Annotated in this window: 93 protein-coding genes (2 of these 93 running past the window's edge); 39 read left to right on the top strand and 54 right to left on the bottom strand. The window is 68.1% G+C overall.

Translation table 11 applies throughout. From position 1 onward, the window contains the following. From V9K97_RS08730 to phnD, 19 genes are all read right to left on the bottom strand, one after another. Nucleotides 1-2,141 carry the 5' portion of a DUF2169 family type VI secretion system accessory protein gene (locus V9K97_RS08730; RefSeq protein ID WP_337317566.1) on the bottom strand. Its footprint begins 508 nt before the window's first position, so the window shows 2,141 of its 2,649 coding nt (coding positions 1-2,141); the start codon lies at nucleotides 2,139-2,141; its stop codon lies off the left edge, out of view. Nucleotides 2,142-2,183: 42 nt separating this feature from the next. Then, nucleotides 2,184-5,045, bottom strand: coding sequence for a type VI secretion system Vgr family protein (locus V9K97_RS08725; protein ID WP_337317565.1), 2,862 nt, complete (start codon nucleotides 5,043-5,045; stop codon nucleotides 2,184-2,186). Nucleotides 5,046-5,088: 43 nt separating this feature from the next. Then, entirely contained in the window at nucleotides 5,089-7,818 is a 2,730-nt protein-coding gene (tssH, locus tag V9K97_RS08720; protein ID WP_337298583.1) for a type VI secretion system ATPase TssH, read from the bottom strand. Nucleotides 7,819-7,857: 39 nt separating this feature from the next. Then, nucleotides 7,858-8,937 carry a type VI secretion system baseplate subunit TssG gene (gene tssG / locus V9K97_RS08715; RefSeq protein ID WP_337317564.1) on the bottom strand — a complete coding sequence of 360 codons (1,080 nt, stop codon included), beginning with the start codon at nucleotides 8,935-8,937 and terminating at the stop codon, nucleotides 7,858-7,860. Continuing rightward, entirely contained in the window at nucleotides 8,934-10,826 is a 1,893-nt protein-coding gene (gene tssF / locus V9K97_RS08710) for a type VI secretion system baseplate subunit TssF (protein WP_337317563.1), read from the bottom strand. The genes tssG and tssF overlap by 4 nt, the downstream gene beginning before the upstream one ends. 7 nt (nucleotides 10,827-10,833) lie before the next feature. Continuing rightward, a complete protein-coding gene (gene tssE, locus V9K97_RS08705; RefSeq protein WP_157611784.1) occupies nucleotides 10,834-11,349 on the bottom strand; it encodes a type VI secretion system baseplate subunit TssE in 516 nt (171 codons plus the stop codon). Further along, nucleotides 11,342-12,187: a type VI secretion system accessory protein TagJ gene (locus tag V9K97_RS08700; protein WP_337317562.1), complete on the bottom strand. Its 846-nt coding sequence runs from the start codon at nucleotides 12,185-12,187 to the stop codon at nucleotides 11,342-11,344. Before V9K97_RS08700 ends, tssE begins: the two co-directional genes overlap by 8 nt. Before the next feature lie 25 nt (nucleotides 12,188-12,212). Next, on the bottom strand, nucleotides 12,213-12,779 hold the full coding sequence (locus tag V9K97_RS08695) for a type VI secretion system tube protein Hcp (RefSeq protein ID WP_258503786.1): 567 nt from the start codon (nucleotides 12,777-12,779) through the stop codon (nucleotides 12,213-12,215). Nucleotides 12,780-12,834: 55 nt separating this feature from the next. Then, nucleotides 12,835-14,850, bottom strand: coding sequence for a caspase family protein (locus tag V9K97_RS08690; RefSeq protein ID WP_337317561.1), 2,016 nt, complete (start codon nucleotides 14,848-14,850; stop codon nucleotides 12,835-12,837). Nucleotides 14,851-14,975: 125 nt separating this feature from the next. Continuing rightward, nucleotides 14,976-16,166 carry a hypothetical protein gene (locus tag V9K97_RS08685; RefSeq protein ID WP_337317560.1) on the bottom strand — a complete coding sequence of 397 codons (1,191 nt, stop codon included), beginning with the start codon at nucleotides 16,164-16,166 and terminating at the stop codon, nucleotides 14,976-14,978. 28 nt (nucleotides 16,167-16,194) lie between these two features. Beyond that, the gene (locus V9K97_RS08680; RefSeq protein ID WP_337317559.1) at nucleotides 16,195-16,863 is read right to left on the bottom strand and encodes a hypothetical protein; all 669 of its coding nucleotides are present in this window, start codon (nucleotides 16,861-16,863) and stop codon (nucleotides 16,195-16,197) included. A gap of 111 nt (nucleotides 16,864-16,974) precedes the next feature. Further along, the gene (gene mltA / locus V9K97_RS08675) at nucleotides 16,975-18,585 is read right to left on the bottom strand and encodes a murein transglycosylase A (protein ID WP_337317557.1); all 1,611 of its coding nucleotides are present in this window, start codon (nucleotides 18,583-18,585) and stop codon (nucleotides 16,975-16,977) included. Between the two features lie 54 nt (nucleotides 18,586-18,639). Further along, nucleotides 18,640-20,490, bottom strand: a complete 1,851-nt coding sequence (locus V9K97_RS08670) for a serine/threonine-protein kinase (RefSeq protein WP_337317555.1) — start codon at nucleotides 20,488-20,490, stop codon at nucleotides 18,640-18,642. 484 nt (nucleotides 20,491-20,974) lie between these two features. After that, complete coding sequence (gene tagF, locus V9K97_RS08665; protein WP_337317553.1) at nucleotides 20,975-21,610, bottom strand: type VI secretion system-associated protein TagF; 636 nt, start codon at nucleotides 21,608-21,610, stop codon at nucleotides 20,975-20,977. After that, nucleotides 21,607-25,206, bottom strand: coding sequence for a type VI secretion system membrane subunit TssM (gene tssM / locus V9K97_RS08660; protein WP_337317551.1), 3,600 nt, complete (start codon nucleotides 25,204-25,206; stop codon nucleotides 21,607-21,609). Before tssM ends, tagF begins: the two co-directional genes overlap by 4 nt. Continuing rightward, on the bottom strand, nucleotides 25,203-26,534 hold the full coding sequence (locus tag V9K97_RS08655) for a DotU family type VI secretion system protein (RefSeq protein ID WP_337296429.1): 1,332 nt from the start codon (nucleotides 26,532-26,534) through the stop codon (nucleotides 25,203-25,205). The genes tssM and V9K97_RS08655 overlap by 4 nt, the downstream gene beginning before the upstream one ends. Nucleotides 26,535-26,566: 32 nt before the next feature. Beyond that, nucleotides 26,567-27,898 (bottom strand): type VI secretion system baseplate subunit TssK, encoded by a 1,332-nt coding sequence (tssK, locus tag V9K97_RS08650; protein WP_337296430.1) that lies wholly within the window; start codon nucleotides 27,896-27,898, stop codon nucleotides 26,567-26,569. A 142-nt stretch (nucleotides 27,899-28,040) separates the two neighbouring features. Then, complete coding sequence (locus V9K97_RS08645; RefSeq protein ID WP_337317550.1) at nucleotides 28,041-29,042, bottom strand: phosphate/phosphite/phosphonate ABC transporter substrate-binding protein; 1,002 nt, start codon at nucleotides 29,040-29,042, stop codon at nucleotides 28,041-28,043. Nucleotides 29,043-29,103: 61 nt separating this feature from the next. Beyond that, nucleotides 29,104-30,111, bottom strand: coding sequence for a phosphate/phosphite/phosphonate ABC transporter substrate-binding protein (phnD, locus tag V9K97_RS08640; protein ID WP_337317548.1), 1,008 nt, complete (start codon nucleotides 30,109-30,111; stop codon nucleotides 29,104-29,106). A gap of 257 nt (nucleotides 30,112-30,368) precedes the next feature. On the opposite strand from phnD, the gene V9K97_RS08635 reads away from it, so the two are divergent. The 4 genes from V9K97_RS08635 (at nucleotide 30,369) to V9K97_RS08620 (ending at nucleotide 36,309) form a co-directional block, all read left to right on the top strand. Then, entirely contained in the window at nucleotides 30,369-32,258 is a 1,890-nt protein-coding gene (locus tag V9K97_RS08635; protein ID WP_258503772.1) for an ATP-binding response regulator, read from the top strand. 169 nt (nucleotides 32,259-32,427) lie between these two features. Next, nucleotides 32,428-33,471, top strand: a complete 1,044-nt coding sequence (locus V9K97_RS08630; RefSeq protein ID WP_337317547.1) for an ABC transporter substrate-binding protein — start codon at nucleotides 32,428-32,430, stop codon at nucleotides 33,469-33,471. Next, nucleotides 33,468-35,468: an ATP-binding response regulator gene (locus V9K97_RS08625; RefSeq protein WP_337317545.1), complete on the top strand. Its 2,001-nt coding sequence runs from the start codon at nucleotides 33,468-33,470 to the stop codon at nucleotides 35,466-35,468. The genes V9K97_RS08630 and V9K97_RS08625 overlap by 4 nt, the downstream gene beginning before the upstream one ends. A gap of 52 nt (nucleotides 35,469-35,520) precedes the next feature. Continuing rightward, nucleotides 35,521-36,309, top strand: coding sequence for a hypothetical protein (locus tag V9K97_RS08620; RefSeq protein ID WP_337317544.1), 789 nt, complete (start codon nucleotides 35,521-35,523; stop codon nucleotides 36,307-36,309). Here the strand turns inward: V9K97_RS08620 and V9K97_RS08615 are convergent. The 5 genes from V9K97_RS08615 to V9K97_RS08595 all read right to left on the bottom strand — a co-directional run bounded on the left by V9K97_RS08615 (nucleotide 36,306) and on the right by V9K97_RS08595 (nucleotide 46,663). Then, complete coding sequence (locus V9K97_RS08615) at nucleotides 36,306-40,133, bottom strand: beta strand repeat-containing protein (protein ID WP_337317542.1); 3,828 nt, start codon at nucleotides 40,131-40,133, stop codon at nucleotides 36,306-36,308. The two genes, V9K97_RS08620 and V9K97_RS08615, sit on opposite strands and share 4 nt — an antisense overlap. A 1-nt stretch (nucleotide 40,134) precedes the next feature. Next, on the bottom strand, nucleotides 40,135-41,784 hold the full coding sequence (locus V9K97_RS08610) for a ShlB/FhaC/HecB family hemolysin secretion/activation protein (protein WP_337317540.1): 1,650 nt from the start codon (nucleotides 41,782-41,784) through the stop codon (nucleotides 40,135-40,137). 227 nt (nucleotides 41,785-42,011) lie between these two features. After that, nucleotides 42,012-44,054: a CHAT domain-containing protein gene (locus V9K97_RS08605; RefSeq protein WP_337317539.1), complete on the bottom strand. Its 2,043-nt coding sequence runs from the start codon at nucleotides 44,052-44,054 to the stop codon at nucleotides 42,012-42,014. Nucleotides 44,055-44,312: 258 nt separating this feature from the next. After that, nucleotides 44,313-46,499, bottom strand: coding sequence for a catalase HPII (gene katE / locus V9K97_RS08600; RefSeq protein ID WP_337317537.1), 2,187 nt, complete (start codon nucleotides 46,497-46,499; stop codon nucleotides 44,313-44,315). Continuing rightward, complete coding sequence (locus V9K97_RS08595; protein ID WP_258503759.1) at nucleotides 46,496-46,663, bottom strand: hypothetical protein; 168 nt, start codon at nucleotides 46,661-46,663, stop codon at nucleotides 46,496-46,498. The genes katE and V9K97_RS08595 overlap by 4 nt, the downstream gene beginning before the upstream one ends. Nucleotides 46,664-46,994: 331 nt before the next feature. On the opposite strand from V9K97_RS08595, the gene V9K97_RS08590 reads away from it, so the two are divergent. After that, nucleotides 46,995-47,813, top strand: coding sequence for a transglutaminase-like domain-containing protein (locus tag V9K97_RS08590; protein WP_337317536.1), 819 nt, complete (start codon nucleotides 46,995-46,997; stop codon nucleotides 47,811-47,813). Nucleotides 47,814-47,841: 28 nt separating this feature from the next. On the opposite strand, the gene ligD is transcribed toward V9K97_RS08590, so the two are convergent. The 3 genes from ligD to V9K97_RS08575 form a co-directional block, all read right to left on the bottom strand. Beyond that, nucleotides 47,842-48,741 (bottom strand): non-homologous end-joining DNA ligase, encoded by a 900-nt coding sequence (gene ligD, locus V9K97_RS08585; protein ID WP_443302921.1) that lies wholly within the window; start codon nucleotides 48,739-48,741, stop codon nucleotides 47,842-47,844. Between the two features lie 20 nt (nucleotides 48,742-48,761). Continuing rightward, nucleotides 48,762-49,805 carry a non-homologous end joining protein Ku gene (gene ku, locus V9K97_RS08580; RefSeq protein ID WP_337317534.1) on the bottom strand — a complete coding sequence of 348 codons (1,044 nt, stop codon included), beginning with the start codon at nucleotides 49,803-49,805 and terminating at the stop codon, nucleotides 48,762-48,764. 202 nt (nucleotides 49,806-50,007) lie between these two features. Next, nucleotides 50,008-51,003, bottom strand: a complete 996-nt coding sequence (locus tag V9K97_RS08575; RefSeq protein ID WP_337317533.1) for a succinylglutamate desuccinylase/aspartoacylase family protein — start codon at nucleotides 51,001-51,003, stop codon at nucleotides 50,008-50,010. A gap of 159 nt (nucleotides 51,004-51,162) precedes the next feature. Between V9K97_RS08575 and V9K97_RS08570 the strand changes: the two genes are divergently transcribed. After that, nucleotides 51,163-51,435, top strand: coding sequence for a hypothetical protein (locus V9K97_RS08570; protein WP_258503755.1), 273 nt, complete (start codon nucleotides 51,163-51,165; stop codon nucleotides 51,433-51,435). Nucleotides 51,436-51,442: 7 nt separating this feature from the next. Here V9K97_RS08570 and rpe read toward each other — a convergent pair whose 3' ends face one another. Then, a complete protein-coding gene (rpe, locus tag V9K97_RS08565; RefSeq protein WP_157611760.1) occupies nucleotides 51,443-52,141 on the bottom strand; it encodes a ribulose-phosphate 3-epimerase in 699 nt (232 codons plus the stop codon). A 71-nt stretch (nucleotides 52,142-52,212) separates the two neighbouring features. Between rpe and apaG the strand changes: the two genes are divergently transcribed. The 4 genes from apaG (at nucleotide 52,213) to V9K97_RS08545 (ending at nucleotide 57,235) form a co-directional block, all read left to right on the top strand. Further along, a complete protein-coding gene (gene apaG, locus V9K97_RS08560) occupies nucleotides 52,213-52,608 on the top strand; it encodes a Co2+/Mg2+ efflux protein ApaG (protein ID WP_258503754.1) in 396 nt (131 codons plus the stop codon). A 126-nt stretch (nucleotides 52,609-52,734) separates the two neighbouring features. Beyond that, a complete protein-coding gene (locus V9K97_RS08555) occupies nucleotides 52,735-54,735 on the top strand; it encodes a site-specific recombinase (RefSeq protein WP_337317530.1) in 2,001 nt (666 codons plus the stop codon). Further along, entirely contained in the window at nucleotides 54,732-56,003 is a 1,272-nt protein-coding gene (locus V9K97_RS08550; protein ID WP_258503750.1) for a cation:proton antiporter, read from the top strand. Before V9K97_RS08555 ends, V9K97_RS08550 begins: the two co-directional genes overlap by 4 nt. Next, nucleotides 56,000-57,235 carry a YbdK family carboxylate-amine ligase gene (locus V9K97_RS08545; RefSeq protein ID WP_258503748.1) on the top strand — a complete coding sequence of 412 codons (1,236 nt, stop codon included), beginning with the start codon at nucleotides 56,000-56,002 and terminating at the stop codon, nucleotides 57,233-57,235. The genes V9K97_RS08550 and V9K97_RS08545 overlap by 4 nt, the downstream gene beginning before the upstream one ends. Nucleotides 57,236-57,256: 21 nt before the next feature. Here the strand turns inward: V9K97_RS08545 and V9K97_RS08540 are convergent, their stop codons facing one another. Then, entirely contained in the window at nucleotides 57,257-58,234 is a 978-nt protein-coding gene (locus V9K97_RS08540; protein WP_337296442.1) for a GlxA family transcriptional regulator, read from the bottom strand. Between the two features lie 104 nt (nucleotides 58,235-58,338). Between V9K97_RS08540 and V9K97_RS08535 the strand changes: the two genes are divergently transcribed. Both V9K97_RS08535 and thiL read left to right on the top strand, forming a co-directional pair. After that, the gene (locus tag V9K97_RS08535) at nucleotides 58,339-58,965 is read left to right on the top strand and encodes an isochorismatase family protein (protein WP_337317529.1); all 627 of its coding nucleotides are present in this window, start codon (nucleotides 58,339-58,341) and stop codon (nucleotides 58,963-58,965) included. A 45-nt stretch (nucleotides 58,966-59,010) separates the two neighbouring features. Continuing rightward, complete coding sequence (gene thiL, locus V9K97_RS08530) at nucleotides 59,011-59,970, top strand: thiamine-phosphate kinase (RefSeq protein WP_337317527.1); 960 nt, start codon at nucleotides 59,011-59,013, stop codon at nucleotides 59,968-59,970. On the opposite strand, the gene V9K97_RS08525 is transcribed toward thiL, so the two are convergent. Both V9K97_RS08525 and V9K97_RS08520 read right to left on the bottom strand, forming a co-directional pair. Continuing rightward, nucleotides 59,971-60,681, bottom strand: coding sequence for a DUF3053 domain-containing protein (locus tag V9K97_RS08525; protein ID WP_337317525.1), 711 nt, complete (start codon nucleotides 60,679-60,681; stop codon nucleotides 59,971-59,973). Nucleotides 60,682-60,755: 74 nt separating this feature from the next. Then, nucleotides 60,756-61,652, bottom strand: a complete 897-nt coding sequence (locus V9K97_RS08520; RefSeq protein ID WP_337317523.1) for a LysR family transcriptional regulator — start codon at nucleotides 61,650-61,652, stop codon at nucleotides 60,756-60,758. A 100-nt stretch (nucleotides 61,653-61,752) separates the two neighbouring features. On the opposite strand from V9K97_RS08520, the gene V9K97_RS08515 reads away from it, so the two are divergent. Next, complete coding sequence (locus tag V9K97_RS08515) at nucleotides 61,753-62,772, top strand: Bug family tripartite tricarboxylate transporter substrate binding protein (protein WP_337317521.1); 1,020 nt, start codon at nucleotides 61,753-61,755, stop codon at nucleotides 62,770-62,772. Nucleotides 62,773-62,788: 16 nt separating this feature from the next. Next, nucleotides 62,789-64,492, top strand: coding sequence for an FAD-dependent oxidoreductase (locus V9K97_RS08510; RefSeq protein WP_337317519.1), 1,704 nt, complete (start codon nucleotides 62,789-62,791; stop codon nucleotides 64,490-64,492). A 16-nt stretch (nucleotides 64,493-64,508) separates the two neighbouring features. On the opposite strand, the gene V9K97_RS08505 is transcribed toward V9K97_RS08510, so the two are convergent. Further along, on the bottom strand, nucleotides 64,509-65,987 hold the full coding sequence (locus V9K97_RS08505) for an MFS transporter (RefSeq protein WP_337317518.1): 1,479 nt from the start codon (nucleotides 65,985-65,987) through the stop codon (nucleotides 64,509-64,511). A 135-nt stretch (nucleotides 65,988-66,122) separates the two neighbouring features. Between V9K97_RS08505 and V9K97_RS08500 the strand changes: the two genes are divergently transcribed. The 4 genes from V9K97_RS08500 (at nucleotide 66,123) to V9K97_RS08485 (ending at nucleotide 68,131) form a co-directional block, all read left to right on the top strand. Then, on the top strand, nucleotides 66,123-66,707 hold the full coding sequence (locus V9K97_RS08500; protein WP_337317516.1) for a phosphatidylglycerophosphatase A family protein: 585 nt from the start codon (nucleotides 66,123-66,125) through the stop codon (nucleotides 66,705-66,707). Further along, nucleotides 66,701-67,228 carry a CinA family protein gene (locus V9K97_RS08495; RefSeq protein WP_337317514.1) on the top strand — a complete coding sequence of 176 codons (528 nt, stop codon included), beginning with the start codon at nucleotides 66,701-66,703 and terminating at the stop codon, nucleotides 67,226-67,228. Before V9K97_RS08500 ends, V9K97_RS08495 begins: the two co-directional genes overlap by 7 nt. Nucleotides 67,229-67,328: 100 nt before the next feature. Further along, nucleotides 67,329-67,823, top strand: a complete 495-nt coding sequence (locus tag V9K97_RS08490; protein WP_337317512.1) for a nuclear transport factor 2 family protein — start codon at nucleotides 67,329-67,331, stop codon at nucleotides 67,821-67,823. After that, nucleotides 67,820-68,131, top strand: coding sequence for a GNAT family N-acetyltransferase (locus V9K97_RS08485; protein ID WP_337296452.1), 312 nt, complete (start codon nucleotides 67,820-67,822; stop codon nucleotides 68,129-68,131). Before V9K97_RS08490 ends, V9K97_RS08485 begins: the two co-directional genes overlap by 4 nt. Before the next feature lie 24 nt (nucleotides 68,132-68,155). Here V9K97_RS08485 and V9K97_RS08480 read toward each other — a convergent pair whose 3' ends face one another. Continuing rightward, nucleotides 68,156-68,938 (bottom strand): UPF0149 family protein, encoded by a 783-nt coding sequence (locus V9K97_RS08480; protein WP_337296453.1) that lies wholly within the window; start codon nucleotides 68,936-68,938, stop codon nucleotides 68,156-68,158. Nucleotides 68,939-68,994: 56 nt separating this feature from the next. Here V9K97_RS08480 and V9K97_RS08475 point away from each other — a divergent pair, with 56 nt between their 5' ends. Both V9K97_RS08475 and V9K97_RS08470 read left to right on the top strand, forming a co-directional pair. Beyond that, nucleotides 68,995-70,692 carry an FMN-binding glutamate synthase family protein gene (locus V9K97_RS08475; RefSeq protein WP_337317511.1) on the top strand — a complete coding sequence of 566 codons (1,698 nt, stop codon included), beginning with the start codon at nucleotides 68,995-68,997 and terminating at the stop codon, nucleotides 70,690-70,692. Continuing rightward, on the top strand, nucleotides 70,689-71,606 hold the full coding sequence (locus V9K97_RS08470) for a hypothetical protein (RefSeq protein ID WP_258503729.1): 918 nt from the start codon (nucleotides 70,689-70,691) through the stop codon (nucleotides 71,604-71,606). Before V9K97_RS08475 ends, V9K97_RS08470 begins: the two co-directional genes overlap by 4 nt. A 10-nt stretch (nucleotides 71,607-71,616) precedes the next feature. Here the strand turns inward: V9K97_RS08470 and V9K97_RS08465 are convergent, their stop codons facing one another. Then, nucleotides 71,617-72,021 (bottom strand): putative toxin-antitoxin system toxin component, PIN family, encoded by a 405-nt coding sequence (locus V9K97_RS08465; RefSeq protein WP_258503728.1) that lies wholly within the window; start codon nucleotides 72,019-72,021, stop codon nucleotides 71,617-71,619. On the opposite strand from V9K97_RS08465, the gene V9K97_RS08460 reads away from it, so the two are divergent. After that, entirely contained in the window at nucleotides 72,014-72,604 is a 591-nt protein-coding gene (locus V9K97_RS08460; RefSeq protein WP_258503726.1) for a surface-adhesin E family protein, read from the top strand. The genes V9K97_RS08465 and V9K97_RS08460 overlap by 8 nt on opposite strands. Nucleotides 72,605-72,627: 23 nt before the next feature. Here V9K97_RS08460 and V9K97_RS08455 read toward each other — a convergent pair whose 3' ends face one another. Continuing rightward, nucleotides 72,628-73,878 carry a THUMP domain-containing class I SAM-dependent RNA methyltransferase gene (locus V9K97_RS08455; protein ID WP_337317509.1) on the bottom strand — a complete coding sequence of 417 codons (1,251 nt, stop codon included), beginning with the start codon at nucleotides 73,876-73,878 and terminating at the stop codon, nucleotides 72,628-72,630. A gap of 103 nt (nucleotides 73,879-73,981) precedes the next feature. On the opposite strand from V9K97_RS08455, the gene V9K97_RS08450 reads away from it, so the two are divergent. Further along, entirely contained in the window at nucleotides 73,982-74,623 is a 642-nt protein-coding gene (locus tag V9K97_RS08450; RefSeq protein WP_337317507.1) for a LysE family translocator, read from the top strand. Nucleotides 74,624-74,650: 27 nt separating this feature from the next. Here the strand turns inward: V9K97_RS08450 and rpoN are convergent, their stop codons facing one another. The 6 genes from rpoN to argS all read right to left on the bottom strand — a co-directional run bounded on the left by rpoN (nucleotide 74,651) and on the right by argS (nucleotide 81,183). Further along, nucleotides 74,651-76,246 carry an RNA polymerase factor sigma-54 gene (gene rpoN, locus V9K97_RS08445; protein WP_337317506.1) on the bottom strand — a complete coding sequence of 532 codons (1,596 nt, stop codon included), beginning with the start codon at nucleotides 76,244-76,246 and terminating at the stop codon, nucleotides 74,651-74,653. Nucleotides 76,247-76,263: 17 nt separating this feature from the next. After that, a complete protein-coding gene (lptB, locus tag V9K97_RS08440; protein WP_337317504.1) occupies nucleotides 76,264-77,058 on the bottom strand; it encodes an LPS export ABC transporter ATP-binding protein in 795 nt (264 codons plus the stop codon). Beyond that, a complete protein-coding gene (gene lptA / locus V9K97_RS08435; protein WP_337310414.1) occupies nucleotides 77,055-77,774 on the bottom strand; it encodes a lipopolysaccharide transport periplasmic protein LptA in 720 nt (239 codons plus the stop codon). Before lptA ends, lptB begins: the two co-directional genes overlap by 4 nt. Before the next feature lie 151 nt (nucleotides 77,775-77,925). Beyond that, nucleotides 77,926-78,573 carry a thiol:disulfide interchange protein DsbA/DsbL gene (locus V9K97_RS08430; RefSeq protein ID WP_337317503.1) on the bottom strand — a complete coding sequence of 216 codons (648 nt, stop codon included), beginning with the start codon at nucleotides 78,571-78,573 and terminating at the stop codon, nucleotides 77,926-77,928. 167 nt (nucleotides 78,574-78,740) lie between these two features. Then, entirely contained in the window at nucleotides 78,741-79,490 is a 750-nt protein-coding gene (locus V9K97_RS08425; protein ID WP_337317501.1) for an SPOR domain-containing protein, read from the bottom strand. A gap of 7 nt (nucleotides 79,491-79,497) precedes the next feature. Further along, entirely contained in the window at nucleotides 79,498-81,183 is a 1,686-nt protein-coding gene (argS, locus tag V9K97_RS08420; RefSeq protein WP_337296459.1) for an arginine--tRNA ligase, read from the bottom strand. 132 nt (nucleotides 81,184-81,315) lie between these two features. Here argS and V9K97_RS08415 point away from each other — a divergent pair, with 132 nt between their 5' ends. Continuing rightward, entirely contained in the window at nucleotides 81,316-81,696 is a 381-nt protein-coding gene (locus V9K97_RS08415; protein ID WP_126748769.1) for a PsiF family protein, read from the top strand. 77 nt (nucleotides 81,697-81,773) lie between these two features. On the opposite strand, the gene V9K97_RS08410 is transcribed toward V9K97_RS08415, so the two are convergent. From V9K97_RS08410 to V9K97_RS08390, 5 genes are all read right to left on the bottom strand, one after another. Then, nucleotides 81,774-83,807: a fused MFS/spermidine synthase gene (locus tag V9K97_RS08410; protein WP_337317499.1), complete on the bottom strand. Its 2,034-nt coding sequence runs from the start codon at nucleotides 83,805-83,807 to the stop codon at nucleotides 81,774-81,776. A 7-nt stretch (nucleotides 83,808-83,814) separates the two neighbouring features. Then, entirely contained in the window at nucleotides 83,815-84,267 is a 453-nt protein-coding gene (locus V9K97_RS08405; protein ID WP_337317497.1) for a DUF2214 family protein, read from the bottom strand. Between the two features lie 64 nt (nucleotides 84,268-84,331). After that, complete coding sequence (locus tag V9K97_RS08400) at nucleotides 84,332-85,264, bottom strand: LysR family transcriptional regulator (protein WP_258503707.1); 933 nt, start codon at nucleotides 85,262-85,264, stop codon at nucleotides 84,332-84,334. A gap of 51 nt (nucleotides 85,265-85,315) precedes the next feature. Next, nucleotides 85,316-86,506 carry a CaiB/BaiF CoA transferase family protein gene (locus V9K97_RS08395; protein ID WP_337317496.1) on the bottom strand — a complete coding sequence of 397 codons (1,191 nt, stop codon included), beginning with the start codon at nucleotides 86,504-86,506 and terminating at the stop codon, nucleotides 85,316-85,318. Then, nucleotides 86,499-87,446: a hydroxymethylglutaryl-CoA lyase gene (locus V9K97_RS08390; protein WP_337317494.1), complete on the bottom strand. Its 948-nt coding sequence runs from the start codon at nucleotides 87,444-87,446 to the stop codon at nucleotides 86,499-86,501. Before V9K97_RS08390 ends, V9K97_RS08395 begins: the two co-directional genes overlap by 8 nt. 133 nt (nucleotides 87,447-87,579) lie before the next feature. Here V9K97_RS08390 and V9K97_RS08385 point away from each other — a divergent pair, with 133 nt between their 5' ends. The 4 genes from V9K97_RS08385 (at nucleotide 87,580) to V9K97_RS08370 (ending at nucleotide 91,766) form a co-directional block, all read left to right on the top strand. Then, nucleotides 87,580-88,320 carry an IclR family transcriptional regulator gene (locus V9K97_RS08385; RefSeq protein ID WP_337296465.1) on the top strand — a complete coding sequence of 247 codons (741 nt, stop codon included), beginning with the start codon at nucleotides 87,580-87,582 and terminating at the stop codon, nucleotides 88,318-88,320. Nucleotides 88,321-88,509: 189 nt separating this feature from the next. After that, entirely contained in the window at nucleotides 88,510-90,684 is a 2,175-nt protein-coding gene (locus V9K97_RS08380; protein WP_337317493.1) for a malate synthase G, read from the top strand. A gap of 124 nt (nucleotides 90,685-90,808) precedes the next feature. Further along, entirely contained in the window at nucleotides 90,809-91,108 is a 300-nt protein-coding gene (locus tag V9K97_RS08375) for a proteophosphoglycan ppg4 (protein ID WP_258503699.1), read from the top strand. A gap of 7 nt (nucleotides 91,109-91,115) precedes the next feature. Beyond that, entirely contained in the window at nucleotides 91,116-91,766 is a 651-nt protein-coding gene (locus V9K97_RS08370; protein WP_337317491.1) for a L,D-transpeptidase, read from the top strand. On the opposite strand, the gene V9K97_RS08365 is transcribed toward V9K97_RS08370, so the two are convergent. After that, the gene (locus V9K97_RS08365) at nucleotides 91,767-92,549 is read right to left on the bottom strand and encodes a hypothetical protein (protein ID WP_337317490.1); all 783 of its coding nucleotides are present in this window, start codon (nucleotides 92,547-92,549) and stop codon (nucleotides 91,767-91,769) included. It abuts the gene before it with no gap. Next, nucleotides 92,542-92,769 carry a hypothetical protein gene (locus V9K97_RS08360; RefSeq protein ID WP_337296468.1) on the bottom strand — a complete coding sequence of 76 codons (228 nt, stop codon included), beginning with the start codon at nucleotides 92,767-92,769 and terminating at the stop codon, nucleotides 92,542-92,544. Before V9K97_RS08360 ends, V9K97_RS08365 begins: the two co-directional genes overlap by 8 nt. Before the next feature lie 383 nt (nucleotides 92,770-93,152). Here V9K97_RS08360 and V9K97_RS08355 point away from each other — a divergent pair, with 383 nt between their 5' ends. Beyond that, nucleotides 93,153-93,725: a fasciclin domain-containing protein gene (locus V9K97_RS08355; protein ID WP_443302902.1), complete on the top strand. Its 573-nt coding sequence runs from the start codon at nucleotides 93,153-93,155 to the stop codon at nucleotides 93,723-93,725. Between the two features lie 26 nt (nucleotides 93,726-93,751). On the opposite strand, the gene V9K97_RS08350 is transcribed toward V9K97_RS08355, so the two are convergent. Further along, nucleotides 93,752-94,687, bottom strand: a complete 936-nt coding sequence (locus V9K97_RS08350; protein WP_337317488.1) for a LysR substrate-binding domain-containing protein — start codon at nucleotides 94,685-94,687, stop codon at nucleotides 93,752-93,754. Between the two features lie 82 nt (nucleotides 94,688-94,769). Between V9K97_RS08350 and V9K97_RS08345 the strand changes: the two genes are divergently transcribed. From V9K97_RS08345 to V9K97_RS08320, 6 genes are all read left to right on the top strand, one after another. Continuing rightward, entirely contained in the window at nucleotides 94,770-95,090 is a 321-nt protein-coding gene (locus V9K97_RS08345; RefSeq protein ID WP_258503694.1) for a DUF2917 domain-containing protein, read from the top strand. Between the two features lie 130 nt (nucleotides 95,091-95,220). After that, nucleotides 95,221-96,399: an acetyl-CoA C-acetyltransferase gene (locus V9K97_RS08340; RefSeq protein ID WP_337317486.1), complete on the top strand. Its 1,179-nt coding sequence runs from the start codon at nucleotides 95,221-95,223 to the stop codon at nucleotides 96,397-96,399. Further along, nucleotides 96,399-97,205 carry an enoyl-CoA hydratase-related protein gene (locus V9K97_RS08335; RefSeq protein ID WP_337317484.1) on the top strand — a complete coding sequence of 269 codons (807 nt, stop codon included), beginning with the start codon at nucleotides 96,399-96,401 and terminating at the stop codon, nucleotides 97,203-97,205. Before V9K97_RS08340 ends, V9K97_RS08335 begins: the two co-directional genes overlap by 1 nt. Before the next feature lie 2 nt (nucleotides 97,206-97,207). Beyond that, nucleotides 97,208-98,371: an acyl-CoA dehydrogenase family protein gene (locus tag V9K97_RS08330; RefSeq protein WP_337317483.1), complete on the top strand. Its 1,164-nt coding sequence runs from the start codon at nucleotides 97,208-97,210 to the stop codon at nucleotides 98,369-98,371. A 46-nt stretch (nucleotides 98,372-98,417) separates the two neighbouring features. After that, nucleotides 98,418-99,674 carry a 6-phosphofructokinase gene (locus V9K97_RS08325; protein WP_337317481.1) on the top strand — a complete coding sequence of 419 codons (1,257 nt, stop codon included), beginning with the start codon at nucleotides 98,418-98,420 and terminating at the stop codon, nucleotides 99,672-99,674. A 5-nt stretch (nucleotides 99,675-99,679) separates the two neighbouring features. After that, on the top strand, nucleotides 99,680-99,904 hold the full coding sequence (locus tag V9K97_RS08320) for a cysteine-rich CWC family protein (RefSeq protein ID WP_337317480.1): 225 nt from the start codon (nucleotides 99,680-99,682) through the stop codon (nucleotides 99,902-99,904). A gap of 22 nt (nucleotides 99,905-99,926) precedes the next feature. Here the strand turns inward: V9K97_RS08320 and V9K97_RS08315 are convergent, their stop codons facing one another. Then, complete coding sequence (locus V9K97_RS08315; protein WP_258503685.1) at nucleotides 99,927-101,366, bottom strand: zinc-binding metallopeptidase family protein; 1,440 nt, start codon at nucleotides 101,364-101,366, stop codon at nucleotides 99,927-99,929. A 137-nt stretch (nucleotides 101,367-101,503) separates the two neighbouring features. On the opposite strand from V9K97_RS08315, the gene V9K97_RS08310 reads away from it, so the two are divergent. The 5 genes from V9K97_RS08310 (at nucleotide 101,504) to V9K97_RS08290 (ending at nucleotide 108,619) form a co-directional block, all read left to right on the top strand. Then, a complete protein-coding gene (locus V9K97_RS08310; RefSeq protein WP_337317478.1) occupies nucleotides 101,504-102,985 on the top strand; it encodes a DHA2 family efflux MFS transporter permease subunit in 1,482 nt (493 codons plus the stop codon). 71 nt (nucleotides 102,986-103,056) lie between these two features. Further along, on the top strand, nucleotides 103,057-104,196 hold the full coding sequence (locus V9K97_RS08305; protein ID WP_258503681.1) for an ABC transporter substrate-binding protein: 1,140 nt from the start codon (nucleotides 103,057-103,059) through the stop codon (nucleotides 104,194-104,196). Between the two features lie 50 nt (nucleotides 104,197-104,246). Further along, a complete protein-coding gene (locus tag V9K97_RS08300) occupies nucleotides 104,247-105,014 on the top strand; it encodes a class II glutamine amidotransferase (protein WP_157611715.1) in 768 nt (255 codons plus the stop codon). Nucleotides 105,015-105,120: 106 nt separating this feature from the next. Continuing rightward, on the top strand, nucleotides 105,121-107,331 hold the full coding sequence (locus V9K97_RS08295) for a TonB-dependent receptor (RefSeq protein ID WP_337317476.1): 2,211 nt from the start codon (nucleotides 105,121-105,123) through the stop codon (nucleotides 107,329-107,331). Between the two features lies 1 nt (nucleotide 107,332). Continuing rightward, on the top strand, nucleotides 107,333-108,619 hold the full coding sequence (locus tag V9K97_RS08290) for a PepSY-associated TM helix domain-containing protein (protein WP_337317475.1): 1,287 nt from the start codon (nucleotides 107,333-107,335) through the stop codon (nucleotides 108,617-108,619). Between the two features lie 9 nt (nucleotides 108,620-108,628). On the opposite strand, the gene gshB is transcribed toward V9K97_RS08290, so the two are convergent. The 4 genes in view from gshB to V9K97_RS08270 are tightly spaced (at most 53 nt apart) and all read right to left on the bottom strand, a layout consistent with a single transcriptional unit that may run on beyond the window. Next, the gene (gene gshB / locus V9K97_RS08285) at nucleotides 108,629-109,588 is read right to left on the bottom strand and encodes a glutathione synthase (RefSeq protein WP_337317473.1); all 960 of its coding nucleotides are present in this window, start codon (nucleotides 109,586-109,588) and stop codon (nucleotides 108,629-108,631) included. Further along, entirely contained in the window at nucleotides 109,588-110,856 is a 1,269-nt protein-coding gene (locus V9K97_RS08280; RefSeq protein WP_337317471.1) for a benzoate/H(+) symporter BenE family transporter, read from the bottom strand. The genes gshB and V9K97_RS08280 overlap by 1 nt, the downstream gene beginning before the upstream one ends. Nucleotides 110,857-110,909: 53 nt before the next feature. After that, nucleotides 110,910-113,423 (bottom strand): branched-chain amino acid ABC transporter ATP-binding protein/permease, encoded by a 2,514-nt coding sequence (locus V9K97_RS08275; RefSeq protein WP_443302893.1) that lies wholly within the window; start codon nucleotides 113,421-113,423, stop codon nucleotides 110,910-110,912. Next, nucleotides 113,420-114,170: the 3' portion of a branched-chain amino acid ABC transporter permease gene (locus V9K97_RS08270; RefSeq protein ID WP_337296482.1), read on the bottom strand. It continues 128 nt past the right edge of the window; 751 of the gene's 879 nt are visible here — the last part of the coding sequence; its start codon lies off the right edge, out of view; the stop codon is at nucleotides 113,420-113,422. Before V9K97_RS08270 ends, V9K97_RS08275 begins: the two co-directional genes overlap by 4 nt.

Raw genomic sequence — 114,170 nt, 5'->3', positions numbered from 1 at the left:
AAGGTGGTCGACTGCAGCAGCGCGCCGGAAAGGTCCACGCCGCGCAGATCGCACTCGATGAAATTGGCACCGCTGAGGTCGGCCTCGCGCAGGTCGAGCCCCTGCAACGCGAGCTTGTAGAAGACGTTTCCTGCAAGCTGGGCGCCGCTCCAGTCGGCAACGCCCCACTCTGTTTCGAGCAGGTTGGCGCCGGCCAGGTTGGTGCGCCGCATCTGCGTGCCGGCAAGCGGCGTGCGCATCAGCATGGCGCCGCCCAGGTTGGAGCGGTCGAACACAGCGCCTGCGAGCTGCGCGCGGCCCAGGTTGGCGCCGGTGAAGTCGGCCTCGATGGCCATGCAGCCCTGCATGTCGGCATGCGCGAGTACCGCGCCGGCAAACTTGCAGCCCGATATGTTGGCCTTGCGAAGGTTTGCGCTCTCCAGCCACGCGCCCGAAAAATCGAAGCCGTGCAGGTCGAGGCCCGACAGGTCGACGCCGGTGAGATCGATCCACGGCAGCGTGCGGTGGCCTTGCTCTGCCAACCATTGCACCTCTTGCCGGCGCCGGGCCCCCTCCTCTCCCTGGAGCGCGAAGGCCGGCGGCTGCATGTGGGCCGATTGCAAATAGCCCAGCCGCTCGGCGCCTTGGCGATCGCGCAGCTTTTCCCGCAACTGGGGTTCGGGCATCGGCAGCTTGCCGAACTGGGCCTTGAGCTCGGCCAAGTGCTTCTCGGCGGTGTAGAGCGGCGGGCCGCGGTGCGCCAGTTCGGCCATGCGTTTTCTTTCTTCACCGCCCAACGCGAGCAGCTTCTCCAGCTGCGCCAGCATGTCTTCGGCGGCGGCGATCTGCTGCACCTCGGCTTCCTTCTGGCTGGCCTTGATGTAGGCGGGCAGCTCGGCCAGGGTCGGCGGCTTCTCGCGCACCGGCGGCTTCAGGCCCAGCGCATCCGGGTCTTTGCCGAAGGCGACGGCCTTCTCGCGCGCAAGGGCCACGTCGATCTCCGCGCGCCGGAACTGCGCATCGGCCTGGAGGCCGTCCATCTTGTAGATCTCGGCGGTCTTCTCGAACCCGGCGTCGATGGTGTCGATGTCCTCCGGCACCAGGTCGGCATCGTTCAGGCTTTCGATGCCGCCTTGCACCGGGTCTGTGCGGCGGGCCAGCACGTCGGCATAGTGGGCGTCGCCGCGCGGCTGGCCCAGACGCTCGACGGCAGTCATCAAATGATCGATGTCGCTGCCGTCGTACTCCGCCACTTCGGCCAGACCATGCCAGATCAGCAGCATGCGCTCCACTTCAGGAAAGAACCACACGGTGGTGAGCCGCATCGGCACTTCCTTGAACTTGTGCGACTCCCCGCCTGGCGCCACCTGCTCGGGCGGCAGCCGGTAGTTGGCGAACACGCGCGCCCGCAGGCCCGGCAGGTGGCCCTGCAGCAGCGGCTTGGTCGGGTGCAGGTTCTCGAGCGTAAACGCCTCGTCGCCTCGCAGCGGGGCGTCCAGCCACTGGTCCCGTGGCGCCATGTTGAAGTGCCGCCAGTCCACGTCAGGAGGGAAACCCGGCGCATGCTGCTTGAGGTAGTTCTCGTCGTAGGTGCCGCGCAATGCGGCGCGCTGCGGATGCATCATGTCGAGCGCACCGAATCCCGCGGGCTGCACCACGTCGCCCGGTGCGGTGATGCGCGAACCGGCCAGCTCCAGCGGCGGCAGCCAATGCACGCCGCCGACCGCTGCGGCGCCCATGCCCAGCGGGTTGTCGGCCACCGCAGGGCCGCCGTACGCATTGGCCCAGTCCAGCGCCACCGGCTGGTAGACCTCCGACTGCACCACGCGCGCGCCGTCCCAGTAACGCGGCGAGAAGGCCATCACGGCCTTTCCTGCACTACCTAGCCGCACACGCGCCACGGCGCCGCGCGAACCGGCCTCGCCCGCATGCACGCGGCCGACCACCAGGTATTCGGGCGTGAGCTTGGCAATGCCTTCGTCGACCAGGGGCAGCGCCATCAGCTTGGTGATGCAGTCCCACATCGACTGCTCGCGCAGCAGGCCGCCGTCGGCCGGCGACATCGGTGCGAACAGCATCGTGCTGACGCACAGGCCGGCCTTGGACCGGTACTCGATCGGCCGGAAGCTCAGTGCGGCGACATGGGGCTTGAGTATCTGCATGAAGAACGGGTGGTGTCCTGGGCGCGGTGTGCGAAGCGGCGCTCAGTCGGCCGAGGCCGGCGGCGTGGGCAGCCCCTTCGAGGCGGCCGGCTGGGGCGCCGCGGTGGGCATCTTCGACGAGCCCGCGGCTATCTTCGAGCCGCTGTCCGCAACTGCATCGGGCGGCGCGCCCAGCTGCTTGTCGTTCGTGTACTGCGCCGCCTTGTCGGCCGGCGCCGAATGCAGGCGAATGTTGTCGGGGTTGGCCCAGCCGTTGTCCCTGCGCGCTTCGGCGATTCCCTTGGCAGCGTTGAGGCGCGATGCCATGCCGTGCAGCCCGAGGTTCTTCGCCTGCGTTGCGGCTTCTTCGAGCGCGGCCGCTGCGTCCGTGTACTGCTGGTTGGTGGCCTTGATGTCGGTGTAGGCGGCCGCGATCGAATAGGCGACCGCGCCGATTGCCGCGCCGATGGACGCGCCCATGGCAAACGCCCCGCCGGCTCCCGCGCCCGCACCGCCGCCGGGCATGATGACCTTGGCCGCGCGCTGCTCCACATCGACAGGCGAGATGCTCAGGTCCACGCCTGCAAAGCCGAGCTTGAGCGCCGCCGCCGTCTCCATTTGCAGCGCCAGGCACGAAGCCATGCTCAGGCCCATCATCGTGTCGATCGACAGTCCCATGAAGGTCGAGCGCGCCATGCCCATGTTGGCTTCGCTGTTGACGCCGATATAGCCGCTGGAGTTGGGCCCCAGCACGGTGGTGTTGGAGCCGTTCGACGTGGCGTTGATGTTGCCCACGGCGAACATCTCGAGGTTCGAATTCGACACCGCCTTGATCGAGTTGGCGAAGATGCTGTGCGCGCCGACGCTCGCGTCCACGCGGTCCGCGTTGGTCGCCAGCTTCAGCTCGCCCACTGAACTTATTGCGATGTTCGCGCCCGAGGTCAGCGCAACCGCGCCCACCGAATTGACCGTCATCGATGCCGAGGTCTGCGAGAACGCGCCTACGGTGGTCAGCGTGTAGGTGCTGTTGGTGTGCGAAGTGACGGCGCCGTTCACCACCGTGTCCTGCTTTCCCTTGGTGCCGACGGTCTGGTTGCCCAGCGTGGTGGTGAAGGTGTCGGCGTCGAACTTGTTGGTCTGCGCCTGAACCACGTGGTTCATCTGCGTCTTCATGACCGTGTGCTCTTCCTTGCCCTTCACCATGATCGTGCGGTGGCGATCGACGGTCAGACTCTGGTCGCGCATCACGTGGCCGGAATCGTCGTTCTCCACCGTGGTCGCCATGTTCTTTTCGGCGTGGATGTTGAGGAGCTCGTGCCCCTTCTTGTCCTCGAACATGATCTCGTTGTAGTTCGCGGGGCCACCGCCCGGCGTGGAGCGCGTCTTGAAGCCGCTCTGCGTGGGCGACTTGTACGGAATGGGCTGGTCGTCGTTGTAGACGCGGCCGGTAATGACGGGCCGGTCCGGGTCGCCATTCATGAACTCGACGATCACCTCCTGCCCGATGCGCGGCGTGAAGTAGCCGCCCCAGCCTTTGCCGGCCCAGGGTTGCGAGCAGCGTATCCAGCAGGTGGCCTTGCCGTCTCCGTCGTTGTAGCGGTCCCAATGGAAGTGGACCATCACGCGGCCCTCGTCCACATGGAGCTCCTCGCCTTCGGGGCCGCAGACGATGGCGCTCTGCGGGCCCGGCATCGTCACGCGCGGCGTCAGCCGGGGCGGGCGGAACGTGCGCTCGACCGGCAACGCGGTAATCAGGAAGGCGCTGGCGCCTCGCGTCCCCGTGCGCAGCGACGGTTGCCGCTCCAGGAGCTCCGTGAAGGCGGCCATCACGTCGGCATTGAGGGCGTCGTCGAGGATCGCCTCCGACAGCAGCGCCGCGGCCGATTGCGACTCTGCGTCGTCACTGGCGCCTTCGTAGCCCCGATGGCTGGCCACGAACACGCAGCCGCCGATGACGTACTCGCCGTCACGCAGGCCGCCCCGGTCGCCCTCGAAGTCGAAGCTTCGCCCTGCCGCAACGTCGGGCCAGGAGGTAAGGCCCCAGTGCCGCTCGCGGCACCCGTCGAACTCCTCCAGGTGCACCTTGACCGCGGCGTCCACCTCTTCTCCGGTGAAATAGTTGCCCGGGTATTCGAATACTTCGAGGTCCGAGAGTTCGTGCTTTTCCTGCACGTCCACGTCCACGCTCAGCGGCTTCTTGATCGCCTTGTAGTCGACGTCGCGCGAGGCGTACTTGCCGCTGTCGAAGCGGCGCACATCGATCCATTCGCTGATTTCGTTGAAGCGCGCCTCGCTCACGTCCGGGGATGCAAAGCGCAGCTTGGCCTCTGCTGCAAGCTTCTCGTGGGCAATGCCGCTCGCGTCGGACAGGTGCATGGTGCCGGGCGCATCGTGGGCATCGAACCAGTAGTAGATGCCTTCGGCCTCCAGGAGGCGCGAGAGATAGTTGTAGTCGCTCTCCTGGAACTGCACGCAATAGCGGCGGGCCGGATGCGTGCCCACCACGTTGTCGGTGCGCGTCTTCTTGAAGCGCTTGATCGGGCTGTCCTCGAACACTGCATCCAGGATTCCGAGCACCGGCTTGTCCTGAAGGATGCGCGAGTTGGTGCGCTTGGTCAGCAGCCAGAACCACGAACGCAGCCGTATCTGGTAGCGAAAGTAGCGCCCCAACTGCTGCCCACGGGTAAAGCGCACCGCATGTCCCTGGCAATGGCGCTCGTGCGTGGCCCCGTCGGCATCGGAGAAATCGATCACCACGTCGAAGGCATGGCCGAGGATGTCCTTGGCGTCGATGAAGGCATTCTCCGAAAGCACCGTGAGCTCGTAGGTCGAGGCCCTTGCCAGCGCCTCGTGGCCGGCGATGGACCAGAACATGAGGTCGTCCTTGGCGGGCGACTCGCTCTCGATGCGGAAATCATGCGACATGTGTTGTGTTCTCTTCAGGCGTGGCGTCGGGCGCTGTTGCGCGCTAGTCGAAGGCGTAGGTAAAGTCGGCGTCCTTCACATCCAGCGCCACGCGGCGAATTTCACCGCCCGACGCCAGGCGCTGCAGGTACTCGACCGAAATCGTCGGCAGCACGGTGTTGGTCAGGATCGCGTCGATCACGCGCCCGCCGGACTCCGGGTCCTGGCAACGCGCAACCACCTGGTCGACCACCGCGTCGCTGTATTCGAAGGGCACGCCGTGGTTGGTTTCCACCCGCTTCTTGATGCGGCCCAGTTGCAGCCGCACGATCTTCTTCATCATCTCGGGCGACAGCGGGTAGTAGGGAATGGTGACGATGCGGCCCAAGAGCGCGGGCGGAAACACCTTCATGAGCGGCGCCTTGAGCGCATCGGCCAGCGCGTTCGAGTCGGGCAGCAGCTCGGGGTCGCGGCACATGCTCATCACCAGCTCGCTGCCGGCGTTGGTGGTGAGCAGGATGATCGTGTTCTTGAAATCGATCATGCGGCCCTCGCCGTCTTCCATCCAGCCCTTGTCGAACACCTGGAAGAAGATCTCGTGTACGTCGGGGTGGGCCTTCTCGACCTCGTCGAGCAGCACCACGCTGTAGGGCCTGCGGCGCACGGCCTCGGTCAGGATGCCGCCCTCGCCATACCCCACGTAGCCGGGCGGCGCGCCCTTGAGCGTGGAGACGGTGTGCGCCTCCTGGAACTCGCTCATGTTGATGGTGATGATGTTCTGCTCGCCGCCGTAGAGTGCCTCGGCCAGCGCCAGCGCGGTCTCGGTCTTGCCCACGCCCGAGGTGCCGCACAGCATGAACACGCCGATGGGCTTTTGCGGGTTGTCGAGCCGCGCGCGAGACGTTTGAATGCGGCGCGCGATCATTTCCAGGCCGTGCTTCTGGCCGATGACGCGCTGGTTGAGTGTGTCCGCAAGCTTCAGCACCGCCTCGACTTCGTTCTTGACCATGCGGCCGACGGGAATGCCTGTCCAGTCCGCCACCACCGAAGCCACGGCCTGCTCGTCGACCGAAGGCAGGATGAGTGGCGACTCGCCCTGCACCGCATGGATCTTCGCCTGCAGCGCATGCAACTCTTCGAGCAGCGCTGCCCGGTCTTGGCTCCCTCCCCCGCTGGGGGAGGGTTGGGGTGGGGGCACGTCGGCCTTCGCATCGCCCTCGGCCGTCGCCGCATCCACCGGCTTGTTCCCCGCCCGCAGCTTGGCACGCAACTCAAGCAGCCGGTCGACCAGTCCTTTTTCTTCCTGCCAGCGCGCATTCAAGCCTTCGAGTTGCAGCTTCGATTCGACCAGCAGCGCTTCCACCTGCGCCGAGCGCTTGGTCACGTCGATGCCGATGGTCGCCTCGCGGCCGATGATTTCCTGCTCGACCGTAAGCCCCTCGATGCGGCGCATGCAGTCTTCCACCTCCGGCGGCGTGGCATGCTGCGACACGGCCACGCGGGCACATGCCGTGTCGAGCAGGCTCACGGCCTTGTCGGGCAGCTGGCGGGCGGGAATGTAGCGGTGGCTCAGCTTCACGGCCGCTTCGATGGCTTCGTCAAGCAGCTGCACGCGGTGGTGCTTCTCAAGCACGCTGGCCACGCCGCGCAGCATCAGGATGGCCTTCACCTCGTCGGGCTCGGGCACCTGCACCACCTGAAAGCGCCGCGTGAGCGCCGGGTCCTTCTCGATGTATTTCTTGTACTCCGCCCACGTGGTGGCACCGATGGTGCGCAGGTTGCCGCGCGCCAGCGCCGGCTTCAGCAGGTTGGCCGCGTCGCCGGTGCCGGCCGCGCCGCCCGCGCCCACCAGCGTGTGGATCTCGTCGATGAAAAGAATGATGGGCGTGGGCGAGCTCTGCACTTCGTCGATCACCTGCCGCAGCCGCTGCTCGAACTCGCCCTTCATGCTCGCGCCGGCCTGCAGCAGGCCGATGTCGAGCGTGAGCAGCTTCACGTCCTTCAGCTGCGGCGGCACGTCGCCGCGCGCAAGGCGCTGCGCAAAGCCTTCGACCACCGCGGTCTTGCCGACGCCGGCCTCGCCCGTGAGCAGCGGGTTGTTCTGGCGGCGCCGCATCAGGATGTCGACGATCTGGCGGATCTCTTCGTCGCGCCCGGTCACCGGGTCCATCTCGCCCTTCTTGGCCTTCTCGGTCAGGTCGACCGCGAACTTCTTCAGCGCATCGCCCTTGCCCATGGCGGCCGGCGCCATCGCGCCCGAGTCTTCGCCCGGCGCGCCGCTGCCCATGCCGGTGCCGTCCTGCGCGCGCATCTGCGACTCGGGCGAAGGGTCGCAGATCTTCACGAAGTTGTCGGCCAGGTCTTCGACCTTGATCTTCTCGAACTGCTTGGACAGGCCGAAGAGCGGATTGCGCAGGCTCTGCGTCTTGAGCATGCCCACCAGGATGTAGCCGGTGCGCACCTGCGCCTCGCCGAACTGCAGCGTGGCATAGGTCCAGGCGCGTTCGATGGCGTTCTCGATGTGCGGAGAAAAGTCGCTGATGGCGGTGGCGCCGCGCGGCAGGCGGTCGAGCGCGGCGGTCAGGTCCTTGGCAATCACCGACACGTCGAGTCCGTAGTGCTGGATCACGCGGTGCAGGTCGGAGTCCTGCGCCTGCAGCAGCTGGGCGAACCAGTGCTCCAGTTCCACATACGGATTGCCCCGCATCTTGCAGAACACCGTGGCGCCTTCGATGGCTTTGTAGGCCAGCGAGTTGAGCTTGCCGAAAAGGGCGGTGCGGCTGATTTCACTCATGGAGGACTCCGTATCTCTTCAAGACGAATGAAGATGGGTTTATTGAAGTGGAAGCGCGTGCGGCCGCAGGTTCGCGCCGGCCGGATGGCTTGCAATGCGCACGTCGGCCGCATCGCGCGAGCGCGGCCGTTGCCCGAGCCATGCAATCCAGCCGAGGCGCGGCGCATTGCCCTTCGCCTGGCCCAGCCGCGTGGGCGGCACCTGCGCGCCTTGCAGTGCAAGCTGCGCGTCCCACTCGAGCTCGTCGCCGAGCAGCTGCTGCATCCAGCGCTGCAGCACGGGCTGCGCATCGCCGATGGGAAGAAACATGCGGTACTGGTCGAGCGTGAGCGAGCCCACGTGCAGCCGCACGCGGTGCTGCCGGTCCCACGCGCGCGTGCCGAGCATGGCGCCCATGCCCATGGAGCGCGAGGTCTCGCCCTGGCCAAGCCGCGTGAGTTCGCCGGCCGGCAGGCTCATCCAGTGGCCGACCCAGCGCTCCAGCTTGACCGGCACGCCGAAGTAGCGGCACAGCACCGACTCCACGCCTTCCACGTTGTGCACGCGCCGCGCCAGCCAGCCTGAAAAATGCAGGCGCGCGTCGTCGTGCACCTCGTCGCGCCCGATGCGCCCCGGCGCACCGATGCCGACCAGCGCACCGACCTGCAGCCTGAACCTGTCTTCGTTCGGCCGATCGAGCGCCACGGCCGGCCGCGACTGCGCCCAGGCCCGGTAGAAGTGCAGCGAGAAACGATGCGAGAAGCTGTCCAGGAAAGCCAGCCACGTCGGGTCGCCCTGGTTGATGCTGCGCTCGCGAATGAAGTCGCTCAGGTGCACCGGCAGCGGACCGTTGGGGCCGATGTAGCTGAAGAAATGCTGGCGCAGGCGCGGCGGCGAATAGGCCGTAGCGGGCTCGAAGCGGCTGAAGCTCGCCGGCGCAAACGAGAGCGAAGGCTCCTGCCCCACGCGCACCGGCTCCGCATTCGGCAACAGCGCGCGGCCCCAGCGCGGCGTGGTCGCGGCAATCGATTCCAGCCGGCGCAGCACCGCGAAGTAATCGAAGGCCCACGGCTCGGCCGACCACTCGCGCAGCGCGTTGTCCACGCGCGCGCCGACTGACCCGCCCTGGGCGGCGCTCACAGAATCTGGCGTGTCCCGCACAGCGGCCTCCAGCGCATGATCTCGCCCTTGCCCGCAATGCGCAGCACGGCCTCGACAAAGTGGTTGACCTCCACATGGCGCGCCAGGAAGCGCGCCATCACGGCCCCAAACAGGAAAACGCTGTGGCCGTGGAACGCATCCTTGTCGACTTCGAGCGTTACCTCGAGCCCGCGGCCGAAGGCGATCGGACCCGGCAGCGGCAACCTGCGGGCCACGGGCTTGCTCTTCACCGACAGCAGGCCGCGCACCTGGCCCTGGCGCATTTCATCCGCGTGCGCGGCGTAGAGCATCAAGGTTTCTCGCAATGCGGCGGCGCCCTGCTCGGGCGTGCTGTCCGACAGCGACAGGTAGTTGAGCGCCAGGTGGTCGATCACCCGCCAACCCAGCCCCTGGCTGACCACCGGCGACACCGGCCGCGAAGGCCCGCGCACCATGCGCACGCGCTGCGCCGGAAAAGAGTCGATGCAATCGAAGTCGTTATCGCGGCCCAGCGGCATCAAGAGCGGCAAGTCGCGGTTGGTGCACAGCGCGGTCACGGCCAGCTGGCGCAGCGCGGTCGAATACGGCGCCTGCTGCGGATCGACGATCTGCATGTACACCTCGGAGCCGATATGGCTGCTGCGGTGCCCTTCGGTGCGCTGGCGTACCGAGAGCATGCGCGGCTCGCGCGTGGTCGTGTAGTAGGCCGGGTGCGCATGGCGGCTGCCATGAAAGGCCGAATAGAACGGACGGAACGACTGCTCGGCGGCCATGTCCGCCGCGCCGGGTGCGCCGTGCCCGGTGACCTCGGTCACCGTGTGCACTTCAAAATCTTGCGGGCGCGTGCGGTCGGGCACCAGGTGGAACTGGCTCACGCCTTCCGACACGGGCACGCGGTCGAGCCGCTTGCTGAAGAGGTTGGCCACCGGCACGCAATGCAGCTGCACGTTGTCGGCGCTCACCAGCTTTTCGAGCGCCGCATCGCCGCGCGAGAACAGCAGCACGACCTCGACTTCCGTCACGGCCATGTCCGCCAGCAGCGGCTGCAGGCCGCCGATGCGGGCGAACTGGAATCGCTGCGGAAACGCGAAGTACTCCTGCAGCAACCTGAAGCCCGAGAAGCCGGTGGCCGTGACCGGCAGCAGCGCCTCGTCTTCCTCGAAGCCCACCGGCTGGATGGCGCTGCCGGGCAGCGTCTTCATCGCGCCCTGCATTGCGCCGCCGGGCGCCATCGGCCGCACCAGCACGCCCACGGGCTGGCCGAGCGCGCATTCGTGCAGTTGCCACGCCACGTCTTCGGCGCCGCCGAAGTGCAGCAGCAGTTCGTCCATGGCGATCTGGCTGAAGTTCAGCCCCGCCGTGGCGCGTAGCGCAATGCGCAGCCCGCCGCGAATCGCACGCGACTGCGGGTGCGCATTCAGAGGCAGGTCCGGTGCATAGGTGAAGTACTGGGCCCGCAGGATCTCGATGGGCCAGACGCGCAGCGCGCTGGCCGTGCGGAATTCGCAATGCGTGTTCTGCCCCACCGCCTGCCGCGCGCGCAGCCCGCTGCCGCGCGGCAGCGTCGGGCCGGTGGCAAGCTTGGCGTCGTCGGCGTCCGGCACCACCGACACAATGGCCATGGCCGGCGTGGGCGCCAGGAAATGCGGATAGACGATGTCGAGCAGATGCCCCGTGAAGCGCGGGTATTCGGCATCGAGCTTCAGCCCCACGCGGGCCGAGAGGAATGCGGTGGCCTCGATCAGCCGCTCGACGTACGGGTCGGCGACCTCCTGGCCTTCGATGCCCAGGCGGTGCGCAATCTTCGGAAAGGCGCGCGCAAACTCCGAAGAGCTTTCGCGGAAGTAGCGCAGTTCCTGTTCATACAGGTTCAGCAACCTGGGGTCCATGGCGGACTTACCTCTGGGATTGCGCCATGTCCACGATCTCTATGCGGCCTTCTTCCAGGTCGACGCGGCTGCGCATCAGGAACTCGAGCGGCACGGGCTGCGCCCACAGCATGCCGCGGATCTGCAGGCCGATGCTGTTGTGGGAGTCCAATGCCGAGCCTTCCATGACGAGTTCAACTTCGAGAGTGCGGGACAGGATGCGTGGCTCGAACTGCAGGATTGCGTTCTTCAAAGCCTGCTCCATGCTGACACGCTGCACCGACGAGGTGTACTGGCCAGACAGCATAGGCAATCCGTAATTGATGACGGAGCGCGCCGCATTGGGAAAGCGCTTGTCGTCCATGGCTAGGCCGTAGCTGGTGGCATTGAAAAGCCATCCGAGGTCGCGCAGCACCGCCTGGCGCAGCGCCTGCTTGGTGAGCGTGCGCTTGTCGTCGCTCTCGCGCTTCTCGTCGGGCGCATGGTCGACGAGGCGGTCGAGCAGCGAGGGTTGCAGCCGCTCCTGCGCGGTGAGTTCAGCCATCGGCGCCGTCCTCGGCAGGCGTGCCGGCTTCCGCGGCGGCGGCGCTGGCGCCCGGCGTGAACAGGATCTCGCGCACGTCCATCAGCGCGTACTCGCCGGCGTCGCTGCCCAGCACGCGCTGGCCGCTGCCGATCCACACCTCGGGACGCAGTTCGCGCCACTCGGTCTTGCGTGCGAGCTGCAGCTCGCCGTCTTCGCTTTTCTCGCTGCCCTCGTAGCGCGTGGGAATCAGCGCAAGCGTCTCGCCGCCGTTTTCGAACTGCAGGTGCGCGGGCATCCAGACGCAATCGCGCAGGTCTTCGGGCGGCTCGATCTTGATGTGCGCGAGCCGCACATAGGGAATCCAGTAGTACTTGCCGTTGACGAAAGCCTCGAGCACCGGTCCCAGGCGCATGTCGGCATCGGCCAGCCATTCGAAGGGTGCGCCGTCGATGGTGCCGCCGATGGCCGGTGCGGCGTCGAAGGCGCGCTGGCGCAGGTCTTCGGCCATGCCGTCTTCACCGCGGCCCTGTCGCAGCAGCGATTCGATCAGCAGCGCCAGCCATTCGTCCGGCTGGCCGAACACCATGGGCGTGCGCTTGCCCGCGAACACTTCGGCGCGCAGGCCCTCGCAGCGCACGGCCTCGCCATACACCTGCTTCATCGGCACGGCCAGCGCATCGAGCTCGGCCGCCACGGTGAGCTGGTTGAGCGCGCGCTCCCATTGGCCCAGCACGCAGAGCAACTGCGCCATGAAGACGCGGTGCTTGCTGTCGGACGGCTTGGCGCGCACTTCGTCGCTCAGTGCCTTGAGCGCGGCCACCGGATCGGCGGCCTTCAGCAGTTCGGATGCGGTCATGGTGTGGTGCCCCGGTTGGCTTCGATCACTCGGCGGACTCGAACACGCACTCGCGCACCGCGCCGCGCGCGCCCGCCTCTTTTTGCGGTGCCGAGCGGATGCTGAAGCGCCTGAATGCGAAGCTGATGATTTCGGTCGGCACGCCCAACACGCTGTTGGTGAGCAACATGTGGCTGGTCACCCGCACCTTTTCCATGGTGAACTCCAGCATGGCCTGGGCCTCGGTCGACTTGACGTCCCCGCCCGACTTGTAGACGCTCACAACCACCTTGCCGGCTTCCGCATTGACTCGCAGCAGGCTCGCGATGGAGGCCGTGGCCGCATCGGTGCGGCGCACGACGATGAAGTTCGACAACGCGCGCGCCGCGGCGGCGCGGCCCGACTGCGAGTGCTGATGCCCGCCCCAGAAATAGCCGGCAATTTCCAGTCGCGGCTTGCCGTCCTCGAACTGGCGCGGCAGTTCGCCCTCGATAGGGGTGCCCGAGTGCTCGATCAGCATGACGAGGTCGCAGCCGCTCGCCCCCCCCAACGCAAGATCGAGCATGCGCAGTGCGTCGTCGGGATCGGGGACTCCGTTGGAAGTCATGGACATGGGCTTCTCCTTCTCGGTGATGTGTGATTCGGTGGATGTGTGCGGATGGATCAGGTCAGGGCGCGGCCGGGTTCGTCCAGCGCAGCAGGGCGCCGTACACCTGGCGCTCGCGCTCGGGCGTGAGCTGGCCGCGCACCCGCAGCTCCGCGGTGTGGGTCAATGCTTCCGCGGTGCCGGCGCCGAACAGGCGCGGTGCGCTGCGTGCCTGGGCCGGCGCTGCCAGCACCAGCAGCCTGGCCGGGCGCCCGGGCTTGAGCCACGGCAGCGCAAAGCGCTTGGAGGCCGGCGACTCGCGCGTGCCGCGTTCGAAGCGATTGGCTTCGCCCTGGTCTTCGGGATAGACGGACCGCAGGACGCCCTGCGCATCGACACCGACCACCACCAGATCGATCGACTGGCCGCTACCGTTGCGAACCATGAGCTCGGCGCGCTCTCCCGGCCTCAGCTGCAACGCGCCGCCGGCGGTGTCGCGCACATTCGCGCTGCGCAGCACGCGGCTGTCGTCGCGTACTTCGAGCACGGCATCGAAACCGTCGAGCCGCCCATCCTTTGCCAGCTCGGCAAGGCGCGACATCCACTTGAGCTGCGCCAGTGCCTGGAGCCGCACGCGGGCTTCGGCCATGTCTCGCACCACGATGCCGGACGACGCAGAGCCTGCCTCCGCAGCCACAACAAATGCGGGAGACAGCAACTCCAGCCGGCCGCCGGCCGCGCCAAGGTCGACCCAGCGCACATCGGCCTGCGCCTCGCCCGCCGTGCGGATGGAGGCGGGGTAGTCGAGGCTGAGCCCGCCGGGCAGTGCGGAATCGCTGCGCACCCGCAATGCCGCCGAGGCCGGCTCGCCCATCGGCGTCACGCTCCATGACGTGGCCTGCGCGAGTTCAGCCAAGGCCGGGGGAACAGCCAGCCGCGCGCTGCCGAGATCGGCTTGCGCCAGCCTGCCCTGCGCCGTGCGCTGGAGTCCGTCGGCCAGGGTGGCGACGATGCGAAGCTCCTGGCCCGGCTCCAGTCCGTCGAGCAGGCCGGCCTTGAGCGTGAGACTGCCGCCCGCGCGTTCGGCACGCCACACGGGGCGCGTCGAAAGAGGTGCGGAGGCATTGGCAAAGACCGGCAGGTCGAGGTTTCCCTCCGCCACCGGCGACGGCAACTCGCGCGCGGGAAAGCGCGATTCGAGCTCTTCGATCACCGGCGGATACAGGTCCAGCACGCCGTTGAACAGGTCGCGCCAGGTCGCGGGCTTCTGCTGCAACGCCTCGGCCACGGCCCATGTCAGCAGGCCCTGGGGTCGCGCGTTGCGCGCCTTGCGCGGCAAGCGCAGTTCGGGCGTGACCTGGTGGCTCTCCGACGCGAAGAAGGCCACATAGCGCGCGCGGGGCACGCCGGCCGCAGCCTCGGGCAGCGCCTGCATCGGCGGCGGTGCCGCAGCGGGCCCGCTCGCGGCAAGCTGGCCGGCACGCACGCCGCGAAAGCGCACTTCATCGTCCGCGGGGCCGGCGTCTTCCGGCGGCTGTGCGGCGCCGCTGCGCGTCATCGAGGCCGCGGAGCAGGTGTCGAACACCGACCACACGAACACGTTCTTGCCCAGAAAGGCGCGGATCCAGCGGTCGAAGTCGACATCGCGCAGGCCGCCCGGCAAGCTGCCGCCGGACGCATCCGTGCCGCGGGCGTCGCGCGCCAGAAAGTTTTCCGCTAGGCCATCGGGTTCCTGGTAGCGCTTGGTGCTGTCGCGCACCCGCGTGCCGTGGCCTGAAAAATAGAGCATCACGAAGTCGCCCGGACGGGACTGCTCGAGCAGCCGGGCCAAGGCCTCGTTGATGCGCTCGGCCTCGGGCAGCGAGGCGCCCGCAACACCGTCGGCCAGCACCGTGACATCGGTGGGCGCAAAGCCCTGTTTCACCAGGGTCTGCCGCATGAGCATCACGTCGTTGCGCGGCGCTTGGAGCCATAGCGCCTGCGGCTGGTTGACGAGTTCGGAGACACCGACGAGCAGCGCGCGTTGGGTGGCGAAGGCGGCGGTGCCGGAGACCAGCAGCGCCAGCAACAACAGCAGCTGCAAACAACGCGATCGCATGGCTCCTTCCCCTCTCGGGGGAAGGCTGGGATGGGGGCAGGCAGAGCGCCCGATCGATATGCCGCGTGCCCCCACCCCAGCCCTCCCCCGGCGGGGGAGCGAGAAGAACGGACGCAGCCTGAACATCATGGCCGCTCCGGAGTGGGCCCGGCCGACTCGACCAGCGGCGATGCCGCGAGCACCGCGAGGCCCCCGACCGGATCGGCCGCGCGGAGCCGCCAGACGCCGTTCCCACCCGGCCCGCCGACCACCTCGGCCTGCGCCGACTGCAGCAGCCTGTCGACTTCGCCGATACGCACGCCGTCCTTCCAGCGCACGACCAGGTTCGCTGCTGGCGCGGCCTCCGGCACGGTGGGCACGCTGCGGAAGCGCACTTCATCGTCCTCGGCGTTGCGCCCGCCGGGCACGCCGACGTTCTGCACCACCACAACCAGCGCGAGCACCGCGAAGGCTGGGCGCACCCAGCCTTCGGCACCGAACCAGCGGCGGATGCTGCCCCACCAGCCGCCATCGGGCCTTGGCTGTGGCCTGGCGCGCGGCGTGCCCGGTGCCGTGCCTGGTGCGGCTGCTGATGCGCTGCCGCTGTGCGAAGCCGGCTGCAAGGCGGTGCTCAGTTGCGATGCGGTATCGCGATAGAGCGCCTGGTAGTCGGCGCGTGGATCTTGCGCACCCAGCGGCGTGCCCGAGAGCACCGAGAACACACCGCCCACGGTGCGCAATGCGATGTGCCCCGGTTCGGGCGCAATGGCCAGCGGCGCTTGCGCAGCCCACTCGTCGTGCACCGCGCGAATCGCTGCCAGCCGCGTGGCCGAGACTTCGCCGAGCACGCGCGCGCAAAGCTGTGGGCTGGGTTCGAGCGTGAGAACGTTCCACGCCTGGATCAATCCGAAGGCGGGCTCGAAGGGCTCGTCGTCGGGCTCGAGCAGCACGTCGTATGCGCCGGCCCAGTCCGCCTCGCCCGCGGCCATCCAGCCTTGCCACAGGTTGCCGTGGATGCAGCGGTCGAGCAGCACGCCGAGCAGGCGCCCTTCGTGCACCACGCTCAGAAGGCGGCCCGGCGCCCAGCGCGCCGTGAAGGCACGCTGGGCAACAGCCTCGCGGCGCCGGGCCAATTCGGTCAGCGGAAGCAGAAGGTCGAGCACGGCACGCGGCGGCGCAGCCGCGGTGCCTTGCGCGGCGCGGGGTGCCGTTCCCGGCATGGCCACGGTGGCCGTGCCGGCTTCGTGCCCCGGGGCGTCGGGCATCGCGGGCGCGGCGCCCCCGGCCTGGAACGCACTTCGGATCACGCTGAGAGGGGGCCAGAGTTCGGTGTTCATGGCGGTCTGTTCCTGAATGGCTATGTCTTCAGGCATAAGACGCTTCAGCACCGAGGATTTTGAAAACCTGCAGGATCGCGGCCATGTTGTCGGGCTCGATGGCAATGCCCAGCGTCTGCTGGATCCAGCCGCCGAGGCGGGTCTTGGCATAGTCCGCGGTGAGCCCTTCGCGTTTGTGCACCAGGCCCAGCCGGCCCGCGCGGTAGTGATAGGAAGCAATGGCGTGGCGCGAGGCAATGCCCGACAAGCCGCCCTCGGCCTCCTTGCCGAAACCTTCGCACAGCAGGATGCGCTCGGGCTCGGGCAGCTCGGCAATGAACGCGCGCGCGGCCTGCTGCACCGCGCCGGCGCTCAGGCCGTGCTCTGCCAGGCAGTCGCCCCGGTCATCGCCCGAGCCGATAGCGTCTTCGAGCTGCGCCTCTGTGACCTGGTCGCCGATCGAGAGCTTGCGGCGGAACGAGCTCGCGCGCGTGCAGTCGATGAGGTAGCGCCTGAAATAGGCGCACAGCGCAAAGGCGCTGGAAGGCGCGCTGTGGCTCGCGCGCTCATCGGCCTCGTCGGGGTCGGCATCGAGCCGCAGCACCTTCACGTAGATGAACTGCGCCACCAGCTCCTGCCGGCCTTCGCCCAGCACCTGGAGCTCCGGCGGATTGCAGGCCACCAGCGCATCGCCCACGATGCGGTACATGGTGCCCATGTCGCTCGAGGACAGGGTCTGCCGACGCCGCCAGAGGCGGACGAGTTCAACACTTTCCGCGGACGACAGCGTTTCCTGCATGAGACGACAAGGATTCGAAAGACAGTCGGGCTAGTCGTCCACGCACACGCCTTCGGTCGGCACCAGGCATTGCGGCAAGCCTGCGCCTGCCGGACCGCCGCGCGTGCGGATCGCCGAAGACACCGCCGCCGACGCCACGGCCAGGCCGCGCGGCAGCAAGATCCAGAGCTGACCGCGCTCCTTCATGCGACGCGCGTTGGTGGCGGCTTGCTGGCCGTTGCCGAAGAAATAGTCGGCCCGCACCGCGCCGCGAATCGCACCGCCGGTGTCCTGCGCAATGGTCAGCCGCTGCATCGGTGCGCCGGTGCCGGGCGCGCGCGTAGAAACGAACACCGGATAGCCGAGCGGTGTGCTGCGCGGATCCACCGCAATCGAACGGCCCGCCGACAGCGGCACGCCGAACGCACCTACCGGCCCACCCGCGGGCGATGTCGATTCCTTGAAGAACACGTAGCTCGGGTCCTTGATGCCCGAACCGATGACCGGCCCGGCCGTGCGCCGCCCCGGCACCACGACGGCGCCGCTGGCGGTGGGCCGTGCGAGCGTGAAGCCGCGCGTGCGGATGGTGTTGGTCGATGTACCACCGGCATCTTCGTCGTCATCGCCGTCGTCCAGGTCCAGCTCGATGGAAGAGCCGCGCACCTTCACCGGGCTGCGGGGCTTGCCGTTGGGCGCCTGCGCCAGCGTGGGACGGAAGGGCTGGCCGTTCTGCTCGGCGTAGGCCACGCGAATGATGTCGCCGTTGGCCAGCTTGATGCGGCCCGAGCCCTGGATCTGCATTTCGTAGAGCGCGGTGGCGCTGCTCACGAAGGCCAGCACCTTGGCGTTGGGCGCACCCTTGGTTTCGATTTCTTCGCGCGTGTAGTACGGCAGCAGCTGCTTGCCCTCGATGCGCAGGCGCACCTTGCGATCGAGCGTGTCGCGCGTGATGGCCGAGAGGTCGAGCGCGTAGAGACCCGGCGCGCCCATATCGCGCGTGCTCAGGCCAGTCTGCACCACCACGTTGCGGCCTTCGACCCGCGCCGCCACCGTGCCGTTGCCGGCCGGCAGCTTGCGCGCATCTGCAAACAGCATGTCTTCGGGCTGGCCGTACACCGGGTAGATGAAGGGCGCCGCATATTGGCGGCTGCCCGCGATCTCGGGCTCGAAGTAGCCGGTGACCACGCCGTCGGGCTTGCGGTCGTCATCGCGGATCTGGTAGGCCGAGAACTCCTGCTCGAAGAAGGCGCGGATGGCCGTGCTGTTCTTGCTGTCGACCCTGAGGGCGCGCGCGCACACGTCCTTCCACTCGGCGCCACGGCCAGTGAGCACCTTGCAGCTGCCGAGAAACGCCGGCCAGCTGTCCGAGAAATCGTCGCGCGCCCAGCCGGGCACGGCATCGAAGCTCACCGACGTGTAGGTGGCCAGTTGGGTGGAGAAGGTGCGCGCCTGTCCGGCCACGCTCGAGCCGACGGGGGCCGGACGCGATGCGGCCGCGGGCGCTCCGCTTGCCGTGGCGCCGGAGCTAGCTGGCCCGGTGTTGGCACTGGCGTCAGCGGAGCTTGCCGGCGGCGTGTTGACGCAGCCTGCTGCGAACACAGCCGCGGCGGCGGCAGCCCAGCGAAGGGCGGAAGAAATGAAAATCGGCGACTGCGTGTACATGAAAGCCTCCTTGTCCGGAAAGACGGCCCCTTCGGGCCAATGCTCTACAGACGATTACTTCTCGACGATTTTGAAATTCGCGACGCCATAGACGTCGTTGCATGGGGTGTTGGGCGCGCACACCGGCTTGCCCAGCAAAGGCGACGGCCCCGTGCCGCGCGTGGCTTCGAGCGCCGCCAGCACGGGAAGGGGAAACTGCGGAAACACGCCGTCGTTCTGGACGCCAGAGGCGCCGAAGTCGCGCTCATGCTCGCTCACGAGTACCGCGAACTGGTTGGTACCGGCGGGGCCGCCGGCATCCATCGGCCACGAAGCGCGCGGCAGCGAGAGCGGGCTGCCGGCGGTGATCTTGTTGTGCTTGTCGAGCAGGTTCGGAAACAGCAAGAACATCTCGCCGCCGCTGGACAGCAGGAACACGTAGACGAAGCCGTCGCGCTTGCTGCGCACTTCGAAGGCGAGCCTGTCCTTGCCGATTGCGACCTCCGGCTTCTTCGGCGCGGCCGCCACGTCGAAGCCCGGCGCCGCGCCCGCGGCGAGCGACTGCAGCGAGTCGAGCGGCGTGCGGGGTGCCGGCGGAGGAGGCGGCGGTGGCGGGGGCGCTTCGGTCACGCGGATCTCGGGCGGCGGTGGTGGCGCGACGATCGCCTGCTTGCCGCCGCCGCTGTCGCCTTCCGCGGCCGTGCGGCCCTGGTACCACCACCAACCACCGCCAGCCACCACGGCGGCCACCGCCAGCGATGCGATGACGGGAACGGCCTTGCTTTTGCCGGAGCCGCCGCCATCGTGCGAACCCGGCACTGACGTCTTTCCGCCGCCGATGATGGTCGGCGCGTCGGCATTGCCGGCGGTCTTTCGCGAGCCAGGGGTCACAGGCGGCGAGGTCCGCGGCACCGGCGCGATGCTGTGGCCCACCTCCAGGTCGAGTGCCGCGCGGAACTCGGCCATCGACTGGGGCCGCGACTCGGGCCGCACGCCCAGGCCCGCATCGATGGCCTGCAGCAGTCGCAGGCTGTAGCGCTGGCGAAGGATTTCGTTGCCCGCCAGCGGCACATAGCTGTCGGACAGGAGCCGGGCCACCGAGGGCGGCGGCGCGCGTCCGCAAACGGCCACATGCATTACCGCCGCAAGTGCATAGACATCGGTCCACGCGCCCTGCGACATGTCGGGCATTTCTGCGTACTGCTCGATGGGTGCGTAGCCCGGCTTGAGGATGACCGTGATCGCCTGCGTCTTGTCGGTGATCACGCGGCGCGCGGCGCCGAAGTCGAGCACCACCGGCCGGCCCGAGCCTTCGAGCAGGATGATGTTGTCGGGCGCGATGTCGCGGTGATAGCAGTTGGCGCCGTGCATCACGCCGAGCGCCTGCGTCACGCCGTCCATGATGCGGATGAGCCAGGCCTCGTCCACGCCCGTCGGAATGGACACCAGCGCCTGGCGCAGCGTGTCGCCGCGGTAGAACGGCATGACCATGTAGGTGGTGCCGCGCTCCTGCCAGAAACGGTAGACCTTCAGCAGCGAGGGATGGTCGAACTGCGCGAGCAGGCGGGCTTCGTTGATGAAGCTGCGCATGCCGAGGTCGAAGGTTTCGCGGTGGCGCTCCGACAGGGGGACGACTGTTCCGTCCTGCTGCCTTGTCGAGAGCGATGTGGGCAGGTATTCCTTGATGGCGACGACGCGTTCGAGGGCATGGTCCCAGGCTTCATAGACGACGCCGAAGCCGCCCTGGCCTACGACCCGGGTGATTTCGAATTCTGCGAGGCGGCTGCCTACGGGGAGGAGGCCGGCTTCGTTGGCTTCTGTGGCTGGGCTTGTGACGGGGGCGTTGGACAGGCTTGTGGGGCTGGCTGTGATTACCGTGACTGAGGTGTCTTCGGTGCCCGTGGGTTGCTGGGCAGGTCTTGACATGACTTGCGTGCGGTCGTCTTCTGCCGGCGTGTTTGGTTTTGGTGTTTCGGTCATTGGCCGGCTCCCGTATGGACGTTGACGGGGGCTTGCTTTCCGAGGCCGGGTGTCGCCCCGGCGGGCGACCTACTTTTCTTTGCTTCGCTCGGCCACCAAGCCACTGCGGCGCTGCGCGCCGCAGTGGCTGGTATCGGCTGTTGGCTGTTTGTGTTGGGGCCGAGCGAAGCGAAGGCTGCCCGCTCCCACCCCTTCTGTATGCGCCGAGGAGCGCAGATGGAGGCGGGATCAGGGCCGCAGCTGTTTGAGCGAAGCGAGTTCTGCGGACCCCCGCCGGAGTCGAGCACCGCAGGTTGCCCGCAGCGCAGCGGAGGGACGCAGACAGTAGGGTCGCCTTTTCTTTGCTTACTTTCTTTTGGCGAAGCAAAAGAAAGTAAGTCCGCCGCCGAGCGGATATCCCGGCCTCGGAACAAAAAAAGAAGCAAGGAGCTCATTCCTCACCCCCCACAAACAAAGCCTCGAACTCCCCATCCAAAGGCAATCCCGCAACAACCATCCGAGCCCCTCCCTCAGAGCCAGGATCGCCCAGCCACAAAGACCCCCCCGCCCCAGGCAAAGCCAACGATTCCAATCCCCCCCCGCGCACCTCACCACCTTGCGTCGCAGCAAACAACCGCTCAAGCAAAGCATCGAACCCCAGCGCATCCATATCCCCCTCAAGCCCCTCCAGCGCCGCCTGCGTCCCCCGCTCCCACCACAGCAGCACACCCCGCAGCGCATCCCCCTGCAGCGCATCGCCAACAGAAGCATCGAACTCGACCGCCAGCGTGATCGGAAAGTACCGCCCCACCCCATCGACCGAAGGCATCATCACGCCGATCCAGGCGCCCTCGCCCGCCACTCCCGGCCCCAGCGCAAAGCACCACACCGGCGCCTGCAGGTAATGCGCCATCCAGTCCGTATGCCGGTCCTTCAACCGCGCCAGCCCTCGCTGCAGCCAGTGGTCCCATTCAGAGCGAAACGACTCGGGCAGTCGCCGGTGCGCAAAGTCCCCCATGCCCGGCAACTTGCCGAACCATCCGGGCAATGCAGCCGAAGCAGAAGGAAAGGCAACAGCGTCGCTCACAACCCCTCCGGACAAGAAAACTCACGCAGTTCCTTCAAGCGGATCGGGTGCTGCACGCTGTTCGTCGTTACCTCGAAGCGCGTCTTGCGCGGGCCGACCTGGAAGGTGATGAAGAACTTCTCGGGCGCATCGCCGGCTTCGAGCTGGCCATCGTCGAGCGCGCGGAACAGCGCCCACGGCCCATCGACCGCGGAGCCGGAGCTGCCGGTGGTCGACGGCGGGCTCACCTGAATGCGCACCTGGTTGCTGCCCTTGGGGCCCGGCCATTGCACGGCCATGGGCACCACGGGGCCGTGCGCGTATTTCACGAGCTGGCCGTCCACGTCGAGAATGAACTGCGTGATGCCCGCATCCATCTCCACCGGCTTGAAGTCCAGCCGCATCGAAGGGCCGCGGCCGCCGCCGCGGAAGAAGATGTCCTTGATGCGCGCGGCGCGCTCGAACTGCGCCAGCGCCTGCGTTGTGACGGCGCCGCGCTCGGCCACCGGCTTGTAGCGCCACGGCTTGGTGCTGGTGTCGACCAATGCGGCCAGCCGCTTCTGGAAGAAGTCGTCCATCAGGCCGCCGGCGCCGAACATCTGGCCGAAGTCTTCGGGCAGCACGTCGCGCTTGCTGCTGCCCACGAAGGGGTAGCGGCCCGCGATGGCGCGGTTGCAGAACTCGGTCACGGGGCGCAGGTCCTGGCTCAGGTTGCCGCGCTCGGCCACCTGCGCCTGCGCGGCGCCCGACTGGCTCAGGTTCTCGACCATGGTGCGCACCGGCTCGGGCAGGCGCCCGGCGTCCGACTTGAGCTTGCCGGCCACGTCGCCGGGCGGCGGCGAGGTGCGGCCCTTCACGGCCGTGTCGACGGCGTTGAGGTACACGTACACCTCGTTGAAGAGCTTGAGCGCTTCGTCGATGGGAGCGGGCTGGTTGGGCGCAACGGGCGTGACCAGGCGGCGCAGCGGCTCGAAGCGGTCGTCCACGATGCTTTCGATGCGCTTGCCGCTGGCCACCGGCTTGGTGGGGTCGCCACCGAAGAGGTCTTCGAGGCCCTTGCGGGTGTTGGCGACCGTGGCCGTTGCCTTGCTCACCACGTCCTTGGGCTGGTCGGCGGGGATGAGCGTGGTTTCCTTCACCACCGCGCGCAGGAAGTTCGCGAGCGGCGAACCCACGCCCGAAAGAATGCGCGCGGCCTCGATGTTCTTCTCGAGCCCGCTGGCGCGGATCAGCCGCACGTCGGCCAGCAGCGTCTCCCACACCTTGACGTATTCCGCCAGGTAGAGCCGGCGCACGCGATCGGTCAGCGCGCCAAGCGCCGCCACGTCGCGCATGCGGTCGGTGGCGCTGCGGTCCTGCCCGAGCACCCACGGGTCTTCCTGCGCGAGCAGGCCGGTGAGCACCGTGACTTCGTTCTGGAAGCGCTTGTGATAGCCGTCGTAGGTGAACATGCCCGGCACGCCTTCGGTCAGCGGCTTGCCGCTGATGCGTTCGAACACCAGCGGTGCCGAGGGGCCCGCGGCGGTGGCGATGCTGAAGCCCGGAATGTCCTTGGTGGCGCGCTGGCGCTTGAGGCGGCTGAACACGCGCTGCTCCAGCGGATAGCTCGCAAGCACCGCGCGCACGCTGCGCACCAGGTTCTCGTCCATCTTGAGCGGCGAGCGCGGCGGGCCTTGCGCAATGAGCACGTCGAGCTGGTCTTCGAGCGCCTGGCGCTGGTCTTCGGGAATTCCGCGGTCGAGGCTGCGCGCCCAGTCGAGCGTGATCCAGGCCTTGAGCGCCTCGGCATCGAAATGCTCGGGCTGGTAGAGCATGAGGTAGCTCTTGAGCGCCTCGTAGGTGTACTCGAGGTTGTCCTTCTGCGCGGTGCGCAACTGGTCTTCGATGCGCTTGGCGATCTGCGGCAGGAAGGCGTCGTTGAGCGCGCGCTGGTGCGTGAGCATGGCGGCGGCGTCGAGCTTGTCGCCCTGGTAGAGGCCCAGTGTCATCGATAGCGGCTCGTCGCCCCGGCGGTTGTCGGGCGTCTTCCAGATGTCGCGCAGGCCCTGCAGCACGGGTGCCACCTCGACCAGGTTCTGAACCCGCGAAGGCAGCGCCGCAAGGGTCTGGCGCGCGGGCTCCACGCGCGCCTCGACCGACTTCAGGTAGTTGAAATTCTGCAGCGTGCTGTAGCCCCAGCTAGCCAGCAGCGCGAGCGTGACCAGCGTCATGGCCGCAACGCCGGCCATGCGCAGCGTGTGGCGCCGGCGTTCCAGCTTCACGTTGGCGCCGGCCAGGCGCTGCTCCGGAAACACCACTTCGCGCAGCAGCGCGGTGAGAAAGTAGCTGCGGCCGCTCGACTTCTGCGGCGCGAGCATGGCGCGCTCCAGGCCGAAGCTGCGGGCAAGGCTGCCCATCACGCGGTCGATTGGGCTGCCTTCCTGCGTGCCGCTGGTGAAATAGACGCCGCGCACCCACGGCGGCTGCGCAAAGCGCGAGCCGGTGAACACCTGGTCGAGCAGGTCGGAAAGCATCGAGCCGATGGAGCCGAACTGCGCCGGAAAGCCAAAGATCGCCGCGCGCCGCGTGCCATCGGTCTCGCGCTGCATGCGCGAAATGAGTCCGTCGTTGACGCGGTTGTGCAGCAGCGCGAACTCGCGGTTGAAGGCGGTGGAAAGGCCCTTCTCGTCGGCTTGCACATTCTCGTCGGCCGGCAGCGTAAAGCCGAACACCTGCGCGCGCTGCTCTTTGCCAAGGTCGTCGAAGTAGTCGGTAAAGCCGTAGAGCAAGTCGCTCTTGGTGACGAGCACGTACACCGGCAGCCGCGTGGTGAGCTTCGCATCCAGCTCGAGCAGCCGCGCGCGAATGGAAGCGGCCAGCTGCGTGCGCTGCTCGGGGCCCTGGCTCAGCAGGTCGGCCACGCTCACCGTGAGGAACACGCCGTTGAGCGGCCGGCGCGGGCGCGCCTTCTTGAGCAGGCCCAAAAAGCCTTCCCATGCGCTCTTGTCTTCCGACTGGTGGCTGTCCTGCGTGGTGTAGCGGCCGGCGGTGTCGATGAGCACGGCTTCGTCGGTAAACCACCAGTCGCAGTTGCGGGTGCCGCCCACGCCGCGGATGGCGCCGGGGCCGAACTTCTCCGCCAGCGGAAAAGAGAGGCCCGAGTTGACCAGCGCGGTGGTCTTGCCCGCACCGGGTGCGCCGATGAACACGTACCAGGGCAGGTCGTACAGGTAGCTGCCGCCGGAGATGGAGAGCCAATCGCGCCAGCCGGGCTTCTTGCCGGCCGCATGCAGGCGCATCTGCTTGAGCGTGGCCACGGCTTCGCTGAAGCGCGTGTCGAGGATCTTCTGTTCGCCGTTGACCGGTGCGTCCGTCTTCGCGGACGGCGCCTTCATGAGGCCGTCGGTCAGGTGCTGGCTCGCACGGCGCGCGCGCCAGCGGCGGTAGAGCGCGCGCAGCACCACGATGAGCACGATGGCGCCGATCAGCAATGCGCGTGCAAGCTCGCTCTCGAGCGGCACCCACGCGCCGATCTTCACCAGGGGGCCGATCCACCAGATCAGCAGCGCGACGATGACCAGCGCCAGCAGGGTCAGCAGCAGCGGGCTGAACAGGAAGCCGAAGATTTTCTTGATCATTTCGTCACTCCCGCCGAAGCGACCCGGTCGGGCTCTGACAACAGCACGATGTCGACGCGCCGGTTGCGCGCGCGGTTGGCGGGCGTGTCGTTGGCGGCCACAGGCTCGGCGTCGGCCTTGCCGTCGGAGCGCATGCGCGCCGGCTCCACCAGCGTGGTGAGCGCGCCCTTCACCGCATCGGCACGCGCGGCCGACAGATGCCAGTTGGACGGATAGCGCAGCGAGCGGATCGGCTGGTTGTCGGAGTGGCCGGTGATCAGCACCTCGCCCTTCACCTCGGCCAGTGCCTGGCCGATGCGGCGCAGCACCGGCAGCGATGCGGCCATGGGCTCGGCACTGCCGGAGCCGAAGAAGGAGTCGCCGCGCAGGCGCACCACGCTGCGGTCGGCCTCGTCGGTCACGGTCACCAGGCCCTGCTTGATCTCGGGTTCGAGAAACCGCGCGAGCCGTGGCGACTTGGCCGGCACGGCGGGCGGCGCAATCTGTATGTTGGGCACGCGCAGGCCCGACACGGCGGCATAGGTGGTGTCGGAGCGGTAGTTGAGCGTGAGCCGCAGGCCGAACCAGGCCAGCGCAAGCAGCAGCGCAAAGCCCGCCGCAAACACCCACAGCGGCAGCGATTCGCGCAGCCGCACCGTGCCTGCGCCCTGCCCGCGCCAATGCGGAGAAAGCTCGGCCTCGAGCGGCGGGCGGTCCTTGGCAATGAGATCGGCCAGCCGCTGCCGCACCGAATCGAGTTGCGCGCGGCCGTTGTCGACCACGCGGTAACGGCCTTCGAAGCCCAGCGCGAGCACGCTGTAGATGAGCTCCAGCAACTGGCGGTGCGTGGGCACGTCCTGCGCGAGCTTGGCGAGCAGCTGGAACACTTTTTCGCCGCCCCAGGTCTCGTTATGGAACTGCACCAGCAGGCTCTGCTTGTTCCAGCCGGCCTGCACGCCCCAGGGCGTGTTGGCCACGGCTTCATCAAGCGCCGTGCACAGCACATAACGCGCGGCCAGAACCGATTCGTTGCTTACACCGGCGCGGCGCGCGGCGGCGTCGAACTGGTTCACCGCGTCCGCGGTGGAGGCTCGCAGGGCCGGCACGTTGGGCGGCTGCACCAGGTTGCGCAGCTTGCCGATCAGCACCAGCAGCTTGCCCGCCGCGGAGACCAGCGGGTTGAGCAGCCCGATCTCGCCGACGTCCGCGGCGGGTGTCGGATCGGCACCGCCGAAGAACGGCGCGGGCGCAGCCGCGGGTGGCGGCGGCGTGCCGGCCGGCGTGCGCGGCTTGGGCTTGATGACCGTGCGCTCCGACTCGAAAGCGGCGAAGGGGTCTGGTGTGGTCATAATGGTGTTCCGTTTCCGTCAGCCCGATGCGGCTAGGAACGAATGGCCCAGAACGCGAGGTCGAGGCCGGGAAAGTCGCCCGCGATGTGCATCGCGATGCCGCCCGATTGCTCCAGCTGGCGCCACAGGTCGCTGTTGCGCGTTTCGAGCTCGAAGTAATTCGCGCCGGTATGAAAGGGAATCTGGCGCGGCGCGACCGGCATGGGCGTGAGCGTGACGCCCGGCAGCGCCAGGTTGACCAGGTCGCGGATGCGCTCGACCGGGCCGATCTTGACCTGCGTGGGGAAGCGCGCGCGCAGCGCCTCGCTCGGCATGTTGGCATTCACCGCGAGCACGAAGGTCGCCTTGCGCTGCAGCTCCACATCGGTGACCACCGCCACGCGCACGCCGTGCTTGCGGTCGTGCAGCTCGATGCGGATGGCCGACTGCTCCAGCACCATCGAGAGGCTGCGCCGCAGGTCGTCCATTACCGGTCGGAAGCTCAGCGCCAGGTCGTCGTGGATATAGGGCCCGAAGCGTGTGACGCGACGCGAATCGCGAAAACTCGCCAGGTCGCCGGCCAGCCCGAGCGCATGCTCGAAGAAATGCTGCGGGTGCAGCATGGCGCTCTTGGCCAGATGCGCGAAGACGGCTTCGTTGCGATTGACTGTCTGCAGCAGCATGAAATCGGCAATCTCGGCCACGCCGCCCGTGCCGCCCTGCGTCATGCGGCCGGCCAGCGCCTCGCCGCGTTGGCGCAAAAGACCCAGCAATTCGTCGAGCCACGAGCGGATCACCGCATGGCCCGCCACGTCGAGCAGCGGCGGCAGCATGGCGCGGTCGAGCTGCACCTGGTTGTCGACGCGGCGCTCGACCACGCGGGCCACGCCCAGCGTGGTCCAGGCATCGGTCGCCTCGCTGGCGCGCATCAGGCGTGTATGAAGCTGGCCTAGTTGCAGCATGGCGGTGCGCTCGCCGGCGGTGTTGGAGTCGGGCACTTCAGACTCGAGCACGCGGTGGCGCACGAGCTCTTCATATTCTTCGGCGTCGGCCTCGCGGGCACCGGCCCGGCGCACGGGCAGCGCGAGCATCACGGCCTCGTCGCGCATGGTTGGCGGAATGTCGATGGGCTCGGGCAGTGGATCGACCGCCGGCATGTCGAACACCGTGCCATCGCCAAAGATGCCTACCGCGCGCACCAGCGCGAGCTTCCCCAGCGTGAGCGCGGCCTGGTCGATCTCGATCTCCGCGAAGCCCCAGGCATAGGGCGTGGTCGAACGCAAAAGCACATGCCGCGCATGGTCGCCATGACGCTCGCTCTGCTGCAAGTGCTGGGGCTGCAGCAGCATCCCCTCGCTCCAGACCACTTTTGTTCGCCAACTCATCCGCACTCCGTCAAAGGCAAGGGCTGCCCGAAAGAAGCACGGAGTTTCCGGCGCGCAAGGCCGGCGGCAAATCCGCCTAACGGCCTAGGCGGAGGGATTTGGAGCTACGGCGAAGGGACTAGATGGGAGTCGCGGCGGCCGCTCAACGCGCGGCGCCAGACGCCGCACGCAAGGTCTCGACCTGCTCCTTGTACGCCTGCTCGATGCGCCGCAGCCTTTGCTCGCGCGCCGCATCGTTGACCCACGCAGCCGCCATCGCGTTCTGCTTGCCCAACTGGTATTCAAGCGCCGCCTCGGGCAGCAGTGCGCTGTCGTCAGCCGGGGCATAGCCGTAGGCCGCGCGCAGCGTCTTGAGCACTTCGCGTTCGGCATCGGCGCGCGGGCCCTTGCCTTGGCCGTAGCCGATGAGGAAAGCCTGCAGCCGGGCCTGGAACGCGGGCGGGTAGTCGCGCCGCACCACCATCTGCGCGCCGGGCGGCGGCTCGGACTCCCACACCACGTGCAGCCGCGCGGCCTCGACGGGAAACTGCTCCCTGAAGCGCTCGAAGTCGGTGGTGTTGTTGGTGGCCACGTCGGCGTCGCCATTGGCCACTGCGAGCGCGGTGGCTTGGTGGTTGCCGACGATCTCGCCGCGGAACTGGGTTTCCATCTGGATCTTGCGCGGCAGGAACAGCTGGCTCTGCGGTATGAGAAAACCGGTGACCGACCGGCTGTCGCCACGCGCGAGGCGCCAGCGCTCGGGCTCGGTAAGCACCGCTTCCAGCGTGTTGGGCACGCCGGTCTTTCGCGTGAGCAGCACTGCGCGGTGGGTGGGCATGCCGGGCCGGCGGGCGATTTGCGCCACCACCTTCATGCGCCGCTGCATCACTGCGTCCAGAGCGATCTTGGCCGAAAGAAACGCCATGTCGACTTCATCGCGCTTGATGGCGCGGTCGAGCTCTTCGTACGACGCCACGGAGTAAGCAGTCACCGGCACGCCGATGGCTTGGCTCATGTCGGCCAGCAGCGGCATCCACAACGCACGCGACTCGACCGCGCCCCCCAGCGGCAGCACGCCAAAGCGCACGGGCTTGGTGGGAGCGGCCGCTTTTTCGGTGGCACCGGCGCCGCCCGGCGCCAGCAAGAGCGCGGCAACAACAAGCATGAGCGGCATTGCCATGGCGGCAAGCCACCCGACAGCGCGAGGCAGCGCGCGAACACGCATGTCAGGGCGACAGGTCCCGAAGGACGGTGACCTGCTCCGCATAGCCGCTTTCGATGCGCTTCAGCCGCGCCTGCCGCGCCTCGTCGTTGACCCATTGCGCGGTCATGGCGTTCTGCTTGGCCAACTGATAGGCGAGCTTGGCGGCCGGCTGCAGCGAGCTGTTGTCCGCCGCCACGAAGCCGGCCAGGTCGTGCAGCGACTTGAGCACGGCCCGCTCCGCATCGCCCTTGGGCCCCTTGGCGCGGCCGTAGCCGACCAGGAAGGCCTGCACGCTGCTGCGCAGTTCCGGCGGGTATTCACGCCGCACAACGATCTGCGCGTGCGGAATGAGCTCCGATTCCCACAGCACCTGCAGCCGCTGCGCCTCGGCCGGAAAGCGCTGCTTGAAGCGTTCGAAATCGGCCGTGTTGTTGGTGGCCACATCGGCTTCGTTGTTGGCCACGGCCAGAGCGGTCGCCTGGTGGGTGCCGACGATCTCGCTCAGGAAACGGGTTTCCATCGCGATGTGGTTGGGCAGGAAGAACTGCAGCTGCGGCACGATGAAGCCCGACACGGACTGCCGCTCGCCGCGCGCAAGGCGCCAGCGCTCCGGCTCTCCGAGCAGGCTCTTCTTGGTATTGAACGGCGGTGTCTTGCGGGTGAGCAGCAGGGCGCGGTAGCCCGCCAGGCCATCGTGCCGCACCACCTGCGCCACCACTTTCATGCGGCGCTGCGTCACGGCGTCGAGCGCCATCTTTCCGGACAGGAACGCCATGTCGACCTCGTCGCGGCGGATGGCCTGCTCCAGCGCTTCATACGAATTGACCGAGAGCACGCTCACCGGCCGGGAGATGGCCCGGCTCAGTTCGGCTAGCAGGGGGTCCCAGTCGCTGCGCGATTCGAAAGCACCGCCGAGCGGCAGGATGCCGAAGCGCACCGGTGCATCGGGCTGCAGCGCGGGCTGCGAGGCGGCCACCAAGGGCAGGCCGGCGAGCAGCGCCAAGGCAAGTGCGCCGCGGCGCACCGCCACGGCGGCAGCACGCCTGAACCGCGGGCTGCGGTGCGGGGCACGAAAGGCGTCAATGGCGCCGGAAGCCTTCCGGACGCAGCTGGGGGAGGCCTGCATTTTTGGGCACGGAACATGAGCCGCTGCGGGTCAGCGGGTCTAACATGGACAAACGCGGACACGATTAGATATCAAATACAAGTCGTTTTTGTGATGTTTTTCCCATCTTTCGCACCGTAACCAGCGCCCGTAAGCTCGATCTTCATGCGCCCAATGCCCCCATGAACTGGAACTTCCGCGTCGTCCGGGGGCTTGCGCGCCTCACCTTCGCCCAGCAGCTGATCCTGCTGGCGCTGGTGCCGGCAACCGCTGCCACGCTGGCGGCCATTGCCGTTCTGACGCGCCAGCACCTGGACAACCTCACCGAGCTGATGCGGGCCAACGCGCAAACGGTGGCGCTGCAGGTTGCCACCGCGGCGCAAGCCCCGCTGGTACGCATGGACCGCCGCATTCTTCAGCGCACGGCCCAGTCGGGCACCTACCAGCCGCACGTGCAGCAGGTGCAGATCTGGTCGGACGACGGCGAGATCGTCGCCAACTCCGAAACCGTCGACCGCGCCCGGGGCGAGGGCCTGCAGGTGGTGGTGCCGATCGTGAGCGAGGACGGCAAGCACAGCGGCAAGGTCATGGTCGAGATGAGCCTGGACGCCGTGCAGGACGCGCGGCGCTCGGTGTGGCTCAACGTGGTGCTGGTGCTCGCAACCAGCCTGGTGGGCGTGGGGCTGGCGGGCTGGTGGGCCGCGCGGCGCATCAGCGAGCCGATCCGCGCGCTGGGCAAGGCGGTCGACCGCCTGGGCGCCGGCGAGGCCGCGAGCGTGACCATCGAAGGCACCTCCGAAGTGCGGCACCTGCAGCACGGCTTCAACCAGGCGGCGCGCGCACTGGCCGAAAGCCACCGCTTGCTGCAAAGCCGCATCAGCGAGGCCACGGCCGAACTCGCGCGCAAGAACCAGCAGCTCGAAGTCGCGAGCCAGGCCAAGACGCGCCTGCTGGCCGCCGCCAGCCACGACCTGCGCCAGCCGCTGCATGCGCTCACGCTGTTTTCCGACGGCTTGGCCAACGGCGAGACCGACCCCGTGCGCCTGCAGCGCATCGGCCACATTCGCGAGTGCGTCGATTCGCTCGACCGGCTGTTCTCGGAGCTGCTCAATCTCTCGCAGCTCGATGCCGGCGTGCTGCAGCCGCAGTGGGCTGACTTTCCGCTCGACCAGCTGTTCGATGAAATCAGCCGCAACTTCCGTCCCGTGGCCGAGCAGCAGGGCCTCCGGCTGGTGGCGCGCAAGACCGACCTCTGGGTGCGCTGCGACTACGTGATGCTCTCGCGCATTCTCAACAACCTGGTGTCGAACTCGCTGCGCCACACCATCGAAGGCGGCGTGCTGATCGGCGCCCGCCGGCGCGGCAAGGGCGTTCGCATCGACGTGGTCGACACGGGCGTGGGCATTGCCGTGCAGCACCAGGCGCGCGTGTTCGAGGAGTTCTACCAGGTAGAGGCCACCGGCCGCCAGGCGCCGCGCGGCCAGCGCGGCATGGGCCTGGGGCTTGCCACGGTGCAGCGCCTGACGGAGCTGCTCAACACCCGCGTCGAGCTGACTTCGCGGCCGAACAAGGGCACCTGTGTGCGGGTGCTGGTGCGATCGGCGCCGGCCGCGCTGCCCGCGCTGGACGTGGCGCCGGCTCCCAGCGCCGTCGAGGAGGAACCCAGCTTCGAGCAGTTGCGCATCCTGGTGATCGACGACGAGCGCACCATTCTCGAAGGCCTGTCGGTGGTGCTCACCAACTGGGGCGCCGAGGTGCAGGCGGCGCAGACCCGCGCCGAAGCACTCGCGCTGGCCGACGCGTGGGAGCGGCCGCCGGACGTGGTGGTGAGCGATCTGCTCCTGCAGGGCGGCGACAACGGGCTGGACGTGATCGCGGCGCTCGAACGCCATCCGCGCGGCATCGGACCCGGCACGGCACGCCTGCTGGTCACGGGAGAAACCAAGCCCGACCGCCTGCGCGAAGTGGCCAGCGCCGGCATCGCGGTGCTCTACAAGCCGGTTTCTCCGCGGGTGCTGCGCCAGGCCATCCAGGCGCAGCGCGCGGCGGCGCTGCTCAACGCCGAAGCCTAGGGTCCCGCAGGCCCTAGTCCATCGGACATAGGCCAAGCAGCCGCCGCGCTGTGCACTTCATCACGCCTGCAAGCGCTGGCGGGTGCCGACATAAGCCCTCCGCCTTATCGCGCCAAGCAGGGGGCTTCCTTACATTGGGTACTGCTCTGTCTTGCTGCGGAAGCAGTCCATGTTTGTTGCCGTGAACCCTTTCATCTCGCTCTTCCGGAAACGGCTGCGCTGCGGCGCTCGCGCCGCGCTGGCCTGCGGCATGGTGCAGCTGGCCGCCGCCGCATCGGCCACAGGTCTCACGGTGCTGATGGGCGACGACCTCGCGGCGCACTCGGAGTTCGTGCAGCATCTTCGCGCGGGCCAGGAGCCCGGCGGCCGCTTCGACCTGGTGCGGCTTCCGCAGGGCGGCGCGGACACCTCGCAAGCCCTGGAAGCAGCCGCCGCCGAGCCTGACCGGGCCGCCAATGCCGGCGTGCGAACGCGCGGGCTCCGCACGGCGCCGGCGGACGCTGGCATGACCCTGGCGGTCGGCGTGCCGGCCGCGCGCGCGGCGCTCGAGCGACCCGGCCAGCAGCCGCTGGTGCTCGCGATGCTGAGCCGGCTCGACTACGAGACCCTGCGCGCCAGCAGCCCGGCCCTGCGCCGCGGCGACAGGCGCGTGGGCGTGCTGCTGCGCGACCCCGCCATGGGCGACCAGCTTGCGCTCGTGGGTGCGGTGCTGCCGAACAAGTACCGCATCGGCGTGGTCGCCACGCCTGAATCGGAACCGCTGGTGCGTGAGCTGCAGCGCGCGGCGCAGGGCGCAAACCCGCCGTGGGACGTGCAGGTGGAATACGCGCCCGACGCCAGGTCGCTGGCCGCGGCGCTGCATTCGGTGGTGCCCCGCAGCGACGCGCTGATGGTGCTGCCCGACCTGATCGGCGACAGCCAGGCCGCCACGCTCTCGGTGTTGCGCGCGGGCGCCGGAGCGGGCTTGCCGGTGTTCGGCGCCAGCGAAGGGCTGGTGCGTTCCGGCGGGCTTGCGGCGGCGGTCTCCACGCCGGCGCAGCTCGCGCGGCAGGCGCGGCTGCTCGGCCAGAAGCTGGCAAGTGCCGGCGCCGGCCCGCTGGTGGAATCGGCCACGCCCGCCACCGTGCGCGTCAACGTGACCGTGGCGCGCGGACTCGGACTGCGCTTGCCGGAGGAGCGGGAACTGACCGAGCGGCTCACCGTCACGCGATGAGCGACAAGGGGACGACGCCCGAAGGCTCGCACGCCGATTCGCCGGCGCAGCCGCAGCCCCTGTCCACGCCCACGCTGGTGGTGCGGGGCAACCTGCAGCGCGACCTGTTCCGCCTTGGCGTGGTGCCGTGCGCCGCGGTGGCGCTGGCACTCACCGGCTGGTTCACGCACAACCGCCTGCAAACGCTCGAAGCGGCTTTCGATGCCGAAGGCCAGGCCGTGGCGCGCCAGGTGGCCGCCATGTCGGACCTGAGCCTCTATGCCGGCGACCTGCCCGCGCTGCAGAACGTGGCCAACGCGGCGCTGCGCGGCGGACAGGTGATGCGAGTCGAGATCAGCAACAGCGCGGGCGTGTTCGTCACCGCCGGCCCCAAGGCATCGGCGCTTGCGCAGCTGCGCATGTTCACCTCGCCGGTCACGCTGCGCGAAGCTTCGCGCGCCAGCGCCTTCGCGCCCGCAGGCTCCACCGCGGCGGGCGAAACACCGATCGGCCTGGTGCAGACCTTCAGGGACACCACGGCCTACGCGCGCGAGCGCAGCCGCTCGCTCATGGCGGGCATCGGCATTGCGATGGTGGCGCTGCTCGCGGCATGGGCCTCGGTGCGCCACATGGCGCGCACGGTGGCTCGGCCGCTGCGGCGCGTGTCGCGCACGGTGGCGGCATTGGAGGCCGGGCACTTCGAAGCGCGCTGCGACGTGGTCGAGGGCGAGCCGCGGAGCGTTTCCGCGGCATCGTCCGGCAAGGGCCACGCGCACGAGCTCGCCGTGCTCGCGCACGACATCGATCGCCTGGCCGAGCGGCTGCAGCGCAACCGACAGGTCAGCGAGGAGCGCGTGCGCGAAGCCACGGCGGTGGCGCTGCAGCGCATGGCCGAAGCCGAGCAGGCGGCGCTGTCGCGCGCACGGTTCCTGGCCGCGGCCAGCCATGACCTGCGGCAGCCGCTGCACGCCATGGGGCTTTTCATCGATGGCCTGCTGCCAAGCGCCACCGAGGCGCAGCGCCCGGCCGTGCTGCGCCTGCAGGAGAGCACCGAATTCATGGGCGTGCTGCTCGACGACCTGCTCGAAATCTCGCGGCTCGACGCCCAGGTGCTGACGCCGGCGATCACCAAGGTGCCCTTGGCCGCGCTGTTCGACCAGCTCGATGCGCAGCACGCCCCCACCGCGGCCGAGACCCGCGTGCGCCTGCGCTGGAGCGACCGCGGGCTTGCGGTGCGCAGCGATGCGGCGCTGCTGCAGCGCATCGTGGGCAACCTGGTGGCCAACGCGCTGCGCCATGCGCCCGCCGGCGGCACGGTGCTGGTGGCCGCGCGGCGCAGCCGGGCCGATGGCGACAACGTGCGCATCGAAGTGCGCGACAACGGCGTGGGCATTGCGCCCATTCACCAGGGCCGGATCTTCGAAGAGTTCTACCAGGTGGCCAATACCGAGCGCGACCGGCGCCGCGGCTTCGGGCTGGGTCTTGCCATCTGCGCGCGCATTGCCGCGCTGCTCGGCACCCGCATCACGGTGCGCTCGGCGCTGCAGGCGGGCAGCACCTTTGCGCTCACCCTGCCCGCCGCCCAGGCGGCTGAAGCCACCGCGCCGGCAGCCGCGCAGCGCGCACTCACGCCGCTCGCCGGCCTGCACTGCATGGTGGTCGACGACGACCCCGTGATCCTCGACGGCAGCCGCGCGCTGCTGGAGCAATGGGGGTGCGAGGTCGAATGCGTCGCCACCGGCGCCGAGGCCATTGCGCGGCTGGGCACCGGTGACCAGCGCTTCGATGCGGTGCTGTGCGATTTGCAACTGGCCGGCGCCGACGACGGCATGGACGTGATCACCGCCGCCAAGCGCCTGCAGCCCGATGCGCTCGCCGTGCTCGTGTCCGGCGCCACCGGCCCCGAAGTGCTGCAACGCCTGCGCCATGGCGGCGTGATGCTGCTCACCAAGCCGGTTGCGCCCGCCAAACTGCGCGCGCTGCTTTCCACGCGGCGGCATGCCGCCTCGCCGGCCTGAGCGCCGCCACACACGCTACCGACCTCGACGCCTGCCGACAGGAGCCCTTCCGATGCTCGACATTGCCGCACTGAAAGACATCCGCCCCTTCATCGCGACGCCGAGCTACGGCGGCGCGCTGGCCTCGATCTACGTGCGCAGCCTGCTGGGCCTGGTGAATCTCGCGTGGAGCCACGGCTTTTCGATGCAGACGCGTTTCCTCGATGGCGACAGCCTGATTCCGCGCGCACGCAACCGGCTGGTGGCCGAGTTCATGGCCGACGCGCGCTGGACGCATCTGTTCTGGATCGATGCGGACATCGGCTTTGAGCCTTCCGCGGCGCTGCGGCTGCTGCTGGCCGGCCGCGACGTGGTGGCCGGCGTCTATCCGCTCAAGGAGGACGGCTGGCCCGCCGACGGCCTGCGCGAAGCCCTGCCCGCGGGCAGCACGCGCGCCGACTTCGAGGCGCGGCATGCGCGCTTTCCGGCCAACGCATGGACCGGCGAGCGCAAGGTCGATGCCGATGGTTTCATCGAGGTGCTCGACGCGCCCACGGGTTTCATGCTGATCGCCCGTTCGGTGTTCGAGCGGCTGGCCGAGGCGCGGCCCGACCTGCGCTACACGCCCGAGCCGTCGCGCGACACCGCCGCGCAGGCGTGGCCGCACTACCGCTTCTTCGACGTACTGGCCGAGCCGGACAACGGCCGCTACCTGAGCGAGGACTACGCGTTCTGCCGGCGCTGGCAGGCGCTGGGCGGCAAGGTCCACATCGACGCGCAGTCCGATCTGGCGCACCAGGGCTTGCGCACGTATACGGGCCGCTTCGGGGCCGCGGGCCAGCCCACGAACCGCAAGCCCTAGAAGTCGGCGCAGCCGTTGCGCTTCTCGGTGTCGACGCAGCTCGTGAGATTGGGCCGCGAGCGCACGCGCGACCATTCGCGCGCCAGCACGTCGTTGCCCTGCGAGGCGCGGTCGCCTTCGAGCGGGCCGGTCGCAAAGCAGATCGGCGGCGGGCCGATGTTGCGGTCGTACAGCCAGGTGGTCGGCAGGTCGCGGACCACATCGGGCTTCGGAATCTGCGGAAAGACGACGACCGTGACTGGCGGAACCTCCGGAGGGCTGCTGACCGTGAGCGTCCCCGGCACCACATTGACCAGATAGCCCTCGGCCGAGGTGAAGCTGCCGTTGATCGCATAGGCGCCAGGCGGGCTCGACTGGTTGGCGGCGGTGCCCACCGCACCGCTGAAGCCTGCACCGCTGTCGCCGAGGATCAGGCCCGTGATGCTCCAGGTGAAGACCGGGTTGTCCGAGCCCGAGACCCGTGCGGCATTGCCGATCACGACCGTCGCGGTTGGCCGCTGCGCATAGATGAAGTGGTTGTCGCCCGGCGACACGCTCACACCGCACAGGCCCAGGTAGGCGCAGTTGTAGAGGTTGGGCAGCAGGCCCGAGCCGGCAACGCCGCCGCGCGTCTCGCCGATCCAGGTGTCGGCCCACACGCGCCAGGGCGCGCCGCCCAGGCTGGCACCGCCCACGTTCTGGAAGCGCGCCGCGGCCACCAGGTCGGCGCCCGACGTGCTGGTCACCGCCGCGCCGAGCTGCAGGTCGCCGCTCAGCGTGCGCACGAACACCGTGTCCGCCGCCATGGAGCCGGCCGACACCACCTGCGGCGCATTGCCGGCCGCGTCGTAGCCGACGACCGAGACGGGGCCGATGCGCAGTTCGTCCACGTCCTGGTAGCGGAACGCGCCGGCGGCGCCGCCGCCCAGCGTGTTCGCGCTCACGTTGTTGGCCGCCTGGTCGAGCAGCACGCTGCCCCCATTGGAACGGGCTAGCAGCGTGCCCGCCGTGATCGGTGCGGCTGCGGTCTGAGTGATGTTGCCTGCCGACACCAGGCCGACGCGCGGCGCCGTGATGGGCGCCTGCAGCGAGATGTTGCCGCCGCCTTCGTTCTGCAGCGTGAGGCCCGAGGCCAGCGCGAGCGGCCCCACCACGTTGATGTCGGCCGCATGCGCATTGCTGCCGGCCACGATCGCGTTGCCGGCCGAGATGCGGGAGAACTCGGCCGCCGACACCGCGAAGCCGGTGCTGGCCGTGCCGCCGAGCGTGATCGGCGTTGCGACCTGGTCGAAGGCCGTGCCGTCCGCCGCCACGCCGCCGGGGCGAAGGTTGACGACGTTGCCCGCGCTCACGGTGCCATCGATCACCAGCGCGTCCGTGCTGCCGTCGTTGCTGGCGCGCAGCACGACGTTGCCGCCGGCCGACGAGACGGAAACGCCCGCAAGCACCGGAGGGAACACGCCCGGCACGGGTGCTGGCGGCCCGATCCGCACGCCGGCGCCGTCGCCCTCGGCCTGGCCGGTGATCTCGATGCTGCCGCTGCCGGTGGTGGCAATCTGCGTGCCGGTGCGCAGCAGCACGCCGTCGCCCCCCGTGCCCGGATCCGTGTCGGCCTGGCGCAAGCCGCGCACTGCGATGTTGCCGCTGACCGAGCGAAGCGCCGAATCGTTGATCACCACCCCATGGCCCGGAATCTCGCTGCTGTTGCCGGTGAAGTTGCCGACGCCGCGCACAGTGATGTTGCCGCTGGTGGTCGAGATGTCCGTGCGCCGGTTCGGCAGGCCGGTGCCCGTGAAGCGCGAGTTGAGCCGCACGCCACTGGTTTCGGCGCCGATGCCCGTGATGTCGACGTTGCCGGTCGACGTGGCGATCTGCACGCCGCTGATGTAGACCGCCGCGTCCGTGAAGCCGCCGCCCGAGGGCCCGCTGGTGTTGCCGTTGATCGTTACCGAGCCGCCCGCGCCGGCATCGGTGCGGCCGACGCGCGTGTCGATGACGTTGCCGTTGAGGCTCACGCTCGGCCCCGACCCCGAGGCCGACCAGGCGCCGTTCATCACCACATTGCCGCCGTTGGTGTAGATGTCGCCGCTGTAGCTCACCTGCCCCCCGCCGGTGGCGGCACCGCCGCCGTTGACGTCGGTGTTGAACACCACGTTGAGCGGCCCGCCGGCGCCCGAGGACTCGATCACCACGTTGTTGTCGCCGCGCACGCTGCGGTGGGCGTCGAGCTGGAAGGTCAACGGCCCGTTGGCCGTGCTGTAGTTGATGCGCACGCCGTTGAACATGCGGATGTCGCCATCGGTCGGCGACCCCGCGCCGGGGTCGCCGGTGGTGATGCGTACGCTGGTGCCGCCGTTGAGGGCGGCGTTGATGTCGCCGTCCTGGATGGTGCTGGCCGCGAGCGGCTCGAAGGGGTTGGTCGGCAGCGTGCCGGCCGCTGCGCCGGGAACGATGTCGACATTGAACGGGTCGATGATCCACGTGCCCGCGGTACCCGCGGGCGCAGAGGCGTCCACGCGCAGTCCGTTGATGCTGAAGCCGCCGCCCTGTCCGTCGTCGGGCGCGGCAAAACCGCCGGAAGTTTCGATGAAACCGCCGTTGCCGCCGGCCGAGCCGCCGCGCGCCGAGATGCTGCCGTGGGCGCGCAGTGTGCGTTCGGCCAGCAGGCGAACATCGCCGCCGTTGCCCGATGCGGCGGCGTTCGCGCGCAGGATCGAGCCGGCGCCGATCGCGATGGCGCCGGTGTTGCCGAGTTCGGCCGCCGCGTTCGCATAAAGGCGGATGCGCCCGCCGCCGGCGCTGCCGCTCGCGTCGATGACGCCGCGGTCGTCGGACCCAGGCGGCGGCGGTGGCGGAACGGACGACAGCGGGGGTACGAAGGGCTCCAGCCCGATCACGCGGCCACTGATGTCGATCGTGCCGCCCGTGAGGCCGGCACCGTCGCCGACCGCCGAGACCAGCCCGCCGGTCATGCGCACGCCCTCGGGTGAAAGGCCGCTATCGAGAATGATCTCGCCGTTGCGGGATGCCATTGAATCGGCGCGCAGCACGCCGCGTGAATTGACCACGCCGTTCGAGACCTCGAAACCGGTCGTCGCGATCAGCGCCACGCGTCCGCCGTTGGCCTGCATGGTGCCGCTGTTCGCGACGCCGCTGTAGAGCCCGGGCGTCACGCGCAACGTGGTCAGGCCGTCGCCCGCGAAGTCGATCGTGACCGTTTCACCCGAAGCCATGGCGGCCGTGCCGCCGTTCGCAACGATGGTGCCGCGGTTGGCCACCAGCGAGCCGATCAATGCGGCGGTGCCGCCGTTGCCGACCGTAATGCTGCCGTCGTTCTCCACCGATTCGAAGGCGCCGCTGGGCCGTGCGAACTCGAGCCGGTTCGCACCGCCCATGAATGCCTCGTCGCTCGTGGACATGTTCAGCGTCGAAGCGACCAGCCCGCCGACGCTGACCGACGAGCCCTTCGAGAACGTCACGCCGGCCGGATTGATCAGGTAGACATGGCCGTTTGCATTCATCTTGCCCGCGATGACCGAGGCCGGAGCACCGCCCACGAGGCGGTTCAGCAGCACGCTGCTCGTGCTCGGCTGCGCGACATTGAGCGTTGCGTCCGCTCCGATGGAGAAGGTGTTCCACTGCGCAATCGCCCGCGCCGTGGTCTGCGTGATGTTCATCGTCGCGGCATTCGGCGTCGCGACAGACACGCCTCCGGCAATGGGCGAGAACCCCGTGGGCAGGGTCTGGGCCAGCGCGGGCGCCAGGCCCAGGCACACCAGTGCGAGCGCGACCGGGCGAAGCCGCGGGCGCGGCTGGAATCGTGGGGAACGGTTGTGCATTGCCATGTCAGAACACCTTTTGCGCCTGCACGTACAAACGCGGGTTGCGGCCGCCGCCATCGGTCTGCGCCGGCCGTGTGCCGTCGCGCCAGGCGAGCGTCGCGTTGATCGCAAAGTTGCCGGGCCGCGCCCACGAAATACCGATGCCGAAACCCCGCAGGCTGTGGCGGTTGGGGCCGGTGTCGAACGGCGAAGGGTTGCGCACGATCTTTCCGCGCGCGGCGTCGTAGAACACGAAAGGCGTGAGCTCCGAGTTAAGGGACCAGCGCCATTCGACGGTGCCGATGGCGCCCTCGTCCACCAGCAGTTCGCCAGACGGGTACGCACGCACCGCGCGCGCACCGCCGAGCGCTAGCTTCTCGGAAGCGTCGAGGTTCTTGCTGGCCCATTGGCCGCCGAGCGCCACATACAGCGAATGGTTCGGCACGATCGCCTGCAGCCGCGAAATCTGGAAGCTCAGCTTGGTGTAGCCGCCCTCGGTGCGGTGGCCCGCCACGCTCTGGTCGAACGCGCGGCTCTGCTCGTCGCGAATGGAAAGGTCACCACGGTAAAGCGTGCCCGAGCTGGCCCAGTAGCCGCCGCCGAGCACCTCGTCGCGGCGCTCCCAGGCCCAGCCAAGGCCCAGGCCGTGCACACGCTTCTTCGACGCGAAGTCGACCGCGTTCATCTCGTCGGTCAGGTTCTTCACGTCGGCGCCAAGGCGCAGGAAGAGGTTCTGCTGGCGCTGGCGGATCAACGGGTAGTTGAGAGAAAAATCGAGCACGTCGGCCCTGCCCTGCGCCCCGAGTTCGGCAAACTCGCCGCCAAGCTCGTAGTTGACGCGCGCAAGGCCAATGCCGGCGCGCAGGCCGCTGGTGCCGATGGGCGCCTCGTAGGCCACGCGGCCGAACTGCAGCGCGTTGCTGTTCGAAACCATCAACCGCATGTCGAGGTTGTCGCCGATGCCGAAGGGGCTGAGATAGCGCGCGGTGCCACCGACACGAAAGCGCCCCGATTCCTTGGTGCCATGGTTGTCGCCCTCGGCCGTGAAGGCCCAGCGCGGGCCCGCGACGACCTCGACCGAAAGATCGGTGGTGCCGCTTTGCGTGCCTTCCTGCAGCCCCGACGTGACACGAATGCCGGGCTGGTCCGACAGCAGCAGCATCGCGCGCTCGTAGGCGGGCGCGCTCACGGCTTCTCCGGGCTGCAGGGGCGCGAGAAAGCCGCGCACGCGGGCTTCGCTGATGGGGGCATCGGGTGCGACGGTGACATCGACCTTGCCGAGCCTGCCTTCGATGACGCTGATTTCCACGATGCCGTCGCGCACGGTTTGAACCGGCACCACGGCCTGCGCGAGAAAGTAGCCGCGCTCCTTGTAGCGCGCGGTAATGGCCTGCGCCAGGCTTTCGAGATCGCCGAGCGTGACGTTGCGGCCGATGTAGGGTGCGGTAATGCTTTGCAGTTCTTCGTTGGTCAGCGCCTTGACGCCGTTCAGGCGCAGGTCGTTGAGCTTGAACGAAGCGGCAGGCGGTTGCGGCGGTGCAGGCAAGCTTTGCGGTGCAACGGTGCCGGTGGCCTGGGCGAGCGGGCGGTCGCAGGTGCCGCAGGGGTCTTTGGTGGGGAGCAGCGTGTTGGTGTCTGTTTCTGCTGCGTGGGTGCGCTGGGCTGCTACCAGCAACGTGGCGCCCATCAAAGCGGAGACAGCAAAGGCAATTGGCGTAGAGCGTTGGCTAGCGCGCATCTCAGTGCTCCACCGTGGGTTGGTTGTGTTCTTGGCGCTGCTGCTGTTCAGGGCGTGTGCAAAGGCTACCGGGGCACGCTGCTGGTGTGCGGCTGATCGACCAGCGCCCTGAACAACCGCGCGCAACACAACGACCAGACATGGCAGTGGTTCGTCTTTTCATGTCAGCTCCCCACCGTGAGACGCCAGTTGCCGATCAGGTTGAACGGCGCCCAGAAAAAGGGATGCGACATCTTCGGGTCCTTCAGCACGGCCAGTTGCCCCGCCTGCATCGCCTTCTGCAGATCGCGTCCCTTGGCGAGCTCGCCGTAGAGCGTGCCCATGAGCACCGCGGTTGCGTCATCGGACACGGGCCACAGCGATGCAATGAGGCTCGAGCTTCCGGCCGAGAGAAACGACCGCGTGAAGCCCAGCACCTCGTCGCCCTGCGCAATGCGGCCGAGGCCCGACTCGCAGGCCGAGAGCGTGACGAGCGCCGTGCCGTCCATCGGCAGCCCGAGGATCTCGTGCGCTTCCAGAAAATTCTGCTTGCCGCCTTCGTTGGCCAGCAGGATGCGCGAATACAGCGGGTCGACCGCGTCCGCCTCTGCGTGGGCCGCCACGTGCATCAGCGGCGAGCGCGCGGCCACTTCGCGGAACTGCGTCTTGGTGGCTGCCGCGCCCATGTACACGGTGTTGCGCGGGAACAGCTGCGCGAGCTGCTTCACCTCGACCTCCGCGCCGGGCAGGTCGTACTTGTCTTCGATGCGCGGATTGCCGAAAGCTGTGAGCGATGCGCTCACACGCGGCGTGCGTTGCGCCAGCTGCACCGCAATGCTGATGGAAGGCGCGACGGCCACCGGATTCGTCTCGATCAGGTAGCGCCCGCCCAGGCGCAGCGCCTGGAACGGCAGGTAATGCAGCGGCCCGTGGGGCACCACGATCACGCGCTGCCCGGGTGCCAGGCCCAGCGGGCCGAGCAGCGCTGTGCCGAGCTTGTCGGCATTGGTGATGGCCGCGCGGCGGCCGCGCACGATGGAATTGCGGAACACTTCCACCAGTTCGGTGAGCTCTTCGCGGCGCACCGGCACCGTCTTGGCCTCGATGCCGGCGGGGCTCACGACCCACACCAGCAGGCGGTCGGGCAGCGCGTGGAACTGCACCACGCGCTCGTCCGGCGCCAGCGTGCCTTGCAGCGTGGCCAGGTCGACGGTGTGCGAGGCGCGTTCGTTGATCTTTGCGCGGCCGCGCACCGCATCGAGCAGCGCGCGCGAGCGGCTGCGCTCGCTCACTTCGAAGGCCTGGCGTGCATCCCCCGCGTCGCTGTAGATGGACACGCCGCGCTCGAACACCGACTGCAGGTCCGAGAACAGGCCCATCTTGAATTCTTCGCTGCGGAACTTGGCGCGCACCTGGTCGACGCTGCCAAGCGCGCGGGCCACGGCGTCGGCCGCGGCCTGCTTCTGGCCCAGCGCAAGCTCGCTGCGCGCCACGCCGTCCCAGGCCCAGAGGCGGTAGTACTCGGTGTCGGTGCCCACTTGGCGAGCCGTGAGCGCGCGGTACAGGTCGCGCGCCTCGGCCGGCTTGTTCTCGGCCAGCAGCAGCCGTGCGCGCGTGCGGTCGAGCTGCGCCGTGAGCGGTGCGTCCTTGGGCGCCGCCATGCCGCCGAGCACTTCGCGCGCCCTGGCCGCATCGCCCGATTCGATGAGCGCGTTGACGAGAGAGGCCTGCACCAGCGGGGCATAGCGCGCGGAGCTGTTGGCCAGCGCCTCGTCGTAGCTGATCACCGCGCCGGCATAGTCGCCGCGGCGGGTGCGCACGTCGCCGATGACCTTTTGCACCGGGCCGACCACCAGCTTGGGGTCGCGCGCCTGGTGCTTGAGCGCCTCGCGTGCAAATTCCTCGGCCTTCTCGAGCTGGCCCGAATAGCTGTAGACGATGGCCAGGTCCCGGTTGGCCATGGCCATCAGGTTCGGGTCGCGGGTGGCATTGGCCAGATGCAGCGCCTTGCTGGCGGCCCGCACGCTCTGCCTGAACTCACCGGCTTCGGCCAGCGCCACCGCCTGGCTGCAATATTGGTAGCCGGAGAGCTTGACCGCGTCTTGCCCGTAGAGCACCGCGCCCTCGCTGGTCAATGCCAGCAAGGTGTCGGTGTCGGCAAGCCGGGCCTGCTCGGCCTTGCTGGCCGCGGCCTCGGCGTTGGGCGCCTGCTGCTGCGCAAGGGCCAATGGCCCGTGCCCCAGCAAGAGAACGCCAGCCAGCCCGAGAGCACCCGCGACTCCTGCACGACGTGCCGAGCGCTCCCATCCCGTTCTCAAAAACCACGTCATTGGACCCCCGCGTGCGGCCCGTGTGCCCGCGGTTGCGGGGGTCGACGTCGCGGAAGTGCGCGCCGTTCAGGCCTCGTGGGGAAAGTCTAGGAGGGCCCTCCCGCGGCGGCTATTCGCAAGAAGGCCTAGCGCAAACGGACTACTTGAGGGAGTGCGTCAGGCGGGGACCGATTCGATGTCGGCCCGCTCCCAGTGGCGGTGCTTGGCAATGGCCGCGATGAAGTCCAGCGCGATCTGCGTGGCTGCGGTGTTGTCGCCCAGGTTGGTGACCGGCGTGGCCGCCACGACGACGCCGGGAGGCAGATCGCCGGGTTGCGGGTCGGCGGCAATGCCGAGCCTGGACAACAGCTGCACGCCCTCGCCCACGGTGCAGATGGCCTTGCAGTGCTTGTACGCCTCGAGCACGAAGTGCACGGCATCGCCCGCGGCCGCAAGGGCGGCGGCGCCCAGGCTGCCGCCGGGCACCAGCACGGCGTCGAACATCACCGAAGGCGCGTTGGCAAAGGTCATGTCGATGTCGATCTGCCGCTTCGACGCGCTGGCAACGGTGCCCAGGCGCGGGCCGACCACCTTGCAGCGCGCGCCGGCCTGCTCGAGCGCATCGCGAATCGGCTTGAGCGAGGCGGAGTCGATACCGTCCGCCACCAGGATGGCGATCTTGCGCGTGCGGATCGTGCCGTCGCCGGTATCGGCCATGCTGAGCGCGGGCGATTCCGAGACCGGCAGCGTCATGCGGTGTTCGCGATAGCCCGCGCGGCCCGCGGCGGCCTTGGCATCGGGCGCACCAATACCGAGCGGCTCCGCCACGCGGCGCGCGAGCTTTTCGTCCACATGCGCCAGGTTGTCGACCATGCGCTGGCGGATGGCCGGCACATCGACCTTCGAGAGCTCGAAGCGGAAGCCCGCGATGATGTGCTCTTTCTCGGCCGCGCTCTGGCTGTTGAAGAACAGGCGCGCCTGCGTGAAGTGGTCGTCGAAGGTCGGGCTGCGCCGGCGCACCTTGGGCGACTCCATCTCGTCGGGGTACGACTGGAAGCCGACGCTGCCGCCGTCCACCCGGAACTCCTTGCCGTCGCCCAGCGAGTTGGGCTCATAGGCCACCTGGCCGCGCGCAATGGTCTGGCGGTGCATGCCGTCGCGCTGGAAGTTGTGGAACGGGCAGACACTCTTGTTGATGGGCAACTCGTGAAAGTTGGCCCCGCCCAAGCGCGAAATCTGCGTGTCGGTATACGAGAACAGGCGCCCCTGCAGCAGCGGGTCGTTGCTGAAGTCGATGCCGGGCACCACGTGTCCTGGGTGGAACGCCACCTGCTCGGTTTCGGCAAAGAAGTTGTCGGGGTTGCGGTTGAGCACCAGCCGACCGATGCGCTGCACCGGCACCATCTCTTCGGGAATGAGCTTGGTCGCATCGAGCAGGTCGAAGCCGAGCGATTGCGCCTTGTCCTGCGCAATGAGCTGCACGCCGAGCTCCCATTCGGGGAAGTCGCCGTTCTCGATGGCTTCCCACAGGTCGCGCCGGTGAAAGTCCGGGTCCTTGCCGGCGATCTTCTGGGCTTCGTCCCATGCGAGGCCGTGGATGCCGAGCTTGGGCTTCCAGTGGAACTTGACGAAATGGCTCTCGCCGCGATGGTTGACGAAGCGGAAGGTGTGAACGCCGAAGCCTTCCATCATTCGATAGCTGCGCGGAATGGCGCGGTCCGACATGGCCCACATCAGCATGTGGGTGCTCTCGGGCATGAGGGAGGCAAAGTCCCAGAAGGTGTCGTGCGCGCTCGCGGCCTGCGGCATCGCGTGGTGCGGCTCGGGCTTGACGGCGTGGACGAGGTCGGGAAACTTCATTGCGTCCTGGATGAAGAACACCGGGATGTTGTTGCCCACGAGGTCGTAGTTGCCTTCGCGGGTGTAGAACTTGACCGCGAAGCCGCGCACGTCGCGCACCGTATCGGCCGATCCGCGTTCGCCGGCCACCGTCGAGAAGCGCACGAAAACGGGCGTCTTCGCATCGGGGTCCTGCAGGAAGTCGGCCGAGGTGAACTGCGACATCGACTTGTAGACCTGGAAAAAGCCGTGCGCCGCCGAGCCGCGGGCATGCACCGCGCGTTCGGGAATGCGCTCGTGGTCGAAGTGCGTGATCTTCTCGCGCAGGATGAAGTCTTCGAGCAGCGTGGGCCCGCGCAGACCTGCCTTGAGCGAGTTGTGGTTGTCTGGAATCTGAAGACCCTGGTTGGTCGTCAGATTGGGCGCATGATCGGTCGCGAAGCCTTCGAGTTGCTGCTGCTTGGCATTGGTGCCGTCCGTGGCCTTCGATCGGCGTCCGGCGGCGGCCTTGTTCTGTGGCGTCATCGAGGATCTTTCATTGGGGGGTCAGCTTCGTTGTCGAGAAAAAGGTCCAGCACGTTCACCAACGCAATCAGGCAGATGAACCCTGCCACTGCGGCCACCACCCAGAACAGGATTTCATCCCCCCAAGTACCGGTGAGTGAATCGAACAGGGCAGAGATATTCATGATTCGCTCCAGCAGATCAGATTGGACAAGTCGTGATGCTTGCGCTGCAGCCGGTAAGGGCGATAAGAGCCGATTTGAAGGCGTTGCGAGCGAATCGAAAGGTTATGTTTGCCGCAGACTGTTACCCGTAGTGACGCCTCGCCCCCGCTTGTGGGAGAGGTGAGGCGTGCAAGGTAGGAGCGCGCCGACAGAACCGGGCTCGCACCTACGCGGCTTTGCGCATCTGCCCGCGTGCCCCGGCATCGGGGCACCGATAGCATCAACAAAGGAGGCACGAAGCCTGCTTGCACATCCGGACAGAACACATACTTGGCCCACAGGGAAGAACGACATGCAGATAGAGATCGGTTTCGACATTGAACTCGCCGTCACGGCACCCACGGCACTGATCTACATGCTGCAAGTCCACCCGTCGCGCGCGGCGGACCTGCAGAACGGCGAGCACATCACCATCAGCCCGCCGCTGCATACCGACTACTACATGGATGCATTCGACAACCACTGCGCGCGGGTGCGGATACCCGCGGGCGTGGAGAGCGTGCGGCTGCGCAACCATGCCGTGGTGTTCGACCCGGGCTGGTCCGACCCGGTGGACTACAGCGCCATGGAGCACGCGGCGGCCGACCTGCCGGTGTCGACGCTGCCCTTTTTGCTGCCGAGCCGCTACTGCGAAGTCGACAGCGAGCTGCTGCAGTTCGCGTGGAACAACTTTTCGCGCGTGGCGCCCGGCTGGCACCGGGTGCAGGCCATCTGCGACTTCGTGCACGAGCATTTGCGCTTCGACTACCAGAGCGCGCGCGCCACGCGTACGGCGCTCGAGGGCTTTCGAGAGCGCACGGGCGTGTGCCGGGACTTTGCGCACCTGGCCATCACGCTGTGCCGCTGCATGAACATTCCGGCGCGCTATGCCACGGGCTATCTGGGCGACATCGGCATTCCGCCCGTGCCGTACCCGATGGACTTCAGCGCCTGGTTCGAGGTGTACCTGGGCGACCGCTGGTACACCTTCGATGCGCGGCACAACGTGCCGCGCATCGGCCGCATCGTGATTGCACGCGGGCGCGATGCGGCCGACGTGCCGATCACCATGGTGTTCGGCGCCAACTCGTTGCAGCGCTTCGAAGTGACGACGAACGAAGTGCTCCAGTAGCAAAGCGGGCCGGCGAGGTCCGCCGGCTTCACGAGGGCATGTAGCCCAGCATCTCCATGGCGACCCGCAGACCCGTTCGGCTGCTCTCCATGGCGTCCCATGGCGTGTTGCCCACGCCGATGCGGTCGGCAATGGTGGCCACCGTCCAGTGGGCGGCGCTGCCCAGGTCGGGCAGTTCTTCCCACGCCAGCGGCACCGACACGCCCATGCCCGGACGCGCGCGCGCCGACCAGGCACAGGCCGTGGTGGCGCCGAAGCCGTTGCGCAGGTAGTCCGCAAAGATCTTGCCCACGCGGTTGCGCGGCCCGCTCTTGGCCACGAAGCGGTCTGGAACGATGCGCGCCAGGTGCTGCACGATAGCCCGCGAAAAGCCCCGCACCTCGTCCCAGCCAAGCTCGCGCTTGAGCGGCACCACCACGTGCAGCCCCTTGCCGCCGCTGGTCTTCAGGAACGAAGGCAGGCCGAGTTCGTCGAGCAGCACATGCACCAGCAGCGCGGCCTCCTGGATCTGCTGCCAGTCGACGCCCTCGCCGGGGTCGAGGTCGAAGGTCATGCGGTCGGGCTTGCCGATGGCGCGCGAGGTGGCGTTCCAGGTGTGCAGCTCGATGGTGTTGTACTGCGCCGCGCCGATGAGCGCCTGGGCCGTGTCGATCTGCAGCAGCGGGTCATGCCCCGGGTCCAGCGCCGGGTCGAGCAGCTTGATGCCGGCAATGTCGCTGTGCTGCGCATGCTTCTGGAAGAACAGCTCGCCGCCCACGCCCTCGGGCGCGCGCACCAGCGCCACGGGGCGCCCCTTGAGGTGCGGCAGGATCAGCGGCGCCACGGTGGCGTAGTACTCTGCGAGGTCTCCCTTGGTGACGCCGCTCACGGTGTCGATCACGCGTTCCGCATGGGTGATGCGCGGTGCCTTGGTCTCCTTGGTCTCCATCCGGTCGCTCTCCCGTCCGTTCATGCTGCGCGGCGCCGGGCGGGAGCGGTCTTGGCAGCACTGCGCTTGCCCGCGGCACTGCCGCTGGTGCTTTTGGCGGTGGCCTTGGCGTGGGCCTTGGACTTCGGCTTGGCCTTGGCCGTGGTCCTGCTCTTGGCAGACGGCTTGGCGGGTTCGTCTTCGTCGTCTTCCTCTTCGTCCGCGTCGGCGGTCCTGGTGGAGGCCTTGGCGCCGCCGCCCTTGCGCAGGCTGCGCTGCAGCAGTTCGGTCAGGTCGATGATCTTTGCGCCGCGGCCTTCGACGGCCTGGCCTTCCTCGGGCTCGATCTGCGTCACCGTCTCGGTCTGACCCGCGGCCACCTTGCGGTCGACGAGCCGCAGGATCTCGTCCTTGAACTCGTCCTTGTATTCGTCAGGGTCCCAGTCGGCGCTCATGTCCTCCACCAACTGTTCGGCCATCTTGATCTCGCGTTCGTTCAGGCCGGCCTTCTTCGCGTCTTCGGAGGGGAGCGGCAGCTCGGTCCAGGGCCGGATGTCGGTGCCCCAGCGCAGCAGGTTCAGCACCAGTCCCGGGCCCACGGGCACCAGCGCGGCAAGGTGCTGCTTGGTCTGGATCACCACGCGCGCCACGCCGATGCGGCCGCTGCGCTGCAGCGTTTCGCGCAGCAGCGCATACACCTTGGCGCCGCGGTTGATGGGCGCCACGTAGTAGGGGCGCTCGAGATAGAGAAATGGAATGCCGTTGGCGGGCACGAAGGTCTCTATCTCGATGGTCTGGGTGGTCTTAGGGTATGCGTCGGCAATTTCCTTGTCGCTCAGCACCACGTATTCGCCGTCTTCGTATTCGATGCCCTTGACGATGTTCTCGCGCGCGATCTCCTTGCCGGTCTTCTTGTTGATGCGCTTGTAGCCCACGGGGTCCATGGTGCGCTTGTCGAGCCAGTCGAAGTCGATGCTCTGGCTGGTGGTGGCCGAGTACAGCGCCACCGGGATGTGGACGAGGCCGAAGCTGATCGCGCCTTTCCACAGGACGCGCGGCGCGGGTGCTTTTTTCGAGACTGCCATGGACACACTCCTTCAGGCTCGAGACTTTGCGCCAAGGGCCTCCGGCCCGTGTAGGAGCGCTGCGGCGCCTGCCGTAAGGCGCGGCCCGGTTTTCTCCCTCCCCTTCCGGGGGAGGGCCGGGGTGGGGGCAAGCGGCGTGTCTACTGGGCGCTCTGCCCGCCCCCATCCCAGCCTTCCCCCAGAAGGGGAAGGAGCAGATGCTTCAGGCCACAGGGTCGAGCACGCGCTCGCTCGGCCGCGCGAAGTAGAACCACTCGGCGCCGGGCAGTGCCAGTGCGTTGGGGAAGACGATGAACCCGTCGTCCGGCGCGCTGACCAGCGTGCCGTCGTGGCGCATGCCGATGGGCTCGCCGCGCTGCACCGCATCGAAGGTGGCCCAGTCGCGCACGAAACTGTCTTCTTCGTGCAGCCGGTCTGTCACGCTCGCCAGCCGCAGCAGTTGGGGCGGGCTGGGCGGCGCGGCTGGCATGCCTTGCGGCAGCTCCGCCATGCCGAGCAGCGCCAGCGCGCGGCGAATGGCGCGCCACGCCACCTCGGGGGCCTTCGGGTCCCGGTGCTGGCCGCATTCGAGCGTGACGCCGTAGCCGCCGCAATTGCGGATGTATTCGTTGGTGCCGCGGCCGAAGTCGATCGCGTCTTCGTCGACCGCAACGCCCGCGGAGCGCTGCGCGAGCCCGGCCGCATAGATGTCGAGCCAGCCTTCCACCACGATGGGTGTGCCCAGGTGGAGCGCGAGCAGCCCCTCCTCGGCGGCGCGGGCGAAGGGCTCCAGCGGGCCGGTGTTGTCGCGCGGGCCGATCATCGCGAAGGCCTCGCCCTCGCTCTGGAAGGAATGCAGGTCGAGCAGCACGTCCTGCCGCTCGATGAGCGGGCACAGCACATTGGTCACCCGGCCTTCATAGTCGGCCGGCGCCTCGCTGGGCTTGAACAGGCGATTGAGGTTGCGCTCGCCCTCCCGCTGCAGGCGCCTCCGCGCGAGCGGATTTGCCACGGGCACCAAGGTGAGCTGGCCGCGCAGCAACTGGAGCGCGCCGCCGTCGAGCTCGGCCAGCACGCGCTCGATGCCCGCGGTTCCGCAGGTTTCGTCGCCGTGCACCCCGCCCAGCACCAGCAGCCGGGGGCCGGGGTTCAGCGAGGCGAAGGTGTGGATGCGCAGGCTGTCGGTGGCGGCGCCGGCAAGAGGATCATCGGAAGACATCCGGCCGATTATTGCGGAGGGGTTGCCCTGTGCGCAAAGACGCTACTGGTTTCATAGCGGCGCGGCACGCCTACAGGGCCCGCCTCGGCTGTCCTACCGCCGCTGCCGGCCGAGCGGTGCAGGCTCGACTCATCAGATAGACACCGAGAGGAACACGCCATGAGCAGCAGCAAGCCCCGTTCGAAGGACCCCGGCACACCGGACGACCCGGTGCGGGACGCCGGCGGCGGCAACACCAAGGTCGAGCAAGGAGGCGATTCGGCGCCGCGCCTGCCGCATGAGCGCGACCAGTCTTCCGACAGCCAGGAGGCGCAGGACGGGCAGCCGAGCGAGGTGGGCCGCAAGGGCCATGACGACATCGAGCGCGGCGCCGTCGATACCGACCGCGGCCCGGTGACGGACCGCGTCTACAACGACAAGGTCAAGCGCTGAGCTTGGTTTACTTCTTCTTGCCGACGCCGGCGAGCTGGTCGCGCATCGACGAGATCACCGCGCCGTAGTCCTTGGCGTTGAAGATCGCGCTGCCGGCCACGAAGGTGTCGGCGCCCGCGGAGGCCACGCGCGCAATGTTGTCGGCCTTGATGCCGCCGTCCACCTCCAGGCGGATGTCGCGGCCGCTCTGCTCGATGCGCTTGCGCGCGAGTTCGATCTTGCGCAGCGCCGAGTCGATGAAGCTCTGCCCGCCGAAACCCGGGTTCACAGACATGATCAGGATCAGGTCGATGTCGTCGATGGCCCAGTCCAGCGCCTCCAGACCCAGGCCCGGGTTGAACACCAGCCCCGCCTTGCAGCCCGCGCCCTTGATGGCCTGGATGCTGCGGTTGACGTGGGGCGATGCGTCGGGGTGAAAGCTGATGTAGTCGGCGCCCGCTTCCGCAAAAGACGCGGCCAGCGCGTCGACGGGCTGGATCATCAGGTGCACGTCGACCGGCACCGGCTCGCCGTCCGCCGTCTTGGCGTAGGGCTTCAGGGCCTTGCAGATCATGGGGCCGAAGGTCAGGTTGGGCACGTAATGGTTGTCCATCACGTCGAAATGGATCCAGTCGGCGCCGGCGGCGATGACCTTGGTCAGTTCGTCGCCAAGATGCGCGAAATCGGCGGAAAGAATGGAGGGGGCGATGCGGAACGGCGTGCTCATGCGCCGATTGTCGCAGCCGCCGCAAAACCCGGAAAGCCGTGCAAGAGAAGGCTCCAGTTACCATCGCGCGCATGTCACACAGCCCCTTCAGCGTCCAGGTCGAGCCCCGCTACCTGGCCGACCAGTCCTCCGCCAAGGACAACATCTACACCTTCTCCTACACGATCACCATCTCGAACGTGGGCCAGGTGGGTGCGCAGCTGATCGCGCGCCACTGGCTCATCAACGACGCTTCCGGCCATGCGCAGGAAGTCAAAGGCCTTGGCGTGATCGGCCAGCAGCCGCTCCTGGCGCCGGGCGAATCGTTCCGCTACACCAGCGGCTGCCGCCTGCAGGCGCCGAGCGGCACCATGCACGGCAGCTTCTTCGTGGTGACTGAAGAGGGCGAGCGCTTCGACGTGCCGGTTCCGATGTTCGTGCTGGAAGCCGACATTGGCGGGGCGCCTGTCTCGCGCGTATTGCACTAGTACTCCCCCAGGCTTCGCGCACTGCGTGTCGCTTCTCCCTCCCCCTCGCCGGGGGCAACACCAGAGGCCCGGCAAAGCCGGTTCCTCGGCGTTTCTGGTATTTGGTTTTCCGTTTTCACATTTTTTATGGCTGCTGCATCGCATGACCTGCAGGGCCTGTTGGCCCGGCTTGATCCGACGGCGGACGTGGCGCAGCGCCATGTCTGGCTGATCGACGTTTTCGACTGGCTGCGCGGCGACCGCGCGTCGCCGCAGGCCGCCGTGGGGCGCGTGTCGCTGCTGCTCGACGCAGTGGAGGCGCGGCCCGAGCTGCGCGAGCGCCTGCGCGCGTGGTGGCACGCGTTCACGCAGGCGGTCGACCTGACCACGCTGCTGGCGGACTACGGTTTTGCGCCGCGCACTGCGTTTGTGAGCGAGCTCACCGAACGCCTTCGCCGGAAAATCCTGCCCGGCACGCCCGAGACCACCGACGCGTCGGACCTCTTTCGCATGGTGCTGCCCGGCGTGTTCGACGCGGGCTGGATCGCGCTGCTCGACGAAACCCAGCTTGCCCGCATCGGCGCCCTGCTCGCCGACGCAACCCTGGAGGCCGACGGAACGCCGCGCTGGCGCCACACGGTGATGGACGCGGTCACCTACTGCAGCAGCCAGGTGGTGGCGGCCGGCTTCTCGCCCGAGCTTCGCCTGCGCACCAGCGTGGAGCATCACGAGGCCCGGCCGTTCCACGCGCTCATGGCCGACCTGGACGAATTGCGCGAGCAGATGTTCGAAAAGCCCGCGGGCGAACACGGCGAAAAGGGCGAGAAAGGCGATGCGGCGCTGCAGGCCGCCTTCCTGGCCTTTCGCGACCGGCTCGACGCCTGCCGCGCCAGTGCCTCGTCGGTCTATGCGCACTTCGAGGACAACGGCATTTCGGTCGGCCTGGTGTTCCGGCTGCGCCAGCTGCGCGAGCGGGTGCTGCGCATCCGCGAGCTGCTCGACTGCCTGATGCCGGCCGCGCCGGCGCCCAACGTGGCGCGGCTGGTGGGCCGGCTGGTGCTGGCGGGCGGCGAGCGCAACAGCATCCGCGCGCTGATTGCATCGAACTCGTCGATGCTTGCGGCCCGGGTGACCGAGCGCAGCGCCGAAACCGGCGAGCACTACATCACGCGCGACCGCGCGAGCTACCTGCAGATGGTGCGCAAGGCCGCGGGCGGCGGCGCGCTCACCTCATTGACGGTGCTGCTCAAGTTCAGCATCTATGCCATTGGCCTGTCGGCGTTCTGGAGCGGCTTCTGGTCGGGCCTGATGTATGCCGCCAGCTTCGTCGCCATCCAGCTGCTGCACCTGACCCTGGCCACCAAGCAGCCCGCGATGACGGCGCCCGCCATGGCGGCGCGCCTGCGCGACATCAAGACCGACGCTGCGGTGGCCGATTTTGTCGACGAGGTGGCCAACCTGGTGCGCTCGCAAGTGGCGGCGGTGCTGGGCAATGTGGGTGTGGTGGTGCCGGCGATGCTGGGGTTGGCGCTTCTGGTGCAGCTCGCGCTTGGCCGGCCGCTGCTCGATGCGGCGCATGCCGCGGCCACGCTGCAATCGCTCTCGCTCTTGGGCCCCACCGCGCTCTACGCTGCTCTCACGGGCGTGCTGCTGTTTGCCGCCAGCATCGTCGCGGGCTGGACAGAAAACGCCTTTGTCCTGCACAGGCTGGACTCCGCCATGCGTTACAACCCTCGCATCGGCGCTTTTCTGGGTGCCGCCCGTGCCCGCCGCTGGGCCACCTTCATGCGCACACACATCTCGGGCTTCGCTTCCAACATTTCGCTCGGACTCATGCTTGGCCTGCTGCCCGCATTCGCGGGTTTCTTCGGGCTAGGCCTGGACGTGCGCCACGTGACACTGTCGGCCGGGCAAATAGCGGCGGCCGCGGCCTCCGTGGGCATGCCGGTGCTCCAGCAGCCCGCGCTGTGGTGGGCGGTGGCGGCCATCCCGGTGATCGGTGCGCTCAATGTGAGCGTGAGTTTCTATTTCGCATTCCGTCTGGCCCTGCGCGCGCACAGCGTGAGCCTTGGTGACCGCGCGCGTATCCGCAGCGCCATCTGGGCACGCTGGCGCAGCCGGCCCGTAAGCTTTTTTCTACCTGCATGAATTTGACGAGTCTCTTCAACGACCTGCTGGGCTTCTGGTCCGAGTGGCTGCGCCCCTCGGCGGGCCTGCCCACGGTGCTTTGGTCGCTCTTGCTGGCCGCCGCGGCGGCTTCCGGCCACCTGGTGCAGCGCTACCTGGGCTTGCCCAAGGTGGTGGGCTATTCGATCGTCGGCGCGGTGGTCGGCTTTGCCGGCTTCGAGGGGGCCATCTGGCCGCTGCGCGGCATCAGCCTGTTCCTGCTGGAGCTGGGCGCCGCCGTGGTGCTGTTCGAAGCCGGCGGCCGGCTGCCGCTGCGCTGGTTCCGCCACAACCCGATGGTGCTGGGACAAAGCCTGCTGGAAGCCACGCTCACCTATTTCGGCGTGCTGTGGACGCTGCAGCTGCTGGGCCTGCCCGACCCGGTGGCCAACCCCATCGCACTGATGGCCATCGTCGCCTCACCGGCCGTGCTGAGCCGCGTGATCATGGACACGCGCGCCTCGGGCCCGGTGACCGAGCGCGCCATGACGCTGGCGACGCTCAACACCTTCTATGCGCTGGCGCTCGGCTATGCGCAGGCGGGCCTCATCGAGCGCGCGCCGCAAACCCTGCTGCAAAAGCTCTATCCGGTAGCGGTGGTGCTTGGCCTGTCTTTCGTGATCGGCGCAATCCTGGCACTGGCGCTTCGCACGGCGCTGCGGTTCATGAGCCCGACGAGCGAGAGCACTTCGATCCTGCTGCTCGCGCTAATTGCGGCCGGCGCCGCGCTCACGGCGCACGTCGGCGGCTCCGCACCGCTCGCCGCGCTGATCGGCGGCGTGCTGCTCAAGACGCTCAACCCCAAGCCCTGGGCCTGGCAGCGGCAGCTCGGCACGGCCGCATCGCTGCTCACCATGCTGATGTTCGTGCTGGTGTCCATCGTGGCGGCGCAGGCCGACTGGACATTGCCCGTTGCCAGCGTGGTGCTGGCGGTGATCGTGGTTCGCCTGTTTGCCAAGATCGCGGGCGTGGCCATTGCCAACCCCGGCAGCGGCGCCAGCTGGAAGCAGGCCTTCTGGGTTGGCTGCGCGATGTCGCCGTTGTCGTCGATTGCGCTGTTGATCGCATCCAACTTCACCACCGCGTCGCCACTGCTCGGCACCATGATCACGCAGGTGGCCCTGCCCTCGATTCTCCTCATGGAGGTGATGGGCGCCGTGCTCGCCACCGTGGCCATACACGCGGTGGGCGAAAGCTCGGTGCCCTGGGCGCCACAGGCTTTCAGCACCACGGAGGACACGCAGCGATGACCGCGTCCACTGGCTTTCCAGACAGCTCCAACGCCCCTCTCGTTCCCGGCACGGTGGACAGCGACGACTTCCGCTCGCCGGCGCTTCCCGCGGACCCTGCGAGCCGCGTGGTCAAGCTGGAGCCCTTCAACCGCTCCGAAGCGCTGTCGCTCGGCGTGGAGCTGGAGCTGCAACTCGTCAACACGCACGACTACGACCTGGCGCCGTATGCCGAGGACATGCTGCGGCTGATGGCGCAAACGCCCCTCCCCGGCAGCGTGGTGCCCGAGATGACCTCGAGCATGATCGAGATCTCGACCGACATCTGCCATTCGGCGCAGGACGTCATCAAGCAGCTCTCGCCCATTCGAGAGGCGCTGATCAAGAACGCCGACAAGCTCAACATTGCGGTGGTGGGCGGCGGCACGCATGCGTTCCAGCAATGGCATGAGCGGCGCATCTACGACAAGCCGCGCTTTCGCGAGCTGTCGGAGCTGTACGGCTACCTGAGCAAGCAGTTCACCATCTTCGGCCAGCACGTGCACATCGGCTGCCCCGATGCGGACGCGGCCTTGCTGATGCTGCACCGCATGTCGCGCTACATCCCGCACTTCATTGCGCTGTCGGCCTCGTCGCCGTTCGTGCAGGGGCAGGACACGCAGTTCGACTCGGCCCGGCTCAACTCGGTGTTCGCGTTTCCGCTCTCGGGACGCGCGCCCTTCACCTTGAGCTGGAAAGAATTCGAAGCGTATTTCGAGCGCATGACCCGCACCGGCGTCGTGCGCAGCATGAAAGACTTCTACTGGGACATCCGGCCCAAACCGGAGTTCGGCACCATCGAGATCCGCGTGTTCGACACGCCGCTCACGGTGGAGCGCGCCGCGGCGCTGGCGGGCTACGTGCAGTCGCTGGCCGCGTGGTTCCTGCAGGAGCAGCCCTTCGAGCCGACGGAAGACGACTACCTGGTGTACACCTACAACCGCTTCCAGGCCTGCCGCTTCGGGCTCGACGCGGTGTATGTCGATCCCGCCAGCGGCCAGCACATGCCGCTGCGCGACCACATCCTCATGACCATGACGCAGCTCGAATGGCACAGCGAGGCGCTCAACGCCACGCAGGCGCTCGGCGAACTGCGCACCAGCGTGGAAGCCAACCGCAACGATGCGCGCTGGCTGCGCGAGAAGCAGGGCAAGGAGCGCCTGTTGGCCGAGGTGGTGCGGCAGGCGGCGCTGCGCTTTCGCGGCGCGGCCTGAGCCCGCCGCGACCGTTGCCGGTCAGGCGGCCACCGCCTCCTGCGAGAACTGCCTGCGGTACGCCGTGGGAGAAATCTTGAAGGCCGCGACGAAGTGCTTTCGCAGCGACACCGCCGAGCCGAAGCCGGCGTCCGTCGCCACGCGCTCGACCGGTTTGCCTGTGGTCTCCAACAGCCGCTGCGCGAGCGCCAGGCGCTGGTTCTGCAGCCACTGGCCGACCGTGGTGCCAGTGGCTTCGCGAAAGCGCCGCGTGAAGGTGCGCCGGCTCATCAGCGCGCGACTGGCAAGCTCGTCCAGCTCATGCGGGCTGTGCAAATGGCGACCCAGCCATTCGAGCAGCGGCGCAAGGCGGTCGCTTTCCGCGGCGGCGGGCACCGGCCGCTCGATGTACTGCGCCTGCCCGCCCTCGCGGTGCGGCGCAACGACCATGCGCCGCGCAGCGCGGTTCGCCGCCTCTGCGCCGTAGCGCACCCGCAGCAGATGAAGACAGCAGTCGATGCCCGCGGCCGTGCCGGCTGAAGTGAGCACATCGCCGTCGTCGACATACAGCACTTCGGGCTGCAGCGTGACCTTGGGGTATTGCCTGGCAAAGGCTTCGGCCAGGTTCCAGTGCGTGGTGGCCGGCCGGCCGTCGAGCAGGCCCGCCTCGGCCAGCACGAACGCGCCCAGGCACAGTCCCACCACGACGGCACCGCGCCGGTGCGCCGCCTGCAGCGCACGGATCAGCGCGGGCGGCGCGGCGCGCATGTCGTCGCGCCATGAAGGAACCACCACGATCTGTGCCTTGCGGATCGCCTCCAGGCCGTGCGGCACCGTCAGCGTGAAGCCGGCATTGGTGCGCAGCGGCCCCGGCTCGACCCCGCACACCAGCAGGCGAAAGCGCGGGTCGCCCGCCTCGGTGCGGTCTTCGCCGAAGACCATGCACGGCACCGACAGGTGAAAGGGGCTGATGCCGTCGAAGGCGACGACGGCGATGGTTTCCGCAGATTTTTGAGCCATGGCCCGATTTTATCGATGAATGGCTTTCGGGCCACTTTCTCCGGCGCGCCCAAGCGGGAAGAATCAAGCCATCGCAACACAACCACAGCCAGGAGCCACACACCATGAGCAACCCCACACCGCGTCGCGCCCTCGTCGTGATCGACGTGCAGAACGAGTATTTCGAAGGCGGCGGCCTGCCGATCGAATATCCGCCCGTCGAACAATCGCTGCCGAACATCGCCAAGGCCATGGACGCAGCCCGCGCGGCCGGCACGCCCGTGGTGGTGGTTCGCCATCACGCACCCAAGGGAGCGCCGGTGTTCCAGGCCGACACCCACAACGGCGAACTGCATCCTGAAGTTGCAAAGCGCCCGCGCGACCACCTGATCACCAAGACGTTCCCCAGCGTGTTCACCGGCACCGACTTTGCCGACTGGCTCGCGCGCCATGAGATCGACACGCTCAGCGTGGCCGGCTACATGACGCAGAACTGCGATGCGTCCACCGTGTTCGAGGCCATGCACCGCGGGTTGAACGTGGAGTTTCTTTCGGACGCGACCGGCGCGCTGCCCTACGAGAACGCGGCCGGCAAGGTCAGTGCCGAGGAAATCCACCGCGTGTTCAGCGTCGTGTTCCACAGCAACTTTGCGGCCGTGGCGAGCACCGAGGCATGGATGGCCGCCCTGCAGGCCGGCCAGCCGATCGAGAAGGACAACGTGGTGATGTCGAACCGCCGCGCGCGGGGGTGAGCACCGCCCGGCGTTCGCGGACGCCGCAGCGCTTATGCTCGCCCCATGGGTGAATTCGACCTGATCACACGCTACTTCAAGCGCCCCGCCAAGCGCTCCCCGCTCGGCGTGGGCGACGACTGCGCATTGCTCGCGCCCGCGCCGGGCATGCAGCTGGCGGTGTCTTCCGACATGCTGGTCGAAGGCCGGCACTTTCTCTCCACGGTCGATCCGGCGCGGCTCGGCCACAAGGCGCTGGCGGTGAACCTCAGCGACCTTGCGGCCTGCGGCGCAAAGCCCTTGGCCTTCACGCTTGCCCTCGCGCTGCCCGGGATCGACGAGCCCTGGCTCGAAGGCTTTTCGCGCGGGCTCTTCGCGCTGGCCGATGCGCACGGCTGCGAGCTTGTGGGCGGCGACACCACGCGCGGCCCGCTCAACATCTGCATTACCGTGTTCGGCGAAGTGCCGGCCGGTGCGGCGCTGCTGCGCTCTGGCGCGCGCGCGGGCGACGACATATGGGTCAGCGGCACGCTGGGCGATGCGCGGCTGGCGCTTGAAGTTTTTCGCGGCACGCTCGCATTGCCGGCCGATGTCTTCGCGCAGGCACGCATGCGCATGGAGCAGCCCACGCCGCGTGTCGCATTGGGGCAGGCCTTGCGCGGTATCGCCTCGGCGGCGGTGGATGTGAGCGATGGGCTCGTCGGCGACCTGGGCCATATCCTCGCGTCGAGCCGGGTGGGCGCAACGCTCGATGCCGACGCGGCCACGAGCACGGTGGCCGCCGCATCGGCGCCCGGCCTCGGCATCGAAGCACTGCGCACCTGCGCGCTTTCGGGCGGGGACGACTACGAACTGGTTTTTACCGCCGCGCCCTCCGCGCGCGCTGCGGTCGAACAAGCCGGCAAGGAGAGCTTCACGCGCGTGACGCGCATCGGCCGCATCGATGCCGAAGCGGGCCTGCGCATCGTGGACGCGAGCGGCTCACCGGTCGCGCAGCGATTCGGCTCGTTCGACCACTTCGTCTGATCAGCCCCCGCGGACCATTGCCTGCATTTTTGTCTGCGCGGCATTGATGGCCTTCGAGTGGCCGTTGAGGTCCTGCAGCATCTTGTTGAGCTGCGCTTGCACCGCGGGGTCGGTCACGGCCATGGTCGAGCCGGAGACCTGGATCTTCGACTTGTTCTGCTCGATGTAGTCGCCCACGGCCAGCGCGCCGTCGAACACCGCGTCGAGTGCGGGAAACACTTCCTTGAAGGTGGCGGCCGGCGCCGTTACCGTCTTTTCATAGGCCTTGTCGTACACCTGCTTCAGGTCGTCGGGCTGCTTGAGCTTGGCGCGCGCGGCGTCGGCCTTGGCAAGCTCCTGGTCGAGCGCGGTGCGCAAGCCGCCGAGGCCGTCTTTCGCGGCCTTGAGGTCGTCGCGCCGCGATGCCAGGTCGGCAACGGAGCGCAACGAGCCCTTGGCCATCACCTGGGTCATGGGCTGGCTGACGGACTTGTTCATGCCTTCGTTGAAGTCGGCAATCACCGCGTAGTGCTGCGTATAGTCGCCGAAGGAGGCCTTCTCGTCGGCGTTGGGCGCGGGCACGCGAAGGCCCGGCTTGTCGAGCACGCGGGTCTGCAAGAAACCGATGAATGCGGTGCGCTGCTCGGCCTCCTTGTTGCCGCAGGCGGCAAGCAAGAGACTGAATGCGAGGCACAGGCACAACGCGTTGAAACGGACCAGGGTTGTTTTCATGATGAGTGGCTTTCGCGCTTGAATGAGGCGCCAAGCATACGGCCCGCGCGTGCTGCGGAAGGAATGGAAAAGAACTACAACGACTGCTTCAGCACGTCGATGAAACTGCGCGCCGCCGCCGACAGCGAATGCCCGCGCTTGGTGACCACCGAAATGTCGCGCGCCACGCGCGGCGCACTGAGCACCTTGATCACCAGCGACGGATCGTTCGCGGCGCGGGCAAAGGCCGAGGGCATGATCGACGGCCCCATGCCGCTGGCGGTCATCCACAGGGCCGTTGAAAGAAACGAGACTTCGTTCACCACGTCGAGCGCCACGCCGGCATCGGCCGCGGTGCCGTCGATGAGCGGCCGCACGCCGTAGCCCGGCCGCACGGTAATGACGGGGTGGCGCCCGAGATCGCTCCAGCGGACCACGCGCGCATTGGCCAGCGGATGATCGCTGCGGCACACCAGCGCGAGATGGTCGCGCATGAGCCGCTGCGTCTCGACCTCGGCGCCGGGCCGCTCGGGCGTGCCGATGCCGAAATCCACATGCTCGCCGAGGATGCGCGAAATGAACTGGTCGGGCGCGCAGTCGTTTACCAGCACGCGCACCTTGGGATGCTGCTCGGCGAACACGCGCATCGCATCGGGCAGGAGCAGCGCCGCAAGGGTGGGTGTGATGGCCAGCGTCACGCGCCCGCGCTCGAGCGTGCTGAGTTCGCGGAAATCGGCCGAGAGCGAATCGACATCGCGCAGCACCCGCTCGACCGTGGAAAGCATCTCTTCCGCGGCGGCGGTGGGTTTAAGCGAACGCGTGGTGCGGTCGAACAGCCGCGTGCCCAGCCCTTCCTCCAGCTGGCGGATCAGCATGCTCACCGCCGATTGCGTGACGAAGAGCTTTTGCGCCGCCGCGCTGAGCTGTCGCATCTGGTAGACGGCAAGAAATGCACGCAACTGGCGCAGCGTAGGACTGAAGTTCGCGTTCATTAGAAAAGATGATATTTGATGCGGAATTCCTTGATTTACGGATGAATGCTGGCATCGTCCAATCGGCATCAAACAAGACCAATATTCAAGGAGTGATTCGATGACTGCTACCATGGCCTGCCAGGCACATGCGCTTCGCCGGCAGCTACTGCTGCTGGGCACGGCCTGCGCACTGCTGACCGTTACCGCCCACGCGCAGGCACAGGCGACGGCCGCCGGCGACTTTCCCGACAAGCCCATTCGCATGGTGGTGACCTTTCCGCCTGGCGGCAGCGCCGACGGCGTGGTGCGCATGCTGGTGCCGCGCATGAACGAGAAGCTCGGCCAGCAGGTGGTGGTGGACAACCGGCCCGGTGCTGGAGGCAACGTGGGCCTTGCGCTGGTGGCCAAGGCGCCCGCCGACGGCTACACGCTGGGTGTGGGCGCGGCCGGCGCGCTGTCGGCCAACACGAGCCTGTATCCGCAGATGCCCTTCGATCCGCTGAAGGACTTCAGGCCGGTGGGCATGCTTGCGGCCATTCCGTTCGTGATCGTCGGACACCCTTCCGTGGCTGCAAAGACGCAGCGCGAATTGATTGCACTTGCAAAAGAAAAGCCGGGCTCGCTCTCCATCGGCCATGGTGGCAACGGCACGGCCATGCATCTCTCGGCCGCGCTGTTCTCGCAAATGGCGGGCATCAAGCTGGTGGAGGTGCCCTATCGCGGCTCGGGGCCGGCGGCACTCGATGCACTGGCGGGCCAGATACCGCTTGCGGTGGTCGACCTGCCTTCGTCGCTGCAGCAGATCAAGGCCGGCAAGCTGGTGGCATTCGCCGTGACAAGCCCAGAGCGGCTTCCCATGCTGCCCGACGTGCCGACCGTGGCCGAGGGCGGACTGCCCGGCTACGACTCGACCGGCTGGTTCGGCGTGGTGGCGCCAACCGGTACGCCTCCACATGTGGTGGCAAGGCTCAATGTCGAGATCAATGCCGCACTGGCCGACGAGCAGAACAAGGCCGCGATGCGCAACCTTGGCGTGGAGCCCTCGCCGGGCACGCCGGAGGCCTTTGCCGCCTACATCCGCACCGAAACGAAGAAGTGGGCCAAGGTCATCCAGGACGCCCGCATCAAGCTTGACTGAAGGGGTTCAACAGACCATGACAGACAAGAATCTCGAAGCCGACGTGCTGATCGTCGGTGCGGGCCCGGTGGGCCTTACGCTGGCCATGGACCTGGTCTCGCACGGCCTCTCGGTCATCATTTGCGAAACCCGCCGGTTCGCCGAGGCGCCGAGCGTGAAGTGCAACCACGTGTCCTCGCGCACCATGGAGCAGTTTCGCCGCCTGGGCGTGGCGCAGAAGCTGCGCGACGCGGGGCTGCCGGCCGACTATCCCAACGACGTGGTGTTTCGCACCAGCGCCACGGGCGTGGAGCTCGCGCGCATTCCCATTCCGTGCCGGCGCGACCGGTATACCGAAACCGAAGGACCAGATGCGCGCTGGCCCACGCCCGAGCCGCCGCACCGCATCAACCAGATCTACCTGGAGCCGATCCTGCTCAGGCACACGGCGGCGCTGCCCGGCGTGCGGTTGCTGAACCGCACGCAGTTCACGGCGCTCACGCAAGACAGCGGCGGTGTGAGCGCCACCGCCCTCAATCTGGACAGCCACGCGACACACACCATTCGATGCCGCTACATGGTGGGCTGCGACGGCGGCAGCTCCGCCGTGCGCAAGCAGATCGGCGCGCAACTGGAAGGCACGGCCGTGATCCAGCGCGTGCAGTCGACCTTCATTCGCGCGCCGCAGTTGCGCGCGCTCATGCCGGGCAAGCCCGCGTGGTCTTATTACGCAATGAACCCGCGCCGCTGCGGCACGATGTTTGCCATCGACGGGCAGGAAACCTGGCTGGTGCACAACCACCTGAACGCCGACGAGCCCGAGTTCGATTCGGTCGACCGCGACAGGTCGCTGCGTGAAATCCTGGGTGTGGGGCCTGATTTTTCGTACGAGATCATCAGCAAGGAAGACTGGGTGGGGCGCCGACTTGTGGCCAACCGCTTTCGCGAAGGCCGCGTGTTCCTTGCGGGCGACGCGGCGCATTTGTGGGTGCCCTATGCGGGATACGGAATGAACGCGGGCATTGCCGATGCGCTCAACCTTTCGTGGCTGCTCGCGGCCTGCGTGCGCGGCTGGGGCGACGAAGGCATTCTCGATGCCTACGAAGCCGAACGCCTGCCGATCACCGAGCAGGTGTCGAACTTTGCGATGGAACATGCGCAGAAGATGATTCGCGCGCGCCGCGCCGTGCCGCACGACATCGAGGCGCCCGGGCCGGAGGGCGACGCGCTGCGCGCCGAGATCGGCCGCGAGGCGTACGAACTCAACGTGCAGCAGTTCTGCTGCGCGGGCCTGAATTTCGGCTACTTCTACACCGGCTCACCGATCATCGTGGCCGATGGCGAGCACACCGCGCCGGCCTATTCGATGGGGGGCTTCACGCCCTCCACCGTGCCGGGCTGCCGCGCGCCGCACTTCTGGCTTGGCGATGGGCGCTCGCTCTACGACGCCTTCGGGCCGGGCTACACGCTGCTGCGCTTCGATCGCAGCGCGGATGTATCGGCGCTCGAGCGCGCGGCGCGCGCCTACGACATGCCGCTCACCGTGGTCGACATCGAGGCGGCCGAGGTACCGGCCGCGTACATGCACCGGCTGGTGCTGTGCCGCGCCGACCAGCACGTGGCCTGGCGCGGTGCCTATGTGCCGCCCGACGCCTATGAACTGGTGGCGCAGCTGCGCGGCGAGCGGCGGCATCTTCAGGGCCGCAGGCGGCTGCTGAGGTGGGAAGGCGTGATCGCCTGAGCCGCGCCGCGCGCGCTCATCGACTGCGTGCGGCGGTCGCGAAGCGGGCGACGAGCCATGCCGCGAGCGCCGGTGCGAGCGCGAAGCTCGCGAACAGCCAGAAGGCAGCCGAGCGCGCACCCGCCACGCCGCCCGGAGCGGTGAGGCCGGCCGCGTTTGCCACCAGCCCCGCAACCGCCGCGCCCACGGCCATGCCGTAGAGCTGCACGGTCGTGATGGAGGCGGAGGCCAGGCCTTCCTGCCCCGCCGGCGCGAGCGACATCACGCGCGTGACCAGGTGCGGCCAGCCGATGCCCACGCCCAGCCCGACAGCGCCCAAGGCGATGGCGACCAGCAGTGTTTCGGCACCCGCGGCAAGGCGGCCATGCGCCGGCATCAGCACGGCCAGCGCAGCCAGGCCCAGCGCGCAAGCCACCGGCCCCGCGCGCAGCATGCGGTCGACGCCAGCGCCGCTGCGCCCCGACGACAGCAGCGAACCCGCGCTCCAGCCGCCTGCCATGGCCGCGGTGAGGTAGCCCGCCAGCAACGGCGAATGCCCGTGCAGCAACTGCAGGAAGTACGGCACGAAGATTTCGGTGGTGGTGCCGATCATCAGCAGCACCACGCCGGCATAGATGGCGCCCATCGGCGCGCGCACCGCATAGGCGCCGGTCGGCAGCAACCGCACCGCGACGCGCCCGTCCACCCGGGTGGCGGCGACGCCGAGCCCGAGCCCCGCCGCCACGCCGACGGCCTGCCAAGCCAGCACGGGCGCGAACTCGCTCGCCGCGATCAGCAGCACCGACGCCGCCAGCAAGCCGATCTGCAATGCGGGGATGCGCGGCGTGCCGGCGGGGCGCACATGCCGCACGCCCGCAGCGGGCCGCAACTGCACCGCGACCAAAAGCGCTTGCAGCGCCGCCAGCGGCAACAGCGACCAGAACGCCCAGCGCCAGTGCCCCGCCTGTGCGAACAGGCCGCCGACCGCCGGGCCGCAAAGCGTGGCCACGCCCCACATGCCCGACACCAGCGCCACCGCGCGAGACCACAGCCGCGGCGCGAACACCAGCTGGATCAGCCCATAGCTCAGCGCGGCCAGCAGGCCGCCGCCCACCCCCTGCACCGTGCGGCCCGCGAGCAGCCACGGCATGGTCGGCGCCAGCGCGCAGCCGATCGACCCGGCGGTGAATGCCGCCAGCGCCGCAAGGCATGCACCGCGCGGCCCCAACGCGGCGAGCAGGCGCACCGAGAGCGTGGCGCCGACGATCGACCCGACCACGAAGAGCGTGGTGCTCCAGGCATACCAGTCGAGCCCGCCGATTTCGGCGACCACCGAGGGCAGCACCGTGGTCACGATGTGCACATTGACCGCATGCAGCGCCACGCCGCCCGTCAGCGCAACGGCGCGCCAGCCGTTGCGGCCCCGGAACAGGTCGCCCCACGCGGCAGTGGAGGGATCGGAAACCGGCGAAGCGGAATCGGCGGCGGAGCTGGGTGCGGCGGGTGCGGCAGGCATGGGGGCGGCGCCCCGGCAAAGGAGGCGAATGTCGAAAGAGGCCCGATACTAGGCCGCGCCAATCAATTAAACAAGATAAGGCTTTGATAAATAGAGGGCTTAAGCCGGCCCGCGGATGCGCGACACTTCGCCGTGATGCAAGCCGTTCCTCCGCCTCCTTCTTCTTCCTCGTCCCCTTCATCGTCCGGCCCCATTTCGGTGGGAGCGCCCGGCCGGCCGACCAAGGCCTTCCTGCTCTCGCACCCTGCGCACTTCATTGCCCTGGGTTTCGGCTCCGGGCTGCCGCGCGTGGCACCGGGCACGGTCGGCACGCTCTGGGCCTGGGCGGCCTTCGTGGTCATGCAGCTGTGGTTCACGCCGGCCACCATCGGCTGGGTGATCCTCGCTTCGCTGCCCATCGGCTGGTGGGCCTGCAGCGTGACGGCGCGCCACATGGGCGTGGCGGACCCGGGCAGCATCGTGTGGGACGAAGTGGTCGCCTTCTGGATCGTGCTCTGGCTGGTTACGCCGGCCGGCCTCGTCGCGCAGGCGGTGGCGTTCGGGCTGTTCCGCTTCTTCGATGCCGCCAAGCCGGGGCCAGTGGCCTGGGCGGACGGGCTGTTCAAGCAGCGCGATGCCGCCGAGGTGCGCTGGTGGCGCGCGGGCTTCGGCATCATCCTCGACGACCTGGTGGCGGCGTTTTGCACGCTGCTGGTCATTGCGCTCTGGCGCGCATGGTGAACTCGATGGAACCCTCGGCCCCCTCCAACTTTCTTGCCGACCTGGACACGCCCGCCCTCGTCACCGCCACGGCCGGGCTGCTGCTGAAAAAAGGCTGGATGCTCGCCACGGCCGAAAGCTGCACCGGTGGGCTCATCGCCGGCGCCTGCACCGAACTGGCGGGCTCCAGCACTTGGTTCGAGCGCGGCTTTGTCACCTACTCGAACGCGGCCAAGACCGAATTGCTGGGCGTCGATGCCGCGCTGATCGAAGCCCACGGCGCAGTCAGCGAACCCGTGGCGCGTGCCATGGCCGCGGGCGCCATCGCGCATTCGGCCGCACGCGTGGCGGTGGCCGTGACTGGCGTGGCCGGCCCGACCGGCGGCAGCCCCGACAAGCCGGTGGGCACCGTGTGGTTCGGCTGGTCGGTCGACGGGCAGGAGCGCACCGAGCGGCGCCGCTTCGACGGCGACCGCGCCGCGGTGCGCGCGGCCACGGTGCACTACGCGCTGCAAACGCTGGCCGGCCTGCTCGGCCCGTAGACCAGAACGCGCGCCGCGAATGCCGCGCCGTCTATGATTTCGCGCTGCGCCGCATTTCGGCCACGCAGCCATCGCACGTCATCCATAAGAAAGACACTCAATGACAGCAGCAGCCAATGCCCAGACCATCGAGCGCTTCTACGAGGCGTTCTCGCGGCTGGACGCCGCCACCATGGCCGCCTGCTATGCAAGCGATGCGCAATTCGACGACGAAGCCTTTTCATTGCGCGGGCGCCAGCAGGTGGGCGGCATGTGGCGCATGCTTTGCAGCGCAACCAAGGCCGGCGGCGCCGACGTGTGGAAGCTGACGTGGCGCGACGTGCATGCCGACGACACCAGCGGCCAGGCGCACTGGGACGCGCACTACCGCTTCAGCGCCACCGGCCGGCTGGTCGACAACAGCATCGACGCGCGCTTCGGCTTCACGCCCGACGGGCTGATTGCCACTCACCGCGACAGCTTCAATTTCTGGGCCTGGTCGCGCCAGGCGCTGGGCGCACCCGGGCTCCTTCTCGGCTGGACGCCGATGCTGCGCAAGAAAGTGCGCGCCACCGCAGCCACCAATCTCGCCACCTATCTCGCACGCCAACCATGAGCAACAACCTCGCCATCACCAACAACGAAGCCCAGCACCGCTACGAAGCCGCGCTCGAGGGCCAGCTTGCGGCCTACGCCGAATACAACCTGCTGACCGACGCCATCATGTTCACCCACACCGAGGTGCTGCCCGAGCACGAGGGCAAGGGCGTGGGCTCGGGCATTGCGCGGCATGTGCTCGATGAGGCGCGCGCCAAGGGCCTGCACGTGATTCCGGTGTGCCAGTTCATTGCCGGCTACATCCGCAAGCACCGCGAATACGCGGACCTGGTGCGGGCGGACGTCCAGCGCGCTTTCAAGATCTGAAGGCGGCGTGCGGCGGCGCCTGGGTCAGGCGCCGTGGCACTTCTTGTACTTCTTGCCGCTGCCGCAGGGGCACGGGTCGTTGCGGCCCGGCTCCGCTTCCTTACGGATGGTCTCGACCTTCGGCCCCAGGCTCTTCCAGAGCTGGCGCAGGTCGTACACGGCCCAGATGGCGGCGCCGAAGTCGTCCAGCCGCTGCTGGCTCACGCTGGGCGGGGCATCGTCGCTGTACATCGAGAGCGTGGGCTTGGCCTTGTCGTCCTCGGTGAGCGCAACGATGTTGTCGAGCGCGTCGTTCAGCATCTGCGCGGCTTCCTTGTCGCGCGGCGCGGCCCAGTCTTCGGGCCAGTTCTCGACCGCGTACATGAAACCCAGCGCCCACACCTGGGCGAACGAGGGGATTTCCTCGCCCTCGATCTCGGCGCGCTCTTCCTCGGGCAGCGAGGCGATGGCGCCGCGGGTGTCGAGCACCTCGGGCTGCCAGCTGCGCTCGTCCTCGAGCGACTCTACGTCGGCATCCAGGCCTTGCTCGATTTCGAGCCAGCGGCGCTTCCAGTTCCAGACGAATTCCATGTGCTGCGCGGGCACGAAGCCGTCGCCCAGCAGCACGGGCCAGTATTCGGAAGGTTCGATGGGGCGGCGGGTGCAGATCAGCGCGGCCATGAAGCCTTCGCAGAACTCCCACTGGGGAATTTCCTCGTCGTGCTCGCGCATGGCGTCCAGCGCCTGATCGAGGGCGTCGAAATCGTCGGGGCCGAGGGGGGCGGAAGCGGGCGCTGCGGCCTGGGGAGTGTCGTTGGTGTTGGTCATGGCAAGTTCCGGGCAGCCCTCTATGATGCAGCAGGCTCCGGCAGTCATTTCACCCCATGTCCACGATTATTCCGTTTCCGACGCGTTACAGCGCCTTTGCACTGTGCGTGGCGGGCCTTGTCGCCAGCCTGGCCGCCGTGCTGGTGTCCCCGCACCTGTGGTTCGCCTGGGTGGCGCTGGTGGTTTTCGGCGCGCTCAGCGCCACCGGCGTGCACGACTTGCGGCAGACGCGCCACGCGATCCTGCGCAACTACCCGGTCATCGGCCATTTGCGCTTTCTGCTCGAATTCATCCGGCCGGAAATGCGGCAGTACTTCATCGAGAGCGACTCCGAGGCCGCGCCGTTCTCGCGCGCCCAGCGCTCGCTGGTGTACCAGCGCGCCAAGGGCGACCCCGACAACCGGCCCTTCGGCACGCAGCTGAACGTGACCATTGCGGGCTACGAGTGGATCAACCACTCGATGCAGCCGACCAAGCTCGACAACCACGACTTCCGCATCGTGATCGGCGGCACGCCGCAGCCGGCCGAGGCAAACCCCGCCCAAGTCTGCACACAGCCCTACAGCGCCAGCGTGTTCAATATTTCCGCCATGAGCTTCGGCGCGCTGTCGGCCAATGCCATCCTCGCCCTCAACCAGGGCGCCAAGATGGGCGGCTTTGCGCATGACACCGGCGAGGGCTCCATTTCGCAGCACCACCGCGTGCATGGCGGCGACCTGATCTGGGAAATCGGCTCGGGCTACTTCGGCTGCCGCAACGACGACGGCACCTTCAACGCCGAGCGCTTCAGCGCCAATGCGCGCGATCCGCAGGTGAAGATGATCGAAATCAAGCTGAGCCAGGGCGCCAAGCCCGGCCATGGCGGTGTGCTTCCTGCCCCCAAGGTCACGCCCGAGATCGCGGCCGCGCGCGGCGTGCGGGTGGGCGTGGACTGCATCTCGCCCTCGTCGCACAGCGCATTCGGCACGCCCATCGAGATGATGCATTTCATCGCCAGGCTGCGCGAGCTTTCGGGCGGCAAGCCCACGGGCTTCAAGTTCTGCCTGGGTCATCCGTGGGAGTGGTTCGCCATCGTCAAGGCCATGCAGGCGACCGGCATCACGCCCGACTTCATCGTGGTGGACGGCGCCGAGGGCGGCACGGGCGCCGCGCCGGTGGAGTTCAGCGACCACGTGGGCGCGCCGCTGCAGGAAGGCCTGCTGCTGGTGCACAACACGCTCATCGGCGTGAACCTGCGCCACCGCATCAAGCTGGGCTGCGCCGGCAAGGTGATCACGGCCTTCGACGTGGCGCGCATGATGGCGCTGGGTGCCGACTGGTGCAATGCGGCGCGCGGCTTCATGATGGCGCTGGGCTGCATCCAGGCGCAGAGCTGCCACACCGGCCACTGCCCCACCGGCGTGACCACGCAAGACCCGGTGCGCCAGCAGGCGCTGGTGGTGCCCACCAAGGCCGAGCGGGTTCGCAACTTCCACCGCAGCACCCTGCATGCGCTGCAGGAGCTGGTGCAGGCCGCGGGCCTGGACCACCCGCAGCAGATCACCGCGCACCACATCGTGCGGCGCATCTCCGACACCGAGGTGCGGCTCTTGAGCAACCTGGTCATGCAGGTGCAGCCGGGCGCCCTGCTCGGCCCGCTCGACAAGCAGCACAACGTGTTCCGAACCTACTGGCCTCTGGCCAGCGCCGAGAGCTTCCAGCCCGTGACACAGGGGCCGCACGGCCTGGTGTCGAGTCTCGCGCTCGCCGCATGAACCCGTTGCGACGCGGCGGGTCGGCGCGATTGCAAAGCGCCAAGGGTGCGGCCTCGGCGCCGGCGCCGCTGGATGCCCAGCCATTCGTGCCGGGGCCGGGCGACTACGCCGAGTTTCTGCGCGCCGCCTTGCCCAAACAGCAGAAGAACGTCGCCAGCCACCGCCTGGGCAGCGAGCGCGTGTGGCTCAAGAAGGCCGGCCCGCGCCACGGCAAGTGGGGCTACCGCGTGATGGCGGCGGTCGCGCGCATGGCGCGGCTGGACATCATCAAGCCGGTGCCCAATCCGGGCGGCGAAGCGGCCATTGCCACCGAGGCCCGGCGCCTGCGGCAGTTGGCGGCGGCGGGCCTGCGCGTGCCCGCGGTGCTGGCGCAGCAACCGGACGGCCTGCTGATTTCCGACCTGGGCGAGAGCGGCCGCAACACCGTGGTGCTGCAGGAAAAGCTGGACCAGGCCGCGGCGGCGGGGCCGGCGGCGCTGCTGGCCGTGTGGCGCGAGGGGCTGGCCGCCATTGCCAGGGTGCATGTGCACGGCCAGCACCTGAGCCAGGCTTTCGACCGCAACCTGGTGCAGTGCCCCGACGGAGTCATCGGCTACATCGACTTCGAGGACGACCCCTCCGAAGTCATGACGCTGGCCGAGTGCCAGGCGCGCGACTGGCTGAGCTACCTGCACTCCACGGCCATGATGCTCGAGGCCGCGGCGCCCGAAGCCGCGGGCGTGCACTGGCACGCCGCGCTGGCCGAGGTGAGCGATGAAGTCCGCGGGCGCATCGCCGAGGCGGCCCGGCGCATGAAATGGGCGCAGCGCCTGCCCGCCAGCCGCCGATGGGGCCGCGACACGCAGCGCGTGCGCGCGGTGGCACGACTCCTGGGGCGATGGCACGGGGCCGGGGCGGCTTCGACCAACCGCTAGCCTTGGCCGGCTAGAACGCCAGCACCGCTTGCACCACCACGCCTTGCGCAGCGAGCCGCTTGCGCATCGTCAGCACGGCCTGGTCCTTGCTGAGCAGCCGTGCGCGCCGGGCGACCGCCAGGTCGATGAAGACCTGGTCGTCCGGGTCCTTGCAGACGCAGGGGGCGCGCGGCGGCGTCTCGGCAACCAGCTGCACGCGGGCATCGAACGCCGCCAGAACGCCTTGCGGCGCCAGGTTGCCGCGCGCCAGGCGGGCTGCGATGAGGGGGTAGCCGAGCACCCGCTCGAGCTCGTCGCGCATGGAGGCGGTGGCCAGCCAGCGCAACTCGCTTGCGGCAAGCGCGGCGGCCAGCGGCAGGCAATCGGGGTTGTCGAACACCAGCAGGTCGAGCGCGATGTTGGTGTCGATGACCACGAAGGCGTCGGGCGCGGCGTTTGCTGCTGCCGGAGAAATGGAAATTTGTGCGTTTGGAATAACCCCGATGTTGCACCATGCGCTATCGCAAACGCAAACGACGCAGTCCATTCACAATCTGCTCCCCGACCCCGTGCGCCGCGTCCTTCAACCCCTGACCATGAAACGAATTTTCCTGCTGCTCGCCCTCTGCGCCAGTCCGCTCGCCCATGCGGAATGGCTCACCCTGACCGGTTCGGCCGGGGAAGCGGGCAACACCTATGTGCAGGTCGACCCCACCAGCGTGGTGGTGGAAGGAAGCAAGCGCCTGGTGGCGGTGCGGATCAGCCTGGCCGAGCCCCGCACCGGCGACGACGGCCTGAAGTTCCGGTCCGTCGCGGCGAAGGCGAGCGTGGACTGTGACGCGCGCAAGGCGCGCTATGTGAGCGCCACCTATTTCGGGCAGCCGAACTTCGTCGGGCCACCGCTGTCGGTGCGCGAGTTCGATGAAGCCGACGTCCGTCCGATGAACTTTGCCGGCCTGCCAGGCGACCTGGCCGTGCGGACGGTGAACGCCGCGTGCGGCGTGGGCGCGACGAAGTAGCCTGCCCGCCGCCTGACCCCAGGCTACTTGCGGGCCGAGCCGGCCACCATGTCGAAGCGGAACAGCCGGCACTCGATGGGCCCGTTCCACATCGGCACGCGGCGCGATTCCTTGAGCCGCATCTGCCTGGGCAGCTTCAGGTCGGGCGTGAGCACCCAGGCGGTCCAGCCGGCGTAGTTCTTCTTCCAGTGCGTCGCAAGCTGCGGAAAGAACTCGCCGCCATCGCCACCTTGGCCGCCCTCGTCTCCCTCCCGCTGGCCGGAGGTCTGCGCGGCCTCACGGGCACCGAAGCGCGCCACGCCGCCCACCTCGATCCGCTCGCCGTAGGGCGGGTTGAGCATGATCACGCCGCCCTCGGCCGGCGGCATGCGCTGCAGTGCGTCGCCGCCGCGAAACTTGATGGAATCGGCAACACCGGCGCGCTCCGCGTTGCGCTCGGCAAAGTCGACCATGCGGTGCGAAACGTCGGAGCCGAAGATGGCGACTTCCTTGGGGGTGGCCGCCGATTCGGCTTCCTTCTTGATTGCGTCCCACACGTGCGGCTGGAACGGCAGCAGCTTCTCGAAGCCGAAGCGCCGCAGCCACCCCGCCGGAATGCCGCGCGCAATTTGCGCCGCCTCGATGGCGATGGTGCCGCTGCCGCAGCAGGGGTCGTACAGCGGCTCGCCGGCCACCGCGCCGGTTTCGGGGTTCCACCAGCCGCTGGCGGCCAGCATGGCGGCGGCCAGGGTTTCCTTCAGCGGCGCATCGCCCTTGTCCTGCCGCCAGCCGCGCTTGAAGAGCGGCTCGCCCGAGGTGTCGATGTAGAGCGTGCAGTGGTCGGTGGTCAGGTGGGCGAACACGCGGCAGTCGGGCCACTGCGTTTCAATGCTCGGGCGCACGCCGTTGGCCTTGGCGCGAAAGCGGTCGGCAATGGCGTCCTTGATGCGCAGCGTTGCAAAGTTCAGGCTCTGCAGCGGGCTGTGCTGCGCCGTGGTCTCGATCTTGAAGGTTTGCTTGGGCGTGAACCAGATCTCCCACGCCACGCCGCTCGCGATGGCGTACAGGTCGTTTTCGCTGCGGTAGGGCGCATGGGCCAGCTCCACCAGCACCCGCTGGGCCAGCCGACTGTGCAGGTTGAGCTTGAGCATGTCGCGCCACTCGGCGCGCACGCGCACGCCGCCGCGCAGCGTGAGCAGGTCTTGCCCCACGCGGCCGGTGAGCGCATGGACTTCCTGCGCCAGGAGTTCCTCGACGCCGGCGGCGCAAGGCAGGAAAAGGGAAAGATCGTTCACAAGGGGTTCGCCATCGTCATCGGCTGCGGGGGAATGCCATTGTCGCCGCCCTCGCGGCGCTTCTCTATATAGTGGCCCGAATCAACGTACAGCCACCGAAATCATGAACGACATCACGGTTCCCCTCCTGGGCATTGCGGGCGCGATGATCGTCGGGGCCATGAGCCCCGGCCCGAGCTTCGTCATGGTCGCGCGCACCGCTGTGTCGGCGTCGCGCGGCGACGGTTTGGCCGCCGCGCTCGGCATGGGCGCCGGGGGCATCGTGTTCGCCGTTGCCGCGCTCGTGGGCCTGCAGGCTGCGTTCCTCGCGGTTCCCGCGCTCTACCTGGGGGTGAAGCTGCTCGGCGGGGCGTACCTCGTGTACCTGGGCATCCGCATCTGGCGCGGCGCACGCGAGCCGCTGGCCGTTTCGCAGGAAGAGGGTTCGCCCGGCACCCGGGGCAACGGATGGCGCGCGTTCCTGCTCGGCATGGGCACGCAAATCAGCAACCCGAAGACCGCAGTGGTCTACGCCAGCATCTTCGCGGCGTTTCTGCCGCGTGAAGTGCCACTGGCGCTGGCGCTCGCGGTGCCGGCCGTGATCTTCTGCATCGAGACGGGCTGGTATTCGATCGTCGCGCTGGCGCTCTCGTCGGCGGCACCGCGTTCGGCCTACCTGCGCTACAAGGCCTGGATCGACCGTGCGGCGGGCGGTGTGATGGTGCTGCTGGGCGTCAAGCTGCTGTCCGGCGCGCGGGGCGGCTGAGCGGCCCTCCGGCCGGCAAGCTTCGGCCTACAAGGCCTTGCGCAGGTTGGCCGGCGCGATGCGCAGCGCTTCGCGGTACTTGGCTACCGTGCGGCGTGCGCACTCGATGCCCTGCTCTTTCAGCATCTCGGAAATCTGGCTGTCCGACAGCGGCTTCTTGATGCTCTCGGAGCTCACGAACTGCTTGATCAGCGCGCGCACGGCGGTGCTCGACGCGTTGCCGCCGGTTTCGGTGCCGAGCGCCGAACCGAAGAAATACTTGAGCTCAACCGTGCCGAACGGCGTGGCCATGTACTTGGCCGTGGTCACACGCGAGATGGTCGATTCATGCAGGCCGAGCTCGTCGGCAATCTCGCGCAGCACCAGCGGCCGCATGGCGAGTTCGCCGTGCACGAAGTAGCTCTTCTGCCGCTCGACGATGGCATTGCTCACGCGCAGGATGGTGTCGAAGCGCTGCTGGATGTTCTTGATGAACCAGCGCGCTTCCTGCAGCCGCTGCGACAGCGCCTGGCTGCCCTCGCCCTTGTGCGACTTGAGCGCGCCGGCGTAGATGTCGTGCACGCGCAGGCGCGGCATCACCTCGGGGTTGAGCATGACGCGGAACTTGACGTTGGTGCCGCGGCCGATCTTGGTGACGATGACGTCGGGAATCACGATGTTGCGCTCGACGTCGACAAAACGGCGGCCCGGCTTGGGCTCCAGGCGCGAAATGATCTGCAGCGCCGAGCGCACCAGGTCTTCGTTGGTGCGGGTGAGCGTGGCCAGGCGCTTGAAGTCGCGCCGCGCGAGCAGCTCCATTGGCTGCTTGCAGATGGCTATGGCGGTCTTGCGGACCAGCGCCTGTTCCTCGGTCTCGTCCTTGCCGGCCAGCGCGCGCAGTTGAATGCTCAGGCATTCGCCCAGGTCGCGCGCACCAACACCGGCGGGCTCCAGGCTCTGCAGCAGGCCGAGCGCCACCTGAAAGTGGTGGACCAGTTCGTCGAACTGGTCGTTGTCGTCGCCCGCAAGGCCCGAGGCCAGGGCGGGCAGCGAATCTTCGAGGTAGCCGTCGTCGTTGAGCGATTCGATCAGAAAGCGCAGCGCGGCGCTGTCGTTTTCGTTCAGGCGCAGGCTGAGCGCCTGACGGTGCAGAAAGGATTGCAGCGACTCCTGGCTGCGCGCGAGTTCGGTGGCGTCGGCACGCTCGTCGTCGCCGAGGTTGTTCTGCCGCGCGGGCGCATCGCCGCCCCACTCGCTGTCGTCGGGCGCCATGTCGACGGTGCCGTCGCCTTCCCAGTCGGGCTCGCGCTCGGCAATGTCGGCAGCGGGGGTGTCGGCGTCGGCGGCGGAGGTGCTGGTTTCGGCGGTGGAGGCGGTCGCGCTGCTGGCCGGCAGCGAAGCGAAGTCGCCCTCGCCGGCCTCCGCCGCTTCATCGCGCGGAGCGGGGGTGTCGACGGCGTCGAGCCCGAATTCCTCGCGCGCCGCTTCTTCCGCGGTGCGTTCGAGGAACGGGTTTTCGTCGAGCATCTGCTCCACTTCCTGGCTCAGTTCGAGCGTGGAGAGCTGCAGCAGCCGGATCGACTGCTGCAGCTGGGGCGTGAGCGCCAGGTGCTGCGAGACGCGAAGGGACAGCCCTTGCTTCATGGAGACCGACTCCTCCCTTACATCCGGAAGTGCTCGCCGAGGTACACCCTGCGTACTTCGGCGTTGTCGACGATCTCCGAGGGTGTGCCTTGTGCCAGCACATGCCCGTCGCTGATGATGAACGCGTGATCGCAGATGCCCAGCGTTTCACGCACGTTGTGGTCGGTAATGAGCACGCCGATGCCGCGCTCCTTGAGAAAGCTGATGATCCGCTGGATTTCAATCACCGCGATGGGGTCGATGCCGGCAAAGGGCTCGTCCAGCAGGATGAAGCGCGGCTGCGTGGCGAGCGCGCGGGCAATTTCGACCCGGCGCCGTTCGCCACCCGAAAGGGCGAGTGCCGGGGAATCGCGGAGGTGGTCCACCCGCAGGTCGGCCAGGAGCGCGGAAAGGCGCTCTTCGATGCGCTGCTTGGTGAGTGGCGCGGGCTTGCCGTTGCCGTCGGGCTCGCGCTGGAGCTCGAGCACGGCGCGCACGTTTTCCTCGACGCTGAGCTTGCGGAAGATCGACGCTTCCTGCGGCAGGTAGCTCAGGCCCATGCGGGCGCGGCGGTGGATCGGCATGTGCGCGATGGGCTCGCCGTCGATGGTGATCTCGCCGGCGTCGGCCCGCACCAGGCCCACGATCATGTAGAACGAGGTGGTCTTGCCGGCGCCGTTGGGGCCGAGCAAACCCACGACCTCACCCTTTTGCACGTCGAGCGAGACGTCCTTGACGACCTTGCGGCTGCCGTAGCTTTTTTGCAGGCCGCGCACCACCAGGCGGCTGCCCGGCGTGCCATCGGCGTTCTGGTTTCCGGCGGTTTCGATCACTTGCGCCCTTCCCCTTCGCCACCCAGGGTGGTGGTCGAGCGCAGGCCCGTTCCGGGTGCCGGCTGGGTTGCCGCGGGCGCGGGCTGTGCACCCGCGGCAGGCGCGGCAGCACCGGGCGCAGTGGCCGATTTGGGCGTGAGGATGGTCCTGACGCGTCCGCCCGACGGTGCATTGACGCCCGCATTCGGCGGCACGGTGGAGCCGTTGACCGTGTAGGTGTCGTTGCTCTGGTCGTAGACGATGAGCGCGCCGCTGCTTTCGTCGTTGGGCGTAGCGCCGATCAGGCGGCGCATGACGGCATTGCGGATGAACTTGACATTGTCGGCGCGGCTGTCGTACTCGATGACTTCCGACTCGCCCTCGATCCACTCGTCGGGGGCGTTGCGCTTCTGCTTGTAGTAGGCCCGCTTGCCGGGCGCCGCCGTGACTACGCCGTACTGGTAGCCCTCGGCGTCCTGGCGCACGTCGATCCGCGCGCCGCGGATGATGATGGTGCCCTTGGTGACCAGCACGTTCCCGGTGAACACGCTGGTCTGCTTGAGGTCGTCGTAACGCATGGCGTCCGACTCGATGTTCATCGGCTTGGTGCGGTCCGCCGTCTCAGCCAGCGCGCCCGAGGCGGCGCCGGCCAGGAACAGCGCGCCAATGCCAAGGCGAGCCAGGCGGCCGATGCGACCCAGAAGAGGAGGGGTGTTGGAGTAGGAGTGCGATGTCATAGAGGCACGAAACTTGCTCTGCATTGTATGCGGCGGATCGCGCCAGCCCAGCGCGCAGAGATGAAAAAGCCCGCCAAAGCGGGCTTGACATCCGATCCGGGAACACTGCGGGCCCGGCGTGGCCGGGCCGCTGTCTTGCCCCTGAAGGCGATCAGCCCTTCTTGGCTTCGCCGATCAGGTAGTTGGTGACCTGGAGCGCCTTGGTCATGTTACCGGCGAGCTCGCCGTCCACGTACCAGCGGCCGCCCACGGCCAGCGCCGGAACGCCGGCCACTTTGTAGGCTTCGGTCAGCTGCGTGGCGCGCTTGGCCTTGCTGGCCACGCTGAAGGAGGTAAAGACTTCCTTGAACTTGGCGCCGTCGAGGCCGTTGGCCGTCGCCCAGGCAATGATGTTGGTATCGCCGTTGACGTTCTGGCGCTGCCTGTGAATCGCGTTGAAGATCTTCGGCTGGAATTCCTCGACCTTGCCCATGGCTTCGAGCGCGTAGTACAGGCGCTGCTTGGCTTCGACGTCGTTGCCCACGAAGGGCACCGGCACGCGGCGGAAAGCCACTTCCTTGGGAGCCGTCTTGAGCCAAGCGTCGAGCTGCGGCTCGAAATCGTTGCAATGCGGGCAGTTGTACGAGAAGAACTCGATCACTTCGACCTTGCCGGCCGGCGCGTCGACGGGCACGCGCTTGTCGAGCACCAGGTACTCGGTGCCGGCCTTGGGTGCGCGCGCCTGGGCGTGCGCCGTATTGCCAGCCAGCGAAATCAGACCGAGCGAAGTGGCGGCCAGCGAAAAGTCACGACGTTTCATTGAAAAAGTTCTCCTGTTGGGTACGGCAGACAGAGCCGGGGCGCCGCGCGGAGTTCCCGCATGCGGCATGCCCAATACGATCTTTGATCTTGGCGGCGGCCCGTGCCGCAAGCTTAGGGATTATTCATGACGGCTGCAGCAAGGCCGCAGCCGCCCGGGAATACACCTCAGCGCTGCACGCGCACGAGCGCCGATTCGAGGCCGCCGCTGTCGAGCCGCTCTTTCAGGCGATCGGCGTCGTCCTTCTTGTTGAACGGACCGGCGCGCACGCGGTAGACCGTGCGACCGGCCTGCTCGCGCTCGGTAACCCGGGCCTCCACGCCCATCAGCGACAGCTTGGCGCGCTGGGCCTCGGCGTCGTCGGTGGTGCGGAACGCGCCGGCCTGCACAAAGTACATGAACGGGTCGGGGCCCGACGACGGTGCCGCGCTGCTGTTGCTGCTGGGCGCGGCGGAGGCCGTTGTCGTGCTGCTGCCGCTGTTGCCACCCGCACGCGCGCGGGCCAGATCGCCCAGCGGATCGTTCGACGGCGGCAGCGGATTGGCTTCCGCCGGCACCGGCGCCGGACGCGTGGGCTTGGGCGCCACGACCACCGGCACCGGCGGAGCAGGCGGTGCGGCTCCGGGCGCCACGGCCGTGTTGTCGCCACCAGCGGAAGCCACCGGGCCGCCTGCGGCCGCGGGCGGCTTGGCGGGCGTGCCGGGTTTGCCGGCCAGCGGCGCATTCGGGTCCCAGTCACGGTTCTTGCGAGCCTCGGCTTCGTCCTGCTCGGCGCCGCCGCGCTGGGTCTTGGTTACGAACGGAATCGGCACCTTGGTCACGTAGACCGCAATGCCCAGCGCGACACCCAACCCCAGCACCAAGCCGATGATGAGGCCGATGACGATGTTGCCGCGTTGTCTGGTTGTCTTCTTCATGGTGGTTTCACATCTTGCTCGGCGCACTGACGCCGAGAATCGCGAGGCCATTGTGCAGCACCTGCGCGGTGGCGGCGACGAGCGCGAGCCGCGCCAGCTTTACCGGCTCTTCGTCGACCAGGATGCGCTCGGCGTCGTAGTAGCTGTGGTAGCTGGCGGCCAGTTCGCGCAAATAGAAAGTCACGTCGTGCGGGGCGAAATCCTTCGCCGCCGCCGTCAGCATGGCCGGGTACTTGGCAAGCAGCAGCATCAGCGCCTGCGCGGCCGGGCTTTCGAGCGGCGACAGGTCGACGTTCTTGAGCGTGGCGGCGTCGCCGCCCCAGCCGGCCAGCACCGAGCAGATGCGCGCATGGGCGTATTGCACGTAGTACACCGGGTTGTCGTTGTTCTTGGTCACGGCCAGGTCGACGTCGAAGGTGTATTCGGTGTCGGGCTTGCGGCTCAGGAGGAAGAAGCGCACGGCATCGGTGCTGGTCCATTCGATGAGGTCGCGCAGCGTGACGTAGCTGCCTGCGCGCTTGCTGATCTTGACCTCTTCGCCGCCCTTCATCACGCGCACCATGGTGTGCAGCACGTAGTCGGGGTAGCCCTCGGGAATGCCGACGCCCGCCGCCTGCAGGCCGGCGCGCACGCGCGCGATGGTGCCGTGGTGGTCCGTGCCCTGGATGTTGACCACCTTGTGGAAGCCGCGCTCCCATTTGGCAATGTGGTAGGCGACGTCGGGCACGAAGTACGTGTACGTACCGTCCTGCTTCTTCATCACGCGGTCCTTGTCGTCCCCGTAGTCGGTCGACTTGAGCCACAGCGCGCCGTCCTGCTCGTAGGTCTTGCCGGCAGCCACGAGCTTTTGCACCGCCGCCTCGACGCGGCCGCTGGTGTAGAGGCTCGATTCGAGGTAGTAATTGTCGAAGCGCACGCGGAAGGCCTGCAAATCGAGGTCTTGCTCGCGGCGCAGATAGGCCACGGCGAATTCGCGGATGGAGTCGAGGTCTTCGATGTTGCCGCTGGCGGTGTATTCGCGGTCGTCCGACTTGACGGTCTTCTTCGCCTTGAAGTCTTCGGCAATGTCGGCGATGTAGTCGCCGTTGTAGGCGGGCGCCTTTTCGCCGCTCGGCCATTCGGGGTCGCCGGGCTTGAAGCCCCGGGCGCGCAGCTGCGTGCTGTTGGCGAGCGTCTGGATCTGCACGCCGGCGTCGTTGTAATAGAACTCGCGCCAGACCGTGTCGCCCTGCGAGGCGCGCAGGTTGCAGATGGCGTCGCCGAGCGCGGCCTGGCGGCCGTGGCCGACGTGCAGCGGCCCGGTCGGGTTGGCCGAGACGAACTCGACCAGCACCTTCTCGCCGGTGTCGGGCTGCCGGCCGAAGGCGTCGGCCGCATTCAGCACTTCGCGCACGATCTGCTGCTTGGCGGAGGTCTTGAGGCGGATGTTGAGAAAGCCGGGGCCGGCGATTTCGATGGCTTCGACCCACTGGCCGAAAACGGGGGTGGCGAGCAGCGCGGCGCTGAGCTCCTCGGCCAGTTCGCGTGGCTTGCGGCCGAGCGGTTTGGCGAGTTGCATGGCGGCCGTGCTGGCGAAATCGCCATGGGCGGCCACCTTGGGCGACTCGAACGCGGCTTTGGAGCCGGCGCCGGGCGAGAGGGATTCGAGCGTGTTCGCGAGCGCCGCGAGCAGCTCCTGTTTGACCAATAGCATCTGCGGATTTTACCGGGGGCAAACCCGCTCGGCGGCGCCGGCGGTCATCGAATGCATGCCCCCGCCCGTTAGGATGAGCGGCCCCGGGGGCGGGGCACCTGTCACAACACAACCTTGCAAGGACATATCACCATGAAGAAGCTCCTTTCCCTGGTCGCCCTGGGCGCCTGCCTTTCCTTTGGCGCCGCACAGGCGCAAGACAAGGCGCCCGCGCCTGTCGTCGTTGCTCCGGCCGCGACGCCCGCCACCCCCGCTACACCGGCCACGCCCGCGGCCAAGGCCCCCACCGCCCAGCAAAGCAAGATGACGACCTGCAACCAGGAAGCGGGCGACAAGAAGGGCGACGAGCGCAAGGCGTTCATGAAGAACTGCCTGAGCGCCAAGCCCGCCATGACCGCCAAGCAGACCCAGCAGGAAAAAATGAAGACCTGCAACGCCGACGAAAAGGCCAAGACCCTCAAGGGCGACGCCCGCAAGGCGTTCATGAAGGAATGCCTGAGCGCCAAGGCCTGACACCAGCCGCGCTTTTCTGAATCGAGCCCCGCACGGCCCCGCGCCGGCGGGGCTTTTTCATGGGCGCTACATGGGTGCTACTTGAGTACGCCCAGCAGGTTGTTGAAGTCGTCGGTCCAGGGGCGCGTGTTCGCCGGAAGCGCGATGGGCGAAGCCGCGCCGCGCAGCGGCTCACGCGCCAGCACGGCGGGGTCGCGCGCAACCAGCACCCAGTCGGTCGAGTTGAGCCACTTCGATTCCTTGGCGTCGTCGCTCACCAGCACCGCATGCACCCCTTTCAATGCCGCGATTCGCGCGACCACGGGTGCGAGCTCCAGGTAGCGGTTGGACACGTGAAAGGCCACGATGCCGTCGGGCTTCATGTGGCGCAGGTAGACGTCCAGCGCCTCGGCCGTGAGCAGATGGACCGGCACCGCATCGCCAGAAAATGCATCGACTGCCAGCAGGTCGAAGCCCTGCGGCGCCTCGCGCTCCAGCGCCAGCCGCGCATCGCCGAGCACGCGCTCGGTCTGCGCGGAGCTGTCGCGCAGAAAGGTGAACTCGCTGTCCGCCAGTTCGAACACCTGCGGATTGATCTCGTAGATGCGGTAGACGTCGCCGCTTCGGCCGTAGGTCGCAAGCGTGCCCGCGCCAAGGCCGATCAGCCCGACGCGACGCGGCCCGTCTGGCGCGGCGGCCATGGCCCGGCCGATGCCCGAGGTGGCGCCGTAGTAGGTGGTGGGCTCGCGCCGCCTGAGCGGGTCGAGAAACTGCTCGCCATGCTTGATGGAACCATGCGACAGCAGCCGCACGTAGCTCGGAGGATTGGCGCGGCGCACGTCGAAGGTGATCAGTGCGCCGTAGAAGCTGCGCACCAGATGGCGCGCGCCCAACCTGTCGCTGCGGATCTGCGCCACCAGGAAAAAGACGCAGCAGGCCGCCAGGGCCACGCCGGAGAGCCGCAGCCACAGGCGACGACGCAGCACGGCCACCGCCGCCAGCGCGGTGAGCGTGAGGCCGATGCCCAGTTCGTAGTACGCGGGCAGCACGTGCGGCGCGACCAGCCCCACCAGGGCGCCGCCAATGGCGCCACCCAGCGACAGCATCAGGTAGAAGCGCGTGAGATAGCGCGGTGCCGGCCGCAGCCTTGCGGTTTCTCCGTGCAGGAACATGCACAGCACGAAAAGCCCGCCAACGTAGATCGGCAGCCCCGTGCGCACGTCCGAGCCGATGTGGTGCTGCAGGCCGAAGGCGCACAGCACCAGCACGCCCGCCGTCAGCGGCAGGAAAACGCCGCGCCGGTACCAGCGGTCGCTTTCGAAGCACAGCACAAAGGTGAACAGGTACAGCGACAGCGGCAAGATCCAGAGAAACGGCACTGCCGCGACGTTCTGGGTGATGTGGTTGGTCACCGCCAGCAGCAGCCACGACGCGAGCGCCGGCAAGGCGAGCCAGAGCAGCGCGTCGGACCAGCGCGGAGGCGTCTCCTCGCCCGCCGTCGCCGTTGATGTCGATGCCGGCACGGCTTCCGACCAGCGGTACGCCACGAGCAAGGTCGTCCCTGCGCAGAGCACCACGAACGCCCCGTAGCCCCACGACCATCCCTGCGCCTGCTGGAGCAGCGAGCTGCGCGGTTCGATCAGCACCGGATAACTCAGGAGAGACAGCAGCGAGGCCAGGTTCGACAGCGAGAAGTACCGGTACACCCGCGCGCTCCAGGGTGTGCGCGCCACCCACGACTGCACCAGCGGCCCGGTGGTCGAAAGCAGAAAGTAGGGAAGCCCGATGGTCGCAAGCAGCAGGCCCAGGATCAGCCACGTGGGGTCTTCGGCGCCCGTGGGCTTCCAGCGCGCCGCAACCACCAGCGGCAGGAAGGCCAGGCTCGCGAGCAGAAGACCGACATGCAATGCGGCCTGTACTCGCACGCGAAGGTGCCGCGTCACCCAATCGGAATAGGCATAGCCCGCGAGCAGCACCGCCTGGAAGAACACCATGCAGATCGACCACACGGCGGCCGAGCCGCCGAACCAGGGCAGGATCTGCTTGGCGATGAGCGGCTGGACGAGAAACAGCAGGAACGCGCTGCTGAAGATGGTGCCGGCAAACAGGAGCTGGATGCCGGCGCGTTCCATGCCGGCCCTACTTGCCGAAGCCGCGCGCAAGGAACACGGCGACCAGGGGAATCACCGCAATCAGGTGGGCCTGCACCATCACCAGCTTGCGCGTTTTCCGCACTTCGTCTTCGGTCGGCAGCGTGCCGTTGGCGCGCAGCGCCTTGCGCCAGCGGAAGTAGGTCAGCGTCGGGAAGATCGAGAGCACGCCGATGATGATGAACAGGCCAAGCTTCACGTGCAGGAGCGGGTTGGTCCAGTACCAGGCGGTGCCCTTCACGCCCCACACGGTGCGGGCAATGCCGGTCGCGAGCACGGCAATGGCGGCAATGCCGTAGACCAGGTCGACCTTGGCGAGCCGCTCGACCACGGCGGCATTGAGCCACTGCACGCGGCACAGCGCCGCTTCGCTCGAGATGAACACCACCATCGTGAGGATGGCCAGCAAGTGCAGGTAGGCGAGGATGGCTTCGAGGGTCATCGAATGGCTTTCTTCTTCAATGGGGTTGCAAATGCTTGCGCATTGTGCCGCCGCTCGGACGGCTTTACCCTCTTCCGCCCCAGAATTCGGGGCGTCCGTATTGCTCCTTGAGGAAATCAAGCCACAGCCGAACCCGCAGCGGCAGGTGCTTGGTGCCCGTGAACACGGCGTAGATGCCGTTGGGCGGCGCGGCGAATTCGTCGAGCAGCGGCACCAGCAAACCCGCATCGATTTCGGCCTCGACCTCCCAGGTGCTGCGCCAGGCAATGCCGTGGCCGGCCAGGCACCAGTCGTGCAGCACCTGCCCGTCGGAACAATCGAGCGGACCCTCGGGCCGGAGGTAGATCAGTTCTTCGCCGCCCTCGCCCTCTTCGGCCGGCAGGCGAAATGCCCAGCCGCGCGTTTGAGAAGCATCGCTCGAGAGCGTGAGGCAGGCAAAGCGCGACAGCTCGCTCGGGTGCTTGGGCATGCCGTGGCGGCGCACGAATTCCGGCGTGGCGACGCAGCGGCGCCGGTTGTCGGCCAGCCGCACGCTCACCAGCGACGAATCGGGCATGTCGCCCACGCGCACTGCGCAATCGAAGCTTTCGCCGCGCACGTCGACCACGCGGTCGCTAAGGTTGAGCGAGATCGTGACTTCCGGGTGCATGGCATGGAAGCGCGGCACCAGCGGCGCCACATGCCGGCGGCCGAAGCCCGCCGGCGCCGTCACGCGCAAGTGCCCGCTGGCCTTGATGCCCCCGGCGCTCACGCTGGCCTCGGCATTGGCGAATTCGGTCAGCAGGCGCTGGCAGTCCTCGAGAAAGGCGCTGCCTTCGTGCGTGAGCGTGATGCGCCGCGTGGTGCGCACCAGCAGCTTCACGCCCAGCCTCGCCTCGAGCGCGTCGAGGCGCCGCCCCATGATGGCGGGCGCCACGCCCTCGGCCTTGGCCGCGGCCGTGAGGCCGCCGCGGGTCGCCACCGAGACGAAGGATTCGAGTTGCTTCAGGCGGTCCATGGCGCAAGAACTATATCGCCCGGGTTTTCTGTCCCGAGCCTTGCCTTGGGTTCAACCGGCAGCGCCGGCCCGGCGCGCCTCGAAGGCGGCGATCTCTTCGTCGCCATAGCCCACCTCCTTCAGCAGCTCGGCGGTGTGCTCTCCGATGCTCGGCGGCTGCAGGCGGATGCCGGGGCGCTCGCCATCGAGCGTAAAGGGCATGAGCGGCACCTTGGCCATGTGGCCGTCGTTCATGCGCACGGGCGCGAGGCCGCCGGTGGCATTCAGGTGCGGGTCGTCGAACAGCTGCTGCGGCTTGGTGATGGGCGCAAAGGGCAGCTCGTTCTGCTCGAATACCGCGCTGAGTTCGGCCGCGCTGTAGCCGGCCAGGTGCGAGCGCAGGATCGGCATCATCCACTCGCGCGCCAGCACGCGGTCGTTGTTGGTCTTCAGGCGCGGGTCGGCCAGCATTTCTTCCAGCCCGAAGGCCTTGCAGAAAATCGCCCATTGCTTGTCGCTCACCGCCGCGAGAAAGATCTGCTCGCCGTCTTTCACAGTGAACACGTCGTACACGGCCCAAGCCGAGATGCGGCTGGGCATCGGGTCGGCCGCCTTGCCGGTGGCGGCGAACTGCATCATGTGCTGCGCGACCAGGAACACGTTGTTCTCGAACAGCGCGGACTGCACCTCGCAGCCCTTGCCGGTGAGTTCGCGCTGGCGCAGCGCGGCCATCGCGCCGATGGCGCCGAACATGCCGCCCATGATGTCGTTCACGCTGGTGCCCGCACGCAGCGGGTCGCCGGCGCGGCCGGTCATGTAGGCCAGGCCGCCCATCATCTGAACCACTTCGTCGAGCGCGGTGCGGTGGTCGTAAGGGCCCGGCAGAAAGCCCTTGTGGCTCACGTAGATGAGCCGTGGGTTGAGCTGCTTCAGGCTGTCGTAGTCCAGGCCCAGCTTCTTCATGGTGCCGGGCTTGAAGTTCTCGCTCACGATGTCGGCCGTGGCGACGAGGCGCAGCGCGGCCTCCACACCCTCTGGCGTCTTGAGATCGAGCGCGATGCTCTTCTTGTTGCGGTTGAACGTGGGAAAGAAGCCCGAGCCCGAGCCGAGCAGGCGGCGCGTGCTGTCGCCCTCGATGGGCTCGACCTTGATGACCTCGGCGCCGAGGTCGGCCAGCAGCAGGCCGCAGGTCGGCCCCATGACCATGTGGGTGAACTCGACGACGCGGACGCCGGCATAGGGAAGCGGATTGGATTCAGGCATGTGGGTTGGTTTCCTGGGCAGGGCCTTGGACGAAGCCCTTGGGCAGGCCGGCTTCGGGCGTCATGCCGTAGACCGGCTCGCCCGGCAGGCCGGCCATGAGCGGCGCGCGCGCCGCGATGAGTTTCTCGATGTCGATGCCGGTGCGCACGCCCATGGCCTCGAACATGAAGACGAGGTCTTCGGTGACTGCGTTGCCGGAGGCGCCGGGTGCATAAGGGCAGCCGCCGAGTCCGCCGAGCGAGGCGTCGAAGGTGCGCACGCCCTCGTCCCACGCCGCAAGGCAATTGGCAATGCCCAGGCCGCGCGTGTTGTGCATGTGCGCCGCGCCGGCATGCGTGCCGAGTTCGGCGCGCAGCCGCCTGAAGAGCCGGCGCACCTGCGCCGGGTTGGCATAGCCCACGGTGTCCGAAAGGCCGGCTTCTTCCGCGCCCGCTTCGATGCATTGCGCGGCCAGGCGGATCACGTCGTCTTCGGGCACCAGCCCTTGCAGCGTGCAACCGAAGGCGGTGGAAATGCCGACTTCGAGCAGCACCCCCGGTGCCGTGTCGCGGCGCAACTCGGAAATGGCGCGCACTTCGTCGACCATTTCGGCCGGCGTCTTGCGCACGTTGGCCATCGAATGCGCGACGCTGGCCGACACGGGCATGGTGAGCTTGTGCGCCCCCGCTTCCAGCGCGGCCTGCGCGCCCTTGCGGTTGGGCACCAGTGCCATCACCACCAGACCGGGCAGCGTAGCGGCATGGCGCACCACTTCCGCCGCATCGGCCATCTGCGGCAGCAGCCTGGCGGGCACGAAGGAGGCCACCTCGATCTCGCGCACGCCGGCGGCGTAGAGCGCGTCGATCCAGCGCAGCTTGTCAGCCGTGGGCATGGTGGCCTTGACCGATTGCAGGCCGTCGCGCGGGCCGACCTCGCTGATCACAACATCGGGGGGTGTCATCGACTCTTGTCTCCTTGGAGCGATTGGCTGGCCACTTGGCGGGCGGCACTCGCTTGACAGTTCTATCTTGCAGAACTAAATTCCATTAAACAGAATTAGACCGCCGAACGACTTTCCCTGTCAAGCCAACGCCATGCCCCGCAAAGCCCAGACCGAATCGGTTTCAGACCTCAATGCCGCCCCCGGCGGTGCCGCGGCGGTCGACCGCGCACTGAGCCTGCTCTCAGCCTTTCAGCCCGGCGACGAGGCGCTGTCGCTCGCGCAGTTTGCAGAGCGCACGCAGCTCTACAAGAGCACGGTGCTGCGTCTGTTGGCTTCGCTCGAACATGCACGGCTGATCCGCCGGCAGGACGACGGGCGCTATGCACTCGGCGCCGAGATCGCGCGCCTGCACGGCCTCTACGCGGCGTCGCTTTCGCTCGACCGCCTCGTGCTGCCGGTGCTGCGCGCGCTCGCGGCGGCCACTGGAGAAAGCGCGGCGTACCACGTGCGGCAGGGCCAGGGCGACAGCTGGGTGCGGCTGTGCCAGTTCCGCGTCGATTCGTCGCATGTGGTGCGCGACCACGTGCGCGCGGGCGACCTGCTGCCCAATGACCGCGGCGCCGGTGCGCGCGTGCTGATCGCCTTCGGCCCCGAAGCCGAACAGCCGCGCAGCCCCGAGGAGCGGAAGCTGTACGACGCCATTCGCGCGCAGGGCTACTGCGCGCTGGTGGGCGACCGCACGGCCGAGCTGGCGGGCATTTCGGCGCCCGTATTCCATGCCGATGGCCGTCTGGCCGCCGCGGTCACGCTGACCATGCCCGCCCACCGCTACGACGCGCGCCATATAGAGCCGGTGCGCACCGCGGCCCGCCAGCTCAGCGAAATGAGCTGAAAACGCGACGGAGCGAGCGTCGAAGGCGTGTGATTACCCCCATTTTTGTCACTGATAAATCACGCTTTCGGCTCTTACAGGCCAGCAAAGTATCGAATAAAGTCCTTGCATGGAACCACGGCGCAGCGCTGTTCTGACAGACACCGCCTCCTGTTCCGCCCACATTGAATCGTTCTCCAGGAGAAAAACATGACCGCCCGAACCACCGCCCACGGACTCCAGGTCGCGACCGAGTTGCACCGCTTCATCGAAGACAAGGTCTTGCCCGCCAGCGGTGTGGCCAGCGACGTTTTCTGGAAGGGCTTCGACGCCATCGTGAGCGACCTCGCGCCGAAGAACATTGCGCTCCTGGCCGAGCGCGACCGCCTGCAAACCGAGCTCGACGCCTGGCACAAGAAGAACCCCGGCCCGATTGCCGACATGCCGGCGTACCGCGCATTCCTCGAAAAGATCGGCTACCTGCTGCCGCAGCCCAAGGGCGCGAAGGCCACCACGGCGAACGTCGATTCCGAACTCGCGCTGCAGGCCGGCCCGCAGCTGGTGGTGCCCATCCTGAACGCGCGCTACGCACTCAACGCGGCCAATGCGCGCTGGGGCTCGCTGTACGACGCGCTCTACGGCACCGATGCCATTCCCGAAACCGATGGTGCCGAAAAGGGCAAGGGCTACAACCCCGTGCGCGGCGCCAAGGTCATCGAATTTGCACGCAACGTGCTCGACCAGGCCGCGCCGCTCGAAAACGGTTCGCACAAGATGGCGACCGGCTACAGCGTGAAAGACGGCCAGCTGCACATTGCGCTGCAGAGCAGCAGCACCGCGCTGCGCGACCCGGCTGCCTTCGTGGGCTACCAGGGCGACGCGGCGTCGCCTTCGTCGGTGCTGCTCAAGCACAACGGCATTCACCTGGACATCCGCATCGACCGCAGCACGCCCATCGGCAAGACCGACCCGGCCGGCGTGAGCGACCTGGTGCTCGAGGCCGCGCTCTCGACCATTCTTGACCTCGAAGACTCGGTGGCCGTGGTGGATGCGGCCGACAAGGTGCTCGCCTATGCGAACTGGCTCGGCATCGTGCAAGGCACGCTCACCGAAGAAGTGGCCAAGGGCGGCAAGACCTTCACGCGCGGCCTCAACCCCGACCGCGAATACACCGGTGCCGACGGCAAGCCCGTGAAGCTGCACGGCCGCTCGCTCATGTTCCTGCGCAACGTGGGCCACCTGATGACCAACCCCGCCGTGCTGTATGCGGACGGCAAGGAAATCCCCGAAGGCATTCTCGATGCCGTGGTCACCACCACCATCGCGATGATTGACTTGAAGCGCAAGGGCAACTCGCGCACCGGCAGCATCTACATCGTCAAGCCCAAGATGCACGGCCCGGCCGAAGTGGCCTTTGCCAGCGAACTGTTCGGCCGCGTCGAGCAGCTGCTCGGCCTGCCCGCCAACACCGTGAAGCTCGGCATCATGGACGAGGAGCGCCGCACCAGCGTCAACCTCAAGGCCTGCATTGCCGAGGCCGCCGCGCGCGTTGCCTTCATCAACACCGGCTTCCTCGACCGTACCGGCGACGAGATGCACACCGCCATGCACGGCGGCCCGATGATCCGCAAGGGCGACATGAAGTCGAGCGCGTGGATCGGCGCGTACGAAAAGAACAACGTGCTGGTCGGCCTCTCGTGCGGCCTGCGCGGCAAGGCGCAGATCGGCAAGGGCATGTGGGCCATGCCCGACCTCATGGCCGCCATGCTCGAGCAGAAAATTGCGCACCCCAAGGCCGGCGCCAACACCGCCTGGGTGCCCTCGCCCACCGCCGCCACGCTGCATGCGCTGCACTATCACCAGGTGAGCGTCACGGCCGTGCAGCAAGAACTCGAAAAGATCGATGCCGACGCCGAACGCGACAACATCCTGAACGCGCTGCTGCAAGTGCCCATCGCGCCCGAAGCCAAGTGGACCGACGCCGAGAAGCAGCAGGAAATCGACAACAACGTGCAGGGCATCCTCGGCTACGTGGTGCGCTGGATCGACCAGGGCGTGGGCTGCTCCAAGGTGCCCGACATCCACAACGTGGGCCTGATGGAAGACCGCGCCACGCTGCGCATCTCGAGCCAGCACATCGCCAACTGGCTGTTGCACGGCGTGGTCACCAAGGCGCAGGTCGACGAGGCCTTCCAGCGCATGGCCAAGGTGGTCGACGAACAGAACGCGGGCGACCCGGTCTACCAGCCGATGGCCGGCAACTTCGACACCTCGGCCGCCTACAAGGCTGCGCAAGACCTGGTGTTCAAGGGCATCGAGCAGCCGAGCGGCTACACCGAACCGCTGCTGCATGCGTGGCGGCTGAAGGTGAAGGCGGGCGCCTGAGACACCCATCGTCCTACAGCTGACCGCGCGGCCCACCGACCGCGCGGGCGTGTACCAAGGCTAGCTTGAGCATCGGTTGCTCCATCGAGCGATCGATTCACTCATTCCATCCAAGGAGATACACATGACCCGTTCGATCAAGATGACCATGGCCGCCATCGCCCTCACCAGCGCCGCAGGTTTCGCCATTGCACAGGGCAATCCGCCGACGACCAGCTCGCCGAATCCGGCCACTGGCGCCGGCCAGCAGACGCAGCAGAACACGCCGATGGGCACCACCGGCACGCCGGCCACCAACCAAGGCACGATGTCGGGCTCTACCGGTAGCACCACGACGAACCAGGCAACCACGTCGCCCAGCACCAGCCAGGACATGTCGAACCAGAGCGGCTCGATGCGCGTGGCACGTGCCGACCGCAACTGATCGCGCGATGCGGGTCGGCTCTGAGCGCCGCGGGCGCAGCTTCGCTTCCGGCATCGCCGTAGCTGCGCTCGCTTCGCTGCTGATCGCGGCACCGCCGGCGCATTCGTCGCCGGCGGTTTCGCGCGACACCGAAACCGTGGCCGGCTGGGTGCGCACGACCGGCGACAACCAGGGCACGCCCTTCGCCATCGTCGACAAGAAAGCCGCGGCGGTCCACATCTTCGATGCGGACGGCAAGCGGCGGGCGTCCTCGCCCATCCTGCTCGGCCTTGCGAAAGGCGACCACTCGGTGCCCGGCATCGGCGAGCGCCAGATGGCCGACATCCGCGACGACGAGCGCACCACGCCCGCGGGCCGCTTCGTCAGCGAGCCGGGCCGCAATCTTTCAGGCGAGGACATCGTCTGGGTCGACTACGACGCGGCCGTGTCGATGCACCGCGTGCGCGCAACCAAGAAGGCCGAGCGCCGGCTCGAACGCCTGGCCACGCCAACTCCGGCGGACAACCGCATCTCCTATGGCTGCATCAACGTGCCCGCGGCGTTTTACGACGCGCATGTGAAGCCGTCGTTCGGCACTGCAAAGGCCGTGATCTACGTGCTGCCGGAAACGAGACCGGCAAGCACGTTGTTTGAAACCCCGACCGCCCAGGCGCGCTAATCAATCGCCGAAGCGTTCCCGCACCTCTTGCTGGTTGAGCCTGCGCATCGACGCGGCATAGACGTGGTCCCGCCCGTACATCTCCCGATGATCGGGTGAACCGAAGGCCGGCTTCTCGCAACCGCCGCGGCGCGTCACTGGGCAGCGGCGCAGCACGTCGTAATACGTCACGTCCAGCATCGTTCGCCTCAGCTCGGGCATCGGCGCAATGATGACCTCGAACCAGCAACCCTGGATGCGGTGCCATTGAGTGACTTCGTCGATCACGTGAAAAACGTGCGGCGCACGCGCCGGCGGTTTGCTCCTTGACGCGCGGTATGCCTCCTTCCTGGCCTCGCGCGCCTCATGCAAGCGCCGGTTGGGCAACAGGATGCCAGTCACCGGATGCACGAAGAGCTCCACATGCGCAGCTTCGCTCAACGGTGCGCGAAGGTGGCTGCGCCACCGTTCGGCGGGCACCCACACTTGGCCGTCGCGCAGCTCGGCGTTGCGCGCTACGAAGTCGTCGATGTGCTCGAAGATGTGCGCCTGCACCGTGCTTCGGCGGTCGATGCCGCTGCACAGCTCTGCGTAAACCTTGTTCCACGGCCGATGCACCTGCTTGTGCAGCCAGCGCTTCAGCGGCGCGAGGTTTTCGTTGAGCCCCTTCGTGCGGTGGTAACCGCGCTTCATGCCCAGGCGCGAACCCGCCTCCTTGCTGTTGCGCCAGGCACGCCCGTCGCCCTGCCAGCTACCACCGCGGCGCGGCCTCTCGACGATGACCTTGTCCATGTCGTCACGCATCGTCGGTCCTCCCCGCGAAGCCGCGCGCGGCCTTCTGCAATGCAACCTTCTGCGCGCGGCGCTCGGCACGGTGCGTGCGCAAGTGGCGCCCCGCGCCCTGGCTGGTTTCGCGGCGCGCCATCGCGGCCACCACGGGGTTGCGAGGTGCCGCGCTCGGCACCGAAAAATAAAACCGGCCCAGACGCTTCTCGTCGTCGCGGGCCTTTCGTTGAGCACTCATGTGCGCACACTCCAAAAACAAAAAGGCCCCGGCGAATGGCTGCGCGGGGCCTTTGTCGATGGGCCTCGGCGGATGCATGGATGCACGTCCGGCCGGGGCGGTCGGTGTGCGGATCAGGTGTTCAGAAAACGGTTCATTGAGTGAGTTGCCGCCCGGGAGGTTGGTCGTCGCCGGGCGCGAATAAAAAACTGTTGCTGAAAAAGGAAGGGCGGATTCTGGCGAGCACGCGTGCGGCGCGCAAGTGCCGCGCGCGCCGCTGTGGCGCAAAGCCCACGTGAATCCAAATGCGCCCACGCGCCGTATAGGTGTCGAGCGCATCGCGCCTCCGAGCTGCCGGCGGTTTCCACAGCTGTCTTCCAGAACATTCTTACCAGGAGTCCTCAATGAAAAAACTCGTGATCGCAATCGGCGTTTCGGTTCTGCTCGGCGCTTGCGCGGGCGGCATGGGCATGAGCGGCAGCGGCGCCACCGCGCCCAACCCCATGGTGGGCGGGGCCGCGATGTTCCCGACGAAGGACATCGTCGACAACGCGGTGAATTCGAAGGACCACACCACGCTGGTGGCCGCGGTGAAAGCCGCGGACCTGGTGGGCACGCTCAAGAGCCCCGGCCCCTTCACCGTGTTCGCACCGACGAACGCAGCCTTCTCGGCACTGCCGGCCGGCACGGTCGACACGCTGCTCAAGGCAGAGAACAAGCCCACGCTCACGAAGGTGCTGACGTACCACGTGGTGCCCGGCAAGATGGACGGCGCCGCGCTCATGAGCGCCATCAAGGCGGGCGGCGGCAAGGCCACGCTGAAGACCGCGAGCGGCGGCACGCTGACGGCCACCATGAGCGGCAGCAACGTGAGGGTGAGCGACGCCACCGGCGGCACGGCAACGGTGACCATTGCCAACGTCTACCAGTCGAACGGCGTGATCCACGTGGTCGACAAGGTGCTGCTGCCGGGCTGATCACCTCGCCCTCGGCGGTCTCGTCATCAGCCTCGCTGCGCCGCCTCGGCTTCCTCGCGCAGCCACTGCGCGAACTCCAGCGCGTCGGGGTTGCCCGCAGCGCGCCTCGATGTTTCGATGAAGTAGCCGCGGTGCGAGGCCACGCCTTCGCCGAGCGGCGCGACGAGCCGGCCCGTCTGCACCAGGTCGCGCAGCAGCGGCAGGCGGCCGATCACCACGCCCTGGCCTGCCACCGCGGCGGCCACGGCATCGGTGTACAGGGTGAAGCGCAACGTGCTCTTCATGCGCAGCTGGTCGAGCCCCATCACGCGAAGCCAGGGCTCCCAATCGACAGTGGGGGCGTCGCCGTGGTCGGGGTAGTCCACGGTCAGCAAGGTGAGCTTCGAAAAATCGGACGGCTCGCGCAGCGACGCGGCGAGTTGCGGCGAGCACAGCGGGATCACCGACTCCTCGAACAGCGCCGTGCCGATGCCGCGGCCGATCGGCACGAAGCGCACCGCCAGGTCGATGCGGCTGCTCTCCAGGTCGAGCACCTCGAGCGTGGCCGACACGCGAACGTCGACCTGCGGATGGCTGCCGGTGAAGCGCGCCAGCCTTGGAATGAGCCAGAACGACGCAAAGCCGGGCGTGCTGGTGATGGCCACCTGCCGCGGCGCGGAGGTCGCGCGCAGCCGCGCCGTGGCGTCGCGCAGGCGCTCCAGGCTGTCGGTGACGGCCCGCTGCATGACACCGCCCGCCTCGGTGAGCACCAGCGAGCGGTGCCGGCGCTCGAACAGCAGCACGCCCAGGCTGGCTTCCAGCTGCTGGATCTGGCGGCTGACCGCCGACTGCGTGAGGTGCAGCTCGCCGGCCGCGAGCGTGAAGCTCAGCCGGCGCGCCGCGGCCTCGAAGCTGCGCAGCAACTCCAGCGGCGGGAGCTCGCCGCCCAAGGCGCCATGGGTCTTCGCATTCTCTGGATGCATGTAACGAATTCCGAATCACCGCGTGTAAGAGGAGGATCAATTCACTATATTCATTCGTATCACGAATGCAATGGAGCTTGCCATGAGCACCCAACACCACTCTTCCCGCTTTCATGTCAGCCTGCCGGTCCGTTCCATCTTTGCCGTTCCCGATGGCGCCGGGGTCGGCATCGAATGCCGCAGCGGCTCGGTCTGGGTGACGCTCGACCACGACACGCGCGACATCGTGCTTGCGCCGGGGGAGCGATTCGAAGGCACCGAACACCGGCGCGTGCTGGTCTCGGCGCTGGAGTCTTCGTGCATCACCGTCTCGGACGCTCAGCCGGCCGCCATGCCGCTGGCCGCGCGGTCGGGCCGCCGGTCGCCTTGGCGACTGCCTTCTCTCGGGTTGTCCCCGGCTTGACCTGAGCGCCCCCGGCATCGAACCTCGATGCCATGGACTTTCCAAGCATTGAACGCCGCCGTTGTGACGGGCGGCTTTTTTGCGTTGGGCGCCCGATTCACGCTGTTTTCTCTTGAGGAAGGACATGACCATGGCAGAGGCATACATCGTGGCCGCGGCGCGCACGGCCGGCGGCCGGCGCGGCGGCAAGCTCGCGGGCTGGCATCCGGCCGACCTGGCGGCGCAGGTGATCGACGCGGTGGTGGCCAGGAGCGGCATCGACCCGGCGGCGGTGGAAGACGTGATTCTTGGCTGCGTGAGCCAGGTGGGCGAGCAGGCGACCAACGTGGCGCGCAATGCGGTGCTTGCGTCCCGGCTGCCCGAATCGGTGCCGGGCACCTCGGTCGACCGGCAGTGCGGCTCGTCGCAGCAGGCGCTGCATTTCGCGGCGCAGGCCGTGATGTCGGGCAGCATGGATGCGGTGATTGCGGGCGGCGTCGAAAGCATGACGCGCGTGCCGATGTTCACGCCCAATGCGCTGCCAGCCAAGGCGGGCCTCGGCACCTACATGAGCCCTGCGATGAAGCAGCGCTACCCGGGCGTGGAGTTCAGCCAGTTCACCGGCGCCGAGATGATCGCCAAGAACTACGGCATCGAGAAGGACCAGCTCGACCGCTACGCGCTCGAAAGCCATCGGCGCGCGATTGCAGCGAGCCGCGAAGGCGCGTTCGGCGATGAGATCGTGCCCATCGAGATCCTGCTGGCCGACGGCACACGCAGCGGCGAAAGCCACCTGGTGGATGAAGGCATCCGCTTCGACGCCACGCTGGAGGGCATCGCGGGCGTGAAGCTGATTGCCGAAGGCGGCCGCTGCACCGCCGCCACTGCAAGCCAGATCTGCGACGGCGCGAGCGGCGTGCTGGTGGTGAACGAACGCGGCCTGAAGGCGCTGGGCGTGAAGCCGCTCGCGCGCATCCACCACATGAGCGTGATGGGGCACGACCCGGTGATCATGCTGGAGGCCCCGCTGCCCGCCACGCAGCGCGCGCTGAAAAAGGCCGGCATGCGCATCCAGGACATCGATCTTTATGAAGTGAACGAAGCCTTCGCGCCCGTGCCCATCGCCTGGCTGCAGGCGCTCGATGCCGACCCGGCGCGGCTCAACGTGAACGGCGGTGCCATTGCACTCGGCCACCCGCTGGGCGCCTCGGGCACCAAGCTCATGACCACGCTGATCCATGCACTCGGTCGGCGCGGCAAGCGCTACGGGCTGCAGACGATGTGCGAAGGCGGCGGCATGGCCAACGTCACCATCGTGGAAAGGCTCTGATGACCGCCCAGCAACCCTACGTGCTCTACGAGCTGGCCGACGGCATCGCCACGCTCACGCTGAACCTGCCGGCCAAGCTGAACCCGATTGCGCGCGAACTGCAGATCGAGCTGCGCGACACATTGGAGCGCATCCGCGACGACCGCGAAGTACGTGCGGTGATCCTGACCGGGGCCGGCAAGGCCTTTTGCGTGGGCGCCGACCTGAGCGCCATGACGTCCGGTGAAGAAGGCAAGTCGCTCGGCGACCAGACAGCCGAATGGATGCAGTCGCTCAGCAACCCGCTCATCGAAACGCTGCGCACGCTGCCCGTGCCGGTGGTGGCCGCGGTCAACGGCGCGGCGGCGGGCGCGGGTGTCGGATTGGCGCTGGCGGCCGATGTGACGATTGCGGCGCGCAGCGCCTATTTCTACCTGCCCTTCTTGCCCAAGCTCGGCATCGTGCCCGACCTGGGCTGCACCTGGGCCATTCCGCGGCGCGCCGGCAAGGCGCGGGCCATGGGCATGGCGCTGCTCGACGAGCGGCTGAGCGCGGGACGCGCGGTGCAGTGGGGCCTGATCTGGGCCTGCGCCGACGACGAACAGCTGCTCGAGGAAGCACGCGCCATTGCGCAGCGTCTCGCCCGGCTGCCGGCGCATGCAGTGGTCGAAGCACGCGAAGCCTTCGAAGCCTCGGAGCGCCACACGCTGGCCGAACAGCTGCACTACGAAAGCGAACGCCAGCGCGAGCTGATCGACCGCCCCACCTTCCGCGAAGGCGTGAGCGCCTTCCTGCAGAAGCGCCCGCCGACGTTTCCGGGGCGCTGAGCATGATCGAACGCACGCTTTTCAGCGCCGACCACGAGGCCTTTCGCGACAGCTTCCGCCGCTTCATGGGCAAGGAGATCGCGCCCTTCCACGAGGCGTGGGAAGAACAGGGCTATGTGGACCGCGCCGTGTGGTCCAAGGCTGGCGAGAACGGTTTTCTCTGCATGGCGCTGCCCGAGGAATACGGCGGCGCGGGCGCCGACCTGCTCTATTCGGTGATCCAGTTCGAGGAGCTCTGGGCGCGCGGCTTCACGGGCATCGGCTTCGGGCTGCACAGCGAAATCGTGGCGCCCTACGTCCTGCGCTACGGCACCGAGGCGCAGAAGCGGCACTACCTGCCCAAGCTCGCGAGCGGCGAGATGGTCAGCGCCATTGCCATGAGCGAGCCCGGCGCGGGCAGCGACCTGCAGGCGGTCAAGACCAGCGCCATCCGGCAACCTGACGGCAGCTACCTGCTCAACGGCAGCAAGACCTTCATCACCAACGGCTGGCATGCCGACGTGGTGATCGTGGTCGCCAAGACTGACCCGGCCGCGGGCGCGAAGGGCACCAGCCTGTTCCTGGTCGAGCGCGGCATGGCGGGCTTCGAAAAGGGCAAGCGGCTCAAGAAGCTCGGGCTGAAGGCGCAGGACACCTCCGAGCTGTTCTTCAACGACGTGCGGCTGCCGGCCGATGCATTGCTCGGCGATGCGGCGCAGCTGAACCGCGGCTTCGTCTGCCTGATGGAGCAACTGCCGTGGGAGCGGCTGCAGATTGCCATCGGCGCGGTGGCGGCGTCGCAGGCCGCCATCGACCAGACCGTGGCCTATGTGAAAGAGCGCAAGGTGTTCGGCCAGCCCGTGGGCAACTACCAGAACACGCGCTACACGCTGGCCGAACTGCAGACCGAGGTGCAGGTGGCGCAGGTGTTCGTCGACAAATGCATCGAGCTGCTGATGGCCGAAAAGCTCGATACCGCCACCGCCAGCATGGCCAAGTACTGGACCACCGACCTGCAGTGCAAGGTGATGGACGAGTGCGTGCAGCTGCACGGCGGCTATGGCTTCATGTGGGAATACCCGATCACCCGCGCCTACGCCGATGCACGCGTGCAGCGCATCTACGGCGGCACCAACGAGATCATGAAGGAAGTGATCACGCGCGCGATGGGGCTTGGCGGGCGCTGAAACCGGGGCCACTGGCGCCTGGCTTGAGGCTGCGGGAGAATGGCGCATGCCCATCCTCAACGCCTTCTACGCCCAGTCGGGCGGCGTCACCTCGGTCATCAACGCGTCGGCCTGCGGCGTGATCGAGACGGCACGAAAACACCCGGACCGCATCGGCAAGCTCTACGCCGGGCGCAACGGCATCATCGGCGCGCTGACCGAAGAACTCATCGACACCGGCGCCGAACCGGCCGAAGCCATTGCGGCGCTGCGCACCACGCCTTCGGGCGCCTTCGGTTCGTGCCGCTACAAGCTCAAGTCGCTCGAGAAGAACCGGCGCGAGTACGAGCGGCTCATCGAGGTGTTCAAGGCACACGGCATCGGCTACTTCTTCTACAACGGCGGCGGCGATTCGGCCGACACCTGCTTCAAGGTGAGCCAGCTGTCGCAGTCCCTCGGCTATCCGCTGCAGGCCATCCATGTGCCAAAGACCATCGACAACGACCTGCCGCTGACTGACTGCTGCCCGGGCTTCGGCTCGGTGGCCAAGTACGTGGCGGTGTCGACGCTCGAAGCATCGTTCGACGTGCGCTCGATGGCGGCCACCTCCACCAAGGTGTTCGTGCTCGAGGTGATGGGGCGCCATGCGGGCTGGATTGCGGCGGCGGGCGGGCTCGCGGCGGCCCACGGCATTCCGGTGGTGGTGCTGTTCCCCGAAATCGAGTTCGACAAGGCGCGCTTTCTCGCGCGCGTGGACGAACTGGTCAAGCAGCACGGCTACTGCTCGGTGGTGGTGTCCGAAGGCTGCCACTACCCCGACGGCACCTTCCTGGCCGAGCAAGGCACGCGCGACGCGTTCGGCCATGCGCAACTCGGCGGCGCCGCACCGGTGGTGGCACAGATGGTCAAGGACGCGCTGGGCCACAAGTTCCACTGGGCGGTGGCCGACTACCTGCAGCGCGCGGCGCGGCACATTGCCTCGGCCACCGATGTGCGGCAGGCCTACGAACTGGGTCAGCGCGCGGTCGAGCTGGCGCTGGAAGGCCACAACGCGGTCATGCCGACCATCGAGCGCACCTCCGATGCGCCGTATACCTACCGCATCGGCAGTGCGCCGCTCGAAGCGGTGGCGAACGTCGAAAAGCCGATGCCGCGCGACTTCATTTCGGACGACGGCTACGGCATTACCGACAAGTGCAGGCTCTACCTGCTGCCGTTGATCGAGGGCGAGGACTACCCCGCCTACCGCAACGGCCTGCCGGTGTACGCAACGCTCCGGAATGTGGCCGTGGCGAAGAAGCTGCCGGCTTTCGAGCTCGCCTGACGGCCATGGCTGCTGTACTGGACACGATCGATGCCACGCGCTGCCCGCTCTGCGGCGAGCAGAACCGCTGCGCGATGGAGGTTGCGCGCGAAACCGGCGAGCCGCAGGCGCCCTGCTGGTGCATGGCGGCGGATTTTCGCAACGCGCCGCTAGCGGCGGTGCCGCAGGAGACGCGCGGCAAGGCGTGCATCTGCGCGCGCTGCGCCGCAGGCACGCCTGTCGAATCCTAGGCCCCTAGGCCTTGCCGGCCTTTTAGAACTGCGCTGAGTTCTGCTGCTGGCTTTGCGCCTGCGACTGCTCGGCCGCAGGTTCGTTCGCCGAGGCGGCAGGCTGCGAGTCCGAAGGCAGCGGCACAGTCGGCGCAGCCGCCGTAGACGACGCGCGGTCGCGCTGCTCGGTCACCACGCAGTGGATGAACTGCAGCTTGCCCACGGCCGCGCGCGGTAGCACAAAGGGGTAGTAATCAGGCTGGCCCATGCTGCGCGACAGCTCGTTCAGCACATTGGTCAACAGCACCCAGCCGTTCAGAAAATCCAGGAACTTGGCAGCGCCGGGATGCTCCGGCCGCCACAGGTCTTCGAGCGTGAAGAGGTCGCTCGCGAGTTCGACGTTGGTGGCGTCCACGCCGAAGCTCATCGCCGTGTCGGTGGTGTCGGCCATGTGCAGGTAGTGGGCCCAGGTTTCGGCCCAGTCTTCCCACGGATGCATGCTCGCGTAGCTGCTCACGAAGTGAATCGACCAGTCGGGCGGCGGCCCCTGCTCGTAGTGCCGCTGGAGTGCCGCGGTGTAGTCGGCGCGCTCGTCGCCGAAGAGCGCGCGAAACTCGTCGAGCCATGGCGTGGGCTGCACCAGCAGGTCCCAGTAGTAATGGCCGATCTCGTGGCGAAAGTGCCCGAGCAGCGTTCGATAAGGCTCGCGCATTTCGGCGCGGATGCGCTCGCGCACGGCATCTTCGGCCTCTTCCGCGTTGAGGGTGATCACGCCGTGCTCGTGGCCGGTCATCACATGCGGGCTGCCCGGCATGTTGCTCAGGAAGTCGAACGCCAGGCCATGCGCCGGATCGGCGTGTCGGCTCACCACCGGCAGCCCGAGCGCCAGCAGCTGCGAAATGAGCCGGCGCTTCGCATGCTCCAGCTTGCGCCATAGCTCGCCGTTGCTTTCCACCGAAAGGTCTGGAATGGTGCGGTTGACGCTGCATGCCAGGCAGTAGCCGGGCGCCAGGCCGTCGGTGTTGAACGAAGGGTCGTCGCCCTCGCGCGGGGCCGGCACCATCCAGTTGCAGCTGGCGGCGGTCATGAGGTTGGCGCAGCGGCGGTATCTCTTGCCGTCCGGATTGCCGAACACGGTGAAGGTGTCGGGCGCGGGGCGCTCGCCCTCCGCTTCGTCCTGGCTTCCTTCTTCGGCGGCGACGGGCGCGAGCGGCACCACGCCGAGCCGGTCGATCACGTACCCGAGCGGCGTGCCGCAGGCCAGGCACTGGCTGTTGCGCAGGAACACCGGCCGGCCGCACTGGCAGCGGTAGGCGCGGCTGACGGTGGGCGCGGCCAGTTCGGCCGCGAGGTTGGGCGGCGCGTGCGCGGCCTGCGGGTCGGCTGCGGCCTGGTCGCCGGTTTGAACAGCGGCTTGATCGCCGGTTGGACCGCCGGCTTGATCGTCGGAATGCTCGACGGGTTGATCGGATTGGGGAGCCATGTCGTTTTTGTTTTCTCGGAAAGCAGTGCGGGACAGCGTGTGCATTGTGCGGCCGTTGCATCGGCGCCCATTCGCGCAAAGACCGATATGCTTGTAGGACGACGGACCCGCACCCGAAGCCGGGCCGCCGCTCCACGATGCCCACTCCCCCGCCCGAAGCCGCACCGCCGGCCCCGCCGACCCTTGGCACCATGCGCGACCGCTACGGTCCGCGCTACCGCTGGTACCTGCTGGTCTCGGTCATGGTGGGCGTGATGGCGTCGATCATGTCGTCGACCATCGTCAACGTGGCGATTCCGGGCATGAGCCACCACTTCTCGCTTGGCCAGGAGCGGGCGCAATGGGTGAGTTCGGGCTTCATGGTGGCCATGACCGTCTCGATGCTCACCACGCCCTGGCTGCTGTCGCGCTACGGCTACAGGCGCACCTACGTCGGCACCATGGTGCTGCTGCTTGTGGGCGGCGTGGCGGGCGGGCTGGCCAACAACTTCACGCTGGTGCTGCTGGCGCGCGTGGCCGAAGGGCTTGCCGCCGGCGTGGTGCAGCCCATTCCGGCCATCATCATCCTGCGCGCCTTCGAGCCGCACGAGCAGGGGCGCGCCAGCGGCATCTTCGGCATGGGTGTGGTACTGGCGCCGGCCATCGGCCCGAGCATCGGCGGCGTGCTGGTCGACCTGTTCGGCTGGCGCTCCATCTTCTTCATGGTGGTGCCGTTCTGCTTGGCCTCGCTCTGGCTGGCCTACAAGTTCGTGCCCACCACGGCGCCGGGCGGCGTGGCGGCCACGCGCGGCAGCGGGCTCGACTGGCGGGGCCTGGCGCTGGGCACGGCGGGCACGCTCTGCCTGCTGAACGGGCTGGTCGAGTTGCGCGGCGACTCGCCCATCGAAGCCGCCCTGCTGCTGAGCGGTGCGCTGGCAGCCTTGGCGGGCTTCATCTGGTGGCAGCGCCGGTTCGCGGCCTCGGGCGGCACGCCGCTGATGAACCTGGACCTCTTCCAGTACCGCCAGTTCGCCATGGGCAGCGTGGTCGCCTTCATCTACGGCACGGCGCTGTTCGGCTCGACCTACCTGCTGCCGGTGTACATGCAGGTGGGGCTGCAGCTGTCGGCCTCGCACGTCGGCACCATCCTGCTGCCGGCGGGCATTGTGCTGGCGGTTGCCATTGCCGGCGTGGGCCGGCTGGCCGACCGGCAGCCGACGTGGCTGCTGGTGAGCATCGGGCTGGCGCTGCTGGCGGCCTCCTTCGCGCTGATGGTGGTGCTGAGGCTCGACAGCGCCCTGTGGCTGCTGGTGGCGTTCGCCATCATCGGGCGCATCGGGCTCGGCTTCATCCTGCCTTCGCTCAACCTGGGTTCGATGCGGCCGCTGGCCAAGCCGCTGATTCCGCAGGGCGCCAGCGCCATCAACTTCTTGCGCATGCTCGGCGGTGCGGCGGGCGTGAGCCTGTGCGCCATCGTGCTCGAGTGGCGGCTGGCGGCGCATGGCGATTCGCTCGCCAACCCGACGAGCAGCGCCGCGCGGCTGGCGGCCTTCGACGAGGTGTTTCTGATGCTGGCGGCGCTGTGCGCGATTGCCATTTGCGCGGCTTGGCAGCTTCGGCAACCCACCCGGCAAGGGTAAGCACTTAGTAATACTTAAGCACCCGTCGTTTCTAATTGTTAGCATTTGTTAACTCACGGGATGGGTCTTTCATGCAGCGCAGAAGTTTTGTCGCTTCGACGGCGGTTTTCGCCGCGGGCTTGGCCCGTCTCTCCTCCGCACAGGCCGCCGAAGCGGGTGTGACCGACACCGAGATCCTGCTCGGCAGCTCGGCCGTGCTGAGCGGCCCGCTCGGTTCGCAGATCAAGGTCGTGCACAACGGCGCTGCGCTGGCCTTCGATGCCGCCAACGAACAAGGCGGCGTGGGCGGGCGCAAGATCAAGCTGGTGGCGCTGGACGACGAGCTGAAGCCCGAAAAAGCGCTAGAAAACTACGGCAAGCTGCTGAACGACCACCGCGTGTTCGCCTTCTTCGGCTGCGTGGGATCGGGCACCACCTCCGCCGCGGCCAAGCTGCTGCAGCAAAGCGGCGCGCCCAGCGTGGGCGGCTACGGCGTGGGCGACAGCGCCCGCGAGCGCGTGGCGGGCTCGGCCTACTTCGTGCGAGCCAGCAATGCCCGCGAGGCGCAGGCGCTGGTCGAGCACCTGTCGACCATCGGCGTGAGCAAGATCGCGATTGCCCACCTGGACAACCCCGGCGGCCTCGAGGCGGTAAAGCTGATCGAGGCGGCCATGGCCACCCACAAGCAGGCTCCCACGGCCGTGGTGGCGGTGAAGGGCGACGGCTCGACCTCGGCCGCCGCGGGGAAGGCGCTTGCCGACAGCCACCCCCAGGCCGTGCTGATGTACCTGGCCGGCACGGTGACCGGCGAAGTGATCAAGGCCATGTATGCCGCCGGCAGCAAGCCGATGTTCTACGGCATGTCGGTCGTCTCGGGCGAAGTCACGGCCAAGGTGGTTCCGCTGCAGGCGGGCGGGCTGGCCATTTCGCAAGTTACGCCGTACCCCTGGGGCGAGGTGGAAGCCGTCACGCGCGACTACCGCCGCCTGGCCGAGCGCGCCCAGGTGCCGGTGGGCTACGGCAGCTTCGAGGGCTACCTGAACGGGCTGGTGATGATCGAGGCGATCAAGCGCACCGGCCGCGACCTCACGCGCGCCCGCCTGCATGCCACGCTGCGCGCGCTCAAGCTGCGCCTGGCCGGCATGGACATCGACTTTTCGACCGGCGCCACCACCGGCTCGCGCTTCATCGAAATGGTGCGCGTCACGCCTGAAGGCCGGTTCGTTCGCTGAGCGTTGGGCGGGTTCGCCCGCGGCGGCTGCGCTCGCGCTTTAATAGCGCCATGTGCCAACTGCTCGGAATGAACTGCAACACGCCCACGGACGTGACCTTCAGCTTTACGGGCTTTGCCCAGCGCGGCGGCCGCACCGACCACCACGCCGACGGCTGGGGCATCGCCTTCTTCGAGGACCGGGGGCTGCGGCACTTCGTCGATCACATGCCGGCGAGCGAATCGCCCGTGGCCGAGCTCATCCGGCGCTATCCCATTCAAAGCCGCAACGTCATTGCGCACATCCGCAAGGCCACGCAGGGCGCCATCAACCTGCAGAACTGCCACCCTTTCGTGCGCGAACTGTGGGGCCGCTACTGGGTGTTTGCCCACAACGGCGACCTGAAGGACTTTCGGCCGCGCCTGCACGGCAACTTTCACCCGGTGGGCAACACCGATAGCGAGCACGCCTTCTGCTGGCTCATGCAGGAGCTGGCCAAGTCGCATGCGGGCGTGCCGAGCATCGAGGAGCTCACGCTCACGCTGCGCGAACTGGCGCCGCAGCTCGCCCGCCACGGCACCTTCAACTTCATGCTCTCGAACGGCCAGGCGCTCTGGGCCCATGCCTCCACCAACCTCTGGTACGTGGAACGCCGCCACCCCTTCGTCACCGCGCAGCTCGCGGACGAAGACCTCGAGATCGACTTTGCGCGGCACACCACGCCCAACGACCGCGTGGCGGTGGTGGTGACCGCGCCGCTCACCAGCAACGAGAGCTGGACGCCCTTCGTGCCGGGCGAGCTGCACGTGTTCGTGGACGGGCAGCGCTTCGGGCACTGAGGCGTTTCTACTGACACTTTTTCGCAACATTGAGAGAAAGTATCGGCAAACCGGTTCGGCGGGGTAACAATAATGGTTCTCATTTGCGCCCCTTTCGAACCTTTCAATGTCTTCTTCCTCCTCTTTCCTGCGCGCCAGCCTGCGCCCGACCGCTGCTGCCACGCTGCTCGCAATTCACGCCCTGGCCGCTACGGCCCAGACCGTCGCGCCGGCTGAAGCCGCCGGCACCCTCGGCACCGTTACCGTCGAAGCCAGCGCCGACGCCTCGGCCGAAGGCCTGACCAAGCCTTACGCCGGCGGCCAGGTGGCGCGCGGCGGGCGCGTCGGCATCCTGGGCACCCAGGACATGATGAGCACGCCGTTCTCGAGCACCAACTACACCAACGAGCTCATCCAGGACCAGCAGGCCAAGAGCGTTGCCGACGTGCTGCTCAACGACCCGTCGGTGCGCCAGGCGCGCGGCTTCGGCAACTTCCAGGAGCTCTACGTGGTGCGCGGCTTCCCCGTGTACTCGGACGACGTCGCCTACAACGGCCTCTACGGCATGCTGCCGCGCCAGTACATCGCCTCTGAATTCTTCGAGCGCGTGGAAGTGTTCCGCGGCGCCAACACCTTCCTGAACGGCGCGGCGCCCGGCGGCAGCGGCATCGGCGGTGCGATCAACCTGCTGCCCAAGCGCGCGTCCAACGAGCCGATCACCCGCGTCGGCTTCGGCGTGCAGACCGGCGGCCAGGGCTACGTGAACCTCGACCTGGCGCGCCGCTTCGGCCCCGACGACAGCCTGGGCGTTCGCGTGAATGCCGTGCGCCGCGAAGGCGGCACCGGCGTCCATAAAGAGAGCCAGCAGCTCAGCGCCTTTGCCGTCGGCCTGGACTGGCGCAACCGCAACGTGCGCCTGTCGGCCGACTTCGGCTACCAGGACTACGACCTCAAGGACGGCCGCCCGAGCCTCACGCCATCGTCGACGCTGCCGATCCCCAGCGCACCAGACGCCAGCACCAACTTTGCGCAGCCCTGGACCTACTCGAAGGAAAAGGACAAGTTCGCCACCTTCCGCGGCGAAGTCGACATCACCGACAACATCACCGCCTGGGCCGCCGGCGGCGTGCGCCGCAGCGACGAAGACAACGTGCTGGCGAACCCGACGCTCGCCGACGCGTTCGGCAACACCAGCGGCACGCGTTTCAGCAACACCCGCAAGGACCGCATCGGCACGGCCGAGATCGGCGTGCGCGGCAATTTCGTGACCGGACCGGTGAAGCACGCGGTGGTGGCTTCGGCCGCCACATACAGCAACGACCGCGACAACGCCTACACGATCTCGCGCGGCAGCCTGCGCAACAACATCTATGCGCCGTACGCGTCGCCCTTCCCGGTCGCCAATAACTTCACCGGCAACACGCTGGAAGACCCACGCCTGACCGACAAGATCAAGACCTCGAGCGTTGCAGTGGCCGACACCATGTCGTTCATGGACGACCGCCTGCTGGTCACGCTCGGCGTGCGCCGGCAGACGATCGAGCAGACCAGCTTCGCCTACAACACCGTCAAGGAAACGAGCGCCTACGACAAGAGCAAGACCACGCCGGTGGCCGGCGTCGTGTTCAAGATCACGCCGAGCACCTCGGTCTACGCGAACTACATCGAAGGTCTCGTCAAGGGCAACGTGGCACCCGGCACGGTCAACAGCCGTCCGGTCACCAACGCCGGCGAGGTGTTCGCGCCGTACCAGGCCAAGCAGAAGGAAGTCGGCGTCAAGTACGACGGAGGCACCATCGGTGCGAGCGCTGCCTTCTTCACCACCGACCAGCCGACCTACCAGTACGAGGGCCAGACCTACGGCCTCTACGGCAAGCAGCGCAACCAGGGCCTCGAGTTCTCGGTGTTCGGCCAGCCTGCCAAGGGCTTGCGCCTGCTGGGCGGCCTGACGCTGATCGACGCCAAGCAGAAGGACACGCAAGGCGGCGCCACCGATGGCCGCACGGCCATCGGCGTGGCCAAGCAGCAGGCCAACCTGGGCGCGGAGTGGGACGTGCCGAGTGTGCGCAACCTGTCGCTGAACGCGCGTTTGCTCTACACCTCCAAGCAGTACGCCAACGCCGCCAACACGCAGCAGATCCCGGGCTGGACGCGCTTCGACATCGGCGCGCGCTACCTGGTCGACCTGGGCAACGGCCGCGCGCTCACGCTGCGCGCGCGCATCGACAACCTGTTCAACAAGTCGTACTGGGCGTCGGTGGGCGGCACGCAGGGCTCCAACTACCTGGTCCTCGGCGCACCGCGCACCTTTGCGGTGAGCGGCACCATCGACTTCTGAGATGCGCGCCTTTGCGACGACAGTGCACCGCTGGGCGGGCCTCGCGGTTGCACTGTTCCTCATTGTCTCGGGCCTGACCGGCGCCGTGATTTCGTGGGACCACGAGATCGACGGCTGGCTCAACAGCGAGCTCTACGACACCGAATCGCGCGGGCCGTTCCGCGATCCGTTCGAGCTGGCCGCGGCGGTGGAGGCCGACGACCCGCGCGCGCGGGTCGCGTACATGCCGCTCGGCTTCGAGGAAGGCCATGCGGCCGGCTACTTCGTGCAGCCGCGCACCGACCCCGCCACCGGCAAGCCCTACCAGCTCGGCTACAACCGCGTGTACGTCGATCCCGTGACGGCCGAGATCCGCGGCCGGCGCGACTCGACCGCGATCTCGCTCAAGCCCGAGACGCTGATGCCCTTCTTGCGCAAGCTGCACTACATGCTGCACGTGCCGGCCGTGTGGGGTACCGACCGGCTGGGCTACTGGATCATGGGGGGCGTGGCGCTGGTGTGGCTGCTCGACAGCTTCTTTGCGCTGTACCTCACCACGCCGCGGCGCCAGCGGCAGGCCGCGCATCCCGAGCACCGCGCCGCGCTCGAATGGTGGCGCCGCTGGAAGCCGGCCTGGGCCGTGCGTTGGGCGGCCGGCGGCTACAAGCTCAACTTCGACCTGCACCGTGCGGGCGGGCTGTGGTTGTGGGCGCTGATCATCATCGTCGCCTTCACCTCGTTCTCGCTGAATCTCTACAAGGAGATCTTCCACCCGATGCTGTCGCTGGTGTCGAAGACCACGCCCGGGCCGTCGTCGCTGGTGCCGCTCGCGCCGCTGGGCACGCGCATCGAACCCGCCATCGGCTTCCGCCAGATCGTTGCCGACGCCGAAGCCGAGGCACGCCGGCGCGGCTGGGCCACGCCGCTGGGCGGCGTGTTCTACAACCAGCGCGGGGGTTTCTACAACGTGTCTTTCTTCGACCACGCCACGCACGACAGCAGCAACGGCATGGACCTGTCGAACCTCTACCTGGACGGCCGCGACGGCCGCGTCATCACCAGCAACCGGCCCTGGCACGGCACCGCGGCCGACGTGTTCGCGCAGCTGCAGTTGCCGCTGCACGGCGGGCGCATCCTGGGACTGCCGGGACGCATCCTGATGTCGCTCATGGGGCTGGTGGTGGCGGGCCTGTCCGTCACGGGCATCGTGATCTGGTGGCGCAAGCGGCGCGCGCGGCTGCTGCAGACACGGCGGCAGCGCGAAGTGGCGGCACAGCCGCACCACCTCGGCACCCCGGCGCCGCGCTGAAAGAAAGACCTAGGAAACTGCCGCGGCCAGGTGCGCCTCGAGCGCATCGATGAACATCTTCGGCACGTCGAAGCCGGTCTGCTCGGTGATCTCCTGGAAGCAGGTCGGGCTCGTCACGTTGATCTCGGTGACCGAGTCGCCGATCACGTCGAGCCCGATCAAGAGCAGCCCGCGCGGCGCGAGCACCCGGCCAATGGCCTCGGCGATCTCGCGGTTGCGCGCCGTGAGCGGCTGGGCCACGCCCTTGCCGCCGGCCGCCAGGTTGCCGCGCACCTCGGTGCCTTGCGGAATGCGCGCCAGCACAAAGGGCGCGGGCTCGCCCGCAATGATCAGGATGCGCTTGTCGCCCTGAACCACCTCTGGCACGAAGCGCTGCACCATGATGGTCTCGGCGCCGTTCTTGTTGAGCGTCTCGACGATGGAGCCGAGGTTCAACGCGTCCTGCTTCACGCGGAAGATGCCCATGCCGCCCATGCCGTCGAGTGGCTTCAGGATGATGTCGCCATGCTCGGCATGAAAGTCGCGCACGGCCTGCGCGCTGCGCGTGACCAGCGTGGGCGTGACGAACTGCGGAAACTCCATGATCGCGAGCTTCTCGGGGTGGTCGCGCAACGCGCTCGGCTTGTTGACCACGCGCGCGCCTTCGCGTCCGGCCTGCTCGAGCAGGTGCGTGGCATAGATGTATTCGGCGTCGAAGGGCGGGTCCTTGCGCATCAGCACGGCGTCGAAGTCCTTCAGCGCCTTGGCCTCGCTGATATCGACGCGGTACCAGTCCCTTGCGTCTCCGGTGAGCGTGATCTGCTGCACCGTGGCGGTGACCTGCCCGCCCGACTTCCACTGGATGTCCTGCGGCAGGCAGGCCGCGATGCGATAGCCGCGGCGCTGGGCCTCGCGCATCATCGAGAAAGTGGTGTCCTTGTAGATCTTGAAATGGTCGAGCGGGTCGGCGACGAAGAGGATATTTTTCATCAGTGAGTCTTTCCGGCGCCGGGTGTGGCCGCCATGTTGCTGCTGTCTGGCGCGATGTTGCCGGAAGCGGCGATGTCCTTGCCGGCGGAGGCCTTTGGCTTCGTGCGCCCGGCCTGCTGCACCGCCAATGCCAGCGCACCGGCCACCACACCCCAGAACGCCGAGCCGATGCCAAGGATGGCCACGCCCGAGAGCGTGACCAGGAAGGTGATGATCGCGGCCTCGCGGTGCGGCTCATCGCGCACCGCACCCGCCAGCCCGCTGCCGATGGTGCCCAGCAGTGCCAGGCCGGCAATGGCGGCGACCAGCTCTTTGGGAAACGCCGTGAGCAACCCGGTGACCGCGGCACCGAAGAATGCAATCACCACGTAGATGGCGCCGCAGCTTGCGGCCGCCGTGTAGCGCCGCGCCGGGTCTTCATGCGCCTCGCGGCCCATGCAGATGGCGGCGCTGATGGCGCCCAGGTTCAAGGCAAACGCGCCGAAGGGCGCCAGCACCAGTGTGGCCAGCCCGGTAATGGTGATGAGCTTGCTCACCGGCAGGTCGCCGTAGCCTGCTGCGCGTATCGTCGCGACGCCCGGCAGGTTCTGCGAGGCCATGGTGACGATGAATAGCGGCAGAGCCAGGCTGACGATGGCCTGCCAGCTGAACACCGGCATGGTGAACACGGGCCAGGTGAGCGAGAAGTGCACCGTCGACCAGCTCAGCTCGCCCCGCGCCGCCACGAAGGCAATGGCCACCAGCAGCGTGAGCGGCACCGCATAGCGCGGCAGCAAGCGCTTGGCGACCAGGTAGGTGCCGAGCATCAGCAGCACCAGCGGCAGCGCCGTCTTGGCGGCAATGAACGCATCGAGCCCGAAGCGCGCGAGCACACCGGCGAGCAGGGCCGAGGCAATCGCCATCGGAATCTTGTTCATGACCCGCTCGAACCAGCCCGTGGCCCCCGCCAGCACGATGAGCGCGGCGCAGGAAATGAAGGCGCCGACCGCCTCGCCCATGCCGTAGCTGCCCGCCGCGACGGCAAGCACGGCGGCGCCCGGCGTGCTCCAGGCAATCATCACCGGCTTGCGCCACCAGAGCGACAGCACGATGGATGGCAGGCCCATACCGATGCCCAGCGCCCACATCCACGAGGCCGCGATTTCGGGCGTGGCCCCGAAGGCCTGTGCGGCCTGGAACACGATGGCCACCGAGCTCGTGAAGCCCACGAGCACGGCGACGAAGCCCGCGGTGAAGGCCGAGAGGCTGAGATCCTTGAAAAACGACATCCGGCGATTGTGCCGGCTGGCCGGCAGACCGCCGAAATCGCGCGGGCCGCCTTTCAGGTCGAACCGAGGTAGGCCCGCGCGAGCGCCCCGTCGGCCGCGATCTCGGCCGCACTGCCTTCGGCCGCGATGCGCCCGCCCTCGATCACGTAGGCACGGTCGCACAGCGCGAGCGCAAGGGCCGCCATCTGGTCGACCAGCACCACCGTCAGCCCCTCGGCCCGCAGCCCGTCGAGCGCCTTGAACAGCTCGGCGATGATCTTCGGTGCCAAGCCCAGCGAGGGCTCGTCGAGCAGCAGCACGCGCGGCTTCGACATCAGGCCGCGCGCAATCGCCAGCATCTGCTGCTCGCCGCCCGAGAGCAGGCCGGCGCGCTGGTGCAGCCGCTCGCGCAGGCGCGGAAAGCGCCCGAGCATGGCCTCGGTGCGCGCCTCGATGTCGCGCCCGTCGAGAAACGCGCCCAGGCGGATGTTGTCCCGCACGCTGAGCTCGGGAAACACCTGCCGGCCTTCGGGCACCAGCACCAGGCCATGCGCCACAACACGTTCGGCCGCCAGGCCCGCGAGCTCGATGCCGTCGATATGGATGCCGCCCTGCACCGGCCGGTGCAAGCCCGCGAGCGAACGCATCAATGTCGACTTGCCCGCGCCGTTGGCGCCGAGCAGCGCCACCAGTTCGCCGCGCCGCACGCGCAGGTCGATGCCGTGCAGCACCGGCTCCGCGCCGTAGCCGGCGACAAGGCCGCCGACGCCGAGCAGCTCGGGCGCATCGGCCGGCAGCGGCGGGCGCGGTGCCCGGTCATCCGCCGGCGCATCGTCCGCCGCCAGGGCTTCACCGAGGTAGGCCTTGCGCACCGCGGGGTCGGCCTGGATCGCGGCCACGCCGCCCACGGCCAGCCTGCGGCCGGCGTCGAGCACCACGATGTGGTCCGAGATGCCCATCACAAGCTCCATGTCGTGCTCGACCAGCAGCACGCCGATGCCCGCGGCCGCGATGCGCTGCAGCAGCGCCGCAAGCAGCACCTTGTCTTCGCGCGAGAGGCCGGCCGCGGGCTCGTCGAGCAAGAGCGCTTGCGGCGCGGTGGCCAGCGCGCGTGCGATCTCGACCAGCCGGCGGTCGACATGCGCGAGATCGGCGGCCCGCGCCTGTGCGGACCCCGCATAGCCGCAGAACGCGAGGAGCCGCCGCGCCTCGGCACGCGCCGCCGCCGAGCGAAAGCGCCGCGCACCGAGCAGCGGCCCGAGCGTGCCGCGGCCGAGCGCAAGCGCCACGTTGTCTTCCACGCTGAGGCTGCCGAAGAGCTGCGAGGTCTGGTAGGTGCGCGCCACGCCGGCGCGCGCAATGCGGTAGGCGCGCTGCCCTTGCAAGGCCGACTCGCCCAGGCGGAAACCGCCGCCGGTGGGCCGGTAGAACCCGCTCAGCATGTTCAGCACGGTGGTCTTGCCGGCACCGTTGGGGCCGATCAGGCTGGTGATGCCGCCAGGCTGCGTGGCAAAGGCCAGGTCGCCCACCGCGCGCACCCCGCCGAACTGCATCGTGAGGCCCTCGGTGCGGATCGGCGCGCCCGTTGCGCGCGGCGCAAGGCCCGCATCTCCAGTGGCCGCAAGCGGCGCTTCGGCGGGCTGCTTGCCGATGCGCGCTGCAATGCGGCGCCAGAGCCCGGCGGCCCCCTCGGGTGCAACCCAGAGCACCACCAGCAAGAGCAGGCCGAATATGAGCAGCCGGTATTCCTCGAAGCTCGCGAGCAGCTCCGGCAGCAGGCCCACCACGAGCGCGCCCACCAGCGGGCCCGCGACGGAGCCCGCCCCGCCGATCATCACCACGAGCACGAACAGGATCGACTGGCCGAAACCGAAGGTGTGCGGCGTGACGAAACCCGAGAGCGGCGCGAACAGCCCGCCAGCAGCGCCTGCGCAAAGCGCCGAGACGGCAAAGGCCACGGTCTTGATGCGCAGGGGATCGAGTCCGATGGATTCAGCCGCGGTTTCGCTGTCGCGCACCGCGCGCATCGCAGCGCCCCAACAGCCGCGCGAGAGCATCGCAAAAGCCGCGAGCGCCACGCCCGCCGTGAGCACCGCGAGCATTGCCGCCGCGCGCTCGCCCTGTGCAAGGCCGCCGAGCACCGGACCCGCGATGCCCATGATGCCGTTCTGCCCGCCCGTGAGGTCGCGCGCCTCGACGATGGCATGCTCGACGATGAAGCCGAAGGCGATGGTGATCATCGCAAGGTAAGGGCCCCTGGCGCGCAGCGCCGGCAGCGCGAGCAATGCGCCCATGGCACCGGCGATCAGCGCGCCCGCGGGCCAGGCGGCCCAGAAGCTCCAGCCAGCCTTGCCCGTGAGGATGGCGACCGCGTAGGCGCCGATGGCATAGAAGCCCACATGGCCGAAGGACATCTGCCCCGTGAGCCCGAGCAGCACGTTGAGCCCGATGCCCACGATGGCGAAGAGCGCAACATTGGCGAGCACGAAAACGTAATAGCCGTTGACCGTAGCCGCGAGCGCCACGCCCGCCGCCATGGCCGCCGCGAGCCCTGCCAGCGCGGCCCAGCGCATGCCGATGCCGCTCATACTTTTTTCACCGCCGCGCGGCCGAAGAGCCCCTGCGGCCGCAGCGCGAGCACCGCGATCACCAGGCCGAAGGTCAATATCTGCGTGTAGCCCGAGCCGAGCGTGGCGGTGATCAGCGCCTCGGCAAGTCCGAACAGCAGGCCCGCGCCCATCACGCCCCATGCACTGGTGATGCCGCCGAGGATCGCCACCGCAAAGGCCTTGAGCCCGAACAGCGTGCCCATGTCGGCCTGCACGTTGAAGAGCGGCGCGATCAGCACGCCCGCCACGCCCGCAAGCACCGCCGACAGCGCAAAGGCCGCAGCCACTGCGCGGCGGATCGGAATGCCCATGAGCCGCGCGGCCGCGGGGTTCTGCACCACGGCCAGCATGCCGATGCCCCAGCGCGTGCGGCGCGCCACCAGGTGCAGCACCGCCGCAAGCGCCAGGCCCGCGAGCGGAATGAGCAACTGCAGCGGGTACACGCCAAGCCCCACCTCGCCCACCTGCAGCGGCGTGACCGCGAGCGGCGAAGGCAAGCTGCGCGGCTCCTTGCCGAAGGTGAACATCACCAGGTTGTCGACCACCATGCCGAGCGCAACCGTCGCCATCAGCCAGGCTTCGGAACCGCGGCTCGCAAAGGGCCGCACCGCCGCGAACTCGACCAGGAGGCCATAGGCGCCGCAGAGCGCGAGCGCCAGCAGCACCGCGAGCGGCATCGGCCAGCCCAGCGTCTGCGCGAACCAGAAGGTGAAGACCGCGCCCAGC

The sequence above is a fragment of the Variovorax sp. CCNWLW186 genome, assembly GCF_037203865.1.
In the GTDB taxonomy this organism is placed as follows: Bacteria; Pseudomonadota; Gammaproteobacteria; order Burkholderiales; family Burkholderiaceae_C; genus Variovorax.
This window is presented reverse-complemented; position numbering and strand designations above follow the sequence as displayed.

Bases quoted from the DNA above. Each gene is read 5' to 3' on its own strand.
- V9K97_RS08460 (WP_258503726.1), top strand. From the start codon at position 72,014: ATGACCACGAAGGCGTCGGGCGCGGCGTTTGCTGCTGCCGGAGAAATG.
- V9K97_RS08375 (WP_258503699.1), top strand. From the start codon at position 90,809: ATGACCCGTTCGATCAAGATGACCATGGCCGCCATCGCCCTCACCAGC.
- V9K97_RS08305 (WP_258503681.1), top strand. From the start codon at position 103,057: ATGCAGCGCAGAAGTTTTGTCGCTTCGACGGCGGTTTTCGCCGCGGGC.
- V9K97_RS08290 (WP_337317475.1), top strand. From the start codon at position 107,333: ATGCGCGCCTTTGCGACGACAGTGCACCGCTGGGCGGGCCTCGCGGTT.
- V9K97_RS08725 (WP_337317565.1), bottom strand. From the start codon at position 5,045: ATGTCGCATGATTTCCGCATCGAGAGCGAGTCGCCCGCCAAGGACGAC.
- V9K97_RS08325 (WP_337317481.1), top strand. From the start codon at position 98,418: ATGCCCATCCTCAACGCCTTCTACGCCCAGTCGGGCGGCGTCACCTCG.
- V9K97_RS08475 (WP_337317511.1), top strand. From the start codon at position 68,995: ATGTCCACGATTATTCCGTTTCCGACGCGTTACAGCGCCTTTGCACTG.
- V9K97_RS08275 (WP_443302893.1), bottom strand. From the start codon at position 113,423: ATGAGCGGCATCGGCATGCGCTGGGCCGCGCTGGCAGGGCTCGCGGCG.
- ku (WP_337317534.1), bottom strand. From the start codon at position 49,805: ATGGCAGTCTCGAAAAAAGCACCCGCGCCGCGCGTCCTGTGGAAAGGC.
- V9K97_RS08685 (WP_337317560.1), bottom strand. From the start codon at position 16,166: ATGAACACCGAACTCTGGCCCCCTCTCAGCGTGATCCGAAGTGCGTTC.
- V9K97_RS08395 (WP_337317496.1), bottom strand. From the start codon at position 86,506: ATGCCTGAATCCAATCCGCTTCCCTATGCCGGCGTCCGCGTCGTCGAG.
- ligD (WP_443302921.1), bottom strand. From the start codon at position 48,741: ATGGAGACCAAGGAGACCAAGGCACCGCGCATCACCCATGCGGAACGC.
- V9K97_RS08520 (WP_337317523.1), bottom strand. From the start codon at position 61,652: ATGAACGCGAACTTCAGTCCTACGCTGCGCCAGTTGCGTGCATTTCTT.
- V9K97_RS08330 (WP_337317483.1), top strand. From the start codon at position 97,208: ATGATCGAACGCACGCTTTTCAGCGCCGACCACGAGGCCTTTCGCGAC.
- V9K97_RS08470 (WP_258503729.1), top strand. From the start codon at position 70,689: ATGAACCCGTTGCGACGCGGCGGGTCGGCGCGATTGCAAAGCGCCAAG.
- V9K97_RS08700 (WP_337317562.1), bottom strand. From the start codon at position 12,187: ATGACCGCATCCGAACTGCTGAAGGCCGCCGATCCGGTGGCCGCGCTC.
- V9K97_RS08615 (WP_337317542.1), bottom strand. From the start codon at position 40,133: ATGGCAATGCACAACCGTTCCCCACGATTCCAGCCGCGCCCGCGGCTT.
- V9K97_RS08620 (WP_337317544.1), top strand. From the start codon at position 35,521: ATGCTCGACATTGCCGCACTGAAAGACATCCGCCCCTTCATCGCGACG.
- argS (WP_337296459.1), bottom strand. From the start codon at position 81,183: ATGCTATTGGTCAAACAGGAGCTGCTCGCGGCGCTCGCGAACACGCTC.
- V9K97_RS08295 (WP_337317476.1), top strand. From the start codon at position 105,121: ATGTCTTCTTCCTCCTCTTTCCTGCGCGCCAGCCTGCGCCCGACCGCT.
- V9K97_RS08345 (WP_258503694.1), top strand. From the start codon at position 94,770: ATGAGCACCCAACACCACTCTTCCCGCTTTCATGTCAGCCTGCCGGTC.
- V9K97_RS08365 (WP_337317490.1), bottom strand. From the start codon at position 92,549: ATGCGTGACGACATGGACAAGGTCATCGTCGAGAGGCCGCGCCGCGGT.
- V9K97_RS08590 (WP_337317536.1), top strand. From the start codon at position 46,995: ATGCAGATAGAGATCGGTTTCGACATTGAACTCGCCGTCACGGCACCC.
- V9K97_RS08495 (WP_337317514.1), top strand. From the start codon at position 66,701: ATGGTGAACTCGATGGAACCCTCGGCCCCCTCCAACTTTCTTGCCGAC.
- V9K97_RS08545 (WP_258503748.1), top strand. From the start codon at position 56,000: ATGACCGCGTCCACTGGCTTTCCAGACAGCTCCAACGCCCCTCTCGTT.
- V9K97_RS08670 (WP_337317555.1), bottom strand. From the start codon at position 20,490: ATGTCAAGACCTGCCCAGCAACCCACGGGCACCGAAGACACCTCAGTC.
- V9K97_RS08480 (WP_337296453.1), bottom strand. From the start codon at position 68,938: ATGACCAACACCAACGACACTCCCCAGGCCGCAGCGCCCGCTTCCGCC.
- thiL (WP_337317527.1), top strand. From the start codon at position 59,011: ATGGGTGAATTCGACCTGATCACACGCTACTTCAAGCGCCCCGCCAAG.
- V9K97_RS08350 (WP_337317488.1), bottom strand. From the start codon at position 94,687: ATGCATCCAGAGAATGCGAAGACCCATGGCGCCTTGGGCGGCGAGCTC.
- V9K97_RS08425 (WP_337317501.1), bottom strand. From the start codon at position 79,490: ATGAAGAAGACAACCAGACAACGCGGCAACATCGTCATCGGCCTCATC.
- V9K97_RS08555 (WP_337317530.1), top strand. From the start codon at position 52,735: ATGGCTGCTGCATCGCATGACCTGCAGGGCCTGTTGGCCCGGCTTGAT.
- rpoN (WP_337317506.1), bottom strand. From the start codon at position 76,246: ATGAAGCAAGGGCTGTCCCTTCGCGTCTCGCAGCACCTGGCGCTCACG.
- V9K97_RS08595 (WP_258503759.1), bottom strand. From the start codon at position 46,663: ATGAATATCTCTGCCCTGTTCGATTCACTCACCGGTACTTGGGGGGAT.
- V9K97_RS08385 (WP_337296465.1), top strand. From the start codon at position 87,580: ATGCCCCGCAAAGCCCAGACCGAATCGGTTTCAGACCTCAATGCCGCC.
- V9K97_RS08320 (WP_337317480.1), top strand. From the start codon at position 99,680: ATGGCTGCTGTACTGGACACGATCGATGCCACGCGCTGCCCGCTCTGC.
- V9K97_RS08490 (WP_337317512.1), top strand. From the start codon at position 67,329: ATGACAGCAGCAGCCAATGCCCAGACCATCGAGCGCTTCTACGAGGCG.
- V9K97_RS08450 (WP_337317507.1), top strand. From the start codon at position 73,982: ATGAACGACATCACGGTTCCCCTCCTGGGCATTGCGGGCGCGATGATC.
- katE (WP_337317537.1), bottom strand. From the start codon at position 46,499: ATGACGCCACAGAACAAGGCCGCCGCCGGACGCCGATCGAAGGCCACG.
- V9K97_RS08690 (WP_337317561.1), bottom strand. From the start codon at position 14,850: ATGCGATCGCGTTGTTTGCAGCTGCTGTTGTTGCTGGCGCTGCTGGTC.
- V9K97_RS08525 (WP_337317525.1), bottom strand. From the start codon at position 60,681: ATGAAAACAACCCTGGTCCGTTTCAACGCGTTGTGCCTGTGCCTCGCA.
- V9K97_RS08370 (WP_337317491.1), top strand. From the start codon at position 91,116: ATGCGGGTCGGCTCTGAGCGCCGCGGGCGCAGCTTCGCTTCCGGCATC.
- V9K97_RS08510 (WP_337317519.1), top strand. From the start codon at position 62,789: ATGACAGACAAGAATCTCGAAGCCGACGTGCTGATCGTCGGTGCGGGC.
- tssM (WP_337317551.1), bottom strand. From the start codon at position 25,206: ATGATCAAGAAAATCTTCGGCTTCCTGTTCAGCCCGCTGCTGCTGACC.
- V9K97_RS08570 (WP_258503755.1), top strand. From the start codon at position 51,163: ATGAGCAGCAGCAAGCCCCGTTCGAAGGACCCCGGCACACCGGACGAC.
- rpe (WP_157611760.1), bottom strand. From the start codon at position 52,141: ATGAGCACGCCGTTCCGCATCGCCCCCTCCATTCTTTCCGCCGATTTC.
- V9K97_RS08410 (WP_337317499.1), bottom strand. From the start codon at position 83,807: ATGGAACGCGCCGGCATCCAGCTCCTGTTTGCCGGCACCATCTTCAGC.
- V9K97_RS08335 (WP_337317484.1), top strand. From the start codon at position 96,399: ATGACCGCCCAGCAACCCTACGTGCTCTACGAGCTGGCCGACGGCATC.
- lptA (WP_337310414.1), bottom strand. From the start codon at position 77,774: ATGACATCGCACTCCTACTCCAACACCCCTCCTCTTCTGGGTCGCATC.
- V9K97_RS08405 (WP_337317497.1), bottom strand. From the start codon at position 84,267: ATGACCCTCGAAGCCATCCTCGCCTACCTGCACTTGCTGGCCATCCTC.
- V9K97_RS08380 (WP_337317493.1), top strand. From the start codon at position 88,510: ATGACCGCCCGAACCACCGCCCACGGACTCCAGGTCGCGACCGAGTTG.
- V9K97_RS08635 (WP_258503772.1), top strand. From the start codon at position 30,369: ATGAACTGGAACTTCCGCGTCGTCCGGGGGCTTGCGCGCCTCACCTTC.
- V9K97_RS08485 (WP_337296452.1), top strand. From the start codon at position 67,820: ATGAGCAACAACCTCGCCATCACCAACAACGAAGCCCAGCACCGCTAC.
- tssF (WP_337317563.1), bottom strand. From the start codon at position 10,826: ATGGACCCCAGGTTGCTGAACCTGTATGAACAGGAACTGCGCTACTTC.
- tssE (WP_157611784.1), bottom strand. From the start codon at position 11,349: ATGGCTGAACTCACCGCGCAGGAGCGGCTGCAACCCTCGCTGCTCGAC.
- V9K97_RS08575 (WP_337317533.1), bottom strand. From the start codon at position 51,003: ATGTCTTCCGATGATCCTCTTGCCGGCGCCGCCACCGACAGCCTGCGC.
- V9K97_RS08315 (WP_258503685.1), bottom strand. From the start codon at position 101,366: ATGGCTCCCCAATCCGATCAACCCGTCGAGCATTCCGACGATCAAGCC.
- V9K97_RS08430 (WP_337317503.1), bottom strand. From the start codon at position 78,573: ATGAAACGTCGTGACTTTTCGCTGGCCGCCACTTCGCTCGGTCTGATT.
- tssH (WP_337298583.1), bottom strand. From the start codon at position 7,818: ATGAGTGAAATCAGCCGCACCGCCCTTTTCGGCAAGCTCAACTCGCTG.
- V9K97_RS08645 (WP_337317550.1), bottom strand. From the start codon at position 29,042: ATGCTTGTTGTTGCCGCGCTCTTGCTGGCGCCGGGCGGCGCCGGTGCC.
- V9K97_RS08360 (WP_337296468.1), bottom strand. From the start codon at position 92,769: ATGAGTGCTCAACGAAAGGCCCGCGACGACGAGAAGCGTCTGGGCCGG.
- V9K97_RS08355 (WP_443302902.1), top strand. From the start codon at position 93,153: ATGAAAAAACTCGTGATCGCAATCGGCGTTTCGGTTCTGCTCGGCGCT.
- V9K97_RS08625 (WP_337317545.1), top strand. From the start codon at position 33,468: ATGAGCGACAAGGGGACGACGCCCGAAGGCTCGCACGCCGATTCGCCG.
- V9K97_RS08695 (WP_258503786.1), bottom strand. From the start codon at position 12,779: ATGTCCATGACTTCCAACGGAGTCCCCGATCCCGACGACGCACTGCGC.
- V9K97_RS08415 (WP_126748769.1), top strand. From the start codon at position 81,316: ATGAAGAAGCTCCTTTCCCTGGTCGCCCTGGGCGCCTGCCTTTCCTTT.
- apaG (WP_258503754.1), top strand. From the start codon at position 52,213: ATGTCACACAGCCCCTTCAGCGTCCAGGTCGAGCCCCGCTACCTGGCC.
- V9K97_RS08310 (WP_337317478.1), top strand. From the start codon at position 101,504: ATGCCCACTCCCCCGCCCGAAGCCGCACCGCCGGCCCCGCCGACCCTT.
- V9K97_RS08505 (WP_337317518.1), bottom strand. From the start codon at position 65,987: ATGCCTGCCGCACCCGCCGCACCCAGCTCCGCCGCCGATTCCGCTTCG.
- V9K97_RS08515 (WP_337317521.1), top strand. From the start codon at position 61,753: ATGACTGCTACCATGGCCTGCCAGGCACATGCGCTTCGCCGGCAGCTA.
- V9K97_RS08540 (WP_337296442.1), bottom strand. From the start codon at position 58,234: ATGGCTCAAAAATCTGCGGAAACCATCGCCGTCGTCGCCTTCGACGGC.
- V9K97_RS08300 (WP_157611715.1), top strand. From the start codon at position 104,247: ATGTGCCAACTGCTCGGAATGAACTGCAACACGCCCACGGACGTGACC.
- gshB (WP_337317473.1), bottom strand. From the start codon at position 109,588: ATGAAAAATATCCTCTTCGTCGCCGACCCGCTCGACCATTTCAAGATC.
- V9K97_RS08535 (WP_337317529.1), top strand. From the start codon at position 58,339: ATGAGCAACCCCACACCGCGTCGCGCCCTCGTCGTGATCGACGTGCAG.
- tssK (WP_337296430.1), bottom strand. From the start codon at position 27,898: ATGAGTTGGCGAACAAAAGTGGTCTGGAGCGAGGGGATGCTGCTGCAG.
- V9K97_RS08340 (WP_337317486.1), top strand. From the start codon at position 95,221: ATGGCAGAGGCATACATCGTGGCCGCGGCGCGCACGGCCGGCGGCCGG.
- V9K97_RS08550 (WP_258503750.1), top strand. From the start codon at position 54,732: ATGAATTTGACGAGTCTCTTCAACGACCTGCTGGGCTTCTGGTCCGAG.
- V9K97_RS08655 (WP_337296429.1), bottom strand. From the start codon at position 26,534: ATGACCACACCAGACCCCTTCGCCGCTTTCGAGTCGGAGCGCACGGTC.
- mltA (WP_337317557.1), bottom strand. From the start codon at position 18,585: ATGTACACGCAGTCGCCGATTTTCATTTCTTCCGCCCTTCGCTGGGCT.
- V9K97_RS08680 (WP_337317559.1), bottom strand. From the start codon at position 16,863: ATGGGCACCATGTACCGCATCGTGGGCGATGCGCTGGTGGCCTGCAAT.
- V9K97_RS08400 (WP_258503707.1), bottom strand. From the start codon at position 85,264: ATGGACCGCCTGAAGCAACTCGAATCCTTCGTCTCGGTGGCGACCCGC.
- V9K97_RS08280 (WP_337317471.1), bottom strand. From the start codon at position 110,856: ATGTCGTTTTTCAAGGATCTCAGCCTCTCGGCCTTCACCGCGGGCTTC.
- V9K97_RS08630 (WP_337317547.1), top strand. From the start codon at position 32,428: ATGTTTGTTGCCGTGAACCCTTTCATCTCGCTCTTCCGGAAACGGCTG.
- V9K97_RS08390 (WP_337317494.1), bottom strand. From the start codon at position 87,446: ATGACACCCCCCGATGTTGTGATCAGCGAGGTCGGCCCGCGCGACGGC.
- V9K97_RS08500 (WP_337317516.1), top strand. From the start codon at position 66,123: ATGCAAGCCGTTCCTCCGCCTCCTTCTTCTTCCTCGTCCCCTTCATCG.